Annotated in this window: 97 protein-coding genes and 1 pseudogene (2 of these 98 cut by a window edge); 51 read left to right on the top strand and 47 right to left on the bottom strand. The window is 42.2% G+C overall.

Annotation, left to right across the window (positions count from 1 at the left end; genetic code table 11):
* The 6 genes from hrpA to JK628_RS10640 form a co-directional block, all read left to right on the top strand.
* On the top strand, positions 1 to 1,150 hold the 3' end of the coding sequence (gene hrpA / locus JK628_RS10615) for an ATP-dependent RNA helicase HrpA (protein ID WP_202289432.1). 2,732 nt of this gene lie to the left of the window's left edge; the window shows 1,150 of its 3,882 coding nt (coding positions 2,733-3,882); its start codon lies off the left edge, out of view; its stop codon occupies positions 1,148 to 1,150.
* A 922-nt stretch (positions 1,151 to 2,072) separates the two neighbouring features.
* The gene (locus JK628_RS10620; RefSeq protein ID WP_202289433.1) at positions 2,073 to 2,378 is read left to right on the top strand and encodes a chaperone NapD; all 306 of its coding nucleotides are present in this window, start codon (positions 2,073 to 2,075) and stop codon (positions 2,376 to 2,378) included.
* The gene (gene napA / locus JK628_RS10625) at positions 2,375 to 4,864 is read left to right on the top strand and encodes a periplasmic nitrate reductase subunit alpha (protein WP_202289434.1); all 2,490 of its coding nucleotides are present in this window, start codon (positions 2,375 to 2,377) and stop codon (positions 4,862 to 4,864) included. The genes JK628_RS10620 and napA overlap by 4 nt, the downstream gene beginning before the upstream one ends.
* A gap of 12 nt (positions 4,865 to 4,876) precedes the next feature.
* Positions 4,877 to 5,332, top strand: coding sequence for a nitrate reductase cytochrome c-type subunit (locus JK628_RS10630; protein WP_202289435.1), 456 nt, complete (start codon positions 4,877 to 4,879; stop codon positions 5,330 to 5,332).
* A gap of 17 nt (positions 5,333 to 5,349) precedes the next feature.
* Positions 5,350 to 5,940 (top strand): NapC/NirT family cytochrome c, encoded by a 591-nt coding sequence (locus JK628_RS10635; protein ID WP_202289436.1) that lies wholly within the window; start codon positions 5,350 to 5,352, stop codon positions 5,938 to 5,940.
* Between the two features lie 9 nt (positions 5,941 to 5,949).
* Complete coding sequence (locus JK628_RS10640) at positions 5,950 to 6,078, top strand: TIGR02808 family protein (protein ID WP_202289437.1); 129 nt, start codon at positions 5,950 to 5,952, stop codon at positions 6,076 to 6,078.
* A gap of 191 nt (positions 6,079 to 6,269) precedes the next feature.
* On the opposite strand, the gene JK628_RS10645 is transcribed toward JK628_RS10640, so the two are convergent.
* From JK628_RS10645 to rmuC, 10 genes are all read right to left on the bottom strand, one after another.
* Positions 6,270 to 7,271, bottom strand: a complete 1,002-nt coding sequence (locus JK628_RS10645; RefSeq protein ID WP_202289438.1) for a D-alanine--D-alanine ligase — start codon at positions 7,269 to 7,271, stop codon at positions 6,270 to 6,272.
* A gap of 125 nt (positions 7,272 to 7,396) precedes the next feature.
* The gene (recD, locus tag JK628_RS10650) at positions 7,397 to 9,391 is read right to left on the bottom strand and encodes an exodeoxyribonuclease V subunit alpha (protein ID WP_202289439.1); all 1,995 of its coding nucleotides are present in this window, start codon (positions 9,389 to 9,391) and stop codon (positions 7,397 to 7,399) included.
* Positions 9,388 to 13,119: an exodeoxyribonuclease V subunit beta gene (recB, locus tag JK628_RS10655; protein ID WP_202289440.1), complete on the bottom strand. Its 3,732-nt coding sequence runs from the start codon at positions 13,117 to 13,119 to the stop codon at positions 9,388 to 9,390. Before recB ends, recD begins: the two co-directional genes overlap by 4 nt.
* 1 nt (position 13,120) lies before the next feature.
* A complete protein-coding gene (gene recC / locus JK628_RS10660; RefSeq protein WP_202289441.1) occupies positions 13,121 to 16,840 on the bottom strand; it encodes an exodeoxyribonuclease V subunit gamma in 3,720 nt (1,239 codons plus the stop codon).
* Between the two features lie 59 nt (positions 16,841 to 16,899).
* The gene (locus JK628_RS10665) at positions 16,900 to 19,002 is read right to left on the bottom strand and encodes a transglutaminase TgpA family protein (protein ID WP_202289442.1); all 2,103 of its coding nucleotides are present in this window, start codon (positions 19,000 to 19,002) and stop codon (positions 16,900 to 16,902) included.
* Positions 18,995 to 19,987: a DUF58 domain-containing protein gene (locus JK628_RS10670; protein ID WP_202289443.1), complete on the bottom strand. Its 993-nt coding sequence runs from the start codon at positions 19,985 to 19,987 to the stop codon at positions 18,995 to 18,997. Before JK628_RS10670 ends, JK628_RS10665 begins: the two co-directional genes overlap by 8 nt.
* 57 nt (positions 19,988 to 20,044) lie before the next feature.
* Entirely contained in the window at positions 20,045 to 20,950 is a 906-nt protein-coding gene (locus tag JK628_RS10675) for an AAA family ATPase (RefSeq protein WP_202289444.1), read from the bottom strand.
* Positions 20,951 to 21,149: 199 nt separating this feature from the next.
* Positions 21,150 to 21,866 carry an EAL domain-containing protein gene (locus JK628_RS10680; protein ID WP_202289445.1) on the bottom strand — a complete coding sequence of 239 codons (717 nt, stop codon included), beginning with the start codon at positions 21,864 to 21,866 and terminating at the stop codon, positions 21,150 to 21,152.
* Positions 21,867 to 22,164: 298 nt separating this feature from the next.
* The gene (locus JK628_RS10685) at positions 22,165 to 24,096 is read right to left on the bottom strand and encodes a transglycosylase SLT domain-containing protein (RefSeq protein WP_202289446.1); all 1,932 of its coding nucleotides are present in this window, start codon (positions 24,094 to 24,096) and stop codon (positions 22,165 to 22,167) included.
* A gap of 48 nt (positions 24,097 to 24,144) precedes the next feature.
* On the bottom strand, positions 24,145 to 25,638 hold the full coding sequence (rmuC, locus tag JK628_RS10690; protein ID WP_202289447.1) for a DNA recombination protein RmuC: 1,494 nt from the start codon (positions 25,636 to 25,638) through the stop codon (positions 24,145 to 24,147).
* Between the two features lie 213 nt (positions 25,639 to 25,851).
* On the opposite strand from rmuC, the gene msrP reads away from it, so the two are divergent.
* Both msrP and msrQ read left to right on the top strand, forming a co-directional pair.
* Positions 25,852 to 26,874 carry a protein-methionine-sulfoxide reductase catalytic subunit MsrP gene (gene msrP, locus JK628_RS10695; protein WP_202289448.1) on the top strand — a complete coding sequence of 341 codons (1,023 nt, stop codon included), beginning with the start codon at positions 25,852 to 25,854 and terminating at the stop codon, positions 26,872 to 26,874.
* A 12-nt stretch (positions 26,875 to 26,886) separates the two neighbouring features.
* Entirely contained in the window at positions 26,887 to 27,546 is a 660-nt protein-coding gene (gene msrQ / locus JK628_RS10700) for a protein-methionine-sulfoxide reductase heme-binding subunit MsrQ (RefSeq protein WP_202289449.1), read from the top strand.
* A 339-nt stretch (positions 27,547 to 27,885) separates the two neighbouring features.
* On the opposite strand, the gene JK628_RS10705 is transcribed toward msrQ, so the two are convergent.
* Positions 27,886 to 28,203: a hypothetical protein gene (locus JK628_RS10705; protein ID WP_202289450.1), complete on the bottom strand. Its 318-nt coding sequence runs from the start codon at positions 28,201 to 28,203 to the stop codon at positions 27,886 to 27,888.
* 188 nt (positions 28,204 to 28,391) lie between these two features.
* Here JK628_RS10705 and JK628_RS10710 point away from each other — a divergent pair, with 188 nt between their 5' ends.
* The 8 genes from JK628_RS10710 to JK628_RS10745 all read left to right on the top strand — a co-directional run bounded on the left by JK628_RS10710 (position 28,392) and on the right by JK628_RS10745 (position 34,813).
* Positions 28,392 to 28,886: a putative 4-hydroxy-4-methyl-2-oxoglutarate aldolase gene (locus JK628_RS10710; protein ID WP_202289451.1), complete on the top strand. Its 495-nt coding sequence runs from the start codon at positions 28,392 to 28,394 to the stop codon at positions 28,884 to 28,886.
* Between the two features lie 36 nt (positions 28,887 to 28,922).
* Positions 28,923 to 30,740 carry an AsmA family protein gene (locus JK628_RS10715; protein ID WP_202289452.1) on the top strand — a complete coding sequence of 606 codons (1,818 nt, stop codon included), beginning with the start codon at positions 28,923 to 28,925 and terminating at the stop codon, positions 30,738 to 30,740.
* Positions 30,740 to 31,285: a BsuPI-related putative proteinase inhibitor gene (locus JK628_RS10720; RefSeq protein WP_202289453.1), complete on the top strand. Its 546-nt coding sequence runs from the start codon at positions 30,740 to 30,742 to the stop codon at positions 31,283 to 31,285. The genes JK628_RS10715 and JK628_RS10720 overlap by 1 nt, the downstream gene beginning before the upstream one ends.
* A gap of 1,649 nt (positions 31,286 to 32,934) precedes the next feature.
* Positions 32,935 to 33,222, top strand: a complete 288-nt coding sequence (locus JK628_RS10725) for a hypothetical protein (protein WP_202289454.1) — start codon at positions 32,935 to 32,937, stop codon at positions 33,220 to 33,222.
* 243 nt (positions 33,223 to 33,465) lie between these two features.
* Positions 33,466 to 33,705 (top strand): hypothetical protein, encoded by a 240-nt coding sequence (locus JK628_RS10730; protein ID WP_202289455.1) that lies wholly within the window; start codon positions 33,466 to 33,468, stop codon positions 33,703 to 33,705.
* 110 nt (positions 33,706 to 33,815) lie between these two features.
* Positions 33,816 to 34,208, top strand: a complete 393-nt coding sequence (locus tag JK628_RS10735; protein ID WP_202289456.1) for a hypothetical protein — start codon at positions 33,816 to 33,818, stop codon at positions 34,206 to 34,208.
* 107 nt (positions 34,209 to 34,315) lie between these two features.
* Complete coding sequence (locus tag JK628_RS10740) at positions 34,316 to 34,660, top strand: hypothetical protein (protein WP_202289457.1); 345 nt, start codon at positions 34,316 to 34,318, stop codon at positions 34,658 to 34,660.
* Positions 34,661 to 34,813: a hypothetical protein gene (locus JK628_RS10745; protein ID WP_202289458.1), complete on the top strand. Its 153-nt coding sequence runs from the start codon at positions 34,661 to 34,663 to the stop codon at positions 34,811 to 34,813. It abuts the gene before it with no gap.
* Positions 34,814 to 35,073: 260 nt separating this feature from the next.
* Here the strand turns inward: JK628_RS10745 and JK628_RS10750 are convergent, their stop codons facing one another.
* Positions 35,074 to 36,228, bottom strand: coding sequence for an IS110 family transposase (locus JK628_RS10750; RefSeq protein WP_202289459.1), 1,155 nt, complete (start codon positions 36,226 to 36,228; stop codon positions 35,074 to 35,076).
* 124 nt (positions 36,229 to 36,352) lie between these two features.
* On the opposite strand from JK628_RS10750, the gene JK628_RS10755 reads away from it, so the two are divergent.
* From JK628_RS10755 to JK628_RS10765, 3 genes are all read left to right on the top strand, one after another.
* On the top strand, positions 36,353 to 36,958 hold the full coding sequence (locus JK628_RS10755; protein ID WP_202289460.1) for a hypothetical protein: 606 nt from the start codon (positions 36,353 to 36,355) through the stop codon (positions 36,956 to 36,958).
* Between the two features lie 120 nt (positions 36,959 to 37,078).
* Positions 37,079 to 37,579 (top strand): DUF4240 domain-containing protein, encoded by a 501-nt coding sequence (locus JK628_RS10760; protein ID WP_202289461.1) that lies wholly within the window; start codon positions 37,079 to 37,081, stop codon positions 37,577 to 37,579.
* A 214-nt stretch (positions 37,580 to 37,793) separates the two neighbouring features.
* A complete protein-coding gene (locus JK628_RS10765; RefSeq protein ID WP_202289462.1) occupies positions 37,794 to 38,150 on the top strand; it encodes a DUF1428 domain-containing protein in 357 nt (118 codons plus the stop codon).
* Between the two features lie 54 nt (positions 38,151 to 38,204).
* Here JK628_RS10765 and JK628_RS10770 read toward each other — a convergent pair.
* The 3 genes and pseudogenes from JK628_RS10770 to sodB form a co-directional block, all read right to left on the bottom strand.
* Positions 38,205 to 38,636, bottom strand: a pseudogene (locus JK628_RS10770) (IS110-like element ISSpi5 family transposase); the annotation flags it as partial.
* A 401-nt stretch (positions 38,637 to 39,037) separates the two neighbouring features.
* Positions 39,038 to 40,192, bottom strand: a complete 1,155-nt coding sequence (locus JK628_RS10775; RefSeq protein WP_202288745.1) for an IS110 family transposase — start codon at positions 40,190 to 40,192, stop codon at positions 39,038 to 39,040.
* A gap of 581 nt (positions 40,193 to 40,773) precedes the next feature.
* A complete protein-coding gene (gene sodB, locus JK628_RS10780) occupies positions 40,774 to 41,358 on the bottom strand; it encodes a superoxide dismutase [Fe] (RefSeq protein WP_202289463.1) in 585 nt (194 codons plus the stop codon).
* A 225-nt stretch (positions 41,359 to 41,583) separates the two neighbouring features.
* Between sodB and grxD the strand changes: the two genes are divergently transcribed.
* On the top strand, positions 41,584 to 41,931 hold the full coding sequence (grxD, locus tag JK628_RS10785; RefSeq protein WP_202289464.1) for a Grx4 family monothiol glutaredoxin: 348 nt from the start codon (positions 41,584 to 41,586) through the stop codon (positions 41,929 to 41,931).
* A 92-nt stretch (positions 41,932 to 42,023) separates the two neighbouring features.
* On the opposite strand, the gene JK628_RS10790 is transcribed toward grxD, so the two are convergent.
* On the bottom strand, positions 42,024 to 43,277 hold the full coding sequence (locus JK628_RS10790) for a uracil-xanthine permease family protein (RefSeq protein WP_202289465.1): 1,254 nt from the start codon (positions 43,275 to 43,277) through the stop codon (positions 42,024 to 42,026).
* A gap of 174 nt (positions 43,278 to 43,451) precedes the next feature.
* On the opposite strand from JK628_RS10790, the gene JK628_RS10795 reads away from it, so the two are divergent.
* Both JK628_RS10795 and hda read left to right on the top strand, forming a co-directional pair.
* The gene (locus JK628_RS10795; protein ID WP_202289466.1) at positions 43,452 to 44,564 is read left to right on the top strand and encodes a DUF2066 domain-containing protein; all 1,113 of its coding nucleotides are present in this window, start codon (positions 43,452 to 43,454) and stop codon (positions 44,562 to 44,564) included.
* 72 nt (positions 44,565 to 44,636) lie between these two features.
* Entirely contained in the window at positions 44,637 to 45,347 is a 711-nt protein-coding gene (gene hda / locus JK628_RS10800; protein WP_202289467.1) for a DnaA inactivator Hda, read from the top strand.
* 81 nt (positions 45,348 to 45,428) lie between these two features.
* Here the strand turns inward: hda and JK628_RS10805 are convergent, their stop codons facing one another.
* From JK628_RS10805 to JK628_RS10820, 4 genes are all read right to left on the bottom strand, one after another.
* Positions 45,429 to 47,327, bottom strand: coding sequence for a hypothetical protein (locus tag JK628_RS10805; protein WP_202289468.1), 1,899 nt, complete (start codon positions 47,325 to 47,327; stop codon positions 45,429 to 45,431).
* A 272-nt stretch (positions 47,328 to 47,599) separates the two neighbouring features.
* Positions 47,600 to 47,971, bottom strand: coding sequence for a DUF2069 domain-containing protein (locus JK628_RS10810; RefSeq protein WP_202289469.1), 372 nt, complete (start codon positions 47,969 to 47,971; stop codon positions 47,600 to 47,602).
* A 12-nt stretch (positions 47,972 to 47,983) separates the two neighbouring features.
* On the bottom strand, positions 47,984 to 48,334 hold the full coding sequence (gene arsC / locus JK628_RS10815) for an arsenate reductase (glutaredoxin) (RefSeq protein WP_202289783.1): 351 nt from the start codon (positions 48,332 to 48,334) through the stop codon (positions 47,984 to 47,986).
* Between the two features lie 74 nt (positions 48,335 to 48,408).
* Positions 48,409 to 49,869 carry a M48 family metalloprotease gene (locus JK628_RS10820; protein ID WP_202289470.1) on the bottom strand — a complete coding sequence of 487 codons (1,461 nt, stop codon included), beginning with the start codon at positions 49,867 to 49,869 and terminating at the stop codon, positions 48,409 to 48,411.
* A 111-nt stretch (positions 49,870 to 49,980) separates the two neighbouring features.
* On the opposite strand from JK628_RS10820, the gene JK628_RS10825 reads away from it, so the two are divergent.
* Both JK628_RS10825 and JK628_RS10830 read left to right on the top strand, forming a co-directional pair.
* A complete protein-coding gene (locus JK628_RS10825; protein ID WP_202289471.1) occupies positions 49,981 to 50,196 on the top strand; it encodes a sulfurtransferase TusA family protein in 216 nt (71 codons plus the stop codon).
* A gap of 96 nt (positions 50,197 to 50,292) precedes the next feature.
* Positions 50,293 to 51,387, top strand: a complete 1,095-nt coding sequence (locus tag JK628_RS10830) for an AI-2E family transporter (protein ID WP_202289472.1) — start codon at positions 50,293 to 50,295, stop codon at positions 51,385 to 51,387.
* Between the two features lie 49 nt (positions 51,388 to 51,436).
* Here JK628_RS10830 and JK628_RS10835 read toward each other — a convergent pair whose 3' ends face one another.
* Entirely contained in the window at positions 51,437 to 52,336 is a 900-nt protein-coding gene (locus tag JK628_RS10835; RefSeq protein WP_202289473.1) for a LysR family transcriptional regulator ArgP, read from the bottom strand.
* 120 nt (positions 52,337 to 52,456) lie between these two features.
* Here JK628_RS10835 and JK628_RS10840 point away from each other — a divergent pair, with 120 nt between their 5' ends.
* Positions 52,457 to 53,068, top strand: a complete 612-nt coding sequence (locus JK628_RS10840; protein WP_202289474.1) for a LysE/ArgO family amino acid transporter — start codon at positions 52,457 to 52,459, stop codon at positions 53,066 to 53,068.
* Positions 53,069 to 53,123: 55 nt separating this feature from the next.
* Here JK628_RS10840 and bcp read toward each other — a convergent pair whose 3' ends face one another.
* Positions 53,124 to 53,591, bottom strand: a complete 468-nt coding sequence (gene bcp / locus JK628_RS10845) for a thioredoxin-dependent thiol peroxidase (protein ID WP_202289475.1) — start codon at positions 53,589 to 53,591, stop codon at positions 53,124 to 53,126.
* 24 nt (positions 53,592 to 53,615) lie between these two features.
* Complete coding sequence (locus JK628_RS10850) at positions 53,616 to 54,152, bottom strand: glycine cleavage system protein R (RefSeq protein ID WP_202289476.1); 537 nt, start codon at positions 54,150 to 54,152, stop codon at positions 53,616 to 53,618.
* 239 nt (positions 54,153 to 54,391) lie between these two features.
* Between JK628_RS10850 and dapA the strand changes: the two genes are divergently transcribed.
* The 4 genes from dapA (at position 54,392) to JK628_RS10870 (ending at position 60,883) form a co-directional block, all read left to right on the top strand.
* Complete coding sequence (dapA, locus tag JK628_RS10855; protein ID WP_202289477.1) at positions 54,392 to 55,273, top strand: 4-hydroxy-tetrahydrodipicolinate synthase; 882 nt, start codon at positions 54,392 to 54,394, stop codon at positions 55,271 to 55,273.
* 6 nt (positions 55,274 to 55,279) lie between these two features.
* On the top strand, positions 55,280 to 56,380 hold the full coding sequence (gene bamC / locus JK628_RS10860) for an outer membrane protein assembly factor BamC (RefSeq protein WP_202289478.1): 1,101 nt from the start codon (positions 55,280 to 55,282) through the stop codon (positions 56,378 to 56,380).
* A gap of 328 nt (positions 56,381 to 56,708) precedes the next feature.
* A complete protein-coding gene (locus JK628_RS10865; protein ID WP_202289479.1) occupies positions 56,709 to 57,794 on the top strand; it encodes an efflux RND transporter periplasmic adaptor subunit in 1,086 nt (361 codons plus the stop codon).
* Positions 57,791 to 60,883, top strand: coding sequence for an efflux RND transporter permease subunit (locus JK628_RS10870; RefSeq protein WP_202289480.1), 3,093 nt, complete (start codon positions 57,791 to 57,793; stop codon positions 60,881 to 60,883). The genes JK628_RS10865 and JK628_RS10870 overlap by 4 nt, the downstream gene beginning before the upstream one ends.
* Positions 60,884 to 60,985: 102 nt before the next feature.
* On the opposite strand, the gene JK628_RS10875 is transcribed toward JK628_RS10870, so the two are convergent.
* From JK628_RS10875 to JK628_RS10940, 14 genes are all read right to left on the bottom strand, one after another.
* The gene (locus tag JK628_RS10875) at positions 60,986 to 61,180 is read right to left on the bottom strand and encodes a DUF2897 family protein (RefSeq protein WP_202289481.1); all 195 of its coding nucleotides are present in this window, start codon (positions 61,178 to 61,180) and stop codon (positions 60,986 to 60,988) included.
* 15 nt (positions 61,181 to 61,195) lie between these two features.
* Positions 61,196 to 61,933, bottom strand: a complete 738-nt coding sequence (kdsB, locus tag JK628_RS10880; protein ID WP_202289482.1) for a 3-deoxy-manno-octulosonate cytidylyltransferase — start codon at positions 61,931 to 61,933, stop codon at positions 61,196 to 61,198.
* 67 nt (positions 61,934 to 62,000) lie between these two features.
* The gene (gene kdnB / locus JK628_RS10885; RefSeq protein ID WP_202289483.1) at positions 62,001 to 63,071 is read right to left on the bottom strand and encodes a 3-deoxy-alpha-D-manno-octulosonate 8-oxidase KdnB; all 1,071 of its coding nucleotides are present in this window, start codon (positions 63,069 to 63,071) and stop codon (positions 62,001 to 62,003) included.
* Positions 63,072 to 63,153: 82 nt separating this feature from the next.
* Positions 63,154 to 64,338 carry an 8-amino-3,8-dideoxy-alpha-D-manno-octulosonate transaminase KdnA gene (gene kdnA, locus JK628_RS10890; RefSeq protein WP_202289484.1) on the bottom strand — a complete coding sequence of 395 codons (1,185 nt, stop codon included), beginning with the start codon at positions 64,336 to 64,338 and terminating at the stop codon, positions 63,154 to 63,156.
* A 329-nt stretch (positions 64,339 to 64,667) separates the two neighbouring features.
* Positions 64,668 to 65,282, bottom strand: coding sequence for a carbonate dehydratase (gene can, locus JK628_RS10895; protein ID WP_202289485.1), 615 nt, complete (start codon positions 65,280 to 65,282; stop codon positions 64,668 to 64,670).
* 194 nt (positions 65,283 to 65,476) lie between these two features.
* The gene (locus JK628_RS10900) at positions 65,477 to 66,307 is read right to left on the bottom strand and encodes an alpha/beta fold hydrolase (protein WP_202289486.1); all 831 of its coding nucleotides are present in this window, start codon (positions 66,305 to 66,307) and stop codon (positions 65,477 to 65,479) included.
* 52 nt (positions 66,308 to 66,359) lie between these two features.
* On the bottom strand, positions 66,360 to 67,037 hold the full coding sequence (locus JK628_RS10905) for a M15 family metallopeptidase (protein ID WP_202289487.1): 678 nt from the start codon (positions 67,035 to 67,037) through the stop codon (positions 66,360 to 66,362).
* Positions 67,028 to 68,173 carry a succinyl-diaminopimelate desuccinylase gene (gene dapE, locus JK628_RS10910; RefSeq protein WP_202289488.1) on the bottom strand — a complete coding sequence of 382 codons (1,146 nt, stop codon included), beginning with the start codon at positions 68,171 to 68,173 and terminating at the stop codon, positions 67,028 to 67,030. Before dapE ends, JK628_RS10905 begins: the two co-directional genes overlap by 10 nt.
* A complete protein-coding gene (locus tag JK628_RS10915; RefSeq protein ID WP_202289489.1) occupies positions 68,170 to 68,514 on the bottom strand; it encodes an arsenate reductase in 345 nt (114 codons plus the stop codon). Before JK628_RS10915 ends, dapE begins: the two co-directional genes overlap by 4 nt.
* A gap of 372 nt (positions 68,515 to 68,886) precedes the next feature.
* The gene (gene crr, locus JK628_RS10920) at positions 68,887 to 69,396 is read right to left on the bottom strand and encodes a PTS glucose transporter subunit IIA (protein WP_202289490.1); all 510 of its coding nucleotides are present in this window, start codon (positions 69,394 to 69,396) and stop codon (positions 68,887 to 68,889) included.
* A 56-nt stretch (positions 69,397 to 69,452) separates the two neighbouring features.
* Positions 69,453 to 71,159 carry a phosphoenolpyruvate--protein phosphotransferase gene (gene ptsP, locus JK628_RS10925; RefSeq protein ID WP_202289491.1) on the bottom strand — a complete coding sequence of 569 codons (1,707 nt, stop codon included), beginning with the start codon at positions 71,157 to 71,159 and terminating at the stop codon, positions 69,453 to 69,455.
* Between the two features lie 11 nt (positions 71,160 to 71,170).
* Positions 71,171 to 71,428 carry an HPr family phosphocarrier protein gene (locus tag JK628_RS10930; protein WP_202289492.1) on the bottom strand — a complete coding sequence of 86 codons (258 nt, stop codon included), beginning with the start codon at positions 71,426 to 71,428 and terminating at the stop codon, positions 71,171 to 71,173.
* A gap of 59 nt (positions 71,429 to 71,487) precedes the next feature.
* A complete protein-coding gene (locus JK628_RS10935) occupies positions 71,488 to 71,880 on the bottom strand; it encodes an ACT domain-containing protein (protein WP_202289493.1) in 393 nt (130 codons plus the stop codon).
* A 105-nt stretch (positions 71,881 to 71,985) separates the two neighbouring features.
* Entirely contained in the window at positions 71,986 to 73,626 is a 1,641-nt protein-coding gene (locus JK628_RS10940; protein WP_202289494.1) for a methyl-accepting chemotaxis protein, read from the bottom strand.
* Positions 73,627 to 73,941: 315 nt separating this feature from the next.
* On the opposite strand from JK628_RS10940, the gene JK628_RS10945 reads away from it, so the two are divergent.
* The 3 genes from JK628_RS10945 (at position 73,942) to JK628_RS10955 (ending at position 76,812) form a co-directional block, all read left to right on the top strand.
* Positions 73,942 to 74,637, top strand: a complete 696-nt coding sequence (locus tag JK628_RS10945) for a DUF3334 family protein (RefSeq protein WP_202289495.1) — start codon at positions 73,942 to 73,944, stop codon at positions 74,635 to 74,637.
* A 184-nt stretch (positions 74,638 to 74,821) separates the two neighbouring features.
* Positions 74,822 to 75,838 (top strand): LacI family DNA-binding transcriptional regulator, encoded by a 1,017-nt coding sequence (locus tag JK628_RS10950; RefSeq protein WP_202289496.1) that lies wholly within the window; start codon positions 74,822 to 74,824, stop codon positions 75,836 to 75,838.
* Positions 75,839 to 75,927: 89 nt separating this feature from the next.
* Positions 75,928 to 76,812: a cation diffusion facilitator family transporter gene (locus JK628_RS10955; RefSeq protein WP_202289497.1), complete on the top strand. Its 885-nt coding sequence runs from the start codon at positions 75,928 to 75,930 to the stop codon at positions 76,810 to 76,812.
* 36 nt (positions 76,813 to 76,848) lie between these two features.
* Here JK628_RS10955 and JK628_RS10960 read toward each other — a convergent pair whose 3' ends face one another.
* On the bottom strand, positions 76,849 to 77,517 hold the full coding sequence (locus JK628_RS10960) for a 3'-5' exonuclease (protein WP_237524187.1): 669 nt from the start codon (positions 77,515 to 77,517) through the stop codon (positions 76,849 to 76,851).
* Between the two features lie 195 nt (positions 77,518 to 77,712).
* On the opposite strand from JK628_RS10960, the gene JK628_RS10965 reads away from it, so the two are divergent.
* Positions 77,713 to 78,858: a cupin domain-containing protein gene (locus JK628_RS10965; protein WP_202289498.1), complete on the top strand. Its 1,146-nt coding sequence runs from the start codon at positions 77,713 to 77,715 to the stop codon at positions 78,856 to 78,858.
* Between the two features lie 134 nt (positions 78,859 to 78,992).
* Here the strand turns inward: JK628_RS10965 and JK628_RS10970 are convergent, their stop codons facing one another.
* Positions 78,993 to 79,922: a transporter gene (locus JK628_RS10970; protein WP_237524188.1), complete on the bottom strand. Its 930-nt coding sequence runs from the start codon at positions 79,920 to 79,922 to the stop codon at positions 78,993 to 78,995.
* Positions 79,923 to 80,117: 195 nt separating this feature from the next.
* Between JK628_RS10970 and JK628_RS10975 the strand changes: the two genes are divergently transcribed.
* The 3 genes from JK628_RS10975 (at position 80,118) to JK628_RS10985 (ending at position 81,786) form a co-directional block, all read left to right on the top strand.
* Positions 80,118 to 80,642 (top strand): transcription elongation factor GreAB, encoded by a 525-nt coding sequence (locus JK628_RS10975; protein ID WP_237524189.1) that lies wholly within the window; start codon positions 80,118 to 80,120, stop codon positions 80,640 to 80,642.
* A gap of 75 nt (positions 80,643 to 80,717) precedes the next feature.
* Positions 80,718 to 81,230 (top strand): GNAT family N-acetyltransferase, encoded by a 513-nt coding sequence (locus JK628_RS10980; RefSeq protein WP_202289499.1) that lies wholly within the window; start codon positions 80,718 to 80,720, stop codon positions 81,228 to 81,230.
* A gap of 22 nt (positions 81,231 to 81,252) precedes the next feature.
* A complete protein-coding gene (locus JK628_RS10985; RefSeq protein ID WP_202289500.1) occupies positions 81,253 to 81,786 on the top strand; it encodes a GNAT family N-acetyltransferase in 534 nt (177 codons plus the stop codon).
* 118 nt (positions 81,787 to 81,904) lie between these two features.
* On the opposite strand, the gene JK628_RS10990 is transcribed toward JK628_RS10985, so the two are convergent.
* Both JK628_RS10990 and JK628_RS10995 read right to left on the bottom strand, forming a co-directional pair.
* Positions 81,905 to 84,391: a glycoside hydrolase family 15 protein gene (locus tag JK628_RS10990; protein ID WP_202289501.1), complete on the bottom strand. Its 2,487-nt coding sequence runs from the start codon at positions 84,389 to 84,391 to the stop codon at positions 81,905 to 81,907.
* Positions 84,392 to 84,477: 86 nt separating this feature from the next.
* Positions 84,478 to 86,043: an MFS transporter gene (locus JK628_RS10995; RefSeq protein WP_202289502.1), complete on the bottom strand. Its 1,566-nt coding sequence runs from the start codon at positions 86,041 to 86,043 to the stop codon at positions 84,478 to 84,480.
* 385 nt (positions 86,044 to 86,428) lie between these two features.
* On the opposite strand from JK628_RS10995, the gene JK628_RS11000 reads away from it, so the two are divergent.
* Positions 86,429 to 86,755 carry a hypothetical protein gene (locus JK628_RS11000; protein ID WP_202289503.1) on the top strand — a complete coding sequence of 109 codons (327 nt, stop codon included), beginning with the start codon at positions 86,429 to 86,431 and terminating at the stop codon, positions 86,753 to 86,755.
* Between the two features lie 5 nt (positions 86,756 to 86,760).
* On the opposite strand, the gene JK628_RS11005 is transcribed toward JK628_RS11000, so the two are convergent.
* On the bottom strand, positions 86,761 to 88,296 hold the full coding sequence (locus tag JK628_RS11005; protein ID WP_202289504.1) for a DUF3612 domain-containing protein: 1,536 nt from the start codon (positions 88,294 to 88,296) through the stop codon (positions 86,761 to 86,763).
* 157 nt (positions 88,297 to 88,453) lie between these two features.
* Here JK628_RS11005 and JK628_RS11010 point away from each other — a divergent pair, with 157 nt between their 5' ends.
* Positions 88,454 to 88,966, top strand: coding sequence for a malate synthase (locus JK628_RS11010; RefSeq protein WP_202289505.1), 513 nt, complete (start codon positions 88,454 to 88,456; stop codon positions 88,964 to 88,966).
* 108 nt (positions 88,967 to 89,074) lie between these two features.
* Here the strand turns inward: JK628_RS11010 and JK628_RS11015 are convergent, their stop codons facing one another.
* The 4 genes from JK628_RS11015 to JK628_RS11030 all read right to left on the bottom strand — a co-directional run bounded on the left by JK628_RS11015 (position 89,075) and on the right by JK628_RS11030 (position 98,465).
* The gene (locus tag JK628_RS11015; RefSeq protein WP_202289506.1) at positions 89,075 to 91,177 is read right to left on the bottom strand and encodes a glycoside hydrolase family 97 protein; all 2,103 of its coding nucleotides are present in this window, start codon (positions 91,175 to 91,177) and stop codon (positions 89,075 to 89,077) included.
* 213 nt (positions 91,178 to 91,390) lie between these two features.
* Entirely contained in the window at positions 91,391 to 93,415 is a 2,025-nt protein-coding gene (locus JK628_RS11020) for an alpha-amylase family protein (RefSeq protein ID WP_202289787.1), read from the bottom strand.
* Between the two features lie 171 nt (positions 93,416 to 93,586).
* Positions 93,587 to 95,563, bottom strand: a complete 1,977-nt coding sequence (locus JK628_RS11025) for a glycoside hydrolase family 13 protein (protein WP_237524191.1) — start codon at positions 95,561 to 95,563, stop codon at positions 93,587 to 93,589.
* Positions 95,564 to 95,642: 79 nt separating this feature from the next.
* Positions 95,643 to 98,465 (bottom strand): TonB-dependent receptor, encoded by a 2,823-nt coding sequence (locus JK628_RS11030; protein ID WP_202289507.1) that lies wholly within the window; start codon positions 98,463 to 98,465, stop codon positions 95,643 to 95,645.
* A gap of 477 nt (positions 98,466 to 98,942) precedes the next feature.
* Between JK628_RS11030 and JK628_RS11035 the strand changes: the two genes are divergently transcribed.
* From JK628_RS11035 to JK628_RS11070, 8 genes are all read left to right on the top strand, one after another.
* Positions 98,943 to 100,571: an alpha-glucosidase gene (locus JK628_RS11035; RefSeq protein ID WP_202289508.1), complete on the top strand. Its 1,629-nt coding sequence runs from the start codon at positions 98,943 to 98,945 to the stop codon at positions 100,569 to 100,571.
* Positions 100,572 to 100,617: 46 nt separating this feature from the next.
* The gene (locus JK628_RS11040) at positions 100,618 to 101,883 is read left to right on the top strand and encodes a sugar MFS transporter (RefSeq protein WP_202289509.1); all 1,266 of its coding nucleotides are present in this window, start codon (positions 100,618 to 100,620) and stop codon (positions 101,881 to 101,883) included.
* 149 nt (positions 101,884 to 102,032) lie between these two features.
* Positions 102,033 to 103,250, top strand: a complete 1,218-nt coding sequence (locus tag JK628_RS11045) for an RsmB/NOP family class I SAM-dependent RNA methyltransferase (protein ID WP_202289510.1) — start codon at positions 102,033 to 102,035, stop codon at positions 103,248 to 103,250.
* Between the two features lie 543 nt (positions 103,251 to 103,793).
* On the top strand, positions 103,794 to 104,987 hold the full coding sequence (locus tag JK628_RS11050; protein ID WP_202289511.1) for a glycosyltransferase family 87 protein: 1,194 nt from the start codon (positions 103,794 to 103,796) through the stop codon (positions 104,985 to 104,987).
* Positions 104,988 to 105,218: 231 nt separating this feature from the next.
* A complete protein-coding gene (locus JK628_RS11055; protein WP_202289512.1) occupies positions 105,219 to 106,865 on the top strand; it encodes a hypothetical protein in 1,647 nt (548 codons plus the stop codon).
* Between the two features lie 11 nt (positions 106,866 to 106,876).
* Positions 106,877 to 107,791, top strand: a complete 915-nt coding sequence (locus tag JK628_RS11060; RefSeq protein ID WP_202289513.1) for a glycosyltransferase family 2 protein — start codon at positions 106,877 to 106,879, stop codon at positions 107,789 to 107,791.
* A gap of 8 nt (positions 107,792 to 107,799) precedes the next feature.
* On the top strand, positions 107,800 to 108,528 hold the full coding sequence (locus tag JK628_RS11065) for a class I SAM-dependent methyltransferase (protein ID WP_202289514.1): 729 nt from the start codon (positions 107,800 to 107,802) through the stop codon (positions 108,526 to 108,528).
* The gene (locus JK628_RS11070) at positions 108,525 to 108,896 is read left to right on the top strand and encodes a GtrA family protein (RefSeq protein ID WP_202289515.1); all 372 of its coding nucleotides are present in this window, start codon (positions 108,525 to 108,527) and stop codon (positions 108,894 to 108,896) included. The genes JK628_RS11065 and JK628_RS11070 overlap by 4 nt, the downstream gene beginning before the upstream one ends.
* A 23-nt stretch (positions 108,897 to 108,919) precedes the next feature.
* Here the strand turns inward: JK628_RS11070 and JK628_RS11075 are convergent, their stop codons facing one another.
* Positions 108,920 to 110,932: a sulfatase-like hydrolase/transferase gene (locus tag JK628_RS11075; RefSeq protein WP_202289516.1), complete on the bottom strand. Its 2,013-nt coding sequence runs from the start codon at positions 110,930 to 110,932 to the stop codon at positions 108,920 to 108,922.
* Positions 110,933 to 111,507: 575 nt separating this feature from the next.
* On the opposite strand from JK628_RS11075, the gene JK628_RS11080 reads away from it, so the two are divergent.
* The 5 genes from JK628_RS11080 to JK628_RS11100 form a co-directional block, all read left to right on the top strand.
* Complete coding sequence (locus tag JK628_RS11080; RefSeq protein ID WP_202289517.1) at positions 111,508 to 112,959, top strand: L,D-transpeptidase family protein; 1,452 nt, start codon at positions 111,508 to 111,510, stop codon at positions 112,957 to 112,959.
* Positions 112,960 to 112,961: 2 nt separating this feature from the next.
* A complete protein-coding gene (locus tag JK628_RS11085) occupies positions 112,962 to 113,363 on the top strand; it encodes a helix-turn-helix domain-containing protein (protein WP_202289518.1) in 402 nt (133 codons plus the stop codon).
* A gap of 612 nt (positions 113,364 to 113,975) precedes the next feature.
* Positions 113,976 to 114,170 (top strand): Flp family type IVb pilin, encoded by a 195-nt coding sequence (locus JK628_RS11090; RefSeq protein WP_202289519.1) that lies wholly within the window; start codon positions 113,976 to 113,978, stop codon positions 114,168 to 114,170.
* A 74-nt stretch (positions 114,171 to 114,244) separates the two neighbouring features.
* Positions 114,245 to 114,811 carry an A24 family peptidase gene (locus JK628_RS11095; RefSeq protein ID WP_202289520.1) on the top strand — a complete coding sequence of 189 codons (567 nt, stop codon included), beginning with the start codon at positions 114,245 to 114,247 and terminating at the stop codon, positions 114,809 to 114,811.
* An 11-nt stretch (positions 114,812 to 114,822) separates the two neighbouring features.
* On the top strand, positions 114,823 to 115,343 hold the start of the coding sequence (locus JK628_RS11100; protein ID WP_202289521.1) for an AAA family ATPase. 802 nt of this gene lie beyond the right edge of the window; 521 of the gene's 1,323 nt are visible here — the first part of the coding sequence; its start codon is at positions 114,823 to 114,825; its stop codon lies beyond the right edge, outside the window.

Below are 115,343 nucleotides of genomic sequence, written 5' to 3' on the forward strand. Positions count from 1 at the left end.
AAACTTTGTCCCTGCTCCTGATTACGCTAAAGCATGTTTACAAGCGATTACGCCATTTGAGCTGCCTCTTCTTGATGCCATGTGTAAGCAGTTGCTGAGAATGAGTGGCGTGCGAATATCGCCTGAGGACTTTGATGAGACCCAGTTAGCACAGCATCTGTTGGTTAACTTTCAAATCGAAGGTGATAGAGGCAAGTTATTAACTCAAGGGCGTATTCTCGAACCGCTCAAAGCAAGTATGCAGGGACAAGTCGTGCAAGCTATTCGTGAAGTTGCTGACTCGGGGATAGAACAAAAAGGGCTGCAGAGTTGGACATTTGGCAACCTGCCAAAACTGTTTGAACAGAAAAAAGGTAACTTTGAAGTTAAGGCATTTCCAGCGCTTGTGGATGATAAAACCAGTGTTTCGATCAAATTATTTGATGATGAATATGAAGCGCAGAAACAGCATCGAATCGGTTTGCAACGTTTACTGCTTATCAATATTCCTTCACCGGTAAAGCATTTGCAAAAGTCATTACCCAATAAAGCCAAACTGGCGATGTATTTTAATCCGTTCGGGCAGGTTCAGATCCTCATCGATGATATATTATCAGCGGCAGTACAACAGCTTATTGATGAAGAGGGGATCGACATCCGCTCTGAGACTCAGTTTGACCAAGCAAGAGATTTAGTCAGACAAGAGCTCAACCCTACTGCTGAAAAATTAGCATTGAAGGTAGAAGAAGTACTCACTATCTACAATCGCATTAAAAAGCGTCTCAAAGGTAAGATTAGCTTAGATATCGCTTTTGCGATGAGTGATATTCAAAGCCAACTGGACCAGTTAGTCTTTAAAGGGTTTGTGCAGCAGTGTGGATGGCATCGATTAAGCGATATCATTCGTTACTTGAAAGGCATAGAGAACCGTTTAGAAAAGCTGCCTATTGATCCAAACCGTGACCGCTTGCATATGCACAGTATCAATAAAGTGCAAGAGGTCTTAGAGGGACAGATGGCTAAGCTGCCCAAGTCGATGCCAGTTCCTGACGTGCTGGTAGAAGCCCGTTGGATGATCGAAGAGTATCGAGTGTCCTGTTTTGCTCAAATACTCGGTACAGCTTACCCAATATCTGAAAAGCGTATTCTCAACCAGGTCGCACAGGTTTAATCTTAGTCACCATTGTAATGATAAAGACGCACGGATTATGCCGTGCGTTTTTATATCCACCACGCACCGTCTTTCTTTTTGTCACTATTGTTTGCTAAATAGTTCCATTACTTATTGCTCTCTGTAATGCCTCAAAATCGCCATATCAATTTATGCTGCTTATTTAGGATAAGGTTATATACTTTGTGTTGAATAAACATTGTGCATATCACATCAGCGAGCGAACATTTATGGCACTACAATTTACTAGACACGATAGGGAGCTGCATAGATTTTTACAATCGTGAACCATAAGCAATGCTTTTCTGATTTGAAATGGTGCCCACCAAAAATCACGTAGTACCTCTTTGTGAATATTTTGTTTGAAAAATAGCATTTGCTGATTGATATTTATCCACTCATAACCCATTGTTTAGAGTGTTCTTAATAGCTTAAAGGGTGTTTTGCAGGGGTTTTAATCTATCCAGTTGATTAGGAAGGGTGATTTAGGTTTTTTTCATGGAAAAAGGATGATCTAGATCAACCTGCGGTTGGCTTTACCAAAAGTAGGTATGTAACAACCAGATAGAGAGCTGTTATCATCTGCACTAAGTTAAATGCGTGTTAATTAAGGCTCTAATAAGACTGTCATTTGATGTTGTTCACCGTTGTTTAAGTCGCTCTTTATTGATCGCTAACCGCACAATATTTTATAGAAGCAACTTACCAACCATTGCTGAAGATCGCTGGCAAAGCAGAAATACAAAATAGCATCCAGTGCATAGTTAGCGTGTAGCGTCCAATTTCGCTCTATTTTGTAAATGGACAACATGACGAAAGAACAGTAGCTAGACACGACTGTAATGGATGAGGGTTAGCTCAATGAAGTTAACCAGATAAAATCATTTCAACTTTATTACTCAGATAGATAAGGAACGCACCCATGTCGTTACCTGAGGCACATATCTCAAGCTTGCTTGTACAAGTTAGCCCAGAGCACTTAAATACAACGAAAAAGCTGATAGAAGATTTTGAGGAAGCCGAAATTTATGGCGTCAGTGAAGTCGGCAAAATCGTTGTGGTATTAGAGACTCAAACAGAAGGCTTTATTACTGACGTTATTGAAAAAATAAATGATATGCCAGGTGTACTTGGTGCAACCATGGTTTATCACCAAATTGATATCGAACCGAATAACAACAATCTAACCCCCGATACCAGCTATAGTGTTAGCGAGGAACAAGTATGAAAATGTCTAGACGTGAGTTTATCAAAGCAAATGCTGCGGCTTCAGCTGCGGCGCTTGCTGGTGTTACTCTTCCGGCCACTGCAACGAACTTAATCGCATCAAGCAATGAGTCAAAAATACATTGGGATAAAGCGCCTTGCCGTTTCTGTGGTACAGGTTGCTCTGTACTTGTTGGTACTCAGGAAGGTAAAGTTGTTGCCACCCAAGGTGATCCAGAAGCGCCAGTCAATAAGGGCCTTAATTGTATTAAGGGTTACTTTCTTTCAAAAATCATGTACGGCAATGATCGCTTAACTCAGCCGCTACTACGCCAAACTAACGGCAAATTTGATAAGAACGGTGATTTTGCGCCAGTAAGTTGGGATCAAGCCTTTGATATCATGGCTGACAAGTGGAAAGCGGCATTAAAAGAAAAAGGGCCTACCAGCGTCGGTATGTTTGGCTCTGGCCAGTGGACTGTAATGGAAGGCTATGCTGCTTCTAAGATGATGAAAGCAGGTTTCCGCTCTAATAACATCGACCCCAATGCGCGTCACTGTATGGCCTCTGCTGTGGGTGGCTTTATGCGTAGCTTTGGTATTGATGAGCCGATGGGCTGTTATGATGATTTCGAAGAAGCCGATGCCTTTGTGTTATGGGGCTCAAATATGGCTGAGATGCACCCGATTTTATGGTCTCGCATCACCGACCGTCGCTTAAGTCATCCCCATGTGAAAGTGAACGTATTATCAACCTATTATCACCGTTCATTTGAACTTGCTGATCAGGGTTATATCTTTGAGCCACAAACCGATCTTGCAATTGCCAACTTTATTGCTAACTACATCATCGAAAATGATGCGGTAAACTGGGATTTCGTTACTAAGCATACCCACTTCAAGCAAGCTACTACCGATATTGGTTATGGTTTAAGGGATGAGCATCCACTGCAGAAAGCGGCAGCTAACCCCAACGTAGGTAAAATACATTCAATTGATTTTGAACAGTACAAAAAATCAGTTGCACCATATACGCTTGAAAAAACAGCTGAAATGACAGGTCTAGGTGAAGATAAACTGATCACTCTGGCTAAGCAGTTTGCTGATCCTAAGATTAAGGTGATGTCACTTTGGACCATGGGTATGAACCAACACACTCGTGGTGTGTGGATGAACTCGCTGGTTTATAACATCCATCTATTAGTGGGTAAAATATCAACTCCAGGTAATGGACCATTTTCACTTACTGGCCAACCATCTGCCTGTGGTACAGCGCGTGAAGTGGGTACATTCTCGCACCGTTTACCAGCAGATATGGTTGTTGCCAACCCTAAGCACCGTAAACTTGCTGAGAAGCTATGGAAGATCCCTGAAGGCACGATTCCACCAAAGCCTGGGTTCCATGCAGTAGTGCAAGACCGTAAGCTAAACGATGGTGTGCTAAATGCGTATTGGACCATGTGTAATAACAATATGCAGGCTGGTCCAAACATCAATCAAGAGCGCTTACCAGGCTTTAGAAATCCTGACAACTTTATTGTCTGTTCAGATCCATACCCAACTGTTACAGCACAAGCTGCTGACCTTATCTTACCGACTGCGATGTGGGTAGAGAAAGAGGGTGCTTATGGTAACGCTGAGCGTCGTACTCAGGTTTGGTATCAACAGGTTAAAGCACCTGGTGAGGCTAAATCAGATCTATGGCAGATTATGGAATTTGCAAAACGCTTCAAAATTGAAGAGGTGTGGAGTGAAGAGCTGTTAGCTAAGATGCCAGAAGTACGTGGTAAGAATATGTGCGAAGTGCTATTTGAAAATGGCCAAGTCGATAAGTTCCCACTGTCTGAAGCGCAAGAGCTTAATGATGATGCAAAAGACCAAGGCTACTATGTTCAAAAAGGTCTATTTGAAGAGTATGCAAGCTTTGGACGTGGACATGGTCATGACTTAGCCCCATACGATCGCTACCATCAAGAGCGTGGTTTACGCTGGCCTGTAGTAGATGGTAAAGAGACAAAATGGCGCTTTAAAGAAGGCGATGATCCTTATGTTGGCAAAGGCAAAGGGTTTGAATTCTATGGCAAGCCAGATGGCAAAGCATGGATAATCTCGGCACCTTACGAGGCGCCACCAGAGTCTCCAGATGAAGAGTTCCCTCTATGGTTATGTACTGGTCGTGTACTTGAACATTGGCATACAGGAACCATGACACGTCGTGTACCTGAGCTTTATAAGGCAGTACCTGATGGACTTTGTTACATGCATCCAGATGATGCTAAGTCTCATGGTGTACGCCGTGGTGATGAAGTGTTAATGAGTAACAAACGTGGTGATATTCGTGTGCGTGTCGAGACTCGAGGCCGTAACCGTCCACCAAAAGGTTTGGTATTTGTACCATTCTTCGATGCACGTATCTTAATTAATAAACTGATTTTAGATGCAACCGATCCGTTATCGAAACAGACAGACTATAAAAAGTGTCCTGTTAAAATTACTAAAATAGCATAAGGCAGGGTTACGATGAAAAAATCAATTTTATTGACGTTGAGCATTTCCTTAACTCTGATCAGTGGTTCTGCTTTCAGTGAGGAACGAGGCATCGGTGGCGTTGAATCTTTACGCGGCACTGCTGAGTTAGAGGTCACAAGAGCTGCAGATCCTATGAAGAAAGTACCGCGAGATCAGGTGGATATTGAAAGTAGTTATGTCTTTCAGCCACCACTGATCCCGCATCACATTAGAAGCTATGAAGTCTCATTAAATGCTAACAAATGCTTGTCATGCCATGGTTGGAAAAATGCTAAGCAGATGGGTGCGACTAAAATTAGTGTGACTCATTTCACTAACCGAAATGATGAAGTGTTGGCTGATGTTTCTCCTAGACGCTACTTTTGCCTACAGTGTCACGTGACTCAAGCAGATGCGAAGCCGTTAGTGGGTAGCTCCTTCGAACGTGTTCAGTCACTGCAAAAATAAAATAGGCAGGTAATAATATGAAATTGATTATTAATGCCTTAAAAGGCTTTTGGAACATATTGAGGCGGCCCAGTAAAGCCGCTGTAGGTATCGTTTTATTTATGGGTTTTGCAGGTGGACTCATGTTTTGGGGTGCATTTAACACCGGTATGGAAGCGACAAACACTGAAGAGTTTTGTTCTGGATGTCACGCCCCAATAGTGGCCGAAATTCAAGAAACGATTCACTACGCTAACCGCTCTGGTGTTCGTGCTATCTGTTCAGATTGTCACGTACCTCATGCTTGGAGTGATAAAATAATACGAAAAGTTCAGGCTTCTAAAGAGTTGTTTGCATTTTTTGTGACTAAAACCATTAACACACCTGAGAAGTTTAAAGAGCGACGAGCTCATTTAGCCGAAAGGGAGTGGGCGAGAATGAAGAAGAACGACTCTTTAGAGTGTCGTAACTGTCATAACTTTGAATTTATGGACTTCTCTGAGCAGAGCCCGCGTAGTGTTAGACAGCACTCTACAGCGCTTGCAAGTGGTGAAAAAACCTGTGTGGATTGCCATAAAGGTATCGCCCATAGACTGCCAGATATGCACCAAGTTGAAGGTTGGCAATAAGGAGCCATTATGAGTACATTAGAGAATGTTATATGGCATGTCCTTGGTTACAGCGCCATGCCGGTTATTATACTTGCTGGTTTTACCGTGGTTGCAGTTGCTTCGATTTGGATTTTGTCCAAAACCGCTGACAAGTAAGCCTTAAGAGCAAGATGCGAAGGTCAGATACTGCTGTACTGACCATTGCAGGACAAGAGAAATGAATCAAAAAAGCCTGACTTAAATTAAGTCAGGCTTTTTTATAACTACTGTTCAGCTCCAAGTTACTGTTTTAGTTATATCATGGATATCAGCATCTTGAATCTACGCCCAGCGTAACGGATCAAAGCCTAGGATTTATCAACTTCGATGTTACTTGAGAGAAACTCAGCGAAGCTGTCACCGTGGTTTTGCAACATCTTGGGAAACATAGAAATAGGGGTTAAACCTGGAAATGTATTTATCTCATTTAATAGCACTTCGCCATCATCGGTTAAGAAAAAATCTATTCGAGACAAGTGTCTTAGCTTCATCCCCTTGAAAACGCTGATGGCGTATTTTCGGATCAAGTCGCTGATATCAATTGGAATATCAGCAACGATATGAGTTTGTGCTTGGCTGTTCGCTGCATACTTTTCATCAAATGTGTAAAAGTTATTACTTGAACAGACAACTTCGCCTGGTACCGTTGCGACCACATTGCCTGCAATTTCATATACGGCGACCTCTAACTCTCTCGCACGAATGGTTTTTTCGACAATGACGTAATCGGAAAAATTAAAAGCTTCAGCTAAAGTCGATTCAACATCATCAAGGCTATCTACACGGTAGCAACCGACGGATGAACCTTGTGAAGCTGCTTTAACAAAAACACTGCCCCATTGCCTAAATGCTTCAGAGACTTGCTTCACGGTTAACTCAGAAAGTTCGCTTAAAAATAGGTAGGGTGTATTTGGAATATTTAGCGCACTAAACCACATCTTAGCGGTGATTTTATTAAAACAGTTGCGACTTGCTTCTGCCTTACAGCCAAAATAGGGAAGATTGATTAATTCAAAATATGATTGAATGTCACCGGTTTCACCGGGAAAACCATGAATACAAGGAATGGCATAATCAACGTCCCATGGAGCCTTATCTTGCTCTTCAAAACGGATCTGTCTGCGGTTATTTAACTCACAGTTTTCGCCCGCTGCGGTGCGATAATGACCCTCAGCATCGAGTTCAACACGAAGCACATTAAAGTGAGGCTGTGTTGCTAACGAAGATTCAAAGTAGTTAGCTGATAATAGTGAAATAGCATGTTCATCACCGCCGCCACCACATAGAAGTAAAATATTCGTCGTACCCATTTAATCTCCGCTCGTTACTCGATAAAAATTTGCAGACTCACTATGGCGGAATCACTCGGTATTGCAACCGTTCAAGCTGATATTGCCGCTATTCGCTGCTTTTGTATTCAAAGTTAATCCAGTTGCTAACTATGTTCGTTATCAAGCTTATCGTGCTTGTTCCATAGTCGCTGCGCTAAGCCCGAAGCTCGTTGGGTTAACCGCGAACTTGCTTGTTCAAATACACGTTGGCTACCAAGGCAGGTGAAGTGATGTTTGGCCCTCGTAATCGCAGTATAGATAAGCTCTTTCGACAACAATTGTTGCTGTGCCAAGCTGGGTTTAATGGGTAAGACTAATGAGACATGGCTAAATTCGCTGCCCTGACTCTTATGTACAGTCATGGCATAGCAGGTCTCATGGCTAGGCAATCGAGCGGGGAGTACCTTTAACAGACCCCCATCGGCTTGAATGAAGTGTGCCATTAAGCGTTTTGACTCACTCGCATCATCGGGCAATATGAGGCCTATATCACCATTAAATAGTCCTAGGTTGTAGTCATTACTTTGGATAATCACCGGTCTACCGGCGTAAAACTCCTGCTCTGGATTGATGAGGTTTTTGTCGGCAAGGCTGCGTGTGACACCTTGGTTAATACCGTCAACGCCATATTCTCCAGCGCGCATGGCACACAAGATCCGGTACTGGTTAAACTGCTCGATAATATCTGCAGCGCTAACACCCACAGTAGAAATTGTATTGAGGTAAGCACTGTATTGCGTAACCGATTGCTCAAGAAGCGCCTCTAAGCCTTGATTTGGCGTATTGTTGGCACTGCTCTGCATGCTGTGCTCAATCCACAGTAACTCTTGATAACCTGTCTGCCACACTCGAGCAATACCTGGTAAGTTTGCCTGATTTACCGCGGTGGCCAGTTGGCCAATCCCGGCATCTCCCTGAAACCGATGACTGTGCATCAGCATACAAAGACTATCACCAACTTGTGGGTTATCACTGACAAAATTGGTTAACGGATAACCAGTAAGTTCAGTTAGCAGCTGCGCTTGTGCTGCTGAATAGCGCATCTGCCAGCCATTTTCGCCATTGTCCAAACTGACTTTTAATCCACTGCAGATATCGGCAAGCACAGCGCCTGCTTCGACTGAGGCTAATTGATCCTGATCGCCTAACAAAATAATGCTGGCATTGGCGGGCAAAGCGGATAGCAATTTATGCATCATCGGCAGATCGACCATTGATGCTTCATCGATAATCAATAGATCGAGCCTTAAAGGGTTGTCTTTATGGTGTCTAAACTGATGCGAGTTTGGAATGACGCCGAGTAACCTGTGCAAGGTCGCAGCATCTTCAGGTATGCGTCCCATACTTAGCGCTATGTCTTCAGCAGGCAGGTATTGTAATTCATTGGCGAGTCGTTGTTTCGATGCTTTAATCGACTCACTTAAACGAGCAGCGGCTTTACCTGTTGGCGCAACAAGGCGAATGGTGAGCTCCGTCTGTGAGGTTAACAAGTATAATAACTTAGTGACTGTGGTGGTTTTACCTGTACCGGGTCCGCCTGTGATAACGGCAAGCTTTTTGGTTAATGCGGTTGCGGTGGATATTTTCTGCCAATCGTATTGCTGTTCACTTGCAGGAAATAAACTCTCTAGTAACGTTTTAGCATGAGTTAGCTGTGCGTTATCTTTTAAGCTATTTTGTGCTGGAGCATGTGACAGTCGTGTTAAGTGCTGGGCAACTTCGCATTCAAAGTGGTAATAGCGCTGTAAATACAAGTTACCTTGATCCAAAATTAACGGCTTTAACTCATCATCATCGGAAGTGCCAATAGCATCGAAGCGTAATAACTCAGAGCCTAAATCAGTTAGGCTTAAGTTAATCTGACATTGGCTATTCTTTTCTTTTACTGGATTATCTAAATTAATCTGGCTCAGCGGCAAACAGGTATGTTGGCTCGAGAGGTTTTGACTCAATAGCGCACATATGAGTACAAAAAGGGGGGAATGCTCTTGATGTAGCTGTGCTATCTGTAACGCAAAATGCCTATCAAGAGAGGTCAGTAACCGGTCGCTTTGCCACTCTTTTAATAAGGTCTCAATCGGATGGGTTGAGGTTATCATGAGTAAGCCTCCACTGTGTGTTGTTGATTGTTATGAGTACCAAACAACAGATCAAGCTTTTCAATCAGATCCTTAGGTGGCTTATCGTAGAACACACCCGATTGAGGCTCACTCACAGACATCCCTCGTAAGAAAAGGTAAAAACAACCACCGATATGCTGGTCGTAATCGTAATTGGACATTCTAAGCCCCAAGTAACGGTGCAGGGCTAAGGTATAGATAATGTATTGCAGATCATAACGGTGACTGCGAATAGCACTTTTCATGTTGCTGTAGTGGTAAACATTGAGGCTATCACCCAAATGGTTAGATTTATAATCGGCAATAAAATATTGCTGGTTATGCTCAAAGGTTAAATCGATAAAGCCCTTGAGCATGCCTTGCAGGTCATCGAATACTAAGCCGCCACTGTAGCCAAAGTCGCTTAGTAATTGATTCAATTTACAGGCGTTTAGCTGAGTGATCGGCAGGTAAAACTCCATTTCAACTAATTTTTGCTGATCGGTTAGTTGCGCAAGAGACAATGAGTTATCGGTGGCTAGTGGCGCATGGAGCAGGTCCATATACCAGTCCTTCAACACTCCTGTCCATTCCTCTTCAATGCCATATTTACTCATGGCATGGGGTAATTGTTCGTCTAAGTCTGGACTGGCGTTAGTGAAATCAATTAGTTCTAGCACTAGGTGCATAAAACTACCGGCATTAGCCCCGCGCTCAAAGGTGAAACGTGAGGCTTGTGGATCAATCTCATCAACGATGATATCGACCTCTGGGAACTGCTCATCATCGGCACCAGGAAGCACCTTTTCATGGGCAAGATGCTTAACCAGTCCAGAATAACTTCCGACTCGCCAAGGTGTTTGAGCTGGACGTTTAAGCGGCTTGGGGGCAAGTACCACTCGTTCGTCAGTGTTGCTTGGAAGCTGTAAATAGTCAATCGACAAAGCCGTTGAGCCTGCAGGTGCAAGCTCTGTTAGGCTAATGGCGTTGAGATCGCTTTGCGCCAGCAGCAAAGCCTTGCTTTGTAATTCGCTGTACTCGCATGTCTTTCCTTCGATACCAAGAAGGTAGCCAATGGCTGTCTCATTCAATTGACTCGTCATGCCTTTGCTTTTTGTTAAACGACTATGGTTGGCAATGTACAGGTAACACTTAAGCACGGGCCTGGTCAGCGCGACATACAGCAAACGTAAGTCTTCCGCTAATGTCTCGCGTTTTTGTCGCTCCCAACCTTCATCGGATTGTTCAATATCCCAAACCAATTTATTGTGCTCGTGATAGAGCATAGGCGCGGGACGTTTACTGCTTCCTCGGCTTAAACTCACAAATGGAATAAAACAGATCGGGTACTCGAGTCCCTTACTTTTATGGATGGTGACAATCTGCACTAGGTTTTGCTCACTGGCGAGCTTGAGTTGTGACTCTTCATTGGCTTGGTTACCAATGAGGGCTTGCTCAAACCAGTTGATCAAGGCGCTCATACCATCAAGTTCGGTGGCTTTTTGCTGCAGTAGTTCACCAAGGTGCCTAAAATCAGTTAAGCGGCGCTCCCCCTCACTATTGATAAGTAGCCGCTCAATCACTCTGGCTTGCCCTGCAAGATTAAGAAGAGCGGGCATTATGCCGCGTTTAAGCCACTGCTGTTGCAGCGCTGCAAACTGTTCCAGCTGCACTTGGCGCTTATCTTCATCTTGGTTAAAGGCATGGATCTCTTCTGCGCTATACCCCAGCAGTGAAGTTGCTAAGGCGCTTCGCAGTGCTCGCTCATCTTTTGGATCGGCCATGGCATATAATATCAGCAGCATTTCACGGGCTTCAATGGTGTCAAAAACGCTGTCACGACTTAAGAATACCGAGCCGACCTGTCGTTGTTCTAGTGCTTGCTTAATCACATTGGCTTCATGACGGTCGCGCACTAACACGGCAATGTCTTTCGCTTTTAGCGGTGTATCAGCAATGGTACACAAGCCTTGCTGCGCTTCGGTTAGTAAGCGGGTGATCTCATCGGCAACATCGCTTGCAAGTAACTGCCTGGCAGTCGTTTTGTTTAAGCCCTTTTCAGGATCTTCACTTAAAATTCTTAGTCTTAATGCGCTTTTGTCTGTTTTAGACTCTTGTAGTACTTTTTTATCTGCAAAGCTGGCGGCTTTAACCGGTTCAAACGGGATTGAACTGCTGATAAAAGGATCATCTCGATGCTCAAAAATACAGTTAACGGCATCGACCATCTGCTTGTTGGAGCGGTAGTTAGTATCAAGATTATAGTGCTTGGCTGTTTGCTCTCTGGCGTGAATATAGGTGTGGATATCGGCGCCACGAAACGCATAAATAGCCTGCTTAGGATCGCCAATCATCAGCAAACTTAACTCATCTTTTTCTTGCTGTTGCGTTGCTGATACTGGCTCTACCGCTGTTTGAGCCTCTGTTGCGACCACCGCTGCTGGCTGATAGATCTGACTGAAGATCTCAAACTGCAATGGGTCGGTATCTTGAAACTCATCAATAAGTGCCACCGGAAAACGTTTAGCAATTGAGGTTGCAAGAAATTGCTGCTGCGATGCGGTTAATGCCTTTGCCAATGTTAGCAGCAGGTCGTCTGGGGTTAGCAAATTACGTTCTGACTTTTGCTGGGCAAAGCGTTTAGCTATCCCTTCTCTGGCGCTATAGAGGAAGCTCGGTATAAGTTCAGCAATAAGGCTCGCTAACCGTTCAATATGAGCCAAAATAGGTGCTTGTTCAGCACTTGGGACCTCACCGCCTTTATTTAATTTAAGCCCATTAAGCGATAATGATTCGAGCACCTTCAACGGTGGTAAGCCAGTTCCAAAAGCCACCCAGTTATCAAGATCATCCAGCATTTTAGCCAACTTGGGATAACCATCGGCTTTTTTACCAAATCGCACGCCGCTCAGTGGCAAAGCATGCAGCAGCGCTTCTGTTTGCTCGCGCTCCCTTGGCCAAGTAAGTTTTAAGCGACTTAAACCTTGTACTAAGTTAGCCTCAACCTTCTCAAAGGCCGTAGGGCGAGGGTGGGCTATTGCGCTACTCGCACCTAGCAGCGGCCTGAGTTGACGAGATAGTTCATCAGGGTTAGCGAACTTCTTTTGGATTACAGCGGCTAGGCTTTCACCCAGCGGGTAACACTTTTCTCGCCAAAAATCGCGGACTGCATGGTGGAGGAATTCACTATCATCTAAGGTAAATTCTGACTCAAACAATAGTGAAGATTCAAATGCCATATCAGCCAAAATACGTTGGCAAAACCCATGAATTGTATAGATAGCGGCTTCATCTAATGACTTTAACGCTAAATCTAAGCGTTTACGTGCAATGGCTTTGTCAGCCTCTGGTGTCGCTTTGTATAGCTGGGTGATAAGCTCGTCATCAACGCTCAAACCGATAAAGCATCGATAGGCCAATTGAATTTTTTTGCGTATACGGTCTCTGAGTTCACCCGTTGCTGCATTGGTGAAGGTCACCACTAAAATTTGCTCACATGTCAGTGCCTGAGCAATACTGTGACCAAGCAGTAGCCGCACGTAGAGGCCCGCAATGGTATAGGTTTTACCGGTACCAGCACTGGCTTCAATCAATCTGCTGCCACCAAAGGGCAGTGTGAGAGTATCAAGAGGCTCAGTGATAATGCTCTCTGTGAAGGTACTGTCTGCGATAATATTGTCATTGAGAGTACTGTCATTGAGAGTACTGTCTGTTTGATGCTCGCTCATATTATCCCTCCTCACTTAGGTTGGTCTTTGTTGTCTTTGAGTTTGCATTAGCACTCTCTATCCCAGCTTCTACATAAGTGGTTAATTCACTTAACTTGCCCTTGTGGTAGAGGCTGAGCAGGGGCGACAATAAAGTCTCTGCAGTACTGGCAAAACGGCTTTCAGTAAAGTCATCTGGGAACTGATATAAACGCTGAAAGTGTGGTTCCATTCCCTCACCCAATTGACTTTGCTCATCTAACCATTGCGGTTGAGCTTCGCGTAACTTTTGAAGGTGATCACCTTCAGCTTCAACATAAGCCAGTGCGGTGCGTGGCATAAACATCAGTGGTTGCAGTTGCCCCTCTTTAAAGTAGCTTAACCACAAGCTTAATTGACTGCTCGCTTGCTCAGCGGTAACTGGGGCAAAAACATGGAAATGACCAATATCGAGCAAGTAGCTATTAATGGGTTGATTTAAGCGTGTGATGTCGGTTTTCCCGTTCATAGCACACAGACAAAGATGGCGTAAATACACCCTTATTAAATCGCGGCCATTGGCGGTGCCGGGTCGATAATTGACTAGGCCTTTGGCACTTAAATCATCTATTCGGCCTACCAGTTTGATGGGGTTAACGCTTGATTCTACGCCAGTTTGATCATCAGTATTGGCGCTAGGATTGCTTAGGTGTAAATCTATGCCAATGTCGATTGACTGACTCGATTCACCTTTTAGGTACAAGCTACGGCCGATAAGAGGCGTAATATCATGTAGATATTGGCCCAAAAGCAGATTATCAAAGGGTTTAAGTGGAATATTGCCTTGTGCTTTTAAGCGTTCAAGTAACACTTCATCTGGGGTTTCTGTTTGACTCTCAATGGCATGGTTAATTAACGTCGACTGTAACTTGTAGCGCTCTAATGCGTTTAAGCTAAAGGGCTCATCGTTATCATCGGCGCGGATCTCAATCGACAGATCTACTTTTAATGTTCGGTTGAAAAAATACTGCGCAGGGTTGCGGAAAAATCGTATCAGTGCCGATAGCTCTATCTCTTCAATGTCATCGGTAACGGGCTCGGTTGCACTCAATAAAGGATTGTGTAAATTGATAAAACCCTTAGCGCTGGTTTCCTTATTGCTATTGTTATCTTTGATGATAGGCACGGGGCACCACTGGGCGCTATAACTTTGTTGTATAGGTAGTGAGTCTAAGTTTTGCTTGCTCTGATATAGGCGCTCATCAAAAGGTTGCAGCGGTTGTTTGCAGATTAACTGTTGCTCGATGGCTTTCTCGATCTGCTCAACCAATTTAGCCGCGGCCTGATTGTCTTCATTAACAACCTTGTCGTCATTAAGAATATTATCGCCATCATGATCAGTGTCCCATCCCTCCCGTGATAATGCTTGGGGCAGATAGACTAATTGACAATACTCGACCAACTCTGAGACCAACATCGATGGGATCCGCTCAGAATCGTCGCGCTCACTATTACCTATGTAGCTGATATAAAGCTGCTCTCTTGCAGACAGTATGGCTTCTAAGAACAGGTATCTATCATCCAATCGACGGGAACGGTCTCCTTTGCGTGGCCCCATCTGGGCCACAAGATCAAATCCTACAGGATGCTGTACGCGGGGGTACACGCCATCATTCATCCCGAGTAAACAAACGACTTTAAAGGGGATGGAACGCATTGGCATAAGGGTACAAAAGTTAACACTACCGGCCAAGTAGCGTTGACCAACCCGTGATTCTGATAAGCGGCTGTTGAACCAATTAAGCAGTACCTCAATAGGAAGTGGCGTGCAGTGTCCCGATTCTGTTAACTCTTCTTTCAGTTTTACGATAGCATCACGGATCTCTTGTAGCTGTACCTGTTCGTCATCGTCAACAAGATAGAATTCCGTTAATAGCTGTTCTAGTTGCGCGATACGCTCACTTAAGCTGCAGCTGCTCGCTAAGGCTGCATGCACATCATCGAGGGCTTCAATAAAATCGAGCAGTTTGCCGAGGGCTTGGGCTGTTTGCCCTTCAATGCCGTTTACCGAGAGCGTTTGTTGATAAAGAGGCGCATCGTCAGCAAAGCTGTAGCCTAAAATTAGCCGCTTAATGCCAAGTGACCAGGCATTTTGCTCAAAAGCGGGTAGTTGATGTTCAGCTCGGCTGGTTTCATCTCGCCCCCAGCGCACACCAGCATGCTCTAACCAACGCTTAATAATGGTTAAATCATCGACATCAAGCTCAAAACGCCTCAATACGCTAGGGACTTCCAGTATGCTGAGAATATCAGTCAGCCCAAAACGACTTTGATTGATATTGAGTAGATGTAAAAAGCTGGCAATAAGTGGTGACTCTTGTACTGCACCACGATCTGCAATCGCGTAAGGAATATAGTGGCTGCCTTTCTTAGCACTGAACACCGCATCGATATAGGGCGCATACGCGGCAACATCGGGCATCATAATGACGATGTCTTTGGGGGCTAATGGTTTTCCATTGTGATCTTTTGAGTTAGATAACATCTCCAGCAGATGATCATGCAAGGTCTCAACTTCCCGCAGTGGGCTGTGACAACTGCGGATAGTGATAGACTGATCGTCTTGTTGTAACAGTCTTCTGCCGTCTAGATTAAGATATAACGTAGCATCTGGACCGAGTATTTGCCCTCGAGTGCTAAGCTGCAAAATATCATGTTGCACGCCATGTAGCATGCAGTCTGTGCCTGGATCTTGGTAGCAGTCTAGGTTAAATGCGGTATGTTCCTCTGGTAACTCCAGCATCAGATCTAATAGTTCGCGGCCCATCTTGCCGTTATTGGCAAGCAATGGATTACCGACTTCCAGCTTATCTTCCCACTCTAATTCTAACTTTTGTTTATTGGCGTATTGCAAAGCCATACGCGCTCTCAGCCTAGGGTCAACGATATCCCCCCAATAATGTTGGCAGGGGCTTAGACTCAGCATGATGACGTCAATACGTTTGGCTAAATAATGCAGTACATCCAATGTTTGTGGCGCCATGGAAGAGATCCCAAAAACAAACAAGCGCCTTGGCAGCTTATCCATTACGGTACTTGGGTCATCTAATGCGTCAAACAATGCTTGATGTAAATTGGCGCGGTGGTATTGGCTCTTATGTAATGTATTGGCATTAAATTCGATAAGTGCACGCCAGAGTATTGGCTGCCACGCTTGAGCATCACTCAATTTGTCACCGTTTGGGGGCAGGGTTGGCTCATTGGCCTCCCACGCTGCTATCCAATCGGGTCGATAAACGAGGTATTGGTCGAAGATATCAGCGATCTGGCCACAAAGTTGGTACAGCTTTAGTGGACTAGGTTCTGCACACTGAGCGGGATCATTATGGCTGTTAAGGTTTTCGTTACCATTATTGAGATAGTTAGCTAAAGGAGTAAAGTCATCTTGATCGATAAGCGACGGCAATAGCTCCATCAACTTCCAAGTCATAGCCGCTTTAGTAAAAGCATTCTCTTTTGGCACATCATCAAGCAAGGTATGGCAAAGCTGCCAGATAAAACTCGACGGAAGCGGAAATTCAAGGCCTGCAGCAATGTTGTTTTGTCGTGCTATTTCTAGTCGTAACCAGGTCGACATGCCAGGACTTTGAACCAATACATGTTCTGGCATCAGTAATGGACTGTCTGGCAGTGGCTGGGTTAACTCTGCAGCTAATAACTGCGACAGAGCTTCCATTTGGTTGGATTGGACTAGATATAGCATGGCGTTCCTTTGACAAAAATGCGCTTATTTAAGCGGATCCTTACTCGAATTTATCCATTCTATGTGTTTGTTTTATTAAGTGCCAATCTCTGTTTGATGATATTAATCTTTAGCCATCTTGATTGATTGATAAGTAACCTAGAAATGCGCTTAACAGCGGGTTTTGATAACGACTGATATTGAATAGCGACGTAATAGCGTGTGAGTTTATCAAAGCTCAGTGCAATGGTTGGAAAAGACTGTGCTACGCGCTGATTGTAATGTTCAGGCCCTTCATGGGGCAGCCTAGGCAATGCTCGCCTAGCGAGTAAATGACACACCGAAAGATAAGCGTGGACATGCTTGTCTTTAGGATGAGAAAACTGTAATAAACCTGCACTATAAGCGATAGCCAAGCCAATAATGGCAAGGGAGATTAGTATCAGCATGGCGAGTCTAGTTTGGGTGACTTCACCTAGGAGATCTTGCAATACATCTTGCTGCTTATCGGAATCAAATCCAAGCACCCAAACACTCCAGAGGTAATCGATACCGGCAAACTTAAGCCGCAATTGATTAAATAGTTCACTGGTTCTATGGCCAAAATACCCAAAAGGACTATCTAAGAGGTAACTTTCACTAGGATCAAAGAAGGCATCAAAACCTTGTTCAATTCTATCGGGGGCGATCATGGTCGTTGGGTCATATCGAGTCCACCCTTGATTGGGTAACCACACTTCTACCCAAGCATGTGCCATATACTGATAAATACTGTAGTAACCTGCAGCGGCGTTATACTCACCGCCCTGATACCCCGAGACTATTCTGGCGGGGATCCCAGTGGCTCTGGCCATGAATGCAAAAGCGCTGGCGTAATGTACGCAAAACCCGGCTTTGTTGTTAAATAGAAAATCGTCAATCTGTTCTCGGCCGACGGCAGGGGGCCGTAAGGTGTAATAATAGGGTTGCTCAGTAAAATAGTGCATCATAGCGTCAAGACGTTCCAGATCCTGAGGGTGCTTTTGTTTGAACTGCTCAGCAAGTGTAGTCGTTTTAGGGTTGCTATTCTTTGGTAGTATTACGTTAATTTCATGAGTCGCTGCAGGCAGTACTCGTTCCATTTTTTGAGTCGGATAAGATATCAGTTTATACATTTTTTGCTGTTCTATCGCTTGTCTAGCGTACAGTCTGTGATCTGCGAGCATGACAATATCCCGTTCAGGGCTGGTGGCGACATCTAGGCCAAATAGCCATTGCTGCGAGCTAGGTTCTGCGATAATAGAGTAGGTCAGAGAGGGCTGTTTGATGCTTGCTAGGTTCGCTTTAAACTCAAGTAAACGCAGGTTTTGTGAAGAGCGTTGTGATAGTGAAACAGAGCGTTCACTGGCTAATATTGAACTGCTCTGTGACCACTGCTGACCGTCGTAATCTTCCATTACGATAGCTCGCCAATATAAGTCTTTATTTTTGGGCTTATAACCATCGGTAAAGGTTGCCCTAAAAGCAAGCTCAGCTGAGCGAGTGAGCTCGGTAATGTTTGCGAAACTCACGGTATTTGAAAGGCCTGTCTTTGCACCGCCTTGAGAGGGCACCATCCATAATGGAGGCAAGCGAGGAATGACTATAAATAACAAAATGGCTAATGGTAAGCTCTGAAGGATGATTTTACTGGCTAACTTGGCAGTGAATTGAAATCGAGCTTCATCGTGATAAAGACTGACTAACACGCAGGTGTTAATCACTGTCACTAGCATTAAATGTAATGTTGACCACAAAGCTTGTTGCTGAATAAAGGTCAAAGCAATCAGGAAATAGCCCACAAGTACCACGATATGAACATCGCGGCGATTGCGCATCTCTATGTACTTGAGGGCGTAACCTAGTATGAGTAAATTAATGAGCGCAATTAGCGCTCCTATCTGGTTAACGACCATGGTTAAGGTTATCGCTGATGCAATGCCGAGCGATGTGACTAACCAGCGGGGAGGGCGAGCAACCTTGCCAATATAGATCCCCAAACGCCAGATAATGCAGATAATGCAAATAGCCAAAGACCAAAGTGTAATTTGTTGATACAAAGGGGTTATAATGGCGACATTGGTTATAAGCAGCCACATTAGGGTATGGCGAGATAAGCTAAATCCGCTGCTGGAGTGATTCTTTTTGAGTTTTTGCTTACTCATTGGGGTTTGCCTGATGCTTACATTTATATAGCGCTAGATGAGTTTGTACATTAACTCTATGCTGCTCACCCTGCGCTGGTTCAATAATCGTTGCACCTATGCTTAAACCGAATATTTGTTGATTTTGGCTCAGTTGTTGTGCCTGCCAAGAAAGGTAACTGAGGTTTAGCTCCAGATCGTGCGTGTCTGACTCGAGCATTAGCCACAAAGGTGCGCCTTGCGGTTGTTGAAACTCCTTGGTTAACATCCCTCGACCTTGCGCCCATTGTTTCCAAGCAATCTGTTTTAGCGGCTCCCCTCTGACGTACTGTTTAAGCCCTTTAAATTCATCAACACCTGCAACGAATTTACCCAATTCGGGGCTATTATTACTCGATTGCGGGTGACTCCTCAGTGGATGCTGATTCTTAATCGGTTTGGGGTAAATTACTTGAGTAATATCCAAGTCAACATGTGACCAAACCCGACATAGGCCCAAAGGGAAGCGCGATTCAACTTTAATTCTGCCGGGGGTTAGCGTACCGCGCTGAGTTCTGTCTACGCACAAATTAGACACAGAGGTGTCGTCAGTTACCTTTTTAACGACTTCACTCCCATGGCCGTGGAAATTAAGTTGGATCTCAAAAGCGTTATTTGCTGATGAAAGCAAGACTGGTATATAGCATGGTTGGCCAGCGAAGGTATTAGAGGGTGAAACAGTACTGCTTAGGGTGAGCCCTGCAAGGTTTCTATAGCTGTAAATAATGCAGGTATTGAATACACTTAATAGCAGGAAACTAAGGCCCATGACCAAATTGTTCTGATAATTTGTGCCAAAAACAAACAGTAGGCTGATGAGTAGTAACCAGCTGAATCCAAAGCCTGTCGGTAGGATGAAAATACTCTTATGGCTTAAAGTGACTCTATAGGCCGCAGGGATCCTTCGTGATAACCAGCGGCTAAAACGGTTTCGCAGACGCTGCTTTACACTAGTGTGTTTTAGCATAAATGGCTTTGATAAAGATAAACTGCACCGGCGTTAGAAAACAAAAATCGTAACGCATTACAGAATTGGATTGACCTTGTTCAATATAATGCTTGATATCACATCACCTTGTAAACGGTTCGCTTGAGTCATTCTATGTTCAGCAACCAGCGGGAATATGGTTTGAACATCCTCTGGCACCACGTAGTTTCGACCGTTAATCATCGCCCATGATTTAGCCGCTTTTAAGATTGCCTTGCTAGCTCGAGGTGATAATCCTGTGCCTTCATTTAATTCTCGGGAGACATTAACCAGTGCCAGAATATATTTTAATAATGAATCTGAGGCAGTAACAGTATCAACCTTTTGCTGTAGCTCACTTAACGTCATCGCATTTAAGCATTGTGGTAGTACGACGTTATCTAAGTCTTGTCCTTTGAGCATGGCCATCTCAGCATCTGGGCTAGGATAACCAATAGATAACCGCATCATAAATCGGTCGAGTTGTGATTCTGGTAGCGGAAATGTTCCTGACTGCTCGCTTGGGTTTTGAGTGGCAATCACAAAAAAAGGCGTTGGTAGCGGATAAGTTTCCCCATCAACGGTGATCTGTTTTTCAGCCATTGCTTCTAAAAGTGAACTTTGTGTCTTCGGACTGGCACGATTTATCTCATCGGCGAGGATCATCTGTTTAAAAATGGGACCAGGGTGAAACACAAACTTGGTTTGTTGTTTGTCAAAAATGCTCACCCCAAGAATATCGGCTGGCAGCATGTCACTGGTAAACTGAATACGCTGATAACTCAAGCTCATACTTTGTGCCATGGCGTGTGACAAGCTGGTTTTACCCATACCTGGTTGATCTTCAATTAGCAGGTGCCCTTTGGCAAAAATACAGGTTAGTGCAAGCATGATTTGATGCTTTTTACCCAGCAATACTTGCTCTAGCTGATTAACCAAAATCTTCACATTTTCATTGGGCATGGTTACCCCTTGATTGATGTTTTAATGAATCGCTTCTAAGACATATCTAGCAAATTTAATTCGATACGCAAGTCATAACTATGATGGAAAATTGAACCGCTTTCCACTTTGATACGGTCCGAGGTGTTGAAATTATTATTACTTTAAAGCGTTGTCACTATGTCAGCTGCTGTTGTTTGATATTGGCTCTAGCCGTCGGCTAACTTACCTGCGCTAACATTGGGCTGAGCAAGACGCGCTGCTTGGCATTTATAAATTGTGGCTTGAATAAAAAACCTTGGACTAAATCAACTCCGAGCTCCCGTGCAAAGATTAGTTGCTCTTCGGTTTCAACCCCTTCTAACACAGTCAATTTATTGGTTTTTTTTGCAAAACTTATAAGCGCGCTGATGAGATGATGATACTGAGGGTTTTTTGCTGTTTCTAACCAGTATTTATCAAATTTTAAGCAGCTAACTTGACTCATTAGATCGATTGAAAGCATGGAGTGGGGCGCTCCTACATCATCCAAACCAACGGGAATATCAATTTTTACCAACTGTTTGATAAAATTTGCAGCAAGATGTGCGTCATTGATACAGGTATTCTCAATAATCTCAACACAGACATTGTCTCTTTGCCGTAGCAAAGACAACATTTCAGTGCTATTAAATTCAATCGCGTGGGGATCAATGTTAACAAAGAGCACCCCATCGTTAGGTGCATGTTCTAACTGAAAATATTTAGCTGCCATTTCAACACTGTTGAGTAACTCGTGATGTGCGTGTAACTCTTCGAACACAATATTGGGGGCTATAGCTGTTCCGTCTGGGTAATAAAAACGAGAAAGTGCTTCATAGCCATAGATCCCTTTTGTGTGAGGATTCAATAGCGGTTGGAACTCAGCGCTCAAAAGTAGTCCTGACAGCTCAAACATAGTCATTTCCTATCATAGCTCTTTCGTGTGGAATGATAATGATTAACACTATCACATATTGAGTTAAACGAAATAGATATTACACTTAAGTGACTTATTTATAGGCATTTATGAATTATTTAAAAGATTAATTAAGAAATGGCTAATTATCGTTCTACTAGGATATCAATACTAAAGCACTAGCCTGTAAAACGAATATGAGTGCTCTTTCTCCATGGCTGAACCGCTGTGTTTGAAGCATAAAACTCGCCACTTGTACCTAATTGACTCAGCGCTCTTGGGCAGTTCATGATTAAATTTAGTAAGGGTATATTAGCTCATCTTTGGAAAGTAATTCCGGCGTTTTACCTTGCTTAACTTGATAGATAATTCGATAACTTAACACCGCTTGCACATACTCTCTTGTTTCAGTGAACGGCATAGACTCAATAAAACTCATTGCATCTAACTGTGCATCGCTCTTTTTAAGCCAGCTCTTTACCCTATGCGGACCTGCGTTATAGGATGCTGTCGCTAAAACTCTATTATGATCGAACTGTTTAAGTAAACTGGAATAGTAAGCACTGCCCAAGGCGATATTGAGTTTTTCATCGTAAAGGCTGCGTTTTCCTCGATAGTTAAGCTTGGCTTTTTTGGCGGTTTGTTTAGCCGTTGCTGGCATTAGCTGCATGTAGCCTCTAGCGCCCACTCCCGAGGTGGCATTGGGGTAATAAGCACTTTCACGCCTTGCAATGGCGCGTATTTCATCAATATCTACGCGATACTTTTTACTGGCACTGGTAAAAGAGGTTTGAGCGGCATAAGGAAAACGCATATCCATATCGTTCCATAATTTAGCCTGAATACTCGCTTGCACACCTAAGCTGTGCCATTTTTGTGTCATAGCATATACGGCGTACTCTTTTTGCATCGCTTTATCATATCGATTTAATAGCATTACCCATTCAGCGCGCGCATCTGACTGTTTATCTAATGCCAATAACTCAGCGACCCGAGCAAGCCCTTTATCTGTACCGATTTGGCGTTGACGTTCAGTAATGCTAGGCGTTGGTTTATGCTGGATCTGAAAGGGGACACTAATGGCATTTGCGGCTAAAAAGCCGTAAAAATTACGTTGTTGGCTAAGCGCTGTGAATAACGTTTTTGCTTGCTGCTGCTTTTGCTTATCGTCACTACTTTGTAAAATATTTGCCCGCCAATATGTCCAACGGGCAGTATTTTGTTTCTCATTACTGAGCAAAGGAAGGAAATGTTCAAATTGAGAGCGCTGGTTAGTTCGCAGCGCCCAGCGAAGTCGCATCTCAACTAAATCGTCACGATCAAGTAGCGGCAGCATAGTATCGACAAAGCTTTTTAACTCTTCAGTTTGGTAAATCAATGCTCTGCGAACGAGATAGCGGCTTAGTTGCCGTCCTTTGTACTCGCTAAAGCGGTCCGCCTTTTGGTATTTCGCAAATAATTTAACGGCTTGTTTCAGATCTTTTTTAGCTAACCGCCTAATGCCGATATCGACAATAGTACCATTTATCTTGGCTTTACTACTGTATCTTGAGGTATGACGCAGGCTACGCGGATCTTTGTATACAGTGACTAACCGTTCTGCAGCTTTTTTATTGGTGGTGATTTTTCTAGATAGATAGCTTAACAGACCATATTGACCCTGCTCAAAGCTTAATAGCATTCTAGACCAGATCATCTCTTGCGTTTGAAAGCCGGCTTTCTTCCACTCGCTAAACAGCGGGTCACACTCTTTGGGACGTGAACGACCATAGAGCCACAGTTCGCTTGCCCCTTTGTAAGCGAGCTGTTTATCACCTTTCTGTAGTTGAGCACGAAAGAAATAGCACTGTAATGAGACGTTGTTAGGTTTTAGGGGGCTTACGGCGAGAAAATCATTCCAACGCTTTTGTTGTCCGCTGCGGATTAGATAGCGGTAACGCGCAGTATTATACAAAGGGCTACCGTCAAACTGCAGAAAAGAGCCTGCGGCTTTGCTGCCAGGCTGTTTCAATATCGATTCGATATTGTTGTGAAAATCCAAATAAATGGCTAAAGGGTAATCATCTAATTGAGAACGTAATTTTTGGTATGTATTTAGTCTTTGTTTATCGAGTGCTTGTTTTGCATCGAGGTAAAGTTGCTGCTCAGGTGTTAATGCCGTTGCAGCAGCAATTGGGGAGAAGATGAACGTTATTACCGCTAGTAAAATGCCACGTAACTGCTTGTGCATCTCTTAAACCCTCTTTCAATGTCCCTATTGCCAGATATGTTGTTCTACTTACTGCGAGATGAGTTCATCTTCAGCTAAGCTTAGCGCTTTATCCAGCAACTGGGTATCGACTTTTTTACTGGTTTCGACTCCGAGTTGCTGCATCTGGTGAGCTTGGCGGATCACGTTGCCTTTGCCGGAGGCTAACTTGTTCATGGCGTTGCTATAATTTTTATCTACAGATTCAATAGCGCGGCCGATTTTTTCCATGTCTTCTAAGAAGCCACATAGTTTGTCGTATATTTTCCCCGCCTGCTTTGCTATTAACTGAGCATTTTGATTTTGATACTCATATCGCCAAATATTATTAATGGTTCTTAGTGCCACTAATAAATTTGTTGGGCTAACCAGCATGATGTTACTTTCAAGTGCGTAGTTAACTAGACTTGGATCATGTTCTAATGCCAGTAAAAATGCAGGTTCCAGAGGAATAAACATCAGTACGTAATCTAAGCTCGTTAAGCCATGAAGTTTTTGATAATCCTTGTGGCTTAAGCCCTTAATATGAGCCCTAACAGATACTATGTGCTCTTTAATTGCTTGAGCACGAACAGCATCGTCGTCACTGTTAAAATAGCGCTCATAGGCAATAAGTGACATTTTGGCGTCGATAACAACGTCTTTGTTTTCTGGTAGGTGGACAATGACATCTGGCTTGAAACGTTTGCCATCTTCATTTTTTAGGTCCGCTTGGGTGTCGTATTCGTGACCTTCACGTAATCCGCTTTCTTGTAATACTCGCTCTAAAATAACCTCGCCCCAGTTGCCCTGTTGCTTGTTATCTCCCTTTAACGCTCTAGTAAGGTTAATGGCGTCTTGGCTCATTTTGAGATTGAGTTCGGTCAAAGAGTCGAGTTGATGCTTTAACGCGCTGCGTTGACTTTGTTCATGAGAATAAGAGGTTTGTACTTGAACTCTAAACCCTTCTAGCTGTTGCTTAAAGGGGGCGAGTACGCTGTCGAGTTGTTGGTTATTCTGACTCTGTAGTTTCTCGCTTCTCGCTTCAAATATTTTGGTTGCTAGGTTTTCAAACTGAGCATTAAGCCTAATTTCGCTATCTTCTAGTAATTGAATCTTGTCGTTAAGTGCTTGCTGTTCAGCATCATAACGTGCAGTCATGGTTTGCTGCATAGCATTTGATTTAGACAACGCTAGTTGGGTTTCCATCTGTTTACGCTGATTGTCGCTTAACGCTAGTTCAAGCTCATCGGCTCTTTCTGCTTGTGCTTGTGCTTTTCCGAGTTGTTCTATGCGCAGTTCTAGTTTTTCTTGTAACTGATTTAATTGGTAATCTTTTTGATGAAGTGATTCTTTAAGTTCTAATATTTCGCCATTAAGATCAACTTTTGTTTGTTGAATGTCATCTGTAAGCTGTTGACGAACGTATTCCCACTTAGCGCGTGTTTTACGTTGGTTAAACAGGGCGCCGATTAAGATAGAAAGAAAGGCGATGGCGATTATGATGATAATTTCAGGTGTAGAAAAAGCGATATTTAAAGGCATGTGAGAAGGCTCTTAACATGGTTGATGAGACGGTAGAGTGGCATGCTGCTTTAAACACTGCAAGCTTAAGTACATTAACTATTAAGTAAGTGCTGCAGACGTAATCAGCTGTTAATAAAATGTAATTATATGAAGGTGGCGAAATCTTTTACACGATAGTGCGGTCTGAGTATTTAAGAGTTTTAAATTAACAAATATAGAGGATAGCGGCCAATGACTATAATCAAGAAAGCTGCATGGGATAAATTTAAAGATTGTGATGTAACACCTGAAGAGGTTTACCATGACAGAAGGCGTATTCTCAAGCAGCTGGGGTTTGTTGGTGCGGGCGCATTGCTCTCATCACATGCCAATGCTGGCGTGTTTGATCTGTTTTCAAGTGAGGAGGAGAAGGCTGCATTTGCACGAGTTGCCCTACCACATGCTAAACAGACTGAATACGATCACCTTCTTTACGGTGAACTAACACCTGAAAGTAAGGTGATATCACATAACAATTTTTATGAATTTGGCACCAGTAAGACAGATCCGGTAGAAAATGCTCAGGGTTTAACTGTTAACCCTTGGCAGTTAGTTATCGATGGCGAAGTCGATACCCCCTTAACATTGGATTACGACGATATTTTAAAAATGTTGCCATTGGAAGAGCGGATCTACAATTTCCGATGCGTTGAGGCATGGTCAATGGTTATTCCGTGGGTTGGCTTTTCATTGGCGAAGCTATTGAAAAAAGCCGGCGTCAAAAGCAGTGCAACTCATGTAGCGTTTGAAACGCTTTATGATCCCGAGCAAATGCCTGGACAGAAGAATCGTTACAGTGGTGGTGGGATAAACTATCCCTATGTTGAAGGGCTAACGTTAGCGGAGGCGATGACAGACTTGACCTTCATGTCTGTAGGGTTATATGGCAAAACATTGCCCCCCCAAAATGGCGCGCCAATTAGATTAGTTGTGCCATGGAAGTATGGATTCAAAAGCATCAAATCTATCGTTCGAATTCATGTTACCGACAAACAACCGAAATCGTCTTGGAATCTCTTAGCCCCTAGTGAGTACGGCTTTTATGCCAATGTAAATCCACAGGTGGATCATCCCCGGTGGTCACAAGCTTCAGAACGACGTATTGCTGAAGGAGGCCTGTTTTCAGCGAAAAGGATCCCAACACTGCCTTTTAATGGTTATGGTGATCTAGTCTCTGGATTATATGATGGCTTAAACTTACGAAAAAATTTCTAGTTGGGAGGTTTGATGAATAAAAATAAATTTAGATTAACCTCTCGTGCTTTGTTTTGGATTAAGGGGCTAATGCATTGTATTGGCTTGTTGCCTATTATCTATTTAGTGTTATTGGTACTAAATGATAAAGCTGGCGGCGACCCTGTACAGTATATTATCCACTATACGGGAACGGGTGCACTAAACGCATTGGTTGCCACTCTATTGATATCGCCGATTGCAAAAAAGTTTAAACAAGGATTGTTGTTGCAAACGAGGCGGCTAGTAGGTCTTTATGTATTCGCGTATGCAAGCTTACATATACTCGCTTTTTTCAGCCTCGACCTATTGTTTGCTTGGGGGCTCTTCTTTGAAGAAGTGGTAAAACGTCCTTATATTCTAGTGGGAGCTGCGGCTTATCTGTTGCTAACGGCACTTGCATTAACGTCGTTTAAAGCGGTGATGCGTAAAATGGGTAAGCGTTGGCAGAAATTGCATAATGCTATTTATCTCATCGCGCTACTTATTCCGGTACATTTTTATTGGTCTGTAAAATCTGAGATTATTGAACCAATACTGTATTTTTTAATTATGGGTTTATTACTGAGTGTAAGATTGAAACACTCTCGATGGTGGAAACAGTTGTCTATTAAAAATAGGCTAAGAGCAAGTCAGGTAAATTCAGAGTCATAAATCATTGGGTTTAAATAGGGTTAGGTATTTAAAAGTACCTAACTTTTATATGCGCATAGGTGGGGTGTAAGTCTGTTAAAATATTGACTAATATCTAATTTGCACTCGAGCTACGCCAAATTTAATTTCCAATATATTGTATTCGATGAGTACTTCTTGATGGAGAACCACAGCTATAGTAAAATTTTTTTGCATCGTAGTCTCGCTAGCGCCCATCCGTAGGCGTTTTACGAACATTGATGGTATAGGCTAATCCACTAATTTCTTAGATTCGACATCATTGTTACTGAATTTGTATAATTTAATATGTAATAAGTGCTTTAAAAGCATAGTGATATTTTATAAAGTTTCTTGTTGCTTCATTATTTTAATGACGTCATCGTAAGATATATTGAATTGACGAGAAAGGTTTATTATTTTTGTTTTATACGTTTGGATACTTTCTTGCTGGGCAAGCAATCTCTTTTCATTTTCGACAAGTTCTGTAACAGCTTCTTGTAAAATAAGTAAGCGTCTTAAATTAAAATCTAATGAATCAATACATTTTAACATTTGTTGCTTATTACGAGCTTGCTCAAGATCGCTGCTGGTTTTTTTATCATAACCGTATTGGTCTAAAGCAGCGATGGCGTTTTCTAAATCTAGATTTTCTTTCATAGGAGTCCGAAGTGAGGAAGATTTTCGTGCAAAAGTAGACATTGATTGAGATTATAGTTTGTAATCTATATCTGTAAAAGGAAAAACGTCTTTTTTAGTATAAAAAAATAACTATTTACTTGGGTTTAGCCAAATGACCTGTCAATCTAGCAAATATGATTTAATGCTTGTAAAGCAAGGAGCCGCTAATGCTTGACCTATTGCCCGATTTATTTGACTCATACGCAGAACATTTATCCTTACTCCCACCGATGTTCAAGTCGTTTGGTCAAAAAGACTGTTTTTGGGGCGAAGTTGTCACTGTTAAGTGTTTCAAGGATAACTCGTTAGTTAAAGAGGCGTTATCAAAAAATGGTACTGGTAAGGTGCTTGTTGTCGATGGGCAAGGGATGACCGACAGTGCGTTACTTGGCGACATGATCGCTAAAAATGCTGAAGAAAACGGTTGGCAAGGTATTGTGATTTTTGGCTGTGTGCGAGATGTTGCTGCACTTAAAACCATGGACATTGGCATACAAGCTATCGGAGTTAATCCAGTAAAGACCGTTAAAAAAGGTCTCGGAGAAGTTAATGTCGCAGTAGAGATTTACGGTGTCATTATTTCGCCTCACTCATTTTTGTATGCTGATCTTAACGGTATCGCAATATCTAACCAAGCTTTAGATCTATCCGTGCTAAATTAATAGTAATCGCATTTTGTTATTCAGATGGAATCTGTCATGAAATTTTTAAAATGGTTTTTTGTAGCAATCTTAGCTTTAGTTGCAGCGTTGGCGTTATATATCACCTTGATTTTTGACCCAAATGATTTTAAACCACAAATAGTTGAAGTAGTAAAGGAAAAAACAGGTCGTAACTTGGCGATCAGCAGTGATCTAACATGGACATTTTTCCCAAGCCTAGGGATTAAATTAGGCGGGATTACACTTTCAAATCCACAAGGGTTTGAAAACTCAGCAATGGTGTCCGTAAATGAAGTTGTCGCCGAAGTGGCGCTAATGCCATTGTTAAGCAAAGAAGTTGAGATATCACAACTAAACTTAGATGGTTTAACGCTGGCGCTGGAAACGCAAAAAGATGGTAGCAGCAGTTTCGATGGGCTAACTGATCAAGCGAGCGACACAGTCCCTGCAAAAGACAACAAGGGTGGAGGCTCTAGTGCGACTTTATCAAAATTGGATATTGGTGGTATCTCTATTACTAATACTCAAATCAGTAATGTTGACCACCAAACTAACACCAAGCAATCTTTATCTTTAAAGTCATTAACGCTAGGACGTTTCCAACTGGATGAGTTCGCAAAGTTACAATATGAGCTCACAGCATCATTGCCTGATCTCAAAGTCGATAGCCGTGGTGAAGGTCAAATAAGAGTCTCTCAAGATCTACAGCAAGTGACGATTAATGATTTTGTTGTGACCAATGTAATCACTGGAACAAGTCTTCCTAACGGTTCGTTAACGGCTGACCTTACGACTTCATTGGAGATGGCATTAGATAAGCAAACAATGAGCTTAGTGTTAGCTAGTTTTAGTGCCGCTGATATTAATGCTTCTGGTCAGCTTGATATTGCCTATGGCAAGAAAGTGCCTAAGGTGGTCGCAAAGCTAGATGTTGGCGATATTGATTTAGATCGTTTCTTGCCCAAACAGGGGCAGGACGCCGTAAACGAGACATCAACAAGTCAGTCTGATGCCGTTGCAGTCGAACCTGATTTGACCGCAATGAAATCGGTGGATTTAGACGTCAACGTAAGCGTAAAGTCAGTCAAAGTGGCTAATCTAAACACGCAAAACTGGCGATTTAAGATGGTCATGCAACAAGGCATTGCCAATATCAGCCAGTTATCGGCAAATTTGTATGGTGGCAGCATAAAGGCATCAGCCAAACTGGATGGTCGTAATAAAGTGGCGCAATACCAGTTTGACAAACATCTGAGTGGTGTCGACATACGTGCATTATTAATGGATGCCGCTGAAGTTGATATGCTAGATGGTACGGCTAACTTTAATGTTGCCGGTAGGGGTAAGAGCTTACTACCTGATAATCTGAAAAAGAACTTAAGTGCGGATGGACAGTTTGAAATTGCTGATGGCGCGATTCATGGTGTTAACATTCCGCAAATGATTAGAGACGCGAAAGCCAAACTTAGCGGCGATATGTCATCGAGTAACTCTACTGAGCAGAAGACAGACTTCACCAGTATGACTGGCTCATTTAAGGTGGCCAAAGGGGTTGTCTCAAATTCCGATCTTAACATGGCGTCACCTCTTATACGTCTGACTGGAGCCGGGACTGCAAATGTCATCAACGAAGCGCTAGATTACAAATTAACTACCTCTGTAGTGGGCTCTCTTGAAGGTCAGGGCGGTAATGAACGCGATGCATTATACGGTGTTGAGATCCCATTTGCGATTAGCGGCACAATGTCCAAGCCTAAATTTGCGTTGGATACCAAAGCCTTGCTAGATTCGAAGTTAAAAGATGAAACCAATAAGCTTAAAGACAGCTTGTTTAAAAAATTCGGAGGATTTTGATGTTATATAAAACAGGATTAGGTTTAGTGATATTGAGTGCTTTAGGATGCTCGCAAGGCATCGATACCACTTCAGTTGAGAACGCCGATATGACAAAAGCAAATAGCAGTAGCGCTAAAGTAACAGCTGTAATTGTAACGCCAGCAGATAAGAGTGATGTCAAGGCTAAACTAAGCCAACAGGGCTTGTTTGAGGCTAAATTGATTGTTGAGCAAGCTGCAGCGCAGCCAATGAAGGTGACTTTGCAATACACCAATAATCAATCTCATGGTGTCCCCTTAATGTTTAACTCAGGTATGACGGCTGATCTATGGCTAATGGATGCCGCTGGCAACAAAGTGTGGGCTTGGTCCAATGAAATGATGTTTACCCAAGCCATACGTGAAACAGTGATGCCTGCAGGTAAAACTCAAAACGTCAAATTCAGCATTGCTGCTGATGTGGCTTCCGCTGTAGGTAAAGGTTATTACTTAAAGGCTATATTTGCAGGGCGAGCAACTGAATCAAAAACACCTGCAATGGCAACGGTACTCTATAAGTTTTAACTGAGTTTGAAACGAGAACAGGGCCTGGTGGCTTAGATTGAACATGCCGATAAACTCTTAGTTTATCGGCATTTTTATACGCGTTAACTCGCGGTTGAACAAGTACTAAAAGAGTACGGTTGTCGACAGGCAATTAATATCAATCATTGGCATTAAAGTTTGGCATTTTTATCGGTCTAAACGCGAGTTGGTAGAGGGTTACGGGCTAGCTTTTGCCCCAAAACGGTTTAGCTCTATCAGCTTTTGTTTTTCCAAATCAAAATCAAAGTCGTGGTGCTTCGCCCATTCTTGTAATCAAGAGTAGAGCCAAGGGGTAAAGCGCTTGTCCCCCTTGGCGAACCCTCAGCGCCTCGGCGAAATTTAAACAGCGAAATTTCCAACGGGGAAGATGAGTGTGTTCTGCTGGCTATACAGAGTGCTGACTTTTCTTGCTTTAAATTAAGAACTAAAATGCTGATAGTTTGCGCTTTTATAACCCAGTGTAGATGCAGTTGAGGCCTTCGGTTTCAGGGCCAATTCTGTTCCATACAGAGCATGGCATTCCCTCCATCCATGGAGGTCAGATGAAACCGCAGAGCGGTCATGGCCAATTCTGTCCCATACAGAATCTGGCATTTCCTCCGTCCTTGGAGGTCAGCTGGCGCAAAGCGAGCCTCAGTTGCGTCTGCACATGCGCTGACCGCAGGTCATTGGAACCATTTTGGCTTAAAGGTAACTCGATTCTGCCCCAAAGTTGGTTAGGTTTATCATGCTTCGCTTTCATTTTCATAAAAAGAAAGGTCGTGGCGCTTCGCCCACACCATACCAAAAAGGGGAAAGCGCTTGCCCCCCTTTTGGATATCCCTCAGCGCCCCGGCGAAATTTAAAAAGCAAAATTTCCAACGGGGAAGATTGGCGTGTTCTTCCTGCTATGCGGGTTAGTGACTTATATGGTTTTAAATTTAAAACGCAGATGCTGAGAGTTTGCGCTTTTCAAAACCAGTGTAGATGAGGCTGATGCCTTCGGAAACAGGACCAATTTTGTTCCCGACATAATTTGGCATTTCCTCCGTCCTTGGAGGTCAGATGTTTTCGTTGAGCCCACAGGGACCCTTTCTTTTATAAAGAGTTGCGGCCACGTCTGTTGTGGCTTAATGAATCTGCACATACGCCTGCCGCAGGCAATTGGAACCATTTTTGCTTAAAGGTAACTCCCTTCAGCCCCTTTACGTGTTAGCGCTAGCAACTCGTCCTATAGAACACTGACCTCTTTGTAATACTTTTTCTAATCAGTCGGAAAGGTATGGGTTCCGTCTAGCGAGAACCTTTTAGTTAACCAATGCTTGTACTTTTATACAGTAGTATCGGTTTTGTGCGGTTAATCTCTAAATTTTGCGCAATCAGTTCACGGTTTGCTATTGAGTGAAAAGAGAAAGAGGTGTAAATTCAGTAAGATGTAAGTGTGCGTTCATGAAAAGTTCAGATAACCGGAAAGCAAAGTGTGCGACTCACTTTTCTCCCTAGGTGTATTGGATACAATCTTAAGCGTAAATGTTTAATGAGCTGTTATTAATGATTTTTTCAGACTTTTTACTGTGCACGCTTTTTCAACATGGCTTGGCAAAACGCGCACGCCGTATATTAAAATGTTATGTGTTTAGGAAAGTTTGGTGAATAAACATCGAGATTGCAGCAATAGGCTAGCATATGATTTTGATAAGATATCCTCAAAGGATTATCATAAAATCACTAAATCTGTTGTTAAAGAATTCAAGTTAATTCCTCATACAGAGCTTATTAATGGTCTTGATGAAACATTCCAAGACTTTATTTTAAACCAATCCATTATTGGTTTGGAGTGGGATATTTGGTCTGGCTATATTGTTAATGCAAAAAATCCTGAGGCTGAATTGCTAGTAGAGAAAATAGCTAAATATATTAGTGTATTAAACACATAACAAGTCATTAAAGCAGGACAAAAAACAGTTGGTTTTTGCTCCTTCGTCGCTTATTTTAACCAACTATTTTTAGCCTCTTAATGAGGCGTTAGGTATCTCTAGAGTATGGCATGTTCCTGAAACTGGGTTTGTTTTGAATGCAGAGTTGCATGTAGAAGACCAACTTGGAGACAAGTTACACATCACAACCCTGAGACTATTGGTGAGGAAGGTGACGCTAAATGCCAACATTGCGGTAAAAACATGCGTTTTCTTGGGCCGACAATCAAGATACCTGCAAAAAATAAGATTAAAGAGTGGAAGAAACTTTATACAGAAACACTTAATTTAAGGCAGGATCTTGCTAAATATGATCAGGTATTCAAAGTTAAAATGAAACACTCTATTGAGAAACAAATAGAAGAGTTGAAAAGTAGAATACCAGATAAAGAGCGTGACAAGTTAATTCGTAGTTACGAAAAAGAAATGGAAAAATATACCTAACAAGGCGCTCAAGAACGGACAATAAACAGTTGGCTTTTGTTCACTACGTTCACTATTTTAGCCAACAATTTTTTGCCGCTTAGCGTGGCGTTATACATCAAGGATAGTCCATGTCAGTGTTTGAGATACCTAGGTATAAAGAAAATCCAATTTATCTTTTTTTTGAGTCCTACATCTTAAATACATTAGGTTTTGTTAGCTCAGATAGATATAAACAAATTCAAGAAATGAACATCCAAAAAGTTTTTGATTCATCTCATTCTGATTGGCCTTTGGTTGTTGAAGAAGTATTAGATCTATCCGACACAATTCATATTGCTATTAAGCACTTGTGGCTGAAAAATAGGGAGTACTATTATGAGTCCGAAGAAGGGTACTTAGCTTTTGCTCAAGACTTCACTGACAACTACATGAAAGCTGAGTCTGAAATAGATATTTGGACTAAAGAAAGCTTAGCGTTTGCTATTACATACATAAACAGCAATGGTGAATTTGATGTATAACAAGCGCCTAAACTCCGACAATGTTATGTTGTCATGGTTTTGGCAAACAACGCAAAAAGCCATGCCAACACATTGCGTGTTAGGCGGGCGTTATGCACGGCCAATCGATGAGATTTAGCGCAAGTAGAAAAAGAGTTGCTCTAATTTGGGCATTAAGCGGTATAGTTGCAGCAGAGGCTTCATCAATAGTCTCGATGGCCTATTGGCAATACAGCTATATTCCAGAAGCAAATGTAAACTGGCAGCCTATAAACGACATGTTCGGCATGGTGTTTATCCTACCGTTTGGCTTGCTGCTTTCAATAGTAATGCCCTGGGGCTGGGTCAGTTTGGTGGGTTTGTTTATTGCGCTCTGGCTTAAAGATATTAGACCAATTGCATTCTCGTTACTTGGCTCAATTTACTTTGGTTACGAGTGGCCAAAATGGTTCGTAGGTTTAATGGGTATATAAATGCATAACAAATTGCTCAACCACCGTTCCGGCCAAACAGCGGCCTCCACTGGACAGCCTAAAGCGTGCTTCGCACTCGGCTGCCGGTTAGCAAAGCGTTGGTATGACTCCCCACGTCAAGCAGAACATGACGATACCGGCCTAAATACTTAAGCCTTTATCTTTTCTTCTCATCCAAATTGGATTGAGCTAACACAGTCGATGAAGCAAGTAATTTCGTCGGTTGTCATGCTGATATCCGTGGATTACTTATCTTTCAATAAGCAGCGCCTACCTTACATAATCCGTCGTGACACCTGTCTTCAGTCTATGTTCGTGGTTCAATACAGAGTTAACCGTATTGCCATCCTAACGCCCTCGGTGATCGTGTCACATCCGATGCTTGACCCACTGTATTAGCTCAAAATCGTTTATCATGCAGGTACTCTCGACAACCGTAGTTTAGGGTTAACATTTGTCAGTACCACTTCTCGTGAAATAGCCCAAATATAAGCAATAATTTCTCTGGCTATGGCTGTCACGACTACGTTGTTATGTTTACCTTTGTACGTGAGTTTTTGGTATCGACGACAAAGCCTAAGCTGCGCTTGCCATGCAATATCAATGATTTCTTTCGGTAAACCTTCTTGTCTTATTTGCATCTCGGTTGAGAGCTTAGCGGGGTAGCGATAGGAGTGAGCCCCTTCGACTAATAGCCGCCTTGCTCGACCATTGCCGCATTTCGTTATCGCACCCACATGCCGCTTTCCACCACTTGAGTGTTCCGATGGAACTAGGCCTACATAACTCATTAGTTTTCGGGGATGATCAAAGCGAGTTAAGTCTCCCAACTCAGCAATGACACCTGCAGCAACCAGTAACCTCACTCCACGTAATGCTTGTATGGCTTTGATGACCGGATAGTAACGCCACTTTTTAACGTGATGCTCAAGTTCATTGTCTAGCCATTTTAGCCTCGCGATCCGCTCTGAAATGGTTTGTAAGTATTCTTGCAAGACAATCTGTTGACTCGGGTGCGGCAATATCAGTTCAGTCAGCCAGCGTAAGTGCTTTAGCGACCAATTAGCAGTGCCTCTGTAGTTAATATTGTTTCTTAGCTGAAGCGCTTTAAGCTGGTATTTGGCGTCTTTTAAATCTTTCATCGCGGTCTCACGAGCACGAGATAAATCGCGGATAGCTTCATCTTCAGGCTCTGGAACATAAATCGCGGTAAGATCTTCCGACTTAAGCAGCTTTGCTAATTTAAGCGCATCACGTTTATCGGTTTTAATTTTCTCACCAGGCTTTTTGGGAATAAGTGAAGGGGCTATAACATAGCAACAGTGACCTAGGCTGGTAAGCAATCGGTAGATCCAGTAACCGCAGGGTCCTGCCTCATACACAAAGTGTAAGGTTGCTTCTGGATACTTAGATTGAAACTGCCTAGCCAGTTTAGTGATAGAGGATTTCGCACTTGAAACTCGTCCAAAATGAACCGCTTGCGCTCCTCTTTGATCTTCAATATAAGCAACTTCTACAAATTCTTTATGTGTATCAAGGCCAATAAAAAGTATGTTATGTTTATTCATGCTGATCTCCGATTTAGTTTCTTTAACAAAACTATTATGGCTCTGGCTTTCAGCTAACCCACGATTGATTGGAGATCAGCATCTTTAGTGGGGAGTCATTATGTCTATGTGCTTAGGGAAGGCAATGTCATCAGACGACTGGTATAGAAATTATGAATGGAATGCTGAAGTAGAAGCTTTGTTTTACAACAAGTTGAAACGAGCACGCAGTCAGCGTGATCAATATGTTGTAATACAGGCATCTTACCTAGCTGAATCAACCCCTAAAGTTGCTTTAAGTTTAATTGACGAATACTTCGACACTAGAAAAGATCAATATGAAGATATGCGTGCTTTTTGGGTTCAAGCAAGAAGTTACATGAGCATAAATCAAACTGAAAGCGCGATGGAATCTTTTCGTTCAGTATTAAAAAGAGAGGATGAGTTTCCAAATCATCAGTCCACTGTTTATGTCGATTACCCTTATATAGTAGCAACGCAGGCCATTGATTCAGAGTATAAGAATGCTCTAGATGTTCTGGACAAATATGCTAGCCGCTTAATGTTCGCGTTGGATAAGTTTAAATGGCACGCTTCGAAAGCACTTATCAACATTGATGCTAATGAGGCTTCATTAGCCTTACAAGCTGCAGAAGTAAAACGCTCTGGTTTTCGCTTCCATCAAGATGTGGGTTTGGTGGGAAAAGAGCATATTGAAGTAATAAAAGTATTGAGAAAAATCAGCACATAACAAGCCTCTAAATTAAGATTCACAATGGCTGTCATGCCATTTGCTGTGAAAATCGCTGCCAGCACATGGTTCACTTATTAGCGGGGCGTTATACGTTTCTAGGGTTTGGTGTTAATTTAAATGGATGAAAATAAATTCTGGTCACTTATTGAAAAAGTTAAGATAACTTCAAAAGGTGATATAGCCTTAAGGCCACATGTTCTAAAAAATCATTTATTGGAAAGTGATCCTGCTTTTATTGAAAGTTTTAATCAGTTCTTTGTTAACTGCGTTTCTAAAGCGCTATCAAATAAATTGAAGAGCGCTGTTTTCTTAATCAAAGGCTACAGAAGTGATTATGATTTCATCCCATATATCGATTACCTGATTTCTGAAGGTAAAACCATATTTGAAGTTGCTTTGCATCAGCCAGATGACTTAGCTGATATTGCATTAGCTAATAATGAATCCTATGTTGCTATTGAATATCGTGGTGTTGTCCATGAAGCATATGAAGAGCTAACTGAGCGGGATATACCCGACTTTAATTTTAGTTTTCCAACTGAGGATTTAACTAATGACTTTAACAAGTTTGAATTATCTAAAGAGTTTCCAAAACTAATTGAAAAGTATGGTAATTAAACGTATAACAAGCAAATCAAGTGGGACTTTGATCTTCACCCGATAAAATGGACGGTGTCTATTTTATCGGGTGAAGATCAAAATTTACAGTTTGCAGTTTTCACTCCGTTCAACATTTTAGCAAACTGTAAATTTTCCCTTAGTGGGGCGTTATGTGTCGAAAAGTGGTCAGGTGTATAATTACAATTTACAATCAGTTTAAAGGAAATAAATTATGACTTACGTTGATGGATATGTTTTGGCTGTTCCAAGAGAAAATAAATCGAAGTATATTCAGCTCGCTAAAGAAATGGCTGCAGTATTCAAAGATCATGGGGCTTTGTCTATAGTGGAAAATTGGGCAGACGACGTGCCTGACGGTAATGTTACTTCACTCCCAAGGGCAGTTAAGTGCGAGGAAGGTGAGGACGTTGTTTTCTCATGGATCGTCTGGCCATCTCGAGAAGTTCGCGATTTAGGAAACAAGGCAGCTATGGAAGATCCTAGATTAAAAGATTGGGAGCCTAATTCGATGCCTTTTGATGGAAAACGAATGATATTTGGTGGGTTTACTACCATTGTAGAGTGTTAATTTATTTGATTTAACCTGACACATAACAAGAGACTATGGCGTCAATAGCTAATTTTAAGCTTTTGGCGCTTCCCACAAAACACCATCTCTTAGCATCGAATTTAAGATCACAACCATCTTCCTTATGCAGGCAATAATGGCTACTTTCTTAGGTTTTCCAGCTGCAACGAGTCGCTGATAAGTCTCTTTAAAAATGGGGTTGGATTGTATTGCTGACATCATTGCCATGTACAAAACGGTTCTAACTTGATGTCGCCCTCCCTGGATTTTTCTATGGCCTTTAAAGCGTCCACTTTCTTTATTCATCGGCGCTACACCAACCAACGAACTGGCTTCTTTGTTATTAATATAGCCAAGCTCTGGTAGGTTACTGATAATGGATGCTGCGGCAATTTTACCTATTCCTTTCATGCTTTGCAGGATAAGGTTTTTAGCTTGGTAGTCAGCGTTCGATTCGATGAGTTTAACGATTTTATCTTCTATCTTCGTTCAAGCGGGACTGCTAACAGTTTGCTCGGTTCCGCTTCGCTGTACAATTTTAGCAAACTATTATCAGCCCCTTAAATGGGCGTCTGGTATGACTCCCCACGTCAAGCAGAACATGACGATACCGGCCTAAATACTTAAGCCTTTATCTTTTCTTCTCATCCAAATTGGATTGAGCTAACACAGTCGATGAAGCAAGTAATTTCGTCGGTTGTCATGCTGATATCCGTGGATTACTTATCTTTCAATAAGCAGCGCCTACCTTACATAATCCGTCGTGACACCTGTCTTCAGTCTATGTTCGTGGTTCAATACGGAGCTAACCGCATTGCCATCCTAACGCCCTCGGTGATCGTGTCACATCCGATGCTTGACCCACTGTATTAGCTCAAAATCGTTTATCATGCAGGTACTCTCGATAACCGTAGTTTGGGATTAACTTTTGTCAGTACCACTTCTCGTGAAATAGCCCAAATATAAGCAATCATTTCTCTGGCAATGGCTGTCACGACTACGTTGTTATGTTTGCCCTTGTGCATGAGTTTTTGATATCGACGACATAGCCTTAACTGCGCTTGCCATGCGATATCAACAATATCTTTCGGTAAACCTTCTTGTCTTATTTGCATCTCGGTTGAGATCTTAGCGGGGTAGCGATAGGAGTGAGCCCCTTCGACTAATAACCGCCTTGCTCGACCATTGCCGCATTTCGTTATCGCACCCACATGCCGCTTGCCGCCACTCGAGTGCTCTGAAGGCACTAAGCCAACATAGCTCATTAACTTTCTAGGATGATCAAAGCGAGTTAGATCGCCTAACTCAGCAATGACCCCTGCTGCAACTAATAACCTCACTCCACGTAATGCTTGTATGGCTTTGACGACCGGATAGTAACGCCACTTTTTAACGTGATGTTCAAGTTCATTGTCTAGCCGTTTTAGCCTCGCGATCCGCTCCGAAATGGTTTGTAAGTATTCTTGCAAGACAATCTGTTGACTAGGATGCGGCAATATCAGTTCAGTCAGCCAGCGTAAGTGCTTTAGCGACCAATTAGCGGTGCCCTTATAGTTGATGTTATTTCTAAGCTGAAGCGCTTTAAGCTGGTATTTAGCGTCTTTTAGATCTTTCATAGCAGTTTCACGAGCACGAGATAGATCGCGGATTGCTTCATCTTCAGGCTCAGGAACATAGATAGCGGTCAGATCTTCGGACTTGAGCAGCTTTGCTAACTTAAGCGCATCACGTTTATCGGTTTTAACCTTCTCACCAGGCTTTTTAGGAATAAGCGAAGGAGCAATGACATAGCAACAGTGACCTAAGCTTGTCAGCAAGCGGTAGATCCAATATCCGCAAGGCCCTGCCTCATATACAAAGTGTAAGGTCGCTTCTGGATACTTAGATTGGAACTGCCTAGCAAGTTTGATTATAGACGCTTTGGCACTTGAAACTCGCCCAAAATGAACCGCTTGCGCTCCTCTTTGATCTTCAATATAAGCAACTTCTACAAATTCTTTATGTGTATCAAGGCCAATAAAAAGTATGTTATGTTTATTCATGCTGATCTCCGATTTAGTTTCTTTAACAAAACTATTATGGCTCTGGCTTTCAGCTAACCCACGATTGATTGGAGATCAGCATCTTTAGTGGGGAGTCATTATGTCTATCCGATTGCAATACTTTCCCTAATGCCAAAAGTCATTTTCAGAGCTTTAGCACTAACTCCCTTCTGTCCAGAAATGAGCTAGACGCTACTCTGAACTCGCTGGCAGACCATCTGCTGTGGAACGTGCAAGCTTCTGAAAAAGGGATTTTTCAGCAGAGCCTACATGGAGGTATTCACGGCGGCTTGCAAAGGGACATAGTGGATGAGCTGCTTTCCATTATAAGTAGATGTTTTAGGTAATGGCACTAGATCCCGGCTCAGAAGCCTTGCCGGGATGACTCCCAATTATTCCCAAGTTGTTCTGCTAAGCTATCTCATTTCTGCCCAAAAATGAGTTGAATAATAATCAAACTTTACTGTCTTCCGACAACGGCTAAGGCAAAAAACAGCTATAAAAAAATCCGAACTCTACAAGAGTTCGGATTTTGTATTCATGTTCTTTTTCAACTCATAGTGTTGAAAGAGACTTGGAAATTAACCAGCGAAATTTGCGTTAACAAATTCCCAGTTAATCAGCTCCCAGAAGTGAGCCATGTAGTCAGGGCGAACATTGCGGTAATCGATATAGTAAGCATGTTCCCAAACATCAACGGTCATGATTGGTGTTACAGTGTCATCAGTGAGTGGTGTCGCTGCATTACTAGTATTAACGATTGCCACGCTACCATCAGCTTTCTTCACTAACCAAGTCCAAGCGCTACCGAAGTTGTTAACGGCTGAATCTGTAAACTGTGCTTTAAATGCGTCAAACGAACCAAAAGCGGCAATGATTGCGTCAGCTACTGGACCAGTTGCTTCGCCGCCGCCATTTGGTGATAGGCAGTTCCAGTAAAAAGTGTGGTTCCAGATTTGAGCTGCGTTGTTGAAGATACCACCAGTAGAAGTCTTGATGATCTCTTCTAGGCTCTTCTCTGCAAGGTCAGTTCCATCAACGAGGCCGTTAAGTTTTACAACGTAAGTGTTGTGATGCTTACCGTAGTGGTAGTTAATTGTTTCTTCTGAGATATGTGGCTCAAGTGCGTTTTTTGCGTAAGGTAATGCTGGTAGTTCGAAAGCCATTAGTTTTCTCCGTTAACTCTTGATTGTTGTTTTATGCGTTCTTGCTCACTTTGGGACATTTTACCTAATAAACTTGTGAAGTGTATCATTGTTTATTCGAAATGGTCGATTACCTCAATCGATTAAATCTATTAGCGAGTATCCCTGCAAAAAGTAGGTTTTTGTTCTGCTCTATACTGGCGTACAATAGTCATATTGCAATGTTGTATAACTCAGGAATTTAAAATGGAAACAGTCGAAAAAATCAAGCAGCAAATAGCCGAAAACCCAATTATCGTTTACATGAAAGGCTCACCAAAGTTACCTAGCTGTGGTTTTTCTTCTCAAGTTGCGCAGATCATGATTAATTGTGAAGAGCAATTTGCTTTCGTTGATATTCTTCTGCACCCAGATATTCGTAGCGAACTGCCTAAATATGCTAACTGGCCAACCTTTCCACAACTATGGATCGAAGGCGAGTTGATCGGTGGCTGTGACATTCTTACTGAAATGTTCCAGAAGGGTGAGTTACAGACTCTTATCAAGGAAGCTGCAGCAAAATATAAAACTGAAGATGAGCAAGCAAGTAGCTAATCTTTGATTTGCTAAAGAAAAGCCCTGAATATCTTAGATATTCAGGGCTTTTTTATGGATGTTTGTATTAGGAATAATGCAATGTAAACGAGTTATATTTGGTCAATATCGTCACTAATGATTTTGCTATGTGCAGCCGCATTATCCGGCAGTACAAGATTCATTAATATCGCGACAATACCACATAAGCTAATCCCAGTAAGGCTAAATGAGCCGATACCAAACGCCATGCCGCCAATACCAAATACTAAGGTTACACCCACAATACTCAAGTTACGTGGTTCGTTCATATCAACGTGATTTTTGATCAACGAGTTGAGTCCAACCGCCGCAATTGAGCCGAATAGTAAACACATGATCCCGCCCATAACTGGCACGGGTATGGTTTGCATTAAGGCGCCTAGCTTACCAACAAATGCTAATAAGATTGCAGTAATGGCCGTCCATGTCATGATCACTGGGTTAAATGCTTTAGTTAGTGTCACAGCGCCCGTTACTTCAGAGTAAGTGGTGTTTGGTGGGCCGCCGAAAGCAGATGAGGCTATGGTCGCAAAACCATCGCCTGCGAGCGTTCTGTGTAGTCCTGGCTTCTTGATGAAATCTTTTCCAGTGACGTTTGAAATAGCCAGGATATCACCGATGTGCTCTACCGCAGGTGCAATAGCTACTGGGATCATAAAGAGAATGGCGTGCCAGTTAAACTCTGGCGCGACAAAGTTAGGCAGCGCTATCCAGCTAGCGTTGGCGACCGCAGAGAAATCAACAATACCAAATGCCAAACTTAGGCCATAGCCGACAGAAATACCGGCTAAAATGGGCATTAGTTTGAGCATGCCTTTAGCAAATATGGCTACCGCGATGGTGGTAAATAAAGAGGCTAACGAGATGATGAGCGCCGTGTTTTGTTCTACAAGTACCAGACTGCCATCACCGGTTTTACCTATTGCCATATTAACTGCAACTGGCGCTAGGCCTAAGCCGATTACGATAATTACCGGGCCGACAACCACCGGAGGTAACAAGCGCCTAATAAAGCCAGGGCCTCTTACTTTGACAACTGTGGCTAATAAAACGTACACCATGCCGGCGGCCATGAGCCCGCCCATGGTCGATGGGATCCCCCAAGTTTGTACTCCGTACATAATAGGTGCAATAAAGGCGAAAGAGGAGGCGAGGAAAATGGGTATTTGACGCTTGGTGATCAACTGAAAGATTAAGGTGCCGATTCCTGCGGTAAATAATGCAACATTGGTATCTAAGCCTGTTAATAAAGGCATCAATACTAGTGCACCAAAGGCGACAAACAACATTTGTGCCCCCTGCAAAGGCAGTGTAAGGTTTTTCATTATTATTCTCTTATTTTAAATAAACTTAACAATCATATCTTTATGCAACAAAATATTCAGCGATTTTGTTCAAACTAAACGGATCTTATTGTAATAAATCCTTGTTTATAAAAATTCCTAATTCTTACGGCTGTGGTACAATTTGGATAATTGTGTCGTTTTTGAAGCTTAAATATGCTGAGATCTATGTGTCGTTACTTAATGATATTTGCGCTATTCGTGAGTATTTCCCCGCTTGCTACTGCTGCCGAGGTTAATAAGCTGGATGAAAGCTTAGTGGCTGTAGAATCGAGAGCCAATAACTTAAGAAGCCAAGCGATTAAACAGGCCTTTAAGGATGTTGTTCTTAAAAATACCGGTACCGAAACTGCCTTAACACATCCAGATGTTGTTAAGCAGCTGGCTAAGGCTAGTTCACTGATGACTCAATATGGTTATCAGGAGTTAGACGGGGAGCTATTCATCCAAGTAAACTTCGACCACAAACGATTGATTAGTTTACTACGTCAAGCAGGTTTACCTGTTTGGGGCAAGCAACGTCCATTAACATTGATGTGGCTTGTTGAAGATATAGAGAATGAGAGAAGTATCTTAAGTGATGCCTCTTCGTCATCGACTCGAGAAGTGTTTAATACACAGTCGGATAATCGTGGTGTGCCTTTAGTGTTTCCTCTTATGGATCTCGATGATGCTATGCAGGTTGGTGTTAACGATATTCGGGGGCAATTCACTGATAATGTTGCCAATGCCTCGTTAAGGTATCAATTTAACTATTTCATTATGGCGACTATAGCACCGCAAGGGTCTGTATTTCGTTATCAGATGGCACTTTACCCAAGAGAGCGTGCCGATGATGCCAGTCAATTGACTCCTTTAATCAATGCAAATGGTGAAGTTGCCACAGTTGAGAAAGCGGTCACAGCGATAACCGCAGCAGCGAGTGAATATTATGTGAGTCAATATGCCATCGCTGATTCTGGTGAAAAACTGACCACTAAAATTGCATTTACCGATGTTAGCCACATGAAGCAGCTTGTTGAAATCGAGACGTATCTAAATCAATTGAGTGCCATAAAAACGGCAAGTGTTGCTCGTGTAGAGGGCACGACAGTTGAGTTTAATTTAGCGCTTTTTGGTAATGAAGATGATCTGCATCGTTTAATGAAGCTTGATCCGCGGATTGAAGTCATTAAGAGTATTACTGCCGATGATATGGAGTATGCCAGCTTTGAACCAATGGCTAAGGTCGAGAAACAGATACAGATCTACTATTGGAAAGGTCAATAGCTCCCAATTACTAGGTGCCCATGGTAACATGTGCGCCTAAATTGAAATTCTGCGTTGTCGAGATACTGCTGAGTGAAATCAAACTCACCGTTACAATTATCATTACCCGTTCATCTACCGGACGATGAAACCTTTAACAGTTACTATCCTGCTGCTGGCAATGATCAACTCATACAGAGTTTGCAAGCTTGTGCAGAGGGGCTAGCAGAAGGTGCTGTTTTTATCTGGGGTCCAGAAAAATCTGGCCGAACTCACTTAATGCATGCAGCGTGCGCTCACGCAAATGATCTTGGCCGTAGCAGCTTTTATATCCCATTAGGGATCCATGCCAGTATCTCTCCAGCCTTGTTAGAAGGTTTGGAAAAGATTGATTTAGTGTGTATTGATGATGTTAATGCCATCGCTGGTCATCCTGTTTGGGAAGAGGCTATTTTTGATCTTTACAATCGCATCTCCGAACAAAAAACCTGTTCATTGGTATTAAGTGCCAGCGTTTCACCGCAGGATACTGGTTTTTCATTACCCGATCTCATTTCACGAATGCAGTGGGGTTTAAATTATCAGCTGCAACCTATGGCTGATGATGAAAAGTTAGCGGCGCTACAGCGTCGTGCTGCAATGCGCGGTTTACAGCTTTCTGACGATGTGGGCCGTTTTTTACTCAATCGATTAGCCAGAGACTTAAGAACGTTATTTGATGTATTAGACCGCCTAGATAAAGCATCTTTGGTTCATCAACGTAAGTTGACAATTCCTTTTATAAAAGAGATGTTGCGGCTTTAACCGTTGCTTTAAATCGATAATTTAAAATATTAAAAGCCCAGAATTAACTGGGCTTTTTACGTTAAAACTTAATAGGCTCAATTAATCTTCACGTAACGGGTGTCTATTACCGCTTAAGGTTAGCGGCGCTGTAACTTCAACCTGCTGTGATACGCGGTTTATAGCGCTGGGTGTGGTCGGCGAAATCGTTAAGTTTTCTGACCAGCTATCTCCGTGAATCATAAAAATGGGCTGCGGTAGCTTACTTACCAGACCCATGCTATCTAATTCAGGCAGTATTTGCTCAATAACGAATGCGGCGCGTGATTGAAGAGCATTATCACCGATCCTGCCTCTTTGGCCCCAATCAACACTAATGGTATCGGCTGTTGCCACTTCAGGCTTATCAGTCACCGCTACATCTCGTTGTATTTCAAGTCTATGGCTCATCATGGCTTCTTCAAATAACATGGCTGCATCTTCTCTACGGGTTGAATAGCCGTAGTAATCTGAGGCGGTATCGTTTGAGAAAAAGCTCGTTATATCACTCGGGCCGTAGGCCTTTTGGGTCTCATTGGCAGCCTCGCCTCTAAAACTCACATCGGCGAGACTGGTCATTATTTCACTGTTTAACGGGTACATGGCGGATAATTGATCAGAGATGAGCAGTTGCTGACTATCTCTATTTTGATAGTCGTCGAGTAGTGTCGGGCCTTGAAGGCTTGCATGTATGCTGCGAGGAAAAAAATCATTTGCGTGTGCTAGCTCATGGTAGAGCAGGGATGCAAGATCTGGATGCATTTCAGTGGCACTGCGGTTTACTCTAGTACTTCTTGGCGTGACATAGGAGGTATATTGGTTATTTTTGACATAGCGCCATGGCATAAGAAAATTTAATTCACTACCAAAACCACTACGATAATCAGGGGCTTCGTTGATGGTATCTCGCTCTTCAGCGAGTAACCATAAATCGTTTGGATCTAGATAAATGGCACCGGTGACAACCCAATAAAACGATGGTCGTACATCATAGCTGATAACAACCGCGGTGACAGATTGAAGTAACGTTGCAAAGTCACTGTTAGGATCTAAGTTATCAAGAAAATACTCAAAATTTTCCCCCATCCACTGATGGGAAACTAACAGCCTATCTAAAATCTGCTGTTTGCTGTTATTGGGTTGTTGACCAATTAAGGGCAGTTGCGCGATGGTACAGTTTTGGTTCAATTGATTCGAGTATACACAGTTTTTAAGTACTGATTTATAGGGTGAATCACTTTGGTAAGCAAAGGTTTTTGCAATGGGTGTATCGAAATAGGGCGAGGTAATTGCAGCTTCTTTGGTTATCAATAAATGAACCTCATCTGATACTGGCAGTCCATTGATGGTGGCAGTTGCACGTAGCGTCGCAAAGGTATCTTCAGTAACGATTGGGGCGCTAAACAGAGGGTTTTCAGAGGCTGACAGATCAACCGTAAGATCTGGGCCAGCAACAAGGCACCAACTAATATCTTGTGGACTGTTTGAGGTTGGCGTATCTATTCTAAAGCTAACCCCGCTGCCCATGCTAACTTGATGATCGCTGCGGATTGCTAATGGATCCGGCTGGCCTTCCGTTACCTCTATCGTTACGGTTTCTGTAAAGGAATTAGTTGCTCCTATCGCCACTAATTCAAATTGGTAGTGACCAATTGATTTCGGCGTAAAAGCCAACACTGGGCTACGGCTTGACTTTAAAATCAATGTGTCGCCAGATTTTTGTGTCCATTGGAAAGTATAATTTGTGCTATCTACACCATTAATGGTGGCCGCAATGACAGCTGGTTGCAGTGTGTTATAGCTTTCTATATGGAAGAGAAGGCTGGAATTGGTAGACACTTCAACGAGTGATGATTGAGTGTCACATCGGCCGATTAAGTCACTATCGTTATTTTCATTACTCCCTCCACAGGCAGCGAGAAAAAAGATCCCCAGTAACATAAGCTGATTTTTGTTAATCATTAACCGACCTCAATATTATTTTAATTAGCGGTTTATTAGTTGCTTATCCAATATAGCACGCGTGATGTTATCGAAAAAGTGCAGTATTGTTTTGCTTGTGTAATGGCGGTAATAGCATTTTATGTGGAGGGTGGAGCCGTTAAATACGAGCCAAAATGTTATTAATATTGCGGCTTAGCATTAACGTTCGAAGTGAGGTGAATGCGCTTTTTTTAACTTGCTATATATGGGTATTGCAAAGGCTGGTCTAAACCAGCCCTTGAGGATTTGAGTTACTTTTTCTTCTTTTTAAGACCAAGACCCAATTCGCGGCCACGGATCCTGGCATAGAAGGGAAAACCAATTAACAGTGCGCCAATGAGGAGAGACTCTATCAAAGCAAAAATGAAATTAGTGTCAGTAACATAGAGCAGTGTTAAGGCATGCAACATATATAAACAAAGTATAAAACTAGCCCATGCGTAGGTGTATGGTTTACCAGTTAAAATACCTTTAAGAGGCAATAACAAAGGCACTAACCATAATAGGCTAAATAACATTGAATATTCGCCAGACATGCCTTGTTGAATGAACCAACCGCCAAGCATTATAACTAAAATGACATAGCCAGCGCGGCAAAGTGTAAAGAGGGTAGATGACTCCATTTGCGTGCTCGCTTATAAAATGGCTAATACGTTTTCAGGGGGACGACCAATAGCCGCTTTATTATTTGCTAATACGATAGGTCGTTCAATTAGTTTTGGAGTGTCGACCATAGCTTGAATTAGTTGTAGATCTGTTAAGCTTTCATCGCTTAAATTTTGTTGCTTATACTCGTCCTCTTTTACTCGCATCATCTGTCTTGGCGCCACGCCAAGCTTGGCTTTTATGCTGGTGATGTCATCTACCGATAGCGGTGTTTTTAAGTATTCAATGATTTGAATACTACAGCCTTGCGCTTCTAATAAAGCTAAGGTTTGTCTGCTTTTTGAGCATCTAGGGTTGTGGATAATACTTACACTTGTCATAGTCATTTTATTCTTATCTAAAAAATTGCCGATATCATACTGTATTTAGTGACTTGAGTCACAATAAACAGCGCTTACTGCAAGGCTTCCATTGCTCTGTCTGCTTGTCTAAATTGTCTTATTCTGGCTTCAATTCGTGCAAGTTGTAATGGATTATCCTTGGACTGTTTATAGGCAAAATTCAACTGATCGATAGCTGTCTTATAATCGGCGGCTAGCGCTAATGATTCTGCTTTCACATAATGTTCCATTGCCTTATTACCGTTCTTTTTATAAGCCTGATTCAACAATAGGTAGGCTAGCTGGTCTTGCTTATCAAGGAATATCAGCTCTTCAAGCAAGGGGATAGCCTTTTCGGTTTGGCCATCTTCAATGTAAACATTGGCCAAGTTGGTATTGACCACAGTTGAGGTTGGTTTAATTTGTTGCTCTTTGAGCAGCAAAGCTATCGCGCCTTTATAATCACCTTTTTGAGTCAACAAGTCCGTTTTTGTATCTATGAAAAACAGATTGTTAGGTGCGCTTGCAAGCAATTGATCGATTATCAATTCAGATTCGTCGAATTTGTCCATTCTAAATAGTGCCAGTGCTTTGCCGTACTCTGCCGCACTTTTAAAGCTATAACGATTATGTTTTAACTGTTTCTCAAATATCGATAATACAGCAGCTTCGCTGTAGCCGGAAAATCGAACTTGAATTCGTGCCTTCGCCAGCTGAAAGTTCAAGTTGTCTGGAATGTGTCTTAATGGATATTGTTGCGCTCTAATTCTTGCTTCTGAGATCCGCGACTCTGGTAATGGGTGAGTCAACAACATTTGTGGTGGCTTAGTGGTGAATCGGTAGCGCGAGGCAAGCTTACCAAAGAAATCGGCTGCACCATTAGGATCGAAGCCTGCATCAACTAAAATCTGCATGCCGATTCTGTCAGCTTCTTTTTCGTGCAAACGGGTAAAGTTAATTTTTGCTTGTGTTGCTAACGCTTGGGTTGTTGCAAGGGCCGCCATACCCGCTTGAGGCGAGGCTATGGTCAATAATATTGCACCTAACAGCCCGGCAATCGTAGCAGTAGAGCTTTTTTCTTGTGCTTCAAGTGAGCGTGCTAAGTGTCGCTGTGTAACGTGAGTGATTTCGTGGCCAAGAACTGAGGCTAGCTCGCTTTCGGTGTCAGCATTGAGAAATAGGCCTGTGTGTACGCCAACGTGGCCACCAAAAAAGGCAAAAGCATTAATTTCATCGTTACGCAGCAAGAAAAAATAGAACGGCGTTTTCACACCCGTTGCATGCGCTACCAGCTTATTACCCAGTTCCGTTAGATACTGATTAAGCACGGGGTCGTTGAGCATCGGGGCCGATGCCCTGATAACGCGCATATACGCATCTCCATATTCAGTTTCTTTTTCCAAACTGAATGTGTTGACTGCGGCAGTGCCTAAATCAGGCAGATCGTTATTTGCATAGGTAACAGGTGTTGCAGTACCTAATATAAATGCTAACGTGCCTGCAATAACTGATTTTGAAAAAGTTAGTTTACTCAAGCGGATCCTTAATTTGGGCTATGCTTTTCTTGTTGTAAGGCCACAATGCTTGCTTGTGGTTTGCACTGCTTATTAGGATAATAGCCTTAGATTGTTTATAGCAAGTTCATTATGAATATTATTGATTTAACAGCCTTTCGTTGTCCATTGCCATTAGTCAAAGTGAAATTGGCCTTAAAGCAGCTGAAATCGGGACAAAAAGTTAGGGTTCTGTTATCAGACCCTGGGTCTAAGCAAGATGTTCCCCGCTTTTTAAAAAAAGTCGGTTATCATCACGAAATATTTACACTCGATGAGTATATTTTGGCACTTGAGATCACTAAGTAAAGTGACTTTAAACTGTTTTACACCTGTTTAGTGTAAAGCATCATTTTTTAACAGCAGCGGTACAGTAGGTATTTTCTGCTGGATTAGGGAACATAAATGTTAACCATTTTGAGTCGTTGGTATAAAGAGCGTTTTAGCGATCCACAAGCTGTTACTTTAGTACTTATTCTTGTTGGCTTGGCGCTAGCGATTTACTTCGCCGGTGGCTTACTTGCCCCTTTACTCGTCGCGCTAGTACTTGCATTTTTATTGGAGTGGCCAGTGGCTCAAATGGCGCGAATAGGTATTAATCGTACGCCTGCAGCATCCTTGGTATTGATCTTGTTTATTGGCCTAATGTTACTGATCAGTTTTGGTTTAATTCCAAGCCTTTGGCGTCAAGGTGTAAGCCTAATCGGTGATTTGCCTAATATGATTGATAAAGGGTTGCATACCGCGCAGCAGTTTATCAATCAGTATCCACAATTCGTCAATCCGACGCAATTAGATACTATGGTTGGAGAGCTGAAAAAAATGCTTGATACCCAGCATCTATTGGATATTGGTAAACAGTTGTTAGGCTATTCAGCATCTCTGTTAGTACTGATGGTTTATGTTATTTTGGTGCCATTATTAGTCTTTTTCTTCCTCAAAGATAAAGACGAGTTGATCCGTGGCAGTAAACGATTCTTCCCTTCAAACCGTGATTTAGCGCGTAAGGTTTGGAATGAGATGCATCAACAAATTTTTAATTATATTCGCGGTAAAGTGATTGAAATTGTAATTATTGGCGTGGTGAGCTATGCCTTCTTTGCTGTTATGGATCTGAGATATGCAGCATTGTTGGGTGTGTTAACCGGCTTATCAGTGCTTATTCCGTATGTGGGGGCAACGCTAGTGACCCTACCTATCGCTTTGGTGGCTTTTTTCCAATGGGGTATAAGTACCGAATTTGGTTACCTCATGATAGGTTATGGAATAATCCAAGCCTTAGACGGTAATCTGTTGGTACCAATATTGTTTTCTGATGCTGTTGATTTACATCCGGTGTTCATCATTGCTGCTGTGTTGGTGTTTGGTGGATTATGGGGAGTATGGGGCGTCTTCTTTGCTATCCCGCTTGCCTCACTGGTTAAAGCAGTTATCAATGCCTGGCCGGTGCATGAACCACTGTTAACCAGTAATGACGGATCCTCCGAAAAACAAAAGTAACAGTCATCACTTGAGTTTGACGATATAGGGGCTTGATAGCCCCTTTTTGTTAGTCCTGGATTATCAATAGATGGCGAGCTGTCGCCGCCAAAGAGCGGTAAACTATGGTTGTTTGCTTGGCTTTAATGTTCCAATGTTGCCAATAGAGCGGAACTTGCATTCGTTTAGCGGGAAATACTTCAACAAGCTCGCCGCTGTCGAGCAAAGGCTTTGCTTGTAAATGAGCGACCAATCCATAGCCTAACCCCATCTTTATCGCCTCCAAGAAACTTTCTGAAGAGGGGATCTTATGTTCGCGACTACTCCCTTCATTAATATCAAAATAGAAGTTAAGAAACTTATCATGCAGCTTATCTTTGGTCGAAAAGACAACCGCGGGGGCTTGCAGTATTGACTGCGGTTGCTCTATCAAATCATTAAAGAAATGCTCTATAAAATCTGCTGTGGCGACACAAATGTATTCCATATTGCCTAAAAACTCACTACTGCAACCAGCCATAGGCGATTGGCTCGTGGTCACACAGCCTACTGCGTCACCACTTTTTAGTAGGTGATGGGTGTAAGCCTCATCATCGACGACTAACTCCAATAGCCAACTATGTCGCTTGAATACTTCGGTGAGCGCGGGTAAAAACCATGTGGCTAAACTATCAGCATTAACAGCGATACGAACGATGGTAGGCAAAGACGGGTCATCCACATCCATCTCACTGCGAAGCTCGCTTTCAAGTAACTGCACCTGAGCATAATGCCGGAGCAGTCTTTTGCCCATATCGGTGGCGTAAACTGGGGACGCTCGAACGACTAATGCTTGGCCTACTTTATCTTCTAGTTGTTTAATCCGCTGGGATACCGCGGATTGGCTAATAAATAGTAGTTTTGCCGCTTTATCGAAGCCACCTTGCGACACGACAACCGACAGCGCTTTTAGATGGGCGTAATCAAACATAGGCGATCCAAGATGGAGTATAAGTATTGCTAATGATACATAAAAAAAAGTAGTTGTACTTATCTTTGTGCGAAGAATATTCTGCGTTCCAACTCGTCATATTTTTCTCAAGGTAAACCCATGCAAACAGCTTTCATTCAAGGAATGGCAATCGGTGGCAGTCTTATTATGGCTGTCGGCGCACAGAATGCTTTTGTGTTAAAGCAAGGACTGAGACAAGCTCATTCACTGCCTATAGCTGCATTGTGCTCATTGATCGATGCGATAATGATTACTGCAGGAGTGGCAGGGTTGGGGCATCTCATTCTGGCTTTCCCACTCATCAAAGATATCGCCAGTTTTGGTGGAGCCATATTCCTATTCATTTATGGCTATGGGGCATTAAAATCGTCTTTTTCTGAGCAAAAGATGGAAGATGAGCAAGATTTAGCTACAGATAGTCTTAAAAAAGCTGTTATTACGACACTAGCAATCAGCTTTCTGAATCCTCACCTGTATCTTGATACTGTCGTGTTACTTGGTAGCATTAGTGTGCAGTTTGAAGGTACGGCGAAGCAGTGGTTTGGTGCCGGAGCTGTGTTAGCGTCATTTGTATGGTTCTTTAGCTTGAGTATTGGTGCAAGATACTTAAGCCCTGTATTTCAAAAACCTAAGGCTTGGTGTTATCTCGATAGATTCATCTGTTTAACGATGTGGTCTATCGCTCTGGCTTTGCTCTACCCGTATTTTTAGGGCGTAAAAAGTAAAATAGGAGCCACATGGCTCCTATTTTACTGCTTTCGCACATTTATTCTGCTAAATGTGCAAGCACCACCTCATGGTGGTTTTTAGTTTTAAATTTATTGAACACATGAGCTATATTGCCATCTTGTCCAACGAGGAAACTTAAACGGTGGATCCCGTCATATATTTTCCCCATAAATTTTTTCTCGCCCCAAACGCCGAAAGCATCAGCAATGGCGTGGTCTTCATCACTTAAAAGCGAGAAGTTAAGTGATTGCTTGTCTGCAAATTTAGCAAGCTTTGCGACAGGATCTGGACTGAGGCCTAATACAGTGACAGATAAGTCATTGAGCTGTGGTTGGCTATCTCGTAGGCCACAGGCTTGCACTGTACAGCCAGGTGTAGAGGCCCTTGGGTAAAAGTAGACTAACACTGGGCCGGATTTCAACGCATCGCTTAAACTAACCGTTTCGTTATTTTGATTCTGTAAGGTAAACAGGGGCGCTTTATCACCTGCACTTAACGTATTCATATATTTTCCTTTTTAACTTCTGAGCTAGCTATCAATGCCCTGCATATGTTCTAAGGTACACTCTAATGACAGCTCTTTAGCAAGTTGATGAATGCTGACCTCTAGTTTCTCAAGATCCACTTTCTCCGGAACATTAATGGTAAGTGAAATATTTTGAGATGGCTTACCATCATTGTCTTCTTCAGCATGGGACTTTACGGCGCCTAGATCTAAAGAACGATCAGCCAAAAATTGAGTTATCTTTTTCATCGTGCCACGTTGATCATGGCCATTAAAGTTGACTTCTAAGCGGGAAATATAGTTTTGTGTAGTATGTTTTGATGTGCGCTTCATTACGGTCATCAGTTCGAGCTCAACACTTAAACTTGGCAGGGTGGATTCCATCTTCGTGATAGAAGACCATGAACCTGACAACATCATAATTAAGGTAAACTCATTACCAAAAAGTGCCATTCGACTGTCGACAATATCACAGTCACACTCACTTGCGAGTCGAGCAAATTTACTCACAATACCTGGACGGTCGGCCCCCATTGCAGTAACGACCAAGTGATTGGACATTCAGTACCCCATTTATTGTATTAGTTAGACCAAAAAAACAGCATTTTTAGAGTGTGTTTTTTGTGTGGTCAACAATGCTACCACAAGTTAGTTAATTTGCGATCTTTGTCATTGTTGATAGCTAACATATTTAATATGTTTCAAGTTGATAATGAATCTGGCATCAGTTGCGCAGTAGTGCTTGTTTTTAACTGATTCCATCAGTACCATAGCCAGTCCTGAACCCTTGGGGAATACACATGATAAACGGAAGCATCGTAGCCTTAATCACACCAATGAATAGTGATGGCACAGTAGATAATGAAAGTCTTGAAAATTTAGTTGAGTACCATATTGCCCAAGGTACTGATGCAATTGTTGCTGTTGGCACTACAGGTGAGTCGGCCACTCTGCCAGCAAACGAGCATATTAAAGTCGTTGAACAAACCGTTAAGTTTGCAGCGGGGCGTCTTCCTATTATTGGTGGTAATGGCGCAAATGCTACCGCTGAAGCAATAGAGTTGACGAAAGGACTGTCAAAAGTTGGCGTTGCTGCCATGCTAGGCGTGACTCCTTATTACAATAAACCGTCGCCAAAGGGACTGATTGCGCATTATAAAGCGGTTGCACAAAGTACTGATATTCCACAGATTCTTTATAACGTTCCAGGGCGTACAGCCGTAGATATGCTGCCTGAGACTGTTGCTGAGCTATCGAACGTTAGCAACATCATTGGCGTTAAAGAGGCTACTGGCGATTTAACGCGGGTGAGCCGCTTACGTCAATTATGTGGCGATGATTTTCTGCTTTATAGCGGTGACGATGCGACTGCGAGAGAGTTTTTATCTTTAGGTGGTCATGGTGTTATATCCGTTGCAAATAATATCGTCCCTAAAGCGTTCAAAGCGATGTGTGACGCTGCATTAGCAGGTAACACAGCAGAGGCTATTGCAGCCGAAAAATCCATTGAAAGTTTGTTCAGTGCACTGTTTTGCGAAGCCAATCCTATCCCTGTAAAATGGGCTGCTCATAGAATGGGACTTATCAGCAAAGGTGAAATTCGTTTACCTTTAACTGAACTTTCTACCGAGTTTCATGGTCTGTTGCTAGAAGCAATGAAAAATGCCCGAATTGAGGTTTAATAATAAATGCTAAAGCAAGTATCACCATTACTACTGATTGCAGCTGTTACAGCGTGCAGTACACCGATTGACAGAAGGCAAGCAAATGACGTGGATCAACAATATAGCGATCTCGTGTCTGCGCCTCCGTTAGTTATTCCTGAAGGCCTAACTCAACCAACCTACAGCAAGGAATATGATATTCCCAAATTGGGTTCTAAAGTTGATGCCACATTAGTGGGCAGCACATTAGACATTCGTCCTCCGCTACAGGTTCTACCTATGGCAGCGGGTACGCGTGTAGAAGAGGGCGACGACAATATCAAGATTATGGTTGAGTCGATAGACAATGACTCCGACCTAAAGCAAGAAATTTTTGATGTCCTAAAAGAGTATTTTGCCAGTAAGTCTATTCAAATCCTTGTGGAAGACTACGAAGCAGGTACGTTTGAAACTGATTGGATCGAAAGCTCAGAAGTGGTTGAATCAAGCTTGTGGGGTAGTGATAAAGTTTATGTGTTACGTCAACGCTACCTGTACGATGTAGGTATTCGACCACATGGCCGCAGCGGTTATGTGACTATCGATCTTATCGAACATGAAGAATCATATGACGGTGAGCAGCAGCAAATTATGCTCAGTGGCGAAGATAAGCGCCGTTATACCATAGATATTCTTAATGACTCAATAAGCTATATGAGTATTAAACGTTCTCAAGCAATGAAAGCTAAACGTCTTAAACAGAGCTTAGGTATTGACGTTGTTCTTATAGCTGAGCAAGACGAACAAGCATATTGGCTTGCAGATGCTGAGTTTAAGCGTACATGGGATCGTTTACGTATAGTGTTACCAGAAATGGGCTTTGAAATTGTTGATATGGATAGCAACAAAGGGCTGTTATATATCAATGTCGCTGATGATTCAGGTTTTTGGAGTTCATTATGGGGTGAGAAGAAGCTGACACTAGATGAAGGCTCTTACCGTATCGAACTTAAAGACGACACTGAAGATAATAAAACACAGATCCATCTTTTAGGCGCAGACAATGAGCCATTAGATAGCGAAGTTGTTATTGCCGTTTACGAAGGTTTCTCTGGGTTAATGGAAGAAGATCGTAAAGTGCGCTAACACGCTAGAGTGTATAAAAAAGGAGCCCTAGGCTCCTTTTTTTGTGTCCAGAATAAACGGGGTTGCTCTTTATCTCATATCCGCCAAATTATACTCGTGGTTTTTATTAACGGTATATCCTGCCTACTAGAGAAAAATAGAGACTAACGGTTGTAGTAGAGGCCTTTCCCACATAAATGACCGAATAATAGAAAATCTAGGGATTACACGCTACTAGCGTAAGTGTGACCAGAATGTGTTATTTGTAAGAAAAAGTAAAACGTATTGATGCGTGGTCACAGCTAGGTAAACTACCCCTAATTGAATAAAGCAGTATGTTAGGAAATTCATGAAAAAAATAACAATAATTGTACTGATTGCACTAGCTGCAGGTTTTGGGTATCAACATTATCAGCAAGATAAAATGGTTCAGGTTAAAAAAGCGCGGCCTACACCGAATGTTGTCGTTGCTAAAGCATCGATGCAGCCCATTCGTGATGAGGTTGAGGCACTAGGCACCAGTAAAGCCAACGAATCTATTACGGTAACACCTAAAGTGACAGAGGTAGTGACTAAGGTTAACTTTGAAGATGGAGATCTAGTTGAGAAAGGTCGCCTAATTGTACAGTTACAAGATAGTGAGCAACGAGCGCGAGTGACGGTCGCAAAAGTTAAAGTCCAAGATCATCAGCGTGAATTGGACCGAATTAGCTCGCTGGTTACCAGCCAAACGATTGCTGAGCTTGAGCGTGATAGGCTACAAACACTCATCGACACCGCCAAAGCAGAACTAGCGCAGTCGCTATCAGCATTAGCCGACCGCCGTATCACTGCACCTTTTTCGGGAGCGCTTGGCTTACGTCAAGTGAGTGTCGGGGCATTAGTCTCTCCTGGTAACCCTATTACGACATTAGATGATATTTCCGTTATTAAGTTGGACTTTTCTGTTCCTGAACGTTTTTTGCAATCTTTAGCGATTGGCAAAGTCGTTGAAGCTACTGCAGTTGCGTTTGACGGCGAGATGTTTATTGGTGAAGTGATCTCTATTGATAGTCGCATTAACCCAAAGACACGTACTGTCATAGTGCGTGCAGAGATCCCAAATCCTAAGCATCGGCTGCTACCGGGCATGCTGATGAAAGTAAAATTGATTAAGCAAAGCAGGGAAGCATTAATACTGCCCGAATCAGCGATTATACCTATTCAAGATAGGCACTATGTTTACTTAGTAAATGAAGAGGGCGTGGTAGAGCAAAAACAGGTGTCTCTTGGCTTACGAAAACGTGGTTGGGTTGAAATACTGGATGGTGTTGCCTTAGATCAGCAAGTCGTGATCCGCGGTATTTTGAAAGTTCGCCCAGGTGACGCCGTTAAAATAACCTTCAGCGAAAACTTTAGCTTTCGACAGCAAGCTAGTGTGGAGCCAGTGGCATGATCTTAACTGACATTTCGGTTAAGCGGCCGGTCTTCGCTTCGGTTATCAGTATTCTGTTAATCATCTTCGGTTTAGTGGCATTTGAAAAGCTGCCACTACGAGAATACCCCAACATCGATCCTCCCGTTGTTTCTATTCAGACTAACTACCGCGGCGCGAGTGCTGCGGTTGTTGAAAGCCGAATTACTCAGCTTATTGAAGATAGAATTAGTGGTGTTGAAGGGATTAAACACATTAGTTCATCAAGCAGTGACGGTCGCTCTCGTGTCACCTTAGAGTTTGATGTTGGTAGAGACATTGAAGCTGCTGCAAATGATGTTAGAGACCGAGTCTCGGGGCTGTTAAATAACCTTCCTGAAGAAGCAGAACCGCCAGAAGTACAAAAAGCCAATGGTGGTGATGAAGTTATTATGTGGCTCAATTTGGTCTCAGATCAAATGAATACATTGCAACTCACCGATTATGCCAGACGTTACCTAGTCGACCGTTTTTCTGTCATTGATGGCGTGGCCAATATGCGTTTAGGCGGTGGTAAAGTCTATGCAATGCGAGTCTGGATCGATAGACAAGCGTTAGCCGCAAGAAACTTAACCGTTGCAGATATTGAATCAGCATTGAGATCGGAAAACGTTGAATTACCTGCTGGTAGCGTAGAGTCAAAAGAGCGTCATTTTACAGTAAGGCTAGAAAGAAGTTATCGAACCTCTGATGACTTTGCTAATTTGGTACTTGCCGAGGGTGATGACGGTTACTTGATCAAGCTAGGTGATGTGGCAAAGGTCGAGATCGGTTCTGAAGAGGAGCGTATTACCTTCAGAGGCAACCGTGAAGCGATGATTGGTCTTGGCGTGTCTAAGCAATCGACTGCCAACACCTTAGATGTTGCACGGGCAGCTAATGCGTTAGTTGATCAAATTAACCCGACGTTACCCGCTGGCATGGAGATAAAACGCTCCTATGACAGTTCGGTATTTATCGAAGCATCAGTAAAAGAGGTTTACCAAACACTGTTTATCGCTATGACGTTGGTTATTGCGGTGATCTACCTGTTCTTAGGCAGTGTTCGTGCCATGCTCATTCCAGCCCTAACGGTACCCGTGTCGTTAATGGCGACATTTATTGTGCTGTATGCATTGGGCTACACCATTAACTTGCTTACTCTATTGGCGATGATCCTCGCGATCGGCATGGTGGTTGATGACGCGATTGTGGTACTTGAAAATATCCATAGGCGAATAGAAGAGGGTGATACACCGCTTAAAGCGGCATATCTGGGCGCTCGTGAAGTGGCATTTGCGGTTGTAGCCACGACTTTAGTATTGGTGGCGGTGTTTATGCCCATTACCTTCCTAGAAGGCGATTTGGGTAAGCTATTTAAAGAGTTTGCAGTTGCCATGAGTGCCGCTGTCATTTTCTCTAGCATAGTGGCGCTGACGTTAAGTCCAATGATGTGCTCTAAAGTGCTCAAGCCTGCAGGTCAATCATCTTGGTTGGTAAGGCAAATAGATAATGGCATGAACAAGCTATCGGCGGGGTATCGAGCGTGGCTTAGAAAGGCGATGTTGCATCCGTTTATCGTGTCGTCCTTTATTCTGGTTGCCTTAGTGAGTAGTGCTTACCTTGCAACTGAAGTTCCGCAAGAGTTTGCACCTAGAGAGGATCGAGGATCGATGTTCCTTATCGTCAATGGGCCTCAGGGGGCGAGCTTTGAATACATTGAATCTTATATGGATGAGATTGAAAACCGCTTGATGCCACTGGTCGACTCCGGTGAGATAAAGCGGTTATTGATCAGAGCGCCTCGTGGCTTTGGCCGTAGCGCTAACTTTTCTAACGGTATGGCGATCATCGTTTTAGAAGATTGGGCCGTAAGACGCAGCGCCTTCGATATTATCGGTGACATTCGCGGACGTTTATCTGACTTAGCAGGCGTGCGGGCCTTCCCTGTAATGCGCCAAGCATTTGGCCGCGGTGTGGGTAAACCGGTACAGTTTGTGCTGGGCGGGCCAAGCTATGATGAACTCGCTCGCTGGCGCGATATTATTATCGAAAAAGCGAAAGAGAACCCTAACCTTGTTGGGGTTGATCATGATTATAAAGAGACCAAGCCGCAACTTCGGGTAGTGATTGATAAAGATAGAGCCGCTGATCTTGGTGTGTCCATTTCACATATCGGTCGTACACTGGAGTCGATGTTAGGTTCAAGGCTGGTGACTACCTTTATGCGTGATGGCGAAGAGTATGACGTTATTATTGAAGGTAATCGTGACAATCAAAACACGGCAGAAGATCTGGAAAATATCTACGTACGTTCAGAACGTTCCCAAGCGCTTATTCCGTTGTCCAACCTCGTTAGCGTTGAAGAGTTCGCCGATGCGAGTCAACTCAATCGGTATAACCGCATGCGAGCCATCACCATTGAAGCTAACTTAGCCGATGGTTATAGTTTGGGAGAAGCGCTTGAGTATTTGAATGATCTTACTCATGAATATCTACCCGCTGAAGCCATCGTCAGTTATAAGGGTCAGTCACTAGATTACCAAGATTCTGGTAACTCGATGTACTTTGTCTTTATCTTAGCGTTAGGAATAGTGTTCTTAGTGTTAGCGGCGCAGTTCGAAAGCTTTGTTCACCCAGTGGTGATAATGCTGACCGTTCCGCTAGCGACACTCGGTGCGTTAATCGGCTTATGGGTGACCGATCAAAGCCTCAATATCTATAGTCAAATAGGCATTATCATGTTGGTCGGTTTAGCGGCAAAGAACGGGATCTTAATTGTTGAATTTGCTAACCAACTTCGTGATAAAGGCGTTGAGTTTCAAAACGCAATTATCCAAGCCTCTAGCCAACGTTTACGCCCTATCTTAATGACAGGGATCACCACTGCTGCTGGTGCTATACCTTTGGTAATGGCTGAAGGTGCTGGCGCCGAAACCCGTTTTGTTATTGGCGTGGTGGTGTTATCAGGCATTAGTTTAGCGACTTTCTTTACGCTATTTGTTATTCCTGTCGCTTATTCATTACTAGCTAAAAATTCAGGCTCGCCAGAGATGGTTGCCCAACAACTTGAAAAAGAGTTGGCGGAGTAAGTGATTTAACTGAATATAAAAATGGATAACAAAAAAGGCGCTATAAGCGCCTTTTTTATTGTTTGAATTTAGCTGAGCTATAACCAAAAGTGGAGGCCAAATTTACTGCGGCTTATCACCTTTATCATCTTGCTCTTTTGGTTCATTCTGACCGGTTGAATCTGTTGATTTAGGTTTTTTATGATCTTTACCAAACTGCGGCATCTTGTATTTAGCACTGTACTTGAGCACGGCTAAATTACTGGCGATAACACCAATCACCAATAAAATAAGTAAGCCAACTTCTAAATCAGACATCTTGTCACCTTCTAGTTAATCAACCGCTAAACGAGATTCACAGATACGAATATCTTCAGGTGTATCAACTTCAGGCGAGTCAAAAGCGCTAATGGCAACTTTGATTCTGTATCCATGTTCAAGGGCGCGCAATTGCTCTAGCTTTTCTAAGTCTTCTAATCGACCGAGTGGCAGCTTGGCAAACGTATGCACGAACTTACGTGTGTAAGCGTACACGCCTAAGTGTTTATACACTGGATAATCGTCGGTATCGCGGCCAAAAGGAATGCGCGCGCGTGAGAAATACAATGCATTAAACTCATTGTCGAATACCAGTTTTACATGTTTCGGATCGTTGAGCTCTTCCTCTTCGGTAATTTGAAAACCGAGAGTTGCCATTCCGAACTCACCTGGGTGACGTTCAAAAAGACTAATTATTTGTTCGATAGAGATAGGATCGATCAGCGGCTGGTCGCCTTGTAAATTAACGACTAAATCATCTTCTGCAAGACCTAACTGCGTAATCGCATCTTCAATGCGGTCGGTGCCAGAAGCGGCCTCTATACTTGTCATGATAACCTTACCACCGAAACCTTCGACAGCATCTTTAATGCGTTCGTCATCGGTTGCGACGTAGATATCTTTAAGCCCTTTTGCTAACGATGCACGCTCGTAAACATGCTGGATCATTGGTTTTCCGTTAATTGGCGCCAGTGGCTTGCCAGGAAAACGACTTGAGCCGTATCGAGCAGGGATCAACAAGGTTACATTCATTCAATTTACCTAATAATAAAATTAATGGGCTTCTGTTTAGAAGCCCATTTAGCCTCCAAAAGAGGGATTAGATACGACGGAATAACTTAGTCAGCATTTCGTCTGTTACTTTCTCTTCCCAGCCTGCGCCATAAACATTGTCCCAAAGTGGCCCCATGCTCTTAGTGACCGCAACCATTTTCGCAATAGTTTCATCTGGCAAGTCTTTACAGATATTCTTAGGTAGGACGATGTTATGTGTATCCATCATCTTACGGAACTCTATTACGCCTTCAGGATAGAACTCTTCAAGTACGTCGAATGCTAAGCAGTTACCGATACCATGATGATAACCCAGTACATAGCCTAACCCGTAAGAAACCGCATGACATGCGCCTACCTGGCTATAAGCAATGCTCATTCCACCCATGTAAGATGCCATCATTAGCTTGTCATCTTTCTCTTCATGGTTGTCAATAAACACTTCACGACAAAGATCCATCGACTTTTCAGCGAATGCTTTAGCGAATTCGTTTAAGTAGGTACCTTCCAATGACTCAACACAGTGGATATAGCAATCCATACCGGTGTAGAACCACTGATCTGTTGGTACGCCGGCAATGAGTTCAGAGTCCATGATGATCTGATCAAATACTGTGTAGTCAGAGTTTAGGCCAAGTTTACGCACGGGTCCGCAGAGTACTGCTGTACGAGATGCTTCAGCACCAGTACCCGATACTGTTGGAATACCAATATGATGAATAGCTGGATTTTTTATTAAATCCCATCCTTGATATGCAGCACTGCCGCCTTCATTGGTTAGCATTAACGCAACCGCTTTAGCTAAATCAAGGGTAGAACCGCCACCAAGACCGATAACGCTAACCGGAAGCTTAGTGTTAAATGCTTGTACTTGCTCAGTAAGTGCATCGACTTGAACCGTTGTAGGCTCATCATCTACATTAACGTAGATAAGCAGATCGTGTGCTTTTGCCGGTACACGGCCACTTAGAGGCTTATCTTGATGTACATCGTCGACTAAAAAGACCACGAAATCGTCTTCATTTTTGCGCTCTTCAGCGAGAACAGTATCTAGCTGTACAAAAGATCCGCGACCAAAAATCATTTTTGGTACACATTTGAAATTTTTAAAACTCATTACAACATTCTCCGTTGAGATTATTACTGTAAAAAGTGCAGTCGGATTATAATAATCAATCCGACGGCGAATTAAATTCTATTTAAGCGAATGCGCGCTTAATGTTCGCAATACGCTGGCTTATCTCTTCTTCAGTCCAAGAAAGCTTGATCAACATAGAGATAGTACGACTCATGATTGCGTCAGATTTAGGCATTGACACTTTAGTATAATCAGGTCGATCTTCGATTAATGTGATCGGCAGAGCGGCAGGGGACTTAAGCTCTTGGATATGCTTCCAATTGTTTAGGTAATGCCAGTTATTGATATACCAGTAGAAACAACCATCAACGCCATTTTCAGCCAGTTTCTTGTTAATCTCGATAGTACGGGCTTCCGTTGGCATAAAGAAGGTTAAGAAACCTGCTGAATCGCCTTCTGGATCTGGTAGTTCACGGAAAGTAACTTCTGTGATATCGGCCATCGCATCTTTGATGACTTTCTTATTGGTACGTTGAATATCAACGATTTTATCCAGCTTACGCAGTTGCGCTAAGCCCATCGCTGAGTTCATTTCTGAGATACGGAAGTTCAAACCCATCATAGGGTGACCTTCAGCGCCGCGATCGTTACCTACATGGTCGTGACCATGGTCAGAGAACATGTGCGCGTTGTTGTATATGGTTTCGTTATTAGTGATTACTGCTCCGCCTTCACCACAGGTGATGGTTTTAACAGAATCAAAAGAGTAGCAACCTACATCACCGATGGTACCAAGAGCCTGACCTTTATAGCTGGCGCCGATTGCTTGGCAAGCATCTTCAAGAATAATCAGGTTATGCTTAGCACAAACGGCTTTAATCTCATCCATCTTGCCCATAGAACCACACATCTGAACAAGGTTAATTGCCTTAGTCTTAGGTGTGATAACGGCTTCAATGCCTTCAGGAGATAGACACAATGTTTCATCGATCTCTGCAAAAATAGGAACTGCACCGGCCATGAAAACAGCTTCAACTGAAGCGACAAAAGTGAATGGCGGTACAATGACTTCGTCGCCGGCACCAATACCCGCAGCTGCCATCGCAGTTTGTAGAGCGGCAGTACCGCTTGATACTAGGTGAGCATGCTTTGCGTTCATTTTCTCGCAAAGTAGGGCTTCCATCTCACGAGTCTTCCAACGATCATTGCGCATATGATCGAAGTTATAACGGAATGTAAAACCATTATCCATTACATCTGCAACTTCCTGCTTCTCTTCAGGACCAAATAATTCAAAACCAGGCATGGAAATTTCCTTAGAATTCACTGCGCTCATAAGCGCTAAAAATAACTAATGGATTATAACTGTGATATGGGGGTAACTGCGAGATTTCTTAGCAATTATCTACTGATTAATGCTAATTACAGCCAATTATGACGGATTTATGGCTTATCAATGTGGATGTTTTGTTTGTAAGAGTTACCGCCGCGGCTTTAAGCTTGACTGAGAATCAGCTCTGATAGGCTAAAAACCATAAATAGAGCATCGTTGTCTATTGTGAGCTGGCTGTGTAAAGAAAATAAAAAAGGCTATCAGCCCGGAGAGCTGATAGCCTGTATTTGATAAAAAATACCTTAGTCTTTATTGAGTTCGCTATCTTGGTTTATCGTAACATCGAGATCCGACAGTAGCCCATTCTCGACACTATAGATCCAACCATGAATCGCCACTTCTTGGCCTCTATGCCATGCTTCCTGGACTATCGTGGTGCTGCGAACGTTATCGACTTGCTCCATCACGTTGAGCTCACATAGTCTGTCAAAACGTTCAGTTGCATCCATCTCTGATAAAGTCTCTTTATGCAGACGGTGAATATCACGAATATGACCTAACCAATTATCAATTAGTCCAAGTCTTTCTGTGCCCATCGCGGCTTTAACACCACCGCAACCATAATGTCCAACCACCATGATATGTTTTACTTTTAACACATCGACGGCATATTGAAGTACCGAAAGACAGTTTAGATCGGTATGAATAACCATGTTGGCTATATTACGATGTACAAACACTTCGCCAGGCATTAAATCAATGATTTGATTAGACGGGACTCTACTGTCAGAGCAACCAATCCACAAATATTCGGGATTTTGCTGTTTAGCTAATTGTTCAAAAAATTTGGGGTCTTCTTCGAGAATGCGCTCAGCCCAGCGTTTGTTATTGTCAAAAAGTGGTTTAAGTAATTTCATTCTGCTCTTATTTTCAGTCAGTTAACTAGAATGTTTATGCAAGCCAAGCATACCATCTATTGATAGTCTTGCTGGTCTATTCAGTCATTGTTGTTTGTGTTCTACCATTTGTAAAATAGTAGAACACAAAGCTTAACTGGTTGTTAAATAATGTTGCGTCACGGTAATTATTATCGTGATTGCCTCATTAAGCACTAATTTGTTGCTGTAAGAAACTCAATGAGATGCTGATTTACGAACTCTGGCTGCTCTAAAGTGGAGATATGACCCGCATCAGGAATATGAACAAATTTGCTGCCATCAATGGCATCGTGCATCAAATAACTCTCCAAAACAGAACGGGCTTTATCTTGCACACCGGCCATTATCAAACAAGGTAAAGTCAAATTTTCGACCTCTTCTAACGTATCTCGGCGTCCAAAAATCATCTTACCCAAACGATATAGACTGTCTATTTGCTCATTGCTTATATGGGCTAATGCTAAGTCAAACTGCTCAACAAGTAGGGGGGTTGCCTTGTCTGCAAAAAACAGCGGGATAATGGCTGCCCGCAGTGCTGGAGATATTGCTTGTTCATGCTTTATGACATCAAGCATGGCGTAGTACTTGTCGCGGGTGATCTCGGGTTCGAAGCCGATAAAACTATTGAGCATGACTAAACGTTTAACCCGAGCTGGTGCAAGTAGCGCAAGTTCAGCTCCCCACATAGCGCCAACAGATAAGCCAATAATAGAAAATTCACTAACCTCTAAAGCATCCATTAGAGTGAGCATTTGCGCTGATATGTCGCGTAAATTACGGGTTTTCGATGGCATTGCAGTTGATAAACCATGACCCCATAGGTCAGGTACAATACAGCGGTATTGTTGGCTTAAAAGTTCAATCTGCGGCGCCCACATATGCGCGTCCCACAGGTAACTGTGACCAAATAAAAGCACTGGTCCTTGGCCGATATCAATATAGCTAATGGTTTGTTCATCGATGCTGTATTGCTGTCTATGGCTGGCAAAATCTAGATTTTTCACGGATTATTCTCTGTCAATTGTGACGTTATTTGTTATTAATACTGATAGATGACTATAACGGGGTTGGCGCAACCCGAAAAACATATTCTTGTGCTAACTCTTTGAGTCTTAATAAAACCTGCTCTTTATGTAATACCGCTGATCCTTGAAGGATTTCAGATAATGTATCGACATCGAATGCATCAAGATAATGTTTAGATACAGGGTAATAACTCAAATGCCACGGTTCTGCGCTTACGCCACTAAGCCCCTGTTGGAAAGGAAAATAAAAGCCAAAGCGTTGCGCATTTTTAGCTAACCATAAACTAAGCTCATAGCAGGGGCCGTCTACTTGATATTCCGGCGGAATAAGCTGTAAGTCGCGCTTTGATATTTTGTTGCTATCAAAAATATCGATATCAGTTCCCCAATGGTGTCTTGAGGTTCCTGGCAGTGCTGACCAAAGCAATATAAGTTCTACAATCTGCACTGCAGTTTTGCCATTGATGCCTACTGGCTGTGAGTCTTTGTTTAGTAGAGCTCTAGTACCGCTCGCCTTAGCATTCCAAATTAACTGTTGCCTTTCAAAGTCTCGAAAAGCAGAACATATTTCTATAGCGATATTTTCTTGAGCAGCAGCCACGCGCATCTTTTCAAATGCTGTGGCAGTTTGTTGCTCAAGAAAGTAACTGCTGTACTCAACTAAATGAGCACCGCTGAGTCCGTATAGATGGGGAGCCGCTATTGGCACAGCAGATTTTCCAGAATTGCTTCATAGCACTGAGCCAGTTGCTCAAGATCAGCAACTTTTACGCATTCGTTTACTTTGTGAATGGTTGCATTTACCGGGCCTAGTTCCAGCACCTGCGCGCCGGTTGGTGCGATAAAACGGCCATCTGACGTTCCACCAGAGGTCTGAGGATCAGTGTTTAGCCCGGTCACTTTCTTAATTGCATCGCGCGTGGCATCAAGCAATGGTCCATCACCTGTTAAAAAGGGGAGGCCATTGAATATCCAATTGATATCATAATCTAATCCGTGCGCATCGAGTATGTTAAGCACTCGGCCTATTAATATTTCAGCAGTAACTTCGGTAGAGTATCTAAAATTAAACATCACCTCTAACGTGCCTGGAATGACGTTTGATGCGCCAGTGCCACCATTAATATTCGCTATTTGAAAACTGGTTGGTGGGAAGAACTCATTACCGTTGTCCCACTTCATGCGGGCTAATTCATCAAGCGCAGGAGCTGCTTTGTGAATAGGGTTATCTGCAAGGTGAGGGTAGGCAACATGGCCCTGGATCCCATTGACGGTAAGATTACCGGTTAAGCTTCCACGTCGGCCATTCTTAACGATATCACCCAGTTTATGGGTCGATGATGGTTCACCGACTAACGACCAAGTAATTTTTTCATTACGCGCTTCTAATGTGTCAATTACGCGAGTGGTGCCATTGATAAATGGTCCCTCTTCATCACTGGTTATTAGAAAGGCGATAGAGCCTTTATGATCTGGATAATTTTTAACAAAGTTCTCCGTCGCGACGACCATAGCAGCAAGTGAGCCTTTCATGTCGGCTGCGCCGCGGCCATGCAAGTAGTCGTCAATGACGACTGGCTCAAATGGGGGAGTGTGCCAACGATTAAGGTCTCCAACAGGGACGACATCTGTGTGGCCAGCAAAGCAGAATACCGGGTTTTGTGTGCCTCTTCTTGCCCACATGTTTGTAGTGTCTTCGAACACCATATCTTCAATGTTAAAGCCTGCATCGGCAAGGCGTTCAGCCATCAAGGCTTGGCAACCTTCATCAAGTGGTGTGACCGATGGGCGAGATATTAAGTCTTTAGCCAATGCAAGGACTAGCGAATCTTGAGACTGGCTCATAGATTGAACCACGCTTTGTATTCTGCTTCTTTAAAACCGACATTAACTTTACCGCCGCCCACGAGCACTGGACGCTTTATTAACGTTGGGTAAAGCACCATTAGTGCAATTGCTTTCTTTTCGTTGATATCATTCTTTTCTGCATCAGTTAAATTTCTAAAGCTGGTGCTACGTTTATTAAATAGTGCTTCCCATCCCACGACTGCTACCCACTCCTCGACTTGCTCTACAGTCAGCCCATGTTCGCGAAAATTATGAAAATCAACGCTAAGATTATTTTGTTCGAGCCATTTACGGGCTTTACGCACTGTGTCGCAGTTCTTAATGCCGAAAAGTGTCAAAACGGGTGCTCCATTATCTGTTTTATTAGTGATTCGCATTGTGGCATTGGTTTAATAAAGCCTCAAGGACGAAATAGTTCAGTTTAGTATTATTGAGTTTTATTCAACTGATTGGCTGCTGAATGTGAATAACCTTGTTAGGTTGTTACGTAAAAGCAACAAGAGCCTGCTGTTTTTCATTCGTTTTTTGATAGATTAAAACGGCAATTGAAGTCTTAGCAACCAAATTTAAGCAGTGTTTTCTTAATGTAAGGTTGATAAATGGGCTTGTATAGAATGTGGATGATAACGAGCAATTCCAATTATAAGATCCACAATAGGTACAAGCCTATTTAAACCAAAAACAATGGCCAGATAGCTAATATTCAGCAGTTATAGCATTGCTGAAAAGACGACATCTTTACCCGCTTCTAAGCTGCCCTGTTTTTTATCCAACCCCTGTATATCTTCCATGTTTGCAATAAGTACAGGTGTTAATAAACTATCAGCATGTTCTTTCAGGTACTCGATATCGAACTCTAATATAGCCTCACCCATTTTTACCTCTTGCCCCTCTGCGGCGAGACGTTTGAAGCCGTTACCTCTGAGCTCGACAGTCCCTATCCCAAAGTGAACAAAAATTTCTAGTCCTTGTGGGGATTCAATACTAAAGGCATGGTTTGTTTCAAAAATTTTCCCAATCGTTCCATCTATAGGTGCAACAATATGTTGCCCAGTTGGTTCTATGGCTAATCCATCACCGACAATTTTTTCTGAAAAGACGGCGTCGGGTACTTTTTCGATAGCAACAATCTTGCCGGATACGGGGGCATATACATTTACGCTGCCCGCTATGTCTGTTTGCCCGGAGATAAGACGTCTAATGCGGCTTAAAAATCCCATTTATTTGCCCCTTGGAATCATTATCATATTCAAATTAGACTGCAGTTATTATATATCTATAAACTAAGACCTGTTAGATAAAGATTTAATTCCTCGATTCTTTTTATTTTGCGAGCATGTTTAGCCATCTCTAAACATGCCGTATTACTGATCACTCTGATCGCAGACTTTACTTCCAACAATGAGGCTAAATTCACACTGAGCTCATCAATCCCCATGCCCACGAGTAACGGTGCAACGATAGGGTCGCTGGCCAGTTCGCCACAAAGCGAGACTTTTACATTGTATCTCTTTGCACTGTCGATACACATTTGTATCAAGGTTAAAATGGCGGGTGAAAGTGAAGGGTAGTCTCGTGTTAGTTGTGGATTAGTTCTGTCTGCAGCCATTGTATATTGTGTTAAGTCATTGGTTCCAATGCTGATAAAGTCAAGCATTGGTAGCATTGACTCAAGGTTGATCACAGCAGCAGGCGTCTCGACGACAATGCCAATACTTAGCTCACCATAACCTTTTTCCTCCTCGTTTAAGCGGATTTTACATTGTTCAATCAATTCAAAGAGTGTGTCTAGCTCCTCTACTTGATTGATCATCGGGAACATCAGCCGTATAGGCCCATGATTCGATGCTCGCAAAATAGCTTTGAGTTGCGTGGTGAGTATTTCCGGATGAGCGAAGGTATAGCGGATCCCACGGATCCCTAATGCTGGATTGTCCTCACATGCAGGATTTAGGCAGGGTAACTCTTTATCTGCGCCGACGTCTAGCGTGCGTATGGTGAAGGTTTTCCCATCCATCAGATGCAGTGCGTCACAATAAAAGTGATACTGTATCTTTTCATTTGGAATGGTGTTGGTATTCATCAACATGAATTCGGTACGAAACAGGCCGATCCCTTCTGCTCCAACATCGGTAAGATGACTTATTTCGTTTAAACTGCCTACATTAGCCAGTAGCCCGACACTGTGCCCATCGAGGGTTGTGGTTGGCAGATCTTTAAGCAGCAGGAGTTGTTGCTTATGTGCTTCGTCTTGTTGGCGTAGATGGGTCAGTCTGGCGACGGTTTCAGCGGTAGGTTTTAGGTGAAGCTCGCCGTCGATCGCATTGAGAACAACTGCATCACCATCATTAATTTGTGAACGTTCAAATCGGCAACTTAACAGGGCAGGGATCCCAGCGCTGCGTGCCAAAATAGCGGTATGGCTTGTTAGCCCACCAGTGTTTAGGACTAAGCCCGATATGTGTTGTAGCGGTAGCATCGCAAATTCAGCGGGAGTCAAATCATGGGCCAAAATAACCGTTGCTTCAGTTAAGCGGCTGAGATCGAGGTGTTGCGCACCGCTGAGTCTGGCGATTAAGCGACTGCCGAGGCACATCACATCTTGTGCTCTGTTGGCTAAGTAGGGGTCCTCTAGTTGTTCAAGCTCAGCGGCCTGATCAGAAAAGATTCTTTCAATGGCTACAGCGGCATTAATTTGTAACTGACTAATTTCATTGGCCACCAGCTCTAACAACGACTCATCATCAAGAAACAGTATGTCTGCTTCTATAAGATCGTAATGTTCAGTACCCACTTCAAGTTTTGCTAGCCCCTCTTCTAAATGGCATTTTTGTTTATTGAATGCCTGCTCTAGTTTTCGTTGTTCATTGGGAATTTGTGCTGGGGATACCCGTCGATAGTCAATTTTTTCATGGTGTAGGTTAAGGTGTAGAGCTTGACCAAACGCGACACCTGACGAAACAACAATACCTTTAATCGACATGATGTGGCCTTTTAGCTAAGTGTGATTAGTAGTTCAGAAACTTCTTCAACGGCTTGTTGAGCTAGCTTTCCTTCAGCAATAACTTTGACTTCGATACCAAAATAAAGCCCCAGTGTTTGTAGTTTAAAAAGGCTCTTGGCACTGGCTTGTTTTCCGTTACATTCAACGATGATATCGCAATCAAACGATTTAGCTTTTTTTACTAATAGCGCAGCGGGGCGAGTGTGTATGCCATGCTTGGCTGTAATGGTAACGATTTTTTGGTACATAAGATATTCTCGTCAAAAGGCAAAAAGCGAGTTTTTACGTATACAAGTCGCGGTAAGGGCTAACCCTGATGTTCAATAATCTGATAGTTCTTTTTCTTGAGTGCTTTGCTGGCTTCGGCCAAGGTGTCTTTTTTGACGAGAATATAATCGGTATCGAATGTTGAAATGGCAAAGATACTAATTTTTTGCGCTGCTAACGCGCCAGATACACTTGCTAAGATCCCCGTCATGGAAAACCCTAAAGGGCCTATTACCTCGAGGCATCGCCAATTGTGTTCCTGCTCAAGACTTTCTATTTCGAATGTAGAGTTTACAACGACCGACAGCTCTCCACTCGTTTTACCGATAAAGTAGATCTCTTGCTGAAAAATAGCTGTTGGCACAACACTGTCTGGCGCGAGACTGTGAATGGTAAAAAGTTGCGGATGAATCGCTAAGGTCATGCGTGCCATAAATCAATTCCGTTTTTATAGATCTTCCGAATTGATTTTAGCTTAACATAGTTTCAAAAATGAAAAAGGGGCAAATTATGCCCCCATTTAAAGGTGTGTATTCCCTTAACTGACCTTAAACTGACTTAAGGTTTTAGCTGAGTTTTCACTAATCGATTGTAGTGACATAGCTGCATTACGGTTACTTTCGTTGGCTTTAACCGAGACTTCGGTAAGCTCTGTGATACTGCAAATATTTCGATTAATCTCTTCGGTGACCAGAGATTGCTCCTCTGTTGCGCTGGCTAATTGTGTGTTCATATCGCTAATATGGGCGATTAACGCTAAAATTTCACCGAGAGAATCTCCCACACCCTTTGCTTGGCTTTGAACCTGCACTGATTGCAGTTGTGTCCGCTCATTGCTGGAGACGACTGAACCAACACCGGTTTGTATTTCGGTAATGATTTTTTGAATTTCATTAGTCGAGTCCTGAGTTCTATTTGCTAACGCACGCACTTCATCTGCGACAACGGCAAATCCACGACCATGGGCACCTGCACGTGCAGCTTCAATCGCGGCATTTAGCGCGAGTAGGTTGGTTTGGTCGGCGATACCTCTGATCACATCTAATATACTACCTATCTGTTGAGAGGAGGTGCCAAGCTCGTGGGTTATTAGCTCAGACGTCTTTAGCTCTTCCACCAAACGTTCCGTGTTATCTAAGGTGTTATCCATCTTCTCCATGCTGAGTTGGGCCTGCTGCTTTACACTGTTAGCGGCATCTGCAGCTTGGCTGGTATTGGTCGCCATCTCATGAGTGGTTGATAACATTTCGTTGATTGCTGTAGCAACACTGCTGGTTTCTTGATGGAGGTGATCAACGCTGCTATTTGACTCCTCTACCGCATTGAGTAAACGGGTTGCGTCGTCATCAAGATTTTTTCCTAGCGGTTGTAGTTGCGCTACCGTATCGGCAATTTTTATTACAAATAGATTAAAAGCCTCGGCCAGCTCTGCCACTTCGTCTTTACCCTTGGTTGGTAATCTTTTAGTGAGGTCGCCTTCACCTTGTGCAATATCATTCATTGCGGCAATAGCTGCTTTTAGTGGAGTGGTAATAGATAGATTAAGTACGATGAAGAAAGTGAATATAGGTATAGAAATCATAAGCATAATGACAAGGTAGTCAATAGCCATTGAATACATAACTGTTGTTATTTCACTCTTAAAGCTGCCTGTTATTAGCGTCCAATTCCACGCCGGATAATATCTAGCCTCAAGTAGTTTAGCTTCGATTTGGCGATTTTCTGGATTGATAAAGTTAACTTCACCTTTGGCCATACCACTTATTTTTGCATCAGCAACGATGGCAGATAATGTTGTTTCATTACCTGGTTGGCTAATGCTGGAAACCTTGTTACCGATCGCTTTTTCGCTAGCGCCATGGGCTAAAATAGTTTGTTCTTTATCGAGTAAGATGAAGTAGCCGTCATCGCCAAAATGTATCTGGCTAATAAGGCTAGCGCTTTTTGACTTCGCATCATTCTCGGTAATGTCACCATTACGAACCTGCATCCTATGCGCTTCAATAACACTAATAACTGTGTTTAGCTGTGCATCATTTTGTTGCCACTTCTGTGTGACGAGATTGTTGTATTGCTCGTTTATCGAAAAGCTGGCAAAACATACCGTTCCAATCGCTGCTAGCATGAGCATTAGTATGAGACGTTGGAGGATGGTCAGTTGTCTTAAAAGGGCAATCATTATAGCGTGGCTCTACTAAAGAAAGAGTAAGCTGAATGTACCTGTTATTAGCAACAAACTGAACAACTAAGAGTATGTTTATTTTAAAAATGATAACTTCATCTTGTCTTATTCTCATCTATATTTTAGACCCTTCTGTATTTACATTATTTTCACACCTCGCGACTGGACTGGCTGAACTTTTGTTTTAGCTAATTGAATTAGTCTAATGTCTGAGCAAGTGCTGAGGAAGTCGCCGTTTTCGCCATGTTTTTACTTTGATTTGTTAACGGTTTGCGGCACTATGAAACGATTACAATAATAAAGGTTTTAATTATGCTAACAACGCAAGAATCTGTAACGACTGATGACATATTACGCAAGCTGTGTTTGTCGGTCTCTCACGTGCTTTCTAGCACCACTAATAGCCAGATCACGCACGCTGGCATGGTGCAGTCCATTACGCGTACTTGTTTAAAACCTGATCTAGGTTGCTTTTCAATATTTGACGGTGGTTTCTCTGGTCTAGTTGTTATCAATTTTTCCGCCCCTGCAGCAATTGAAATTTATCGCGAATATATGATTAATATGGGAATGCCTGAGTCTGAATTGGCGTTCTCACATACATCAGATGAAGTTGGTAATGTAATGGGTGAACTGATGAATCAGATGTTAGGCGATTTCATCAATAAAATTAGTAAAGAACTTCAAACGTCGATTAGTCAAAGTCAGCCAAAAATGTTGACGATTAATAAAGAGCTTACAATTTCGGTAGATACCAATCTCGATGAAGCTGTGGCTAGAAGAGTATCTTTCAAAACGCAAAATAATAATATTTTTTATCTTGAATTCGCCATGGATAAAACGGAGTTTATTAAGTTAACCGATTTTGATGCAGATGAAGACTTCGACCTAGATGACCTATTAGCTGAACATGGTCAAAGCAGTAGTTCAACGCCAGCACAAAATAAACAAAAAGATGTTCAAATGAGTGCAAGTGCAGATGACCTGTTTGATGAGCTAGGGATTTAAGCGACATACTGATAGGACACTTAGGTTGCTCGGTTGTATTGATTCGATGGCATTAAAGCGTGCTATAGAGTTGTTCATACCCAAACCATAATCTCAATCATTGTCTTGTTCAGCTAGCCTACGGAAACTCAGAAGCGAGCATTTATAGCGTGAGTATATAATAAGAAAGGTTTAAGTATATATTATGGTTACAAAAGCAACCTCAATCGATATCGCCTACAAAGCCGGAGTGTCTCAGTCTACAGTGTCTAGAGCGTTGCGGGACAGTCCTTTAGTCAATTTGGAAACACGGCAGCGGATCCAAGCTATTGCAAAAGAACTTAATTACAAAGTCGACAAAAATGCCAGTAACCTGCGACTGCAAAATAGCCAAACCCTTGCCTTGCTTCTTTGTGAAGATCCCACAAACGATGATTCGTTAATTAATCCTTTTTTTCTATCCATGCTGGGCTCAATAACACGCGCATCAGCGCAAAAAGGCTATGATTTGCTGGTTTCATTTCAACAGTTAAGCAGTGATTGGCATGCAGACTACGAAGACAGCAATAAGGCGGACGGGATCATACTGCTCGGTTACGGTGACTTTGTTGATTACGAAAGAAAGTTAGCTAAATTGCTGGAGCAGAATACTCACTTCGTTATTTGGGGAGCGGAACATAATCATAAGTCGGTGTTAACTATAGGTTGTGATAATCACCAAGGCGGCATGAGCGCGACTGAACACCTGCTGTCACTTGGATATAAAGATATTGTGTTTGTTGGCGATTCTTCAAGTCACAGCCCAGAGTTTAGAGACCGCTATCTTGGTCATTTAGCGGCATTAAAAACTGCCAATGTTAAACCGAGTGGCGTTATTCCTTTCGAAGCCATAAGCACCGAATCCTCAGGCTTTGAGGCGACGAATCAGCTAATAGACAGTGGTGAGAAGTTCGATGCTATTTTTTCTGCCAGTGATCTCATCGCAATTGGCGCCATTAGGGCACTCAATGCAAGGGGGTTATCGGTACCGGCGGATATTGCTGTGATTGGTTATGACGACATTCCAGTGGCAAGTTTCGCTAACCCACCTCTAACAACGATTAAACAAAATACCCAGCTTGCCGGAGAGATTTTAGTCGAAAGTGTGTTAAAGCTGATTAACGGCGAAGAGGTATCACCACAGCTTATCCCGACCAATCTTGTGTTGAGAAAATCGACTTAGTTGCTGCCAATGTAGTTGCTCGTGCTGGTGGTATAACTATTTTCAATGAATCGAGTGGTATCTAAAATCTACTTTTAAGGAGTTAGTCAATGGCACATGATCATAACGCAGCTGGGCACTCTCATGGCTCAGGTAACCAAAAGGCAGTTGGTATCGCAGCGGTACTAACCGGCAGCTTTATGATTGCTGAAATTGTCGGTGGTGTGGTGTCAGGATCACTCGCATTGATAGCTGACGCAGGTCATATGCTGACGGATTTTGTTGCATTGAGTTTGGCATGGTTTGCTTTTCATCTCGCCAAGCGCCCCGCGTCTTGGAAAGCGACTTATGGATTTGACCGCTTTTCTGTACTGGCCGCTTTAGTTAATGGTCTTTCCCTTTTTCTAATTGCGGCATGGATCTGTTTTGAAGCGTATAAACGCATTAATGAACCCGTTGAAGTACTAGGTGGCACCATGTTGTTGGTTGCAGTGGGTGGCCTGATTATTAATATCCTCGCTTTTTGGATCTTAACCCGAGGTGAGAAAGATAATCTTAACATCAAAGCTGCGCTGCTGCATGTTGCCGGAGATCTGCTTGGCTCAGTAGGTGCAATCATAGCCTCCATTGTCATTATCTATACAGGATGGACACCTATCGACCCTATCTTGTCGGTCTTTGTTGCCATTATCATTCTCCGTTCTGCGTGGCACGTTGTGCGGGAGAGCGGACATATCTTGCTAGAGGGGGCGCCTAAGGGGTTTGATCGACGTCAGCTTATAGATACGTTAGAAACTGAAATATCTGAGGTGATAAAGGTTAGTCACGTCCACGCCTGGTCAATCACTCAGGAGCGACCGGTGGCAACGCTTGAAGTTGATGTTAACGAAGGTGCAGATATAGAACAGGTAAAAATAGCAGTAAAAACCTTGTTGAAAGAGCGCTTTGGCATAGCGCATTCAACGGTAGAGGTAAACCTGAGGAGCCAGAAGTAAATGGCTAAGTATTAGCCCCTTCTGGCACTTTGAGAACTAACGTCCGTAGCTAGAGAGATATCTATTGACGTTGGCTTTGCTTTGTTTGGTGATCATTTGCATTAACGTAAATTCAGGGTTTTGAATGCGATGATCTTGTTTAAGATCATCGAGCATCACCAGCCATAGATCCGCCGTCATTTCAGAATCCGCTAACGCTCGGTGAAATACGCCATCATGTTCTATCTGCTTATAGTTAATTAAGCTGCCCAGTTTATGATTCGGTGCGTCTTGATAAAGTCTTCTGGCGATTAACATCGAGCAAGCAAACTCACCGCTATAGTTACGGCCTATTGATTTAAGTTCGGCGTCTAAAAAACGTTGGTCAAAAGAGGCATTGTGAGCGACCAGATTATAATCTGCGATAAAGTCGGCAAATTGATCCATCACTTCATCACAAGGCGCAGCACCACTGAGCATTTGGTTGCTAATGCCAGTATAGCTCTCGATAAAGCCACTAACACGGAATCCAGGGTTCATTAGCTGTTGAAACCGGTCAATAACAATGCCGTCTTTTAACATCACCGCACCAATCTCTATTGCGCGGTCACCTTGATTAGGCGATAAGCCGGTAGTCTCGAAATCCAGCACTATAACCGTATTGGCTTTGCTAGAAAGTTCGCTAGTTATCTGCTGAGGATCTGCTGTGGTTGAAAAGTGTGCCAAAGTGCTACGAGCCCTATTAAGTTTGCGGTTATTGTAGTTCCACAGCGAAGTGAGTCAATGCAAATGTTGAGGTTAATTGAGTACCCAGGCTTATTCGTGCTATTAAGACCACAGATCTCCAGTTTTATGATCTTGACCAAATTACTAAATGCTAATACTTGATAGACTCGCCGCAAATTATAGTGAGTGATAAATATGCAATTAGATTTAAATGGTATTACGCCAAAACAGTTTCTTGAGCAGTATTGGCAGAAAAAACCACTGGTGATCCGTCAAGGCTTTAAAAACTTTAAGGATCTGCTTTCAGCAGAAGAGATGGCGGGGCTTGCTTGCGATGAGATGGTTGAATCGCGCCGGGTGTTTAAAGCAAATGATGAGTGGCAGGCGGAGTTTGGTCCATTTGAATCTTATGAAGAGCTTGGTGAGCAAGACTGGACGTTAATTGTGCAAGCTCTTAATAACTGGGTGCCTGAAGCTGAAGCGCTTATTCAATGTTTTGATTTCATTCCTCGTTGGCGCTTAGATGACGTAATGGTTAGCTATGCTACACCTGGCGGCGGAGTCGGGCCTCATATCGATCTGTACGACGTGTTTATTTGCCAAGGTTCTGGTCGACGTCGTTGGAGAGTGGGTGATCTTGGCCCACATAAAGAGTTTGCGGCGCATCCAGCCTTGCTCCACACAGAAGCTTTCGATCCTATTATTGATGTTGAATTGCTGCCTGGTGATATTTTGTATTTACCGCCGGGATTCCCCCATGATGGGGTGACTATTGAGCCTTCAATGAGCTTCTCTGTCGGTTACAGAACCGCTTCAGCAAAAGACATGGTTAGCGCGATGGCTGACCATATCATTGATAATGATCTGTGTAATGAACAGATTGCCGATCCAGACCGCGTAATCAGTGAATATTCTGGTGTGGTAGATAACACGGATCTCGAGCGGATTAAGCAACAACTGTTTGCGACACTTGATGACAAGCTAGTCAGTGAGTTTAGTGGTCGTTACCTAACTCAATCTAAGTGTGAACTTGATTTACCAGAACAGCCTTTAGGATTTCAAAGCTTAGATGTGACTGAGCAGATAAAGCTGCAGCCTTTGATTAAATTGGGTGGTTTACGTTGTCTTTATTTTGAAACAAGCGTTGCAGACGGTGTTTTGTATATCAATGGTGAGCAACAACAGTTAACGGCGGGGAATGAGGCATTTATCGCCATGCTTTGTGATACGCAGCAGCTTACATCAGCAGATCTCACTCCGTGGTTAGACAATAGCCAAGTTATTGAGCAATTAACCGATTGGGTTAATGCTGGCTACTGGTATTTTGACGATATCGATTAAGCCGTTTTAATCTCGCTAATAAAAATGGTTCAGTGACGTTAGTCGTTGAACCATTTTTTTTACTTTCATTTAAAGGGAGGCGAGCGGATAAAGCGCCAGATATATTCAGCTGTATCCTTGAAATGGGCTATAGGCTAAAAAATGTATTGCCATACCGCACCCAACGTATCGAAATCACTGCCTACTTGAGTGACCACCCCTGTGCTGGCATACAGTTTAATACTATTACTGCTGTTGATTGGGGCTGAATAGGTAATACCAAAACGCGCGTTTTCTTGGGAATCGAATGAATCGATACCATTTTTCTGAGTCTCTCCGCCAAAGTAAAAATTAGTATTAAGTGACAACCAATGACCGCGACTAAAGTTATAAATTAAGTGACCCTGTACTGTATATTGTGGCTCCTGCTTTAGTGTCACTTGGTTAAAGTACTCATCGTTATCAGCATAAAATCGTACTGAAGCGATCAAGTCGTAATACCAATCCCCGAGTTTGTGAGACAGACCTATTCCAGGTCGAAACACCCAGCGGTTAGCGCCTGAATTTATAAGCTTACTCTTCTCATATGATCCTGCAGGAATGGTGAGCTGCAAACTAGTACCGACAACGAAGCCTTGCTGCCAAGAGGCAAAGTCTTGTGGTTTGAGAGCGGGGGCACCGTAGAAATTCCAAGAGAGTCGAATGTTTGGATCGCCGTAACCGCAACGGTCAGCGCTAACACTTTCCCCCTGAAAGTCGGCGCTGCCTTTATAACAGATACGGCTCGCCGTCATGTCAATTTTTGAAGAGCGTCCAGCTAGGGAGAAGGTATGCGCGTAACCCACGACGGCCGCATTAATGGTGAGATCTGCATTGTCAATCGGCGCTGAAGGAGCTGGTGATAGCTCTCCCTCTGAATGGGCGGCACCGACTACCAAGAAACTCATTCCGATAGGAATATTGCTATAACTTCTCGGCTCTAAATCTTGCGCAAAGCAGAAAGTGCCGCTGCTAGAAAGTATGGCAACAGCAAACATGTTAGTGGGGGCAAGAAAACTATGCTTATAGTGACGACTAATATTCAACCAGAATCCTTTCTTGATCATTAATGGGTGATGGCGTGCTGGTTCTGTGCCATAAAAATAGCAATATCTATAACTCTAAGTTAACCAATTTGTCAGCTTAATCAAGCATGTTATGCTGCTAATCTTTAAAGAGATCTAAACAAGCTGATTTTTCAGATCAGTCAAGATATCGAAGTCAGCTAAATAGGGCGTTAAGTGTTACCAAGAATCACCATTGAACAATCAATACAACAAGCATTAACCATGGCCTATCAAGATGCCGTAGATGCGGCTAAGCGAGCCCATGACACAGCGACTGGAAGCGAAAGTGTTGCTGAGAATAAGTATGACACTTTTGGATTAGAAGCATCATATCTTGCCCACGGGCAATCTGTGAGAGTGGCACAATGCAAAGAAGATATACTGGCTTATGAGCAGTTGTTTGGCCTACTGAAACAAAAGGCCGTTATTGACGCTTTGCAAGATGTATCAATTAAAGCTGAAAGAAAAGTAGCGTTAGGTGATCTGGTCGAGCTGATCGATGAAAACGATAAAGTCAGTCTATTGTTCATGGGGCCGAGTGCTGGCGGCTTAAAAGTACAGGCAGCAGAGGCCAGCTTTATGCTGATAACGCCACAGTCACCCATAGGTCAAAAATTACTGACAGGTGAAATAGGCGATGAAATTAACCTCACCGTAGCAGGCAAAGCCCGTTATTATGAGATCAACACAATAAGCTAGCTCGAAAATAGAAAAGTTAAATTTAAGGCTTAACCGTGCAGTTAAGCCTTATCGTTATCATCTAAAAGGATTTATATGGCGTTAATTACTACAGAACGACTCACTTTAAGAGAGGTTACCTCAGCGGATGCAGCGTTTATTATTGCGCTTTATAACGAGCCAAGTTTTATCGACGGGATCGGCGATAAGCAGGTTTATACTGTAGCGCAAGCTACTGAGTATATTGCTAAAAACTTTACTAAAAGTTATCACGACAACGGTTACGGTATGTACCTAGTAGTGCTGCGTGATGTTGGAACGCCTATTGGGATCTGTGGATTGATCCGCAGAGACTATCGCGATGACTTTGAGCTCGGCTATGGGGTGTCTAAGATGTTTTGGTCGAAAGGTTACGCTGGAGAAGCGGCGACTGCGGTGCTGGAGTATGGCAAGCAACAGTTGAATGCTAAAGAGTTTATTGCGGTCACATCGATGTCCAATCAGGCATCGATAAAGACATTAGAGCGTTTAGGTTTTTTATTTAGTAAAGTTGAAAAATTGGCGGCATATGATGAAGAGAGTCGTTTATTTACACTAGCCATCGATTAAATTACCCATAGAGTAACTAAAAATGTCTACATTAATAGATCTAGATAATCTCATTATTCGTCAGTTTGAAAAAAATGATCTGCATATTTTTGCTAACTACCGCGCCGTTCCTGAAGTGGCAAAATATCAAGGTTGGAGTGATTATTCTTATGAGAAGGCCAGTGGTTTATTTGAGTCAATGCAAGCTCATGAATTTGGTACAATAGGGCAGTGGTTTCAGCTGGCAATTGCAGACAAGCAGAGCAACGCCTTACTTGGCGACTTGGCGATACACTTTATTGATGAACTTCAGGTAGAGGTCGGTTTTACTTTAGCACCAGAGAATCAAGGTCGGGGTATTGCTGCAAAATCACTTGGCGCTTTTATTGATTACCTGTTTGATACCATGAATAAATATCGCATAATTGCCACCACGGATTGCGATAATCATGCCTCTTATCGATTGTTAGAGAGGGTAGGCTTTCGCCGCGAAGCTCATTTTGTTAATAACATCTTCTTTAAAGGTCAATGGGGCAGTGAGTATCAATATGCAATGCTGCAATCAGACAGAGCTTAACCCCTTTATAACGGCAGAATAGATGCTGCCCCTGCTTGCTAGCAATGTAATACGCTATAGAAAATAAAGCCCGTTAGCTTATTACGAACGGGCTTTGTCATTTCAGACCGAGTGATATTTAGTTAGCTAACTTCTCCGCCACGACACTGTAATTGTCCCAAACTTGCTTATCTGACATAGAACGCACTAGCTTGATATATTCGGCATGGGTCCATGCCAGTGGGGTAGCCGAATTGGTGCCTTGTCCTTTTGTGTATTGGTAACGTGTCGAGTTACCTACACCGTCCCAGGCTTGTTCAGGTAGCATTAAACCTTGATTGGCAAAGGTTTCCATCCCTTGTACATACGTGTTAATCAACGCTTTGTGAGTATCATTATTTAACGTATTCGTTTTAAGCGCTTTTGCCAGTTCGAAATGGCCGCGCTCACCGGTAAAGAAAGGCCATACACGTCCACGTTGACCTGGCGTGTTTTGTCCTTTTTCAGCGTAACTGTCGCCGCTTATCTGATCTTCACCATAACCATCATTACCGTAGCGCCTAAAACCTGGAATGAGTGAGCCATCTTTTGCACTAAATTGGTATTTTACCCTTAAGTTATCCTCTAAATCAGTGCTATCAACAAGGTCTACGCTGTTGGCAATGATCTGGTCATCTGCTGCCGTAACGCCATATCTAACCAGCTCCAAAAAGCCTGCATCAAGAATAAGGCGTTGGTCGACACCAGCTCTGCCGTTGTTGTCACCAAGTTTAGTATGACTGTTGGGCGTACCATTTGGCGCGAGCCTGATAAAATAGGGTTGAGTGCTATTTTCAGCTTTAACTGAAAGTAACCCCGATGTGGTGACCATAAGCTTAGCCATTCTATTTTTCATCTTTTTGGCTGTGTTTAAATACAAATTGGCAGCCTTGGTATCACCAACGTGAGCAGCGATATCACTGGCGGTAATAAGTCCAGATATTACAGCTGCAGTAGTGGAGGGGGAGTAACCTTGTTGCTCTTCCCAACGTTCTTGTTGGGTTTTTAATGGGGTTATATTCGTGTGGTTCCAGTCTAGATTAACTTCACCGCCGCTGACTAAAAAATCGGCAGCAGGCTTAAGCATTTTGTGATACCAGTGTGATATTTCACTGTCAGACAACACGCCCGCTTGCCATAACTTCCAGCCGAGCATAATAGGCATGGCTGTTTGATCTAGCTGTACACCAACCCATTCGATCTGACCGTCAACATGAGTCTTTTGTAAAAACCAGCCAGGTGTGCCTGAGTAGCCTGGGGTTTGTGCGCTGACTTGCACTTTCTCTAAATACTCAAAAGCCGTTTTAGGTGTTTGGGTATCTCCCATGGCAAGAAATGCCATCGCACACTGGTAAAAATCACGAGGCCAAACCGCTTTATAACCCGTGCTGCCGACTTTTGCCGAAACTGTATCGCCCCACGGATTTGATAGCGAGGCTATCAAGGCTCCAGCGTGGGTTTTATCCTCTTGAGCTTTAAGCACTAAAGCACTGGCAAATAGCAATTTTCCATTGTCAGTGGTTGTTTTAGCCATTTTTGTAAGCGCAGGCAAAGCGTTGAGGTAATCTTCCCAACCGAGACGTTCATCTTCGCCATTGAATGCGGCGAGTACTTTGTCACTACCGAGTGCCAGGGTGTCATTAGCATTTGCTACGCTAATCAGTTTATCCTTACCAAAACCTAAAACAACATCGAAACTGATACTTGCAGATTGTTGATCCAGTTCAATCATCGGGCTTGGATATTGCGCCGTTAAAGCAACATTACCGCCTTGGTTAGTGTTGCTGCTGTCGGTATAGTACCAATTCATTTCACCGTTTTGTTTCAAATCAGTGAGTCCATCAGAAGTCCCAACAAAACCGACGCTTGCGTGCTCAAACTCGAGGCTGGATTTGACCGTCATGACATTGGCATTTACCTCTGATGTCGTAACTGAAAATTGCTTACTGGCGCTATCATAGCGTGCAATGTCATTTGCGCCGCTGTTATCAATATGAGGGTTTACATAAAGGTGCGGGGTAACTCCTGATTCAAAAGCAGTAAAAATGACCTTCATCATTAAGCTATTGCGATCGGGATCAGTAAAAATGTGTTTTTCTATTTGGTACTTACCATCGCGGTCTTTATTGACTAATTTGTAGGCAAGCGATAATGGTCGGCCCTGTTCGTCAGTATGTAAATACTCAATTGAATGGTCGGTATCTTCTTTTTCTGTATCGACAAAGCCGTTACCTGTGATAACAAACTGCATCTCTTTCAGTTGAGCATTATGGATAAGACCAAACATGGTTTCGGTCACAACCCCTTGTGCTAACGAGAACCATACTCGGCTAATAGGGTTTGCTGCAGTATCTTTATAGCGGCCTTCAATGTAAGGTTCGTATGAGGTGCCGATGCCGGTTTTTCCAGAAAATGCCCAAGTGGGATCTGTACCAGGTATTCCAGGTGACACAGCATTTGATAAAGTGATGTCTGCCGCTGTGGGAAGTACTTCTGTTTCAGCTGTTTGATTGCCGCAACTAGCCAGCATTACCATGCTTATCGCGCTGGCTAATATGGTGTGTGTTAGTTTTGTCGAGCCTGTCATCTGCTTCCCCAAAAATCTTATTAGTTATTATCTTTAGTTCATTAGCGATGCTAATTGAGCCGCTAATTTATGTTTCGTCACTGTGGTTAATCACCATCAACGCTGACTCTTAGCACGGCGATGCCCGCTATCATCATACAAACGCCGCCGGTAATAAGCGCGTAGATAGGCTGACCATCAAAGCAGACCCGTAATATCAGTCCAAGAATACTGGCGGCGAGCAGTTGTGGGATAACAATGAAGAAGTTAAAAATTCCCATGTAAACTCCCATCTTTTTTGCGGGTAATGCGTTTGAAAGCAGTGCATAAGGAACCGACAGTATTGAAGCCCAAGCAATACCGACGCCTATCATAGGCAGCCAAAGTAGGCTTGGATCGCTGATGAATTTAAAAGAGATTAAACCAAGGCCCCCGCAAAATAGATTGATACAGTGGCTGACTTTAAGGCCACATTTTTTGGCCAATATAGGGATGAAAATGGCAGCAATAGCAGCAAACCCGTTATAGACAGCGAACAATAAACCGACCCAATCCGCGCCGTCATTGTAGGCTTTTGACAGCACGTCTTGTGTCCCATAGTGATAATCGGTGACTGCTGCGGTGGTGAAAATCCACATAGAAAAGAGGGCAAACCAGGAGAAAAACTGCACTAAGGCCAGTTGATGCATCGCTTTGGGCATATGAAAAAGATCATCGACTACACTAAAGATTAACCCTTGATTTTCACGACTGTTGTTGTGATTGCTCGTTTCATTATGTTGTTGGTTGTGACTCTGTAGCGTTTTTACTTTCTGTGCACAGTAATATTGTAGCGGTCCGAAAAATAAGATCCCTAAGCTTAAGATAAAGAGTTGTTTGTCCCATTCGAATAACCAAATTGCCCCGGTAAATAGCGTACCTAGGCTGGTCCATAAAACAGAGCCTCTTTGATATTGCTTAGCATCGCGTAGGACAGATAATGCTGTCGCAGGTTGCTGTTGGCCATTTTTCTCGAATTCAGCTAACTCTTCAGGTGAGTATTCTTTGGTTGAAACAACCGTCCACATCACAGCTAAAAACAGTACAGCGCCGCCAAAATAAAAGGCGTAACGCACTGAATCAGCAATTTCACCAGCGGGAGCCGTATTGCTAACGCCGAAAAAGTTAGTCAGGATATAGGGCAGTGCAGATGCGATGACAGCGCCAATGCCGATAAAGAAACTTTGCATTGCATAGCCAAGAGTCCGTTGTTTGTTAGGCAAATTATCACCCACAAAGGCACGAAAGGGCTCCATGGCAATGTTGATCGATGCATCCATAATCCAAAGCATTCCGGCTGCTATCCATAGAGCAGGCGAGTGGGGCATAACAAATAGTGCCAAAGTGGTACAAACAGCCCCTAAAACAAAGAAGGGGCGTCTACGACCCCATTTACCCCAAGTATTATCACTTAAGTAGCCGATGATAGGTTGTACGATAAGACCTGTGAGCGGAGCGGCTATCCATAAAATAGGTATATCATCTATAGATGCACCCAGTGTTTGAAAAATACGGCTTACATTGGCATTTTGCAGTGCAAAGCCAAATTGAATACCTAAGAATCCAAAACACATGTTGAAAATTTGCCAAAAACTGAGCTGAGGTTTCTGTTGTAGAGGCTTTGTATCAGACATGAACCATCCCTTTCAGGTTTATAATTATTATTGTTGGTCGAACTAGCTTTTAAAAATAGACAACTGCCGGCGACCTCTGCTGGCAGCTGCCTTAAACCACTATCATTAACAAAGCCATAGGCGAACTTGTTTGCTAAGTTCTACTGATGTTTGTTATAAAAAGGGTGAAAGCTAACAACGCGAATTGCTAGAAACGACCCTACTTTTATTGACCACGCCACAAGCCGTGCATGAAAAAAAGTAGGGTTTCATGTTAACCTTGAGCTTGATTTTGGCACAACACAATACATACGTATTCATGCTGTGCATTTAACGGTATTGAAACACCTGATTAACGGAGCTTCTGCAGATGACCCAAATTTTTAAGGCTCAATGGACTGTAATTATGATGGTTTTAATTTTGTCTGGCTGTAATATTGCAAATCATGGCTCATTTACCAGTAAAACTTATCAAGCACCAGCAGATATAGAATCATTGGTAGAATTAGGGCCAGTGTTTGGGACTAGTTGCCAGACTCAGTTTTTGTATTTACTGCCAATTGATGAAAGTGTATCCACTTTGCTTGCGGTTAATAATGCAAAGCAGAAAATCAAGGGTACCGTCGTATTAACTGATATGATCATTGACGATACGCTTTCAATTCAATTTGGTTATTCAGAGCAGTGCATTATTGTGCATGCCACCGCTTTTGGTTTAGCTAGCAAGCGATAGCTGCGTTAAGCCTCTTCACATAAGGCTTTGCCTGCTTGATAACAACTAGGCTGTCTTGGACATACAGCACCTCGCGAACAGATCAAACGTGCATCATTTTGGATGCCGCGTTCCACCCAGTTAATGTTGAGAATTTTTGCCACGCTCATTAGGTTTTTCTTTATATGTTTCGGCATCTCTACCGAGCCGCTGTTGGACGCACAGATCTGTTTTAGATCCGCAGCAATAGAAGCAGCATCGCCGCCTTGTGCATCTATTGCGGGGTTAAGATCGATACCGGCGCAAAGCACATGATTGTTACCCGCCATGTCCTCAACTTTTACCGATTCACAGCAATAGATCCGTGGTTCATGTGCTACATCCAAAATGGATATTTGCGCAGATGTACCAACTTTGGGCTCGTTTATCATTCTAAATACAGCCCAATGCTGACAAGGGTCCTCGACTACTCGCATGTTACCCCAAGGCAGTGGAATACCATTACCACGGTATACTGCTTTTAATTTACCCGGTGCATAAGCATCGAAGTAATGCCAATGAGGATAAGGGGATACCACTGTCATTCGGCGCATGGCTACAGATGCAGAAACGCCTACCGTTTTATTGACGTTGATTTCATAACCATGTCGGTCGAGTAGCTGCCTAAACGGTACTTTGGGGCACAGTAATGCGCCGGCAAAAAAGCTTGATTCAAAATCACGCCAGGCATGCAGAATATCTTGTGCATTTAACGTAGATGATGCTGGAGTGGCAGTTTCTTCGTGGGCTGCCGTGTGGCGTCTACCTGCGGTTAATACGCACTTCAATCCATCTTTGTTGTGTAATACACAATGTCCGATATGCACAGACAGGTCATATTTAAGTCGCGTAGGGTAAGATTTGAGCATCTTGTTCAGATAGATAGTTGAAGGTGGTTCAAAAAAAGAGGTCACGACATGAGCGGTACTAACACCCATTTCATCAACAACCTCTTGTGGCGTTCTGTCTATCCATTTCAGTTTTAGTCCTAATGATTTTGCTATATCTTTTATATCATTCAACGCAAGCGGAAGACGTTTTTGGCCGACCTCTTCAGCTGCGCGTTCAAGATCTGGAAAGTGGTTTTGATGGTGCTCTTGGTGGGCACGAATAAGTAAATGTGCAAATTCTCGCCCGGTTGTGCCCGTTTGTGACAACATTTCCGGGATAGCGATCTGTAAAATATCACTGGAAAACAGGAAACTCGGCTCTAAAGCCATACCGCTTATACCACCACGACGACCTTTGTCGGGGGTAATTGCTTCGTCTTCTGGCACATCATCGAGAAACCAATCTACCTCTTTTTGGAACACTGCAGCGATAACCGCAAGCATGCCTGCACTGGGAACTCGTTTACCCCGCTCAATCATCGAAAGGTAAGATACAGAGGGGGCTGACTCAGGATCGACTCTTATACAACGGGCAGACAGATCCTCCATTGTAAGGTGATTTCTTTTACGCAAATTTCTAATCTTGGTGCCAAGAAAATGTGACTTTCTGATCAGGCTCTGATTACTTTTCATATTGTAAAATTCACAGTGTAAAATTTTTATTGTGAAATTGTAATGAAATTTGCACTAGACTACAAATCAAGCAATCGGAAAACGAATAAGTTTTTTGAAAGCAGAAGAAGTTAGCAACGATGAAAGACCTATTTTAGGATTGAATGAGGACAGGGCTATGGATATATCAACAATCAATAATACTGCAAATAACCACGAGAACAATCTATATATGGGTTCAGAATTTGCTGATGTGAATGTTGTCACCCAGGCAGCAAACGACACCACAACACCCTGTGCCAAAATCTTTTTGGATGACAAGTTCCCTCTCACTCAAGGTTCACATAAAGATGCCTGTAGCTATGTTGTTTACTACCAGCAATTGTTAGTGTTTATGAAGGACGGTAGCCAAACAGGATTGCGTTTTCCAAAACAGTTCGTTGCACTGAACGGCCATAAAAGTGAACCTACAGCCATTTTGCTTAAAGACAATGGCATTCATGTTGAACTGACTTTCGACAGTAAAAGTGAAAAGGGCGCTCAAGATTGTGCCAATGTCGAAGATATCTTAGTTGAAGGGCATCAGTATTGGATTAGCTTGGTCAACGTAGAGAACACTGTGGTAGCGTCTTCGGTACTTGATCAAGTTTTCACCGCTAAAGATGGTAGTGATTATGAGCTAAAACGTTAATCATCAGATGGATTAATAAATAACTATAAAGAACAAAAAAGCCCTTAACAAAGGGCTTTTTTAGTGGATTAAACCGATAGCGCAGTTATCTTTATACGCTTATTGAGTTTAATCGAGCGCCTTGAATCGGATAGCGGTACCGCCGCTAGAAGCGAGCGAGAGGATTAATGACTCATCACGACTAACGACTTTGGTTTCGATGACATAGTCGTAAGGGTTCGAGCGCCAATTAGCGTCTTTACCATCACGGTAAATTTGCGCCTGATAGCGAATTCCTTTAGTGAGGAAGTCTAATTTGATCTCTATATCTCGGGTGTTATCGTCAGTTATAGCGCCAAGATACCAGTCTTTAGCTTGGTTGCTGCTGTTACGCTCTTGTCTGGCAAGTACCACAAACTCGCCAATATCGCCGGCTATCGCGACACTGTTGCTCCAATCGGTCGGCACGTCTTTTATAAATTGAAAAGCATCTAGGCGCTCAACATAGTTTCGTGGCAAGTCCGCAGCCATCTGTATTGGACTGTAGAGCACAACATACAAGGCAAGCTGTTTGGTTAACGTGGTTTGCACCCGGTTGATTGCATCAAGCCCCTCAGGTGCTAGATTAAAAATGCCCGGTGTAAAGTCCATTGGGCCAGACAGCATACGAGTATACGCCAACGTCGTGGTGTGAGAAGGGTTGTTGGGCGGTGTGCCCCATGCATTGAACTCTTGTCCTCGCGCGCCTTCACGAGCGATCCAATTTGGATAAGTACGACGAAGTCCAGTGTCCTTTATTGGCTCATGAGTGTTTATGCTGATGTGACGCTTGGCCGCTTCTTTCACGCTGTGGAGATACTCGTTAGCCATAAATTGACCATCATGCCATTCATGTCGAATTATGCCATTGTCATCGATGCGTTTTATGTCACCACCATCTGCGACATACCCCGTTTTTACCTGGCTAACACCATGTTTTTGATAAAGATCATAAGCATCTTCCATCTGGTTGCGATAATTGCTAACTGAGCCCGATGTCTCGTGATGACCAATCAGCTTAACCCCCTTTTTACTGCCATACTCACTGACGGCTTTGAGGTCAAAATCAGCATAGGTTTGAGTAAAACTAAACACATCACCATTATGGAACCAGCTACCATCCCAACCAATATTCCAACCCTCAACCAGCACGCCATCAAATCCGTTATTGGCTGCAAAATCCATATAGCGCTTGGTTTCACTGGTTGTTGCTCCGTGCTTGTTACCTGAGCCCCAAGTGTTCTCATTGAGATGCATACCCCACCAAATACCGACATATTTACCGGGTTCCACCCAACTAACATCGCCGAGTTTATTGGGTTCATTTAAGTTTAGGATCAGATTTGAGTTGAGTAACCCTATAGCTTCTGCACTGATTTGAATGGTACGCCAAGGGGTTTTAAATCCTGCGCGGGTTTTAACTAAGCTGCCATCTGACCAAGGGGTTAGGTCTGCCTTTAGCTTACCAGTGCGGCGTTGATTGAGTGTCATTGCAGCGTAATCTACCAAAGCGGCTTCATGAATACTCATGTGAACGCCAGAGGCTAACTTAAATGTGAATGGCGTATGCACATTGGTGACTTTATCGAGTGTGCTATTGCTATAAAGATATTCATAGCGATTCCAGCCGCGGGCCGGGATCCACCAAGCTTGTGCTTTCTCTGCTTTAGGTACTGAAAACTCAGTAAGCTCATTGGTGATGGTTAATTGGTCTAGCTTAGCTTGTTTAGGGATCTCATAGCGAAAACCAAGACCGTCGTTAAATGCTTTAAAGTGCAGTTTAAATTGGTATTTGCCATTGCTTAGCGTAGTGGTTATTTGATGATAGTTATCTTTAATCCACTCTTGCTCACCCCATGGTTGCTGCCAGCGATTTTCAATTGAGCTGTGTTTGCTTTGTTCAATTTTGAAACCTTGGCCAAACTCACCTAGCGATTTAAAAACCAATCCGAGTCGAGACGGAGTAATGACCTCTTGCCCTTGAAATTGCACGCTATATTCAGGTTGGCCATTGTCATCAGATAAGGTGATAACGATGTTTTTATCTGGCGATGTGACAGAGACGGTTTTTGCTAAGGTTGCGTAACTTGTCAATGTGCTAACAAATAAAGCAGTAATAATAGCTGATTTGGAGCGTTTACATAGCGGCGAACGCTTATATTGCGTCTTACTTGATGGCTGCCGAGTTGTCATTATGCAATCCTTGTTCGTAAGTTATTTTTAGACGTTATTTTGAATACGGATATTAATTGTCGCTAGCATACTAAGTTGATTATCAAACTGTCTGCAATGGATTGCATACGTATTCAAATCTGTAATTGGCTCAGCGGCAATTATCAAAAAAATAACGCTTAAAAACGATGTTTTTAGCGTTAAGTACAGGCTTTATTTAGAGCATATACATGACTAATTACCCATTAACATCAATATTTTTGATTCATTGGGAGCAAGTGATATCGCTAGCGTTGCATCATCTTGAGAGACATGTAATGTTTCGTGACTGGCGCCGGAGTTTGCTTGCTTAGCACCTTGAGCTAATAAGTCCAGCAGCGGTATATTGCCTAATGACAAGTTCCACTTGCTGATTAGCGTCGCAGGTAATTGCAGTGTGAATTGCTTTGTTTGGGTTTGACTAAAATTGTTGACGATGATGAGCTGCTGCTCAGCAGAGTAACGACTAAAAGCGAAGGTTTGTTCGTCGTATCCTGCTACCTTTTGCATGCGGTTAAAACTATCTAGCTCAATGTACTCGCCTGTCAGTGCAGTAGCGCTGTGACTGAGGTTTAACAGTGTCGTGTAGTAGCGATGTAGCTCTAGCTCTTGTTTGGTGGACTGACCGCCGTCGAATTTGCCATTGTTCATATATCGTTGATGTGCAGGGACGCCGATATAATCAAAAATACTGGTACGCGTCGGTCTTCCAAAGCCTGCATTCTCAGCACCTTGTTCACCGACTTCTTGACCAAAGTAGATCAAGGTGGGGGCACTGCTGATGGTCGTAGATACCACCATGGCGGGTAGGGCTGCAAAGGGATCGCCTGCAAAATCAGCGCTAGCGATACGTTGTTCGTCATGATTCTCTAAAAAGTGCAGCATATTGGTTGCAATATCGCTGACTTGAGCTTGCTTTTTTGCAATCGCTGCGGTGCTTTGTTTATGCTGAATAATCGCTTTGAGCGTGTCATACATGTCGACTTTATCGTATAGATAGTCCATTTTCCCCAGATGAATATAGTCTCGGTACAGCTTAGGGTTATAAACTTCAGCTAACAGAAATGCCTGCGGGTTGATATGTTTGATGTTTGAATTTAGGTAACTCCAAAAAGCGACGGGCACCATCTCTGCCATGTCATAGCGAAACCCATCGACACCATTTGCCAACCAAAATTGAGTGATCTGTTTAAACCTAACCCATGAGTCAGGGATCAATCTGTCTTGAGGCGATCGCGCTAAGTCAGCGAGTTCAATGGCGCTCCAGTATTGGTAATGTGCATCTGTACCCTGTTGGGCCATTGATTTATCAAGGGGAGGGTAGTCGGCACTGCCATCAGGCTTTACGCCATAGTTGATTTTTACCGTTTCATACCAGTCATTAGCGTCCGGTTGTGCCTTACGGGCACCGTTACCTGTCCATTTGGCAGGGGACTCTTGGAATGTTCCGTCAGCTAAAGGATGCGCCTCACCGCCCAGTGGTTGCTCCTTAGCTGATAACATTGGCACTTCAAAGGCTACCGGAGCGGTCTTGCCAGTAGCTAAGGATTCAACCACGTAATAAAAGTTGTTGTGGCGCTTGTATGTTGCGCTGCTATCGTCATTGTCGCCAAAACTACTAACCTCAAATTCATGAACCTGAAGATTAAGCATTCCGTTTTGTATATCAGGTGATTGGTATGCTCTGGCGACATGGTTTGGCACTATATCGATAATCACCTTCATCTCTTGTTTGTGTGTGCGTGCTATTAACGCTTTAAACTCCTGCAAACGATGTGCAACATTGTCGGCCAAATCAGGATTTACATTGTAGTAATCTTTCACTGCGTAAGGTGAGCCGGCACGACCTTTAACGACATCGGGGTCATCATCGCTAATGCCGAATTGTTTGTAGTCACCTATCAGTGCATGGTGAGGTACACCGGTATACCAAACATGTGTTGTGCCTAAAGACTTTATGCTTTTAAGTGCGGTTTCATCAAAATCATTGAATTTTCCTACACCGTTTTGAGCAATAGTGCCCCATGGTTGGTTGTTGGTGTTTTTATTGCCAAATAGGCGGGTGAAAACTTGATACACAACTGGCTTTTGGATGGCGTTGTGTACGGTATTGTGTGTTTCTGCGTGGCTGTGTTCAATAGCGTTATGATTGTGCTTGTTAGCACTAACGGCAACGCTCTGTTGCTTACCCTCTGAGCATCCGCTTAGTAGTAGAAGCATAGAAAAGAGAATGCTGACAAACGGTAGTTTGCTTTTATTGCAACCTAGGTCTTCAATTTTACGGCCAAAAACAGATCTTGAAAATTCTGGGGTAAACAATTGGATAAATGTTTTTAGCGCCATTAAGTATAACCTTTTGATTTATGTTTATTTTAGCTATATTACAGCTCGTTACAGTTGCTTATCTTGGTTAAGTGTTAGCACAAGTACGCCATTGGCAGGTACGGAGATTGTTCGCGATATATTTTGGGTTTTCTGGGTTAATATATCCGTAGCAGTTGAGAACCCTGATAATTGCGCTTTGTACCTGTCACGACTAAGCAATACTTCGGTCGGGTTCTTGTTCATTACCACCATAATAGATTGCAACTCATCAACTCTGAAATACACATAAGTGCCGTCTTTAGGGACATAATGGATTAACTCGCCATGATGAATGGCTGAAGCACTTTTTCGAAAATTGAGCAGTGTTGAAACGAATTGTTGCGCGTCTATTTGTTGTGGATTTAACCCATTTTGCGTAAAAGCACTGATATAATCCTCTGACCATCCACCAGGGAAATCGGCTCGTACCACACCATCGTGTCTGCCCTCTAGTGGGCTGGTCATCAACACTTCAGTTCCATAAAAAATCTGTGGAATACGATTTGAGGTTAGGGTGTATGTCATGGCCATTTTGTAACGTGAAATATCTTCGTTCATCAAACTAAAGAGCCGATTAGTATCGTGATTACCTTCAAACAGCACCAAGTTTGTAGGGTCAGCATAAACAACATCATTGGCCATCATTTCATAGAGCTGAATAAAGCCTTCGTCCCAAGATTCTGCAGCACTAACGGCTTCTAGTAGTGTTTCGTATAGTGGAAAGTCCATTAAGCTCGGAAGATAGGATACATAGCCATCTTGGTTGCTTTTACCTGCTTGCCAGTAGGAGACGGTAATCGGGTTTGCCGTCCACTCTTCACCGACAATATTAAAATTTGGGTACTCAGTCATAATGGCTTTTGACCATTGTGCTAAGAAAGTCTTGTCGGCATATGAGTAGGTATCTTCGCGTATGCCGGTTAGATTGGCATATTCAACCCACCAAATACTATTCTGAATAAGATAGGTAGCAAGCTTAGGGTCTGTTTGGTTTAAATCAGGCATGCTGTCGACAAACCAACCGTCAACAAAGTTCTTTTGGTCGGTGGCCACAGCGTAAGGATCTTGCTGTGTGGTGCGTCTGTGACTGGTGAATTGAACCTTACCTCGTTCGCTGTTTTGCTGTGTTGTTAAGCCATTGATCCATGTTGAGCTGGGAATGTCTTGCATCCACCAATGGTTAGAGCCGATATGATTGACAATAATGTCTTTGATAATGCCAATGCCTTTCTCTTTAGCTGCAGTGACTAGTTGACGATAGTCTTCATTGCTGCCAAAGCGGGGATCTATCGCGTAGTGGTCTGTCGTTGAGTAGCCATGATAGGAGTATTTTTGCTGATTATTTTCCAGCAGTGGATTGATCCATAATTGCGTTACACCGAGATTTTCAAGATAATTTAGGCTGTTGAGGATCCCCTTTATATCACCGCCGTGACGACCATCTTTATCTGTTCGGTTAACTGCTTCTAACATGTTGATGTGATTGTCATTTGACGGATCGCCGTTGGCAAAGCGATCTGGCGTAATTAAGTAGATCACGTCGCTGTTATTGAAGCCTTGACGATTTGCCGAATCTGAACGCCTCTGTTTAATGCTGTAGTCAAATTGATGCTCAGGGTTGCCATCTTTTTCGAGAGAAATTGAAATGGTTTGTGGTTTGGCATCCTTGAGCGAAAGCTTAATAAATAAGTAATTAGGATTTTCAGAGGCTGTCGTGTTTACAATGCTGATGTGATTGGCTGTTTCGTTTAACACTGCTCGCATTGTCGCGATATTATCGCCATGGAGCATTAGCTCAAGTGTTGAGTTTGCCATGTTTGCCCACCAAAACTCAGGCTCTACTCTGAGTTGAACCGGGGTAGGATCTTGATGATTAATAAAGGCTGTTAGCTCATTGTCTACTGCTGCGGAGTAGGCTATTGCGCTAGTGGCTAACATCACAGATGCCGTAATGCTAATGAGTAACGTTTTTAGGGGGCGGTTAACAGGCATTGATTGCGTCATATGTGACCTTGTTGTCGAGCGTTATTTATATAGCAAAAAGCCTACCTCATCGAAGAAGTAAGCTCTTGATTAGCAAGTGTTACATGCTGTAGCTAAAGCCTAAATAATATTGACGGCCAAAGGTTTGAATCGTACCTGTTTGTTGAGGCTGACCAAAGTAGGTTTTGTTAGCTTCATCGGTGAGGTTATTAACCTGAAGTAGTAACTTCAGGCCGTTGTCCATCGCATAAGAAGCTTGATAATCGAATATCGTTTCAGCATCAAAAAATGCTAATTGAGATTCAACCGCGACTTGCTCTGAAACATACTCACTACGATAACGCATGCTGACACGGGTATCGAAACCGTCGAGGGCATAAAACAGCGTGGTGTTAGCAACGTGCTCAGATAAACCTGGTAAAGGTATAGCAAGTGACTGGCCACTCAAATCTGTTTCAAACTCTACTTCGCTGTCTGAATATGAGTAACTACCGGTAAAGCCAAGACCACTCAATGCTCCAGGAAGGAAGTCAAAGATCTGTGTGTAAGCAAGTTCAACACCACGGATATAACCGCCGTTGTCGTTGTTAATTGCGGTTTGATATTGACCTTCATCTTTAACGACTGGGAACTCTACGCCATTATCGACAATGGTGTCAGGCACAATAAAACCAGCTTCTTCAAAATCAAATGGTTGAATCGTAAAGTTATTGATGAACGACTTGATATCCTTGTAGAAAATGGCTAATGCAATAGCGCCTTCACTATCTTCAAAGTAATGCTCATAAGATAGGTCATATTGGTCAGCATAAAATGGGTCGAGTAATGGACTGGTGTTTCCCCAAGCGTTGTACTTTTTATAGCCCGGAGTCGCAGCGTCATCATACCAAGAGCCCATGCCTGATTTTAGCTTATCTATCGGTGGGCGAGCCATTACCGATGCCGCTGCAAAGCGGATCTGATCGTTATCGGTTAGATGGAAATTCAGGTTGATTGAAGGCAGGTAATCTGTGTAGGTTTTGCCCACTTCATTGCGAATGTAATCAGTGCTAATGACACCTTTCTCATCTGCAATTTCCTCACCTAAGCCAAAACCAACTTGTTGTAAGCCTTTGCTCGATTGATCGGTATTAACCACGCGAACGCCGATGTTACCGGTAACAGGCAGGTCGCCAAGCTCTAAGTTTAAATTGGCTTGTACATAACCCGCAAGCACGTCTTCATTGACTGAGCCACTTTGGATCATGGTCCAGTTGTTATCCCAGTTTGCCGTCGGTGTAAATGGGTCTTGGCCTGTTGCCGCTAATTGTTGATTAACAAGATCGACAGCCTTATCAAAATCAATTTTTAGGAAGCTAGGGTAGTTTGAAAGATCACCACCAAAGTTAACCACATCTGTCATATCACCTGTTAATCGCAGTACAGGTTGGTTCGCAGGATTATCACCATACTCAAAACCATACCCTGCTTGCGACCGCTGTGCATTAAACTCTCGCTGAGAGTAACGCACACCAAAATCAACAGATGAAATGAAATCGTTATCTAATACATAATTAAAGTCTAGTTTATAAGCCATAAGATCATTTTGTTGATCATATGGCCACATGCCGACTTCTCTAAGCCCTAACGTCGCTGTGTCAGTGTAACTTTTGTCAAAACTAACATCGGCAGCGTTAAGTCCATTGAGTTGATAATCTACAGATTCCGATGCTCGAATTTGATTATCGATATCATCGTATATCACCGCTCTTGTACCGCCATTGACGAATTCGCCATCTGCTTTTGAATAACTGATATCGGCTGCGATGGTTAATGCATCACCGTCATTCCAGGCAATATTAAAGGCGCCGGATGTGAGTGTAGAGAATTTAGAGTCGTTATCATTAACCACAAATACCGCAAAATTGTCAGTGCCATCGGTGGATACCGTGCCGCCTGTCATCGAGCCATTTTGCACGGTAGCGTTACTAATGTTGCCATTCTTTAGTGATTTAACTCGGAAACCACGAGCAAAGTTCTCAGAGTCAAACTTAGAATGGAATACATCACCCTTAATGCTCCAATTGTCATTAGGTTGCCAATGAATCGCACCCATATAACCATCACGGGTATCTTCACCGCCTTTTTGTTGCATTTCGAAGCCTTCACTGATGGATTCTGCTTCACCATCGCCGTTGACATCACGGGAATCATCATTAAATCTCAGGCCGATGAATTGACTGGCAACATAGGGCTGATAAAGGTGGGCATAACCTACCGCTACGCCTAAGGTATCTTCTAAGTATTTTCCTTGGTAAGAAAAGCTTAAACGGTTACCAAACTCTTCGGCATCAGCAATATCACCAGCTTGGTCGTTAAAACTTCCACGAACATTTACTACAAATGAATGCTCTTTATCGCTTTGCAAAGGATCTGCTGTTTTCAATTCAACAGTACCTGCAACACCGCCTTCAATTAGTGAAGCTTTTTGAGATTTGTATACCTGTGCTTGTGATATTAACTCAGACGGATATTGATCAAACTCAACAGCACGTTTACCACCTGTGGTAACTTGTTCACGACCGTTCAATGTGGCAAAAACAAAATCACCGTCAAGACCACGAATGTTAAGGCCACTTGCTTGGCCACCGGTACGTACTGCCGTGATACCTGGTAGACGTGTTAGTGCGTCGGCGATTGATTGGTCGGGCAGTGCGCCTAAATCATCAGCTGAAATGCTTTCAGATACTGTGTCCGCAAAACGCTTGATGTTTAGAGACTTAATCACACTTGTTCTAAAGCCTTTTACTTCTATAACTTCGATTTGTTCTTCTTGTACTTTTTCGTCAGTTTCTGCATTGGTTTCTTCAGCAGCATAACTGCTCATACTTGCCCCTGCAGCCACTAACGCTAAGGTCAGCATACTAGGTCTAAATTGCAACATCTCCATCCCCTTTAACTAGACAGTCGGCTAGTTATTATTTTTTTAATTATCACTGACGCTGTAACAAAACTGGCTACAAAAGCACACTTGTTACAACAAAGGTACAGCGTATATAAATATTTTGTTGCGCAGCGGTGAGGATATTACTCCCGAGATTCTGACCTTAACAATGTTATGCATACGTATTCAATCTATTCATAGCCGGGGGAACACTCTTTTTATGACTTTTGTTAACAATGTGTGATGTAGATCGCTTGGGCTCTAGTTGTTGTTTTATAACGTAATTATTAGTCATTGCACGATGCTTAATGTAAAGGCTGTTACTGCATACGTATGCAGGGATATTGAACCTTATTTCGCTATTCACGTATGCTGCAAACATTCCAACAACAAAAGCGACCATATATCAGGTGGTAACATTGCGTTAACCAGTAGGCTTTTGGCTAGTTTTTACATATAGAGTGTTAAGGGGCAAGAATGGAACAGCTTACATGGTGGCGCGGAGCCGTCATTTATCAGATTTATCCACGTAGTATGTTGGATACAAATGGTGATGGAGTTGGAGACCTGCAAGGGATAATCAGTAAGCTGGAGTACATTGCGAGTCTAAACGTCGATGCAATATGGGTATCTCCTTTCTTCACCTCGCCGATGAAGGACTTTGGTTATGACATTAGTGACTATCGCGATGTAGACCCAATGTTTGGCAATATGCGGGATTTTGATGAGTTGATTGCCAAGGCGCACTCGCTAAATATTAAAGTTGTCATTGACCAAGTCTTAAGCCATACCTCAGATAAGCATCAGTGGTTTATTGAAAGCCAGCAAGATAAAACTAATCCTAAACAGGACTGGTATGTATGGGCTGATCCTCAACAAGATGGCACAGCTCCCAACAACTGGTTAGCGATATTCGGTGGCTGCGCATGGGAGTGGGAACCTCGGCGCCAGCAGTATTATTTGCACAATTTTTTGAGTAGCCAACCCGATCTAAATTTCCACAATGAAGATGTACGTCAGGCTGTTCTCGATAATGTGCAGTTTTGGTTAGATAAAGGGGTTGATGGTTTTAGATTAGATGCTATAACCTTTTGTTTTCACGATAACCTACTCCGCGATAATCCCGCTAAACCAAAAGATAAACGTCAAGGACGTGGTTTTAGCGAAGATAACCCCTACGCCTATCAATATCATTACTTCAATAATACTCGACCAGAAACGGTGAGCTTTATAGAAGATCTCAGAAACCTCATTAATCGATATCCAGGTGCTGTGACACTTGGCGAGGTTTCATCGGAAGATTCATTGGCGACAATGGCTGAATATACTCAAGGAAACGATCGGCTCCACATGGCTTATAGCTTTGAGCTATTAACCGATGACTTTAGCGCTCGATATATCCGAGAAACGGTAGAAGCCTTAGAGGGGCGTATTGGTGATGGTTGGCCGTGTTGGGCCATTGGTAACCATGACGTTCAACGAGTGGCATCGCGCTGGGGAAAAGGGCAGGCAACAGCTGAGATGATTAAAATGCTCAATGCTATGTTGTGTTCTCTGCGCGGCAGTGTTTGTAGTTATCAAGGCGAAGAGCTTGGGCTTACAGAAGCTAAAATAGAATATGAGCAACTACAAGATCCTTTCGGGATTGCATTTTGGCCGATGTTTAAGGGGCGCGATGGCTGCCGTACCCCTATGCCGTGGTCTGAGCAGGAACTTAATGCTGGATTCAGCAAAGTCGCTCCATGGCTGCCGTTAGCAAAAGAGCATTACGCTATGTCGGTAGAGAGCCAGGAGCAAGATCAACATTCGATTCTTAATAGTTATCGGCACTTTTTGGCTTGGCGTAAAAAGCATCCAACACTGATAAGTGGCGATATTGAATTCCTCTTAACTGCGGAACCGATTTTAAGTTTTATACGCAGTGACGAAGAGTGCAGCTACATTGTCTACTTTAATTTAAGCAGCCATGAAGAAACGATAACATTACCAAAAAAGGATATTGAGTTAGTGCTCATTGAGCATGGATTAGTGACTGGCACCGTGTTGGGTGGCCTACTGACATTAGCACCTTATGGCTGTTTTTACGCAAAATTGTCTAATGTGTAATTTGACTTCAACTTAAGAAGATTGACCTGATAAGAGAGAAAATAATATGGCTTCATCTTTTAGTTCTAACACTGCCACAGTAACGTCGGGTGAAAATGGTAGCTTCCGTTTTGCACTGGTATCTTTGACCTCACTGTTTTTCATGTGGGGGTTTATTACCTGCTTGAATGACATATTGATCCCGCATTTAAAAGCCGTTTTTTCACTTAACTATACTGAGGCAATGTTGATCCAATTCTGCTTCTTTGGTGCTTATTTTTTAGTATCAATCCCAGCGGGTAAGTTAGTTAAGAAGGTGGGTTATCAGCGCGGGATCATTAGCGGACTTGTCATCGCAAGTATTGGATGCGCATTGTTCTATCCTGCCGCAACCCTTGCCATCTACCCACTTTTTTTGGGGGCTCTTTTTGTATTGGCATCTGGGATCACCATTTTGCAAGTCGCTGCCAATCCCTACGTAAATGCGCTCGGTAGCGTTGATACCGCATCTAGCCGCTTGAACTTGACCCAGGCATTTAACGCATTAGGGACCACAGTAGCACCTTATTTTGGCGCGATACTTATTCTGTCAGTGGCAGTTGAAGCGCAAGTTGGGCTTAGCCAAATGCAGGCAGAAGCCGAGGTGGTAAAACTTCCGTATCTTCTGTTATCAGCAATGTTGGCAACGCTTGCTATTATCTTTTCCAAACTTAAACTGCCTGAAATTAAAGCGCATACAGCAGTGTCTATTGAGGGGCTAGCTGATAAAAATGGCAAAACAAGTGCCAGTCAATATAAGCACCTTGTATTGGGGGCTGTTGGCATATTTGTCTATGTGGGCGCTGAAGTATCGATTGGTAGTTTTCTGGTTAACTTTTTAGGTGAGGAGCATATTGTCGGTATGAGAGAAGCCGATGCGGCCAAATACATCGCTTATTACTGGGGCGGGGCAATGGTGGGGCGCTTTATTGGCTCAGCTGTAATGCAAAAAGTACCAGCAGGCACTGTATTGGCTTTTAATGCGTTCATGGCTGCGAGTTTAGTTGTAGTCGCAATGAATACCACCGGCGAAGTTGCCATGTGGTCTATCTTGGCTGTTGGCTTATTTAACTCGATAATGTTTCCAACAATCTTTAGCTTGGCGTTACGTGATCTTGGCCCTCACACATCTCAAGGCAGCGGTTTTTTATGCTTAGCAATTGTAGGCGGTGCCATTTTGCCATTACTGCAAGGAGTTTTGGCAGACAATATGGGGATCCAGCAGGCATTTGTTTTACCCGTTATCTGCTACGCCTTCATTCTCTACTACGGTGCGAAAGGCAGTAAATTATAGATTAACTGGTTATAGCCTTGTTCAAAACTGCTATTTTAAAAGCGACTTCAATTAAGTCGCTTTTTTATTGCTGCTTTTCTTAAGTTGACTTGCGTATTGGGCGCTTTGCTCCTATGATCGCTGCGATTTCTCTCTATGGTAACTTTTAAATGCTAAATTCGTCTTTATCTCCCAGCTCGACTGAACTTGTGATTAGTATTCTTGACCTTGTATTAAAAGAGGGCAAGCCACTTGATCGTGCTTATTCACAACATTTCTCTGGGCAACAATTAGCCCCTTCTGAGCTCGGACGTATCACCTTTGTTACCGGTGATATTTTAAGACGTTTAAATTTGTATTGTTATCTGTCGGACGTTAAGCCTGAAGAGATGGTTCGAATGGGCTCTCGACTACTTAATGCCTGGCACCTATTTCATAAATTACCGTTACCTAAAATGCAATATGCATTACAGGTAGATGAGAAAGATCTCGCAGAGAGAACTGAAATAGCGCGTCAACAACCGGCGCTTTGGGACGGCTGTCCTGATTGGCTGAATGAAATGGGTGAAGCACAGTTGGGCGACCGTTGGCCTGCCGAACGTGCAGCGCTAACTAAGCCGGCTAAACGTTTTATTCGTGTCAACACGCTTAAATCTACTCGTGATGATTTGGCGAAGAAGCTACGTAACGAGCGCGTGCAAACCGAAGAGGTTGAAGGTGTAGATACTGCTTTAGAAGTGGTATCTGATTCAGCACTATTTAAAACAGAGAGTTTTAAAAAAGGTTGGTTTGAACAGCAAGATGCAGGCTCACAACTTATCGCTACCGCCCTTGGCGCTAAGCCGGGTATGTGTGTTGTAGATGCGTGTGCGGGTGCGGGTGGTAAAACGCTATCAATATCGGCACAAATGCAGGGTAAAGGACGGTTGCTCGCAATGGATGTCGAGCAATGGAAACTCGATAACCTTAAGCAGCGGGCCCGTAGAGCGGGGGCTCACAATGTTGAGACACGCATTATTGCTAGCAGCAAGACGATTAAGCGTCTTAAATTGACCGCAGACCGTGTGTTACTCGATGTACCATGTTCAGGTCTTGGTGTACTAAAACGTAACCCAGATGCCAAATGGCGTGATACACCAGAGAGACTGCCTATATTAGTGGCACTGCAAAAAGATATTTTACAAAGCTATAGCAGAATGGTGAAAGTGGGCGGCATTTTGGTTTATGCAACGTGCTCTATTATGCCTGAAGAGAACCGCAACCAAGTCGATGCTTTTTTAGCGGCAAACAAACACTTCAGTTTTATCGAAGATGACAACATTAGCCCTGCTGAAACAGGCTTTGATGGTTTTTACTACGCAAAGCTAGAGCGCATAGCAGAAGCTTGATTCTTCCCTAAACGAACGCTTGCAGCTGAGTATTACCTTGGCTAAATTAAATAAAAAAGAGCACAGAAGGGTTCTTTTTTATTTAATCATCCATGACTTAGTTACCGCATAGAACCAATTATGTCCTTTCACCATGTTTGCTTGATTAACATTCCATATTTCTACCTCTTTTATCTCAGAGCATCTTAAATAGAAGCCATTCAAATTATTCCGTAGATTGGATAATTGATAGGCGGCTTGCTCCCTGTTGGCATGTATAGTCTTCAATTACTGCAGGGTTTTCAAAATTACATTTACATTCAGGCAAATGTCATCAGTGCTTTTACTCTGTAGCTCAAAGTGAACTAGATTGAATATCGCGATGTTTATGTTCATGATGTTAGTAAAAACATGATGTTGTTGATTTTAACGTCTATATTTAATGGCATAGTAATTCAACATTACTATGAACATCTACTGGTAAATAGTTGAGTGTTTGGTTGTAACTTGTAGTCACAAATTTTAACTATGAAACATTCATGACCTAGCTCTAGGAAAAGGTAAATGCAAAAATGGAAGTCAACTGCTTGGCTAACGGAGGAACGCCTTAATGTTTATCCTCGTTTACTGACGATTTTATATGTAATGGGTTTTTTAATTTGGATTGTCCTTTCTACTGGTAATGTTGATATCTTCGGCCGCCCTTTAGGTACAGATTTTGTTAGTTTTTACGCCGCGGCTAAGCTCGCTATGGAGGGGGCGCCATATTTAGCTTATGATTTAGCAGCGCATTATGAAGCCGAACAGCTAATTATTGGTAGTAGAGGTTTTGGTTATCCCTCATTTAGCTATCCACCTACCTACATAACCTTAGTTTATCCCCTCGCTTACTTACCATATCTATGGGCACTTCTAGTTTTTCAACTTAGTAGTCTTGCGTTTTTCGTAGCTATGATTCGAAAATTAACCAATCGAAAAGAGTCAATTATGCTATGTCTCTCCTTTCCGGCTGTTTTCATTACATTAGGTTACGGCCAAAATGCCCTGTTAACTGCCGCCTTGATTGCCGGTGCTTTTGTCTATATCGATCGAAGACCAATACTGGCAGGTTTTTTTATTGGCATCTTAACTTTCAAACCTCATCTAGGAATTTTAATCCCACTAATTTTAGTTTGTTCTGGGCGTTGGCGGGTGTTTCTATTTGCTACATTAACTTTCTTCCTATTTGCTCTAGTTTCGTACATAGCTTTTGGACCCGAAACTTGGCTAGCATTTTGGGATGGGAGAGAGCTAGTAAAAAGAGTTCTCCACGAAGAGTTGGTTTCCTATGACATTATGCAAAGTGTTTTTACCGCGATGAGAGCAAGCGGTGTAGGGATTTTTACATCTTATTTTCTTCATTTCGTAGTAGCAAGTGTTCCTTTATATATTGTTATTAGGGTTTGGTCAGATAATGTAGACTTGAGACTACAAATTGCCGTTTTTATCATTGTGACTTTGATGGTTTCGCCATATATCCTTAATTATGATTTTACAATCCTTTCTGTGGCAATAGCTGCTTTAGCTTCATATGGTTTAGATAAGGGCTTTCACTCTGGGCAGATAAATATGCTTTTTGTTGCTTGGCTTGCTCCGGCACTGATACGTCCATTAAACGCTTTAATTGCTTTCCCTTGGGCGACTGCCATTTTATTCTCATTACTATTTTATGTGATAACTTCAATTCGAATTCCTACCAATAATTTGAGCCGTAAATAGTTAAATTCATTAGATTAATTTCTAAATAGTAAGTTAGGCAAAAACTGTTTGTTTCACAATGAATATATGTGGATAAATGGACTTTACTAATAGCTTTATGATTTTTGAAATGTTTTTCATTAAATATCTGACATTTCGGCACTTTATGACTAAGCTTTCCTAATTAGTTGTTGGTTAGCGCGCTGATTTTCATTGACTAGCGTTTATCTTAAGAGATATAGGTGTTGGGCTATGAAAAGTATGAGAACAGTGCTTGTTTCATTTTGTAGTATATATATCGTACCTATTTGGCTCATGTTTCTCGTTGTTATTATAAACCTTTCTACCCCAATTCACACTGACATTGGATGGCTGTATTTTGCTACAAAACAGTGGCTTGCTGGCAAGGAACTATATACGGCGATTTTTGAAATAAATCCGCCGATGATCTTTATTTTGATGACGCCTATAACCTATATAGAATCGATAACAGGCTTCACGGCTTTGAGTTCTACAAGAATATACTTTCTATTTTTTGTATCGGTTGTGACTATTATTAATCTATACATTATGAGAACTGTAATATCCAAATCTACTTTTGTAAAAATCTATATACCTCTATTAATAATTACTACGTTTATAATGCCCTACAAAGGGTTCTCTCAGCGAGATCACCTTGCGATATTACTCATGCTTCCATATTTCATTTCGAGGTTCAATGACTTTCAAGGAAGTTATCATCTGAATAGATATATGGTATTTCTGATAGGTATATTAGCTGGTGTAGGTATTTGTATTAAGCCTTACTTCATATTGTTCCCTATTTTCTGTGAGTCTTGGTATTTAATAAAGGTTAAAAAGCTGTCCGAGTTACCTTCGTTGACCACCATTGTAATGCTATTTGTTACTCTGCTATTTTACGCAATTTTATTCTTATACTGGGATGGATATCTAGGCAATATAATACCCTGGGGCTTGGCAACTTATTGGACTTATGGTAAGGAAATTGATTACCCTAGCTTGATATTAAATATCCTTGTGCTTGTTTTGATTTTTTTTGCAGCGATAAAATTGAGAAGAAAAGAAGAGAGAGAACTTACACTATTTTTGTGTTTTATGTCCTTACCTGCTTTACTATCTTACTTAATACAAGCTCATTATTCTTACCAATTATTGCCATTTAAAACATTGTTAATGATAAATGGTGTATTAACCACTTACTTCTATACTAAACAGTTTGCTGAACTTAAAAGCATACTTGTTTTACTAAAAGTATTGTTGATTTTTTGGGGGGCCGTTTTTTCTTACAGACTTATATTGGAACAAGGTCAGTTGATGTTGACTTTAGTTAAATTCCATCGAGCGCCAACATTTTCAGAAATGGGTTATGAGTTTCTGGAAGAGTCGGCTTACACTATAAATACTAAGTTTTCAGGCAAGCCTGTGTACGTTTTATCGAGTAACGTCTGGCCATCGGCATTTATTAGTTCTTATACCGATGGGGTATGGGTTTCAGGTTTTCCAGCAATGTGGCCACTACCCGCAATAAATATTATGGACCGCTTTCCAGAACGAATTACAAAAAGTAAGAAACATGATATAGCACGTGTTAAAGAAGATGTGCTAACTTCGATTAGATGTGAAATTGTAATGTATGAACCGGTCGCAATATTCGTTGATGCAAGAGAAAAACCTGATTATTTCGGAGGGAGATTTAAGTATGTCGATTTTTTCAAGCAGGAAAGCATGTTAGAAACAATATTTGATAATTATGAGTTAAGTGAAATGAAAATTAATTTTTTTAAAGGTCATCATTATGATGTTTATTTACGTAGTGATAAAAATGCTGGCTTCATCAATAGGGGGGACATTGAATATTGTAGCAATTATTCACTTTAAAGGAGCTGGTAATGATTTCGATAATTTGTCCGGTGTATAATGAAGAAGATATTATTGAAGATACAATAGAGACTATTTGCAGGGTGATGAGTTCTTATGATGGGAGTTGTGAAATACTTTGTATCGACGATGGAAGTACGGACTCAACACTAACAAAACTTATATTACTAAAGTCTAGGTATAGTAATTTAAGGATTATAGAATTCTCCAGAAACTTTGGTAAAGAGATTGCTCTTACGGCCGGTCTTTCCAGAGCTAAGGGTGATGCGATAATACCGATTGACGCAGATCTCCAAGATCCACCAGAATTAATATTAGACATGATAGCTAAATGGAAAGTTGGCTTTAAGGTTGTGCTTGCAAAGAGGGTAGATCGTTCAAAAGACTCGAAATTTAAGAAATACTCAGCAATAGGTTTTTACAAGGTACATAACACGCTATCACAATCTAAAGTCCCAGAAAATGTTGGAGATTTTAGGTTGATGGATAGAGTAGTGGTTGACGCAATCAATCTATTACCTGAGCGACAAAGATTTATGAAAGGACTATTTTCTTGGGTGGGATTTAAAACTACTGTGATTGAATATTCACGCCCAGAAAGAAAAGCAGGGAAATCGAAATTTAATGCTTGGAAACTGTGGAATTTTGCAATTGAAGGTATCACTGGTTTTAGTACTGTGCCATTAAAGGTATGGAGTTATTTAGGAGCATTTATTTCATTCATTTCCTTCCTTTATGGTGCTTATATTGTTTTCAAAACTCTGCTCTTTGGTGTTGATGTACCGGGTTACGCTTCCATACTTGTTGCCGTACTCTTCCTCGGGGGGACACAGTTAATAGGAATTGGTGTCTTAGGTGAATATATTGGTCGAATCTATATTGAAACTAAAATGAGACCTCTTTATATAATAAGTAATGAATATTAGGAGTAGTAATGGACTCAATTGAATACGAAGTGATGGCAAGTCAGCAAATTAATCACTGGTGGTATAGGGGGAGGCGGGCGATTGTAAAATCAAGTATAGAAAAGTTTTCAACAGAAGGGCTCGATAGCATACTCGAAGTAGGTTGTGGTACCGGTGGGAATTTATCAATGCTTGCGACATTTGGGGAGGTATATGCTGTTGAAATGGATGACTTTGCTAGGCAACATGCAGCAGACATTAGTGGAGTTGATGTAAAGTCAGGATGGTTACCTGAAAATTTGCCTTTTCAAAACAAACAGTTCGATCTAATCTGTTTATTTGATGTTCTAGAGCATATTAGAGATGACCTTAGTGCTTTAATTAGCCTGAAAGAAAGACTAAATAAAAATGGCAAGGTGATGATTACCGTGCCTGCATATAAGTGGATGTTTGGAAAGCATGATATCAATATGCATCACTATAGACGCTACAATTCAGGAGATATTAAAAATCTTCTTGAAAAAGCAGGCATAGAGGTCGATTATTTCACCCATTTTAATAGTTTGCTATATCCTATTGCTGCTATTACCCGCATATTTGATAGTGTAACTAACCGAGCTGGTCCTATTGGAGGCAGTTTAAGGTCAAAGTTTTTAAATGATAAATTATACGATGTGTTCCAATTTGAACAAAAATTATTGGATTATATGGAATTTCCTATAGGCCTGTCGATAATGGTGGTTGGGAGAGTTAAATGAGAAAATTAGTAGCTATCCAGCTGATAAGATTTGCTGTAGTGGGTGCTATAGCAACATTAACTCATTTAACATTATCATTACTGCTGATTTTGGAGGGGGATTTTACTTTAATTTCGGCCAATATAATCGCTTTTGTTGTTGTTTTTTCATTTTCATACTTCACAAATACTTCTTGGAGTTTTTCTACCCATGTGAGTTTTAAAAACTTCAAAAAATATTTGTGTGTTGCACTTGGTAATGTATTGTTCATAACCATAGTAGCTTCGCTGTTTGACAAGGAATCAAATGTTGTAGGTGTTGTTATTATCGCAATTACACTACCTATATTTAGCTTTACATTGCAAAAGTGGTGGGTGTATAAAATTTGATAAGCATATCAAGTTGTGAAGTATTAATTTATTTGGTTATCAACAGAAGAGCATTTTCCCATTACATCAAATCCTTCGTCGTCTTTATAATGATTGCAGAGTGAAACCAACATTTTCTTCCAAGGAGCCTCTCCATCATAACTTGATATGTTAAACCAATATTTTTGTTCCGAGTCAACCAAGACGATGTCATCGTAGTCAGAAATTATAGTAAGTAGCCATGATTTATAATACACGGCACGTTGTTTACTAGAAATGAGTGTTTTATACAAATCGGGTTTCATAACTGCTCGACCATCTTCTCTAATCTCATAGCTAGATGCCGTTTCTGATAATACCTTGGTGTTATCTATAAAGCTTGCGTTAACTGATTTTACGGACCTTGATGATTCGACGAAAACCATTTTATCCTCATCGACATTTATTTCATTCAATGGTAGTGGCTGCCCGTCAAAATTTAAATAGGTAGGGTTTGAATCAATGTTTAACTGTCTAAATATAGATGGGGCTATATCTACTAGCGAGAAGGTGCCATCTATAATTTTAGGCTCTTCAACTAATTTCTCATCTTTATATCTAGTGTAGGATAGAACAATATTTGCCTGCTCACTATTAAGTACATTAGTACCATGACCCCATGCATTTAGGTTAAGAGGTTTATTTAAGTCAAGAGTAGGATTGTGAAGTTTATCCTTCTCCAGCATAAATCCTTCTCCGTGATCAGATATAATGTAAATAATGGCATCTTTAAGAAGCCCCTTATTTGAAAGGCCGATCATTAGTTTACTAAACTGCAGGTCTACTTTTTTGAGCATCTCTTTATATAGAAAATGATTATAATTTCCCGTCCATTCACTTGGATTAGGCTCTATAAAGTCTTTTGATGTATAAGGCCAATGTAGCTGACAAAAGTGAACGGCGAGAAAATTGGGTTTACTTGTGTCAATACTTGATATTACTTTTTTATTGAAAAGTTCCGGATCATAAGTTTTACCGTAGCCACGATTAACATGCAGATAAGGGAAAAGAAATTCACCTAAACGTGTATTTACCAAGAGGTTAATTTGAGGAAGATCTGCATATCCTGAAATAATAACATCGGCTACACCAATTTTTGGGCCAATCACGTTTTTGAATCCATATGATTCATCTATTTGATTGAATCGCCTTTCATCCATTGCATAGGTGCTTATGTAACCGCGACTATGCAATTGATCAAGTAAGGGTATTTCCTTTTCTACCAATTCTGGTGGTGCTAGGTTAAACCTCGCTCCATGTGTTTTTGGGTACTGTCCTTGAAGTAAACTCAGCCATGCGACATAGGTGCGTGCTAATGGAGTATAGCTATTTTTATATATTATCGATTTTGATAGGAATTTATTTATTTCTGGTGTTAGTTCGTTACTAGGGTCTCTATAAGAGAGGTGGTCAGGCCGTAGTCCATCTATACCAATAATAATTACGTTTGGAAGTGTTGATTGGATTTTGTCGGTAGTAGGAACTAGTGGAATGATAAATACAATGCTAGCTAAAACTATCGTTGCTATTATAAGGGAGCGATTGAGTAGATATAAACCATAGCAAAACAAAAGAGTAATAGTGAAACCGCCAATATACACCATGACCTGACTTGCTAAAACAGTTCCTCTAAAGTAGCCTAATAGTGAAGTCGGGTAATAAAGTGAATTTGCTGCTAATATAATAGTTAAGTGCAATATGATTATAAAAAGCCAGAACTGTGTTGTAAGGCTACTGTTTGTGTTGTTCATCATCGGCTTGCAGGAAATAGTGATAACTGCAGCCCAAATCAAATGTATACATAATACAATTAGCAGGAAGTATACTAGGTCTCCTATGACACTAAAATTGAGTATTTGTGAGGTTTCAAATCTTGCAAATGCTTTTGCTATTGAGAACGAAGTAAGATACTGAAGAGATTGTTTGTAATTAATGAGGACAATAGTAAATAATGTAAGAGTAAAAAAACTACGCCAAAATATACGTGTCATTGATACTTTACTTATACTGGAGTCCATAAGTTTCCTTAGTTGTCATCCGTTATTTCTGAACTGTTGTCGAGCTTAGATTGGGTGACAAGGTATTTGTTATGATTGTATATAGCATTACTATTATCGTTTGATGCTGGCCAGTCCCCTAAAATCATGTATCGCTCCGCTAAACTAGACCCTGATTCTACCTTTGATTTTATCGTTGCTTTCAGTTGGTATGTCTTCCAAGCGGATAAAACATGAAGAGAAGCAAATATTAAGATTAAGCAGGTCAAAGAAATTTGGATCAGACGTTGTCGTTTGTTCTTCATTTATTCCTCCAACCAATCTTTTTGATCTAGTATGAATACACTGTTCATTTATCATTACTGAGATTTAACCTACCTAGTCTTAAGCTATAGTATAGATATTGATATAGCAATGGCTAGAAATAATGAACAACTAGCTACCGAAGTGACATGAACGCCGGAGTTAGTAGAATTGATTTGCTATACCACCTGTTAATTGATTTGTTGTTCTTTGCTTTTTAGAAGCTAACACGCGATATTAGTAGTTGATACGAAATATCACATACTTACTTATTAATAAGAGGATTTATCCCTATGAACTATCGCTTTTTAGTAGGTATATTGGTAGTGTTTTGCGGCTTATCTACCGTGATACATGATGTATCTGCATCAGATGACTTATCTGCGGTTAAAAAAGTTTATAGTTTGAATAATGGGGATATGCTTTGGTTAGGTAGCGGGAGTGATGCTGAATTAAAACAGAGTTTGTTTCTTTTCTTCAAGGAACTTGGAGTCGATGCGCCAGAGAAAGCGCAGCTTGTAGACGGAAATATAGCAAAATACGATGAGAGTTTAACAGCTTTGTTGTTATTAACTTTGGCACAAATAGACAAGTCAAAGCAGGGTAATGAGAAGAGGTTAGTTGAGTTGTTTGCCGCATCAGTGGAGAGCGCTGAACTAGCTAGTTTTTTTGCAAATATTTACCCTAACTATAAAGAAATAGAGAGTTTAAGACGAAAAATATCAGAATACCAGAGCCTTGATATCACTGTATGGCCATACATTGAAGATAAAGTTCTGAGGTTAGGGCAAAGTACTAGGATGGTCTCTAACCTTAGGTGGATACTCATTACTTTAGGTGATCTACCCAGCATAAATGTTAGCCGTTACAGATATTCTATATTTGATCCAACGATTGTTACTGGTGTAAAGTCATTCCAGAAACGACACGGACTTGTCATTACTGGAAACTTGGATAAGAAAACGGTTAAAGCGTTAAATACTAGTCCCTTACTGCGCATCGCTCAAATGCAGAATAATCTTTGGCGCTTACTCTCTCTTCCAAGTATTGCTCCTAATACCTATATTTCGATAAATATACCTAATTATAAATTTGTCCTTATGGGAAATCAGCGTCATATGCTTGAAATGGATATCATTGTAGGCAAACCTAGCACCCCAACACCAACAATGCAGACAAAATTAGTAAGCTTGACGACTAACCCCTTTTGGACCCCTCCTGCGAGTATTATATATTCGGAGCTGCTACCGCTTCATAAAAAAGAACCAAATACACTCGTACAGCGCTCTTTTGAGCTTCATAAGGGAAAGCGGGATAATCCAATCGTTAGGCAATTAGCTGGAGAGGATTCCTTACAATTATCTGCATTATTGAAAGAGTATCGCTTAGTGCAGGCTCCTGGAAGATATAATGCGCTTGGGAAATTTAGATTTTCAATTCCAAACAATAGCTCCATTTACATGCATGATACGCCTGCAAGATACCTGTTTGCCAATCAATACCGAGCATTGAGTCATGGTTGTATTCGACTTTCAAAGCCTAGGGAACTAACAAAATACCTTTTTGAACAACAGTATATGGTAAATAGTCATAAGATAGAAAATGCTCTAGAACATGGCTATTCAAGTCATTTTAGATTACAACAACCAATACCTGTATTTATTACCTACAATACAAGTTGGGTCGCCTCTGATGGCTCAATCCAGTTTCGCAATGATATATATAATATGGATGGAGATAAATAGTAATGGATCAGGTAGCGATTGATAAAAGTTGTATCTTAAAAATAATTAGAAAAGAAAAAAATGCTCGGATGCGGCTAAGGTTGTTAGCGATTCTGCACTTTCAGGAAGGTAGGTCACGGTACCAAATCGCTGCTTTTCTTAAAGTAAGCCGCACGAGTGTGAATAAATGGGTTAATGGATACTTATCCAATGGTTTAAGTGGCTTGAAGGAGAAAGCTCATAGCGGTAGACCATCTGCACTATCTATCGAACAAAAAGTACAGTTAAATAATTATATTGAGAGTAGGAAGAATATCTTAAATACAGACAAGTTGAAAGGTAATGATGTTCAATCCTATATTGAAAGCAATTTTGGTATTAAGTATGAAATATCAAGTATTTATAAAATAATTGAGAAGCTATAGTCTGTATTTTTAATAACCTAGCATTCATGGTGGAACTATTGGAACTATTGGAACTATTGGAACTATTGGAATAATTCTCTGTTTGTTTAACGAATAATAGTATTTATATATTCATTTAATAAGCCTAATCGTTCCTGTTCCCCCAGTGTCAGGATTGTTGTCAGTACCCATATGAACCATTTTGTTTATATGCTATTCAAGTTCAAGTCCCATCCCTTTTTTGCTGTTTATATACTGTATAAAGTGTCGGCTCTCTATAACTAGAATAATAAACTGGTCTAATTTATTATTTGTTTATCAAAAGAATAGTGTTTTTAGAAATGAGAAATATTTTATATTTTCGTCATAAACACAATTAGACACGCTATTAAGTAGCCATAAACTCTTCGAAATGAGGCTGTGGTGACTAAAGGTACTGGCAAGAGAGGGGGGATGTTAATTTGATGTAATTTACGCAAAATTATTACTAGACCATTAAATTATTCGACATGGTGAGTCTATAAGGCCTTTGCTACCTTTATTACTAGTGTCACTAGAGGGATTTATCTTTTGTGATGGTTAAGACTTCTAGCGGTTAAGCTTGGCAAGGAAAACACTGTGGAGTAAATAAGTATGGATATTAAGAATTTAATCAAAGAGTTTATTGAAGATGAAAGCGGTTTAACTGCAGTAGAGTACGCGATTGCGGGAGGCCTCGTGGTTGGAGGAATGATTGCCGCATTTAATACGTTAGGATCAAATGCTACAGATAAAATTAAATGTTTGGCTAGTGCTGTGAACGGTGCTTCAACGGATTGTAGCTCTTAACCTGGTTCATATGGCTCACTCTATCGATGAGTGAGTCAGGCTAACCTAAATATGATGCAGGTTAAAGGACTACCATGAACGAAATTCAACTAAGTATGCAATTGGGCTTTTCAGCCCTTTTTTTTCTGATGGCGATCACCTTTGATCTATCCAGACAAAAAATACCTAATAAACTAACTCTTATTGCTGTCGTTATTGGATTTTCTTTAAATGCTTACTTTTCCCAGATGTCTGGAATTATTACCGCATTATTTGGTTTTTCTCTTGCCTTTTTAATTCTTTTTCCTACTTTTATATTTCGTATTTTAGGTGCGGGTGATATTAAGTTAATGATGGGGATTGGTGCATTAATGGGACCTCAACTTCTTTTATGGAGTTTGGCCTATGGCATCGTTGCCGGTACTGTAACAAGCGTAGCGCTTGTTATATGGAAAACAGGCTTTAATGGCATAATTTATACGCTAAAACGTTACTGGGACTGTATTTATATGCGCAAATATTTTGCGCCTGAAGAGGGAGAAGCTGCTGGCCAACGTGTGCCTTATGCACCAGCTTTAGCACTAGGTTGGCTTTGGGCCTGTTCACTCGATCCTGCTATTAACAATCTATACGTCTCTTATAGCCACTATATTTCTTCATAGGGGGTTAAGTCATGGCACTTGAAGAACGAAGAGTCTCCAATTTAGATAGTAGCGCTGAAACGACAGTAGTAGATTCTGCTCATCAATTGGCACCTCGGCCTACAACAATAAAAGGTACAGGACTTTCTGAGTCTTTGCTGTTGGATCTGCTATTGAAACATTTGCTTGCCGGCGGAGTACTGACCAAAGAGCAGATGGTGAAATTGCTCGGTGTTACCGGTGGTATTATCCAACATCTGCTCGATGCAGCAAAGGCACTAGCTTGGGTTGAGAATAGGCAGACGACGATAGATGGACAGATGCGTTATGCGCTTAGCGCTGGTGGCGAAATCCACGCAAAACAAGCTTTATCTAGAAACGGTTACCTCGGCCTAGCTCCTGTTCCGTTGAAACAGTACGGTGATATCTGTAAAAAACAATCGAGTCGAGCAAATCCAATTACCTTTGACATGCTTGAAAAAGGACTATCAGCTCTGGTTCTACCAAAAGATCTACTCTTCAAAATAGGGCCAGCAATGAACTCGAGTCGGCC

The sequence above is a fragment of the Shewanella sp. KX20019 genome (assembly GCF_016757755.1).
Taxonomy (GTDB): domain Bacteria; phylum Pseudomonadota; class Gammaproteobacteria; order Enterobacterales; family Shewanellaceae; genus Shewanella.

Coding starts and splice junctions, on each gene's coding strand:
- JK628_RS11030 (WP_202289507.1), bottom strand. CDS start 98,465: ATGTTGCAATTTAGACCTAGTATGCTGACCTTAGCGTTAGTGGCTGCA.
- JK628_RS10990 (WP_202289501.1), bottom strand. CDS start 84,391: ATGACAGGCTCGACAAAACTAACACACACCATATTAGCCAGCGCGATA.
- JK628_RS10675 (WP_202289444.1), bottom strand. CDS start 20,950: ATGCCCAATGAAAATGTGAAGATTTTGGTTAATCAGCTAGAGCAAGTA.
- recD (WP_202289439.1), bottom strand. CDS start 9,391: ATGATAACCTCAACCCATCCGATTGAGACCTTATTAAAAGAGTGGCAA.
- JK628_RS10980 (WP_202289499.1), top strand. CDS start 80,718: ATGGCGTTAATTACTACAGAACGACTCACTTTAAGAGAGGTTACCTCA.
- kdnB (WP_202289483.1), bottom strand. CDS start 63,071: ATGAGTTTTAAAAATTTCAAATGTGTACCAAAAATGATTTTTGGTCGC.
- JK628_RS11065 (WP_202289514.1), top strand. CDS start 107,800: ATGGACTCAATTGAATACGAAGTGATGGCAAGTCAGCAAATTAATCAC.
- JK628_RS10685 (WP_202289446.1), bottom strand. CDS start 24,096: ATGCACAAGCAGTTACGTGGCATTTTACTAGCGGTAATAACGTTCATC.
- JK628_RS11010 (WP_202289505.1), top strand. CDS start 88,454: ATGGATATATCAACAATCAATAATACTGCAAATAACCACGAGAACAAT.
- JK628_RS11095 (WP_202289520.1), top strand. CDS start 114,245: ATGAACGAAATTCAACTAAGTATGCAATTGGGCTTTTCAGCCCTTTTT.
- JK628_RS11025 (WP_237524191.1), bottom strand. CDS start 95,563: ATGACGCAATCAATGCCTGTTAACCGCCCCCTAAAAACGTTACTCATT.
- JK628_RS11045 (WP_202289510.1), top strand. CDS start 102,033: ATGCTAAATTCGTCTTTATCTCCCAGCTCGACTGAACTTGTGATTAGT.
- dapA (WP_202289477.1), top strand. CDS start 54,392: ATGATAAACGGAAGCATCGTAGCCTTAATCACACCAATGAATAGTGAT.
- JK628_RS11035 (WP_202289508.1), top strand. CDS start 98,943: ATGGAACAGCTTACATGGTGGCGCGGAGCCGTCATTTATCAGATTTAT.
- JK628_RS10750 (WP_202289459.1), bottom strand. CDS start 36,228: ATGAATAAACATAACATACTTTTTATTGGCCTTGATACACATAAAGAA.
- JK628_RS10935 (WP_202289493.1), bottom strand. CDS start 71,880: ATGGCACGCATGACCTTAGCGATTCATCCGCAACTTTTTACCATTCAC.
- JK628_RS10825 (WP_202289471.1), top strand. CDS start 49,981: ATGAATATTATTGATTTAACAGCCTTTCGTTGTCCATTGCCATTAGTC.
- JK628_RS11060 (WP_202289513.1), top strand. CDS start 106,877: ATGATTTCGATAATTTGTCCGGTGTATAATGAAGAAGATATTATTGAA.
- JK628_RS11080 (WP_202289517.1), top strand. CDS start 111,508: ATGAACTATCGCTTTTTAGTAGGTATATTGGTAGTGTTTTGCGGCTTA.
- JK628_RS10735 (WP_202289456.1), top strand. CDS start 33,816: ATGTCAGTGTTTGAGATACCTAGGTATAAAGAAAATCCAATTTATCTT.
- JK628_RS10775 (WP_202288745.1), bottom strand. CDS start 40,192: ATGAATAAACATAACATACTTTTTATTGGCCTTGATACACATAAAGAA.
- napA (WP_202289434.1), top strand. CDS start 2,375: ATGAAAATGTCTAGACGTGAGTTTATCAAAGCAAATGCTGCGGCTTCA.
- JK628_RS10715 (WP_202289452.1), top strand. CDS start 28,923: ATGAAATTTTTAAAATGGTTTTTTGTAGCAATCTTAGCTTTAGTTGCA.
- JK628_RS10620 (WP_202289433.1), top strand. CDS start 2,073: ATGTCGTTACCTGAGGCACATATCTCAAGCTTGCTTGTACAAGTTAGC.
- JK628_RS10705 (WP_202289450.1), bottom strand. CDS start 28,203: ATGAAAGAAAATCTAGATTTAGAAAACGCCATCGCTGCTTTAGACCAA.
- JK628_RS10745 (WP_202289458.1), top strand. CDS start 34,661: ATGCATAACAAATTGCTCAACCACCGTTCCGGCCAAACAGCGGCCTCC.
- kdsB (WP_202289482.1), bottom strand. CDS start 61,933: ATGAATGTAACCTTGTTGATCCCTGCTCGATACGGCTCAAGTCGTTTT.
- JK628_RS11005 (WP_202289504.1), bottom strand. CDS start 88,296: ATGAAAAGTAATCAGAGCCTGATCAGAAAGTCACATTTTCTTGGCACC.
- JK628_RS11075 (WP_202289516.1), bottom strand. CDS start 110,932: ATGGACTCCAGTATAAGTAAAGTATCAATGACACGTATATTTTGGCGT.
- JK628_RS10830 (WP_202289472.1), top strand. CDS start 50,293: ATGTTAACCATTTTGAGTCGTTGGTATAAAGAGCGTTTTAGCGATCCA.
- JK628_RS10790 (WP_202289465.1), bottom strand. CDS start 43,277: ATGAAAAACCTTACACTGCCTTTGCAGGGGGCACAAATGTTGTTTGTC.
- bcp (WP_202289475.1), bottom strand. CDS start 53,591: ATGAATACGTTAAGTGCAGGTGATAAAGCGCCCCTGTTTACCTTACAG.
- JK628_RS11040 (WP_202289509.1), top strand. CDS start 100,618: ATGGCTTCATCTTTTAGTTCTAACACTGCCACAGTAACGTCGGGTGAA.
- JK628_RS10795 (WP_202289466.1), top strand. CDS start 43,452: ATGCTGAGATCTATGTGTCGTTACTTAATGATATTTGCGCTATTCGTG.
- JK628_RS10760 (WP_202289461.1), top strand. CDS start 37,079: ATGGATGAAAATAAATTCTGGTCACTTATTGAAAAAGTTAAGATAACT.
- JK628_RS10810 (WP_202289469.1), bottom strand. CDS start 47,971: ATGGAGTCATCTACCCTCTTTACACTTTGCCGCGCTGGCTATGTCATT.
- JK628_RS10730 (WP_202289455.1), top strand. CDS start 33,466: ATGCGTTTTCTTGGGCCGACAATCAAGATACCTGCAAAAAATAAGATT.
- JK628_RS10665 (WP_202289442.1), bottom strand. CDS start 19,002: ATGAGTAAGCAAAAACTCAAAAAGAATCACTCCAGCAGCGGATTTAGC.
- JK628_RS10965 (WP_202289498.1), top strand. CDS start 77,713: ATGCAATTAGATTTAAATGGTATTACGCCAAAACAGTTTCTTGAGCAG.
- JK628_RS10630 (WP_202289435.1), top strand. CDS start 4,877: ATGAAAAAATCAATTTTATTGACGTTGAGCATTTCCTTAACTCTGATC.
- JK628_RS10870 (WP_202289480.1), top strand. CDS start 57,791: ATGATCTTAACTGACATTTCGGTTAAGCGGCCGGTCTTCGCTTCGGTT.
- JK628_RS11090 (WP_202289519.1), top strand. CDS start 113,976: ATGGATATTAAGAATTTAATCAAAGAGTTTATTGAAGATGAAAGCGGT.
- JK628_RS10755 (WP_202289460.1), top strand. CDS start 36,353: ATGTCATCAGACGACTGGTATAGAAATTATGAATGGAATGCTGAAGTA.
- JK628_RS10710 (WP_202289451.1), top strand. CDS start 28,392: ATGCTTGACCTATTGCCCGATTTATTTGACTCATACGCAGAACATTTA.
- JK628_RS10645 (WP_202289438.1), bottom strand. CDS start 7,271: ATGGGTACGACGAATATTTTACTTCTATGTGGTGGCGGCGGTGATGAA.
- JK628_RS10635 (WP_202289436.1), top strand. CDS start 5,350: ATGAAATTGATTATTAATGCCTTAAAAGGCTTTTGGAACATATTGAGG.
- JK628_RS10670 (WP_202289443.1), bottom strand. CDS start 19,987: ATGCTAAAACACACTAGTGTAAAGCAGCGTCTGCGAAACCGTTTTAGC.
- crr (WP_202289490.1), bottom strand. CDS start 69,396: ATGGGATTTTTAAGCCGCATTAGACGTCTTATCTCCGGGCAAACAGAC.
- JK628_RS10720 (WP_202289453.1), top strand. CDS start 30,740: ATGTTATATAAAACAGGATTAGGTTTAGTGATATTGAGTGCTTTAGGA.
- arsC (WP_202289783.1), bottom strand. CDS start 48,334: ATGACAAGTGTAAGTATTATCCACAACCCTAGATGCTCAAAAAGCAGA.
- JK628_RS10865 (WP_202289479.1), top strand. CDS start 56,709: ATGAAAAAAATAACAATAATTGTACTGATTGCACTAGCTGCAGGTTTT.
- JK628_RS11020 (WP_202289787.1), bottom strand. CDS start 93,415: ATGCTTCTACTACTAAGCGGATGCTCAGAGGGTAAGCAACAGAGCGTT.
- JK628_RS10985 (WP_202289500.1), top strand. CDS start 81,253: ATGTCTACATTAATAGATCTAGATAATCTCATTATTCGTCAGTTTGAA.
- JK628_RS11055 (WP_202289512.1), top strand. CDS start 105,219: ATGAAAAGTATGAGAACAGTGCTTGTTTCATTTTGTAGTATATATATC.
- JK628_RS10835 (WP_202289473.1), bottom strand. CDS start 52,336: ATGTTTGATTACGCCCATCTAAAAGCGCTGTCGGTTGTCGTGTCGCAA.
- JK628_RS10930 (WP_202289492.1), bottom strand. CDS start 71,428: ATGTACCAAAAAATCGTTACCATTACAGCCAAGCATGGCATACACACT.
- recC (WP_202289441.1), bottom strand. CDS start 16,840: ATGCTATATCTAGTCCAATCCAACCAAATGGAAGCTCTGTCGCAGTTA.
- JK628_RS10950 (WP_202289496.1), top strand. CDS start 74,822: ATGGTTACAAAAGCAACCTCAATCGATATCGCCTACAAAGCCGGAGTG.
- JK628_RS10940 (WP_202289494.1), bottom strand. CDS start 73,626: ATGATTGCCCTTTTAAGACAACTGACCATCCTCCAACGTCTCATACTA.
- bamC (WP_202289478.1), top strand. CDS start 55,280: ATGCTAAAGCAAGTATCACCATTACTACTGATTGCAGCTGTTACAGCG.
- msrP (WP_202289448.1), top strand. CDS start 25,852: ATGACTATAATCAAGAAAGCTGCATGGGATAAATTTAAAGATTGTGAT.
- JK628_RS10765 (WP_202289462.1), top strand. CDS start 37,794: ATGACTTACGTTGATGGATATGTTTTGGCTGTTCCAAGAGAAAATAAA.
- JK628_RS11000 (WP_202289503.1), top strand. CDS start 86,429: ATGATGGTTTTAATTTTGTCTGGCTGTAATATTGCAAATCATGGCTCA.
- ptsP (WP_202289491.1), bottom strand. CDS start 71,159: ATGTCGATTAAAGGTATTGTTGTTTCGTCAGGTGTCGCGTTTGGTCAA.
- JK628_RS10945 (WP_202289495.1), top strand. CDS start 73,942: ATGCTAACAACGCAAGAATCTGTAACGACTGATGACATATTACGCAAG.
- JK628_RS10850 (WP_202289476.1), bottom strand. CDS start 54,152: ATGTCCAATCACTTGGTCGTTACTGCAATGGGGGCCGACCGTCCAGGT.
- JK628_RS11015 (WP_202289506.1), bottom strand. CDS start 91,177: ATGACAACTCGGCAGCCATCAAGTAAGACGCAATATAAGCGTTCGCCG.
- rmuC (WP_202289447.1), bottom strand. CDS start 25,638: ATGCCTTTAAATATCGCTTTTTCTACACCTGAAATTATCATCATAATC.
- msrQ (WP_202289449.1), top strand. CDS start 26,887: ATGAATAAAAATAAATTTAGATTAACCTCTCGTGCTTTGTTTTGGATT.
- JK628_RS10875 (WP_202289481.1), bottom strand. CDS start 61,180: ATGTCTGATTTAGAAGTTGGCTTACTTATTTTATTGGTGATTGGTGTT.
- kdnA (WP_202289484.1), bottom strand. CDS start 64,338: ATGCCTGGTTTTGAATTATTTGGTCCTGAAGAGAAGCAGGAAGTTGCA.
- JK628_RS11070 (WP_202289515.1), top strand. CDS start 108,525: ATGAGAAAATTAGTAGCTATCCAGCTGATAAGATTTGCTGTAGTGGGT.
- recB (WP_202289440.1), bottom strand. CDS start 13,119: ATGAGCGAGCATCAAACAGACAGTACTCTCAATGACAGTACTCTCAAT.
- JK628_RS11085 (WP_202289518.1), top strand. CDS start 112,962: ATGGATCAGGTAGCGATTGATAAAAGTTGTATCTTAAAAATAATTAGA.
- grxD (WP_202289464.1), top strand. CDS start 41,584: ATGGAAACAGTCGAAAAAATCAAGCAGCAAATAGCCGAAAACCCAATT.
- JK628_RS11050 (WP_202289511.1), top strand. CDS start 103,794: ATGCAAAAATGGAAGTCAACTGCTTGGCTAACGGAGGAACGCCTTAAT.
- JK628_RS10995 (WP_202289502.1), bottom strand. CDS start 86,043: ATGTCTGATACAAAGCCTCTACAACAGAAACCTCAGCTCAGTTTTTGG.
- JK628_RS10840 (WP_202289474.1), top strand. CDS start 52,457: ATGCAAACAGCTTTCATTCAAGGAATGGCAATCGGTGGCAGTCTTATT.
- JK628_RS10680 (WP_202289445.1), bottom strand. CDS start 21,866: ATGTTTGAGCTGTCAGGACTACTTTTGAGCGCTGAGTTCCAACCGCTA.
- JK628_RS10640 (WP_202289437.1), top strand. CDS start 5,950: ATGAGTACATTAGAGAATGTTATATGGCATGTCCTTGGTTACAGCGCC.
- JK628_RS10955 (WP_202289497.1), top strand. CDS start 75,928: ATGGCACATGATCATAACGCAGCTGGGCACTCTCATGGCTCAGGTAAC.
- JK628_RS10740 (WP_202289457.1), top strand. CDS start 34,316: ATGAGATTTAGCGCAAGTAGAAAAAGAGTTGCTCTAATTTGGGCATTA.
- can (WP_202289485.1), bottom strand. CDS start 65,282: ATGAAATTACTTAAACCACTTTTTGACAATAACAAACGCTGGGCTGAG.
- sodB (WP_202289463.1), bottom strand. CDS start 41,358: ATGGCTTTCGAACTACCAGCATTACCTTACGCAAAAAACGCACTTGAG.
- JK628_RS10805 (WP_202289468.1), bottom strand. CDS start 47,327: ATGATTAACAAAAATCAGCTTATGTTACTGGGGATCTTTTTTCTCGCT.
- dapE (WP_202289488.1), bottom strand. CDS start 68,173: ATGAGCCAGTCTCAAGATTCGCTAGTCCTTGCATTGGCTAAAGACTTA.